The 85613-nt window shown below is 39.2% G+C and carries 81 protein-coding genes, 9 tRNA genes and 2 rRNA genes (2 of these 92 only partly in view); 20 read left to right on the forward strand and 72 right to left on the reverse strand.

What is annotated here, in order from left to right; translation table 11 throughout:
• The 3 genes from QFX10_RS02095 to QFX10_RS02105 form a co-directional block, all read right to left on the reverse strand.
• Positions 1-33 carry the beginning of a hypothetical protein gene (locus QFX10_RS02095; RefSeq protein WP_280606589.1) on the reverse strand. Its footprint begins 1134 nt before the window's first position, so 33 of the gene's 1167 nt are visible here — the first part of the coding sequence; it begins with the start codon at positions 31-33; its stop codon lies beyond the left edge, outside the window.
• A 198-nt stretch (positions 34-231) separates the two neighbouring features.
• Positions 232-1323 (reverse strand): DUF6287 domain-containing protein, encoded by a 1092-nt coding sequence (locus QFX10_RS02100; RefSeq protein ID WP_280606590.1) that lies wholly within the window; start codon positions 1321-1323, stop codon positions 232-234.
• A complete protein-coding gene (locus tag QFX10_RS02105) occupies positions 1310-1921 on the reverse strand; it encodes a zinc ribbon domain-containing protein (protein ID WP_280606591.1) in 612 nt (203 codons plus the stop codon). The genes QFX10_RS02100 and QFX10_RS02105 overlap by 14 nt, the downstream gene beginning before the upstream one ends.
• A gap of 205 nt (positions 1922-2126) precedes the next feature.
• Between QFX10_RS02105 and QFX10_RS02110 the strand changes: the two genes are divergently transcribed.
• Positions 2127-2462, forward strand: coding sequence for a helix-turn-helix domain-containing protein (locus QFX10_RS02110; protein ID WP_280606592.1), 336 nt, complete (start codon positions 2127-2129; stop codon positions 2460-2462).
• Between the two features lie 52 nt (positions 2463-2514).
• Here QFX10_RS02110 and QFX10_RS02115 read toward each other — a convergent pair whose 3' ends face one another.
• From QFX10_RS02115 to QFX10_RS02140, 6 genes are all read right to left on the reverse strand, one after another.
• On the reverse strand, positions 2515-2820 hold the full coding sequence (locus tag QFX10_RS02115; protein ID WP_280606593.1) for a cupin domain-containing protein: 306 nt from the start codon (positions 2818-2820) through the stop codon (positions 2515-2517).
• The gene (locus QFX10_RS02120; protein ID WP_280606594.1) at positions 2817-3161 is read right to left on the reverse strand and encodes a cupin domain-containing protein; all 345 of its coding nucleotides are present in this window, start codon (positions 3159-3161) and stop codon (positions 2817-2819) included. The genes QFX10_RS02115 and QFX10_RS02120 overlap by 4 nt, the downstream gene beginning before the upstream one ends.
• A 75-nt stretch (positions 3162-3236) precedes the next feature.
• Positions 3237-3701, reverse strand: a complete 465-nt coding sequence (locus tag QFX10_RS02125) for an NUDIX hydrolase (RefSeq protein ID WP_280606595.1) — start codon at positions 3699-3701, stop codon at positions 3237-3239.
• 88 nt (positions 3702-3789) lie between these two features.
• Positions 3790-5610, reverse strand: a complete 1821-nt coding sequence (locus QFX10_RS02130) for an acyltransferase family protein (RefSeq protein WP_280606596.1) — start codon at positions 5608-5610, stop codon at positions 3790-3792.
• Positions 5607-5978: an MORN repeat-containing protein gene (locus QFX10_RS02135; RefSeq protein ID WP_280606597.1), complete on the reverse strand. Its 372-nt coding sequence runs from the start codon at positions 5976-5978 to the stop codon at positions 5607-5609. The genes QFX10_RS02130 and QFX10_RS02135 overlap by 4 nt, the downstream gene beginning before the upstream one ends.
• 190 nt (positions 5979-6168) lie before the next feature.
• Positions 6169-6588, reverse strand: coding sequence for a hypothetical protein (locus QFX10_RS02140; protein ID WP_280606598.1), 420 nt, complete (start codon positions 6586-6588; stop codon positions 6169-6171).
• Between the two features lie 206 nt (positions 6589-6794).
• Between QFX10_RS02140 and QFX10_RS02145 the strand changes: the two genes are divergently transcribed.
• The 3 genes from QFX10_RS02145 to QFX10_RS02155 all read left to right on the forward strand — a co-directional run bounded on the left by QFX10_RS02145 (position 6795) and on the right by QFX10_RS02155 (position 8461).
• Positions 6795-6956 (forward strand): hypothetical protein, encoded by a 162-nt coding sequence (locus QFX10_RS02145; RefSeq protein WP_280606599.1) that lies wholly within the window; start codon positions 6795-6797, stop codon positions 6954-6956.
• A 126-nt stretch (positions 6957-7082) separates the two neighbouring features.
• Entirely contained in the window at positions 7083-7607 is a 525-nt protein-coding gene (locus QFX10_RS02150; protein WP_280606110.1) for a helix-turn-helix domain-containing protein, read from the forward strand.
• Positions 7592-8461, forward strand: coding sequence for an IS3 family transposase (locus QFX10_RS02155; protein ID WP_280607218.1), 870 nt, complete (start codon positions 7592-7594; stop codon positions 8459-8461). Before QFX10_RS02150 ends, QFX10_RS02155 begins: the two co-directional genes overlap by 16 nt.
• 472 nt (positions 8462-8933) lie before the next feature.
• Here the strand turns inward: QFX10_RS02155 and QFX10_RS02160 are convergent, their stop codons facing one another.
• Genes QFX10_RS02160 through QFX10_RS02175 form a run of 4 tightly spaced genes read right to left on the reverse strand, consistent with a single transcriptional unit; the run spans position 8934 to position 13418 of the window.
• Positions 8934-9332 (reverse strand): hypothetical protein, encoded by a 399-nt coding sequence (locus QFX10_RS02160; protein WP_280606600.1) that lies wholly within the window; start codon positions 9330-9332, stop codon positions 8934-8936.
• 47 nt (positions 9333-9379) lie between these two features.
• Positions 9380-10849: a hypothetical protein gene (locus QFX10_RS02165; RefSeq protein ID WP_280606601.1), complete on the reverse strand. Its 1470-nt coding sequence runs from the start codon at positions 10847-10849 to the stop codon at positions 9380-9382.
• Position 10850: 1 nt separating this feature from the next.
• Positions 10851-12542 (reverse strand): AAA family ATPase, encoded by a 1692-nt coding sequence (locus QFX10_RS02170; protein WP_280606602.1) that lies wholly within the window; start codon positions 12540-12542, stop codon positions 10851-10853.
• A 3-nt stretch (positions 12543-12545) separates the two neighbouring features.
• Positions 12546-13418: a hypothetical protein gene (locus tag QFX10_RS02175; RefSeq protein ID WP_280606603.1), complete on the reverse strand. Its 873-nt coding sequence runs from the start codon at positions 13416-13418 to the stop codon at positions 12546-12548.
• Positions 13419-13598: 180 nt separating this feature from the next.
• Between QFX10_RS02175 and QFX10_RS02180 the strand changes: the two genes are divergently transcribed.
• Positions 13599-15266 (forward strand): IS1182 family transposase, encoded by a 1668-nt coding sequence (locus QFX10_RS02180; protein WP_280605405.1) that lies wholly within the window; start codon positions 13599-13601, stop codon positions 15264-15266.
• Between the two features lie 42 nt (positions 15267-15308).
• Here QFX10_RS02180 and QFX10_RS02185 read toward each other — a convergent pair whose 3' ends face one another.
• The 19 genes from QFX10_RS02185 to QFX10_RS02275 all read right to left on the reverse strand — a co-directional run bounded on the left by QFX10_RS02185 (position 15309) and on the right by QFX10_RS02275 (position 35612).
• The gene (locus QFX10_RS02185; protein WP_280606604.1) at positions 15309-16880 is read right to left on the reverse strand and encodes a dynamin family protein; all 1572 of its coding nucleotides are present in this window, start codon (positions 16878-16880) and stop codon (positions 15309-15311) included.
• A gap of 11 nt (positions 16881-16891) precedes the next feature.
• A complete protein-coding gene (locus QFX10_RS02190) occupies positions 16892-18022 on the reverse strand; it encodes a dynamin family protein (protein ID WP_280606605.1) in 1131 nt (376 codons plus the stop codon).
• A gap of 20 nt (positions 18023-18042) precedes the next feature.
• On the reverse strand, positions 18043-18405 hold the full coding sequence (locus QFX10_RS02195) for a hypothetical protein (RefSeq protein ID WP_280606606.1): 363 nt from the start codon (positions 18403-18405) through the stop codon (positions 18043-18045).
• A 3-nt stretch (positions 18406-18408) separates the two neighbouring features.
• Positions 18409-19308, reverse strand: coding sequence for a DNA/RNA non-specific endonuclease (locus QFX10_RS02200; RefSeq protein WP_280606607.1), 900 nt, complete (start codon positions 19306-19308; stop codon positions 18409-18411).
• Entirely contained in the window at positions 19301-22525 is a 3225-nt protein-coding gene (locus QFX10_RS02205) for an ATP-binding protein (protein WP_280606608.1), read from the reverse strand. Before QFX10_RS02205 ends, QFX10_RS02200 begins: the two co-directional genes overlap by 8 nt.
• Position 22526: 1 nt before the next feature.
• Complete coding sequence (locus tag QFX10_RS02210; protein WP_280606609.1) at positions 22527-23057, reverse strand: hypothetical protein; 531 nt, start codon at positions 23055-23057, stop codon at positions 22527-22529.
• Between the two features lie 12 nt (positions 23058-23069).
• Positions 23070-23609, reverse strand: coding sequence for a hypothetical protein (locus QFX10_RS02215; protein WP_280606610.1), 540 nt, complete (start codon positions 23607-23609; stop codon positions 23070-23072).
• A 10-nt stretch (positions 23610-23619) separates the two neighbouring features.
• Positions 23620-25935 carry a dynamin family protein gene (locus tag QFX10_RS02220; RefSeq protein ID WP_280606611.1) on the reverse strand — a complete coding sequence of 772 codons (2316 nt, stop codon included), beginning with the start codon at positions 25933-25935 and terminating at the stop codon, positions 23620-23622.
• A 362-nt stretch (positions 25936-26297) separates the two neighbouring features.
• Positions 26298-28523, reverse strand: coding sequence for a YeeR family protein (locus tag QFX10_RS02225; protein WP_280606612.1), 2226 nt, complete (start codon positions 28521-28523; stop codon positions 26298-26300).
• A gap of 418 nt (positions 28524-28941) precedes the next feature.
• On the reverse strand, positions 28942-29352 hold the full coding sequence (locus QFX10_RS02230; protein WP_280606613.1) for a YcjF family protein: 411 nt from the start codon (positions 29350-29352) through the stop codon (positions 28942-28944).
• Between the two features lie 93 nt (positions 29353-29445).
• Entirely contained in the window at positions 29446-29973 is a 528-nt protein-coding gene (locus QFX10_RS02235) for a hypothetical protein (RefSeq protein WP_280606614.1), read from the reverse strand.
• 187 nt (positions 29974-30160) lie between these two features.
• Positions 30161-30451, reverse strand: coding sequence for a Mor transcription activator family protein (locus tag QFX10_RS02240; RefSeq protein WP_280606615.1), 291 nt, complete (start codon positions 30449-30451; stop codon positions 30161-30163).
• Positions 30452-30608: 157 nt separating this feature from the next.
• Entirely contained in the window at positions 30609-30950 is a 342-nt protein-coding gene (locus QFX10_RS02245; protein ID WP_280606616.1) for a TM2 domain-containing protein, read from the reverse strand.
• A gap of 16 nt (positions 30951-30966) precedes the next feature.
• Positions 30967-31752: a zinc ribbon domain-containing protein gene (locus tag QFX10_RS02250; protein WP_280606617.1), complete on the reverse strand. Its 786-nt coding sequence runs from the start codon at positions 31750-31752 to the stop codon at positions 30967-30969.
• 11 nt (positions 31753-31763) lie between these two features.
• Entirely contained in the window at positions 31764-32531 is a 768-nt protein-coding gene (locus QFX10_RS02255) for a zinc ribbon domain-containing protein (RefSeq protein ID WP_280606618.1), read from the reverse strand.
• A gap of 5 nt (positions 32532-32536) precedes the next feature.
• Positions 32537-33049: a zinc ribbon domain-containing protein gene (locus QFX10_RS02260; RefSeq protein ID WP_280606619.1), complete on the reverse strand. Its 513-nt coding sequence runs from the start codon at positions 33047-33049 to the stop codon at positions 32537-32539.
• An 11-nt stretch (positions 33050-33060) separates the two neighbouring features.
• Positions 33061-33582: a zinc-ribbon domain-containing protein gene (locus tag QFX10_RS02265; protein WP_280606620.1), complete on the reverse strand. Its 522-nt coding sequence runs from the start codon at positions 33580-33582 to the stop codon at positions 33061-33063.
• Positions 33583-33596: 14 nt separating this feature from the next.
• A complete protein-coding gene (locus tag QFX10_RS02270; protein ID WP_280606621.1) occupies positions 33597-34490 on the reverse strand; it encodes a zinc ribbon domain-containing protein in 894 nt (297 codons plus the stop codon).
• 174 nt (positions 34491-34664) lie between these two features.
• Entirely contained in the window at positions 34665-35612 is a 948-nt protein-coding gene (locus tag QFX10_RS02275; RefSeq protein ID WP_280606622.1) for a helix-turn-helix transcriptional regulator, read from the reverse strand.
• A 116-nt stretch (positions 35613-35728) separates the two neighbouring features.
• Here QFX10_RS02275 and QFX10_RS02280 point away from each other — a divergent pair, with 116 nt between their 5' ends.
• Positions 35729-35992 carry a Mor transcription activator family protein gene (locus QFX10_RS02280; RefSeq protein WP_280606623.1) on the forward strand — a complete coding sequence of 88 codons (264 nt, stop codon included), beginning with the start codon at positions 35729-35731 and terminating at the stop codon, positions 35990-35992.
• 31 nt (positions 35993-36023) lie between these two features.
• Here QFX10_RS02280 and QFX10_RS02285 read toward each other — a convergent pair whose 3' ends face one another.
• The gene (locus QFX10_RS02285) at positions 36024-37322 is read right to left on the reverse strand and encodes a serine hydrolase (protein WP_280606624.1); all 1299 of its coding nucleotides are present in this window, start codon (positions 37320-37322) and stop codon (positions 36024-36026) included.
• A 323-nt stretch (positions 37323-37645) separates the two neighbouring features.
• On the opposite strand from QFX10_RS02285, the gene abc-f reads away from it, so the two are divergent.
• The 5 genes from abc-f to QFX10_RS02310 all read left to right on the forward strand — a co-directional run bounded on the left by abc-f (position 37646) and on the right by QFX10_RS02310 (position 42763).
• Entirely contained in the window at positions 37646-39112 is a 1467-nt protein-coding gene (abc-f, locus tag QFX10_RS02290; protein ID WP_280606625.1) for a ribosomal protection-like ABC-F family protein, read from the forward strand.
• A gap of 484 nt (positions 39113-39596) precedes the next feature.
• On the forward strand, positions 39597-40589 hold the full coding sequence (locus QFX10_RS02295) for a mannose/fructose/sorbose PTS transporter subunit IIA (protein ID WP_280606626.1): 993 nt from the start codon (positions 39597-39599) through the stop codon (positions 40587-40589).
• Positions 40590-40605: 16 nt separating this feature from the next.
• Positions 40606-41421 carry a PTS mannose/fructose/sorbose transporter subunit IIC gene (locus QFX10_RS02300; RefSeq protein ID WP_280606627.1) on the forward strand — a complete coding sequence of 272 codons (816 nt, stop codon included), beginning with the start codon at positions 40606-40608 and terminating at the stop codon, positions 41419-41421.
• Between the two features lie 34 nt (positions 41422-41455).
• Positions 41456-42373, forward strand: a complete 918-nt coding sequence (locus tag QFX10_RS02305; RefSeq protein WP_280606628.1) for a PTS system mannose/fructose/sorbose family transporter subunit IID — start codon at positions 41456-41458, stop codon at positions 42371-42373.
• Between the two features lie 15 nt (positions 42374-42388).
• Positions 42389-42763 (forward strand): DUF956 family protein, encoded by a 375-nt coding sequence (locus QFX10_RS02310; protein ID WP_280606629.1) that lies wholly within the window; start codon positions 42389-42391, stop codon positions 42761-42763.
• A 54-nt stretch (positions 42764-42817) separates the two neighbouring features.
• Here the strand turns inward: QFX10_RS02310 and QFX10_RS02315 are convergent, their stop codons facing one another.
• The 12 genes from QFX10_RS02315 to QFX10_RS02370 form a co-directional block, all read right to left on the reverse strand.
• Positions 42818-43075 carry a hypothetical protein gene (locus tag QFX10_RS02315; RefSeq protein ID WP_280606630.1) on the reverse strand — a complete coding sequence of 86 codons (258 nt, stop codon included), beginning with the start codon at positions 43073-43075 and terminating at the stop codon, positions 42818-42820.
• Between the two features lie 111 nt (positions 43076-43186).
• Entirely contained in the window at positions 43187-43579 is a 393-nt protein-coding gene (locus QFX10_RS02320) for a type II toxin-antitoxin system HicB family antitoxin (RefSeq protein ID WP_280606631.1), read from the reverse strand.
• Positions 43580-43638: 59 nt separating this feature from the next.
• Complete coding sequence (locus tag QFX10_RS02325) at positions 43639-43824, reverse strand: type II toxin-antitoxin system HicA family toxin (RefSeq protein WP_280606632.1); 186 nt, start codon at positions 43822-43824, stop codon at positions 43639-43641.
• Positions 43825-43958: 134 nt separating this feature from the next.
• Positions 43959-46451 carry an ATP-dependent Clp protease ATP-binding subunit gene (locus QFX10_RS02330; RefSeq protein WP_280606633.1) on the reverse strand — a complete coding sequence of 831 codons (2493 nt, stop codon included), beginning with the start codon at positions 46449-46451 and terminating at the stop codon, positions 43959-43961.
• Between the two features lie 19 nt (positions 46452-46470).
• A complete protein-coding gene (locus tag QFX10_RS02335) occupies positions 46471-46941 on the reverse strand; it encodes a CtsR family transcriptional regulator (protein WP_280606634.1) in 471 nt (156 codons plus the stop codon).
• Between the two features lie 143 nt (positions 46942-47084).
• Positions 47085-47158, reverse strand: a tRNA-Pro gene (locus QFX10_RS02340).
• Positions 47159-47217: 59 nt separating this feature from the next.
• Entirely contained in the window at positions 47218-47952 is a 735-nt protein-coding gene (locus QFX10_RS02345; protein ID WP_280606635.1) for a gamma-glutamyl-gamma-aminobutyrate hydrolase family protein, read from the reverse strand.
• 73 nt (positions 47953-48025) lie between these two features.
• Positions 48026-48241: a hypothetical protein gene (locus tag QFX10_RS02350; protein WP_280606636.1), complete on the reverse strand. Its 216-nt coding sequence runs from the start codon at positions 48239-48241 to the stop codon at positions 48026-48028.
• 77 nt (positions 48242-48318) lie between these two features.
• Positions 48319-48996 (reverse strand): DUF805 domain-containing protein, encoded by a 678-nt coding sequence (locus QFX10_RS02355; protein WP_280606637.1) that lies wholly within the window; start codon positions 48994-48996, stop codon positions 48319-48321.
• Positions 48997-49083: 87 nt separating this feature from the next.
• A complete protein-coding gene (locus QFX10_RS02360; protein ID WP_280606638.1) occupies positions 49084-50436 on the reverse strand; it encodes an MFS transporter in 1353 nt (450 codons plus the stop codon).
• 461 nt (positions 50437-50897) lie between these two features.
• On the reverse strand, positions 50898-52397 hold the full coding sequence (locus QFX10_RS02365; protein ID WP_280606639.1) for a PTS transporter subunit EIIC: 1500 nt from the start codon (positions 52395-52397) through the stop codon (positions 50898-50900).
• Positions 52398-52403: 6 nt separating this feature from the next.
• On the reverse strand, positions 52404-53096 hold the full coding sequence (locus tag QFX10_RS02370; RefSeq protein WP_280606640.1) for an N-acetylmannosamine-6-phosphate 2-epimerase: 693 nt from the start codon (positions 53094-53096) through the stop codon (positions 52404-52406).
• Positions 53097-53229: 133 nt separating this feature from the next.
• Between QFX10_RS02370 and QFX10_RS02375 the strand changes: the two genes are divergently transcribed.
• A complete protein-coding gene (locus tag QFX10_RS02375; RefSeq protein ID WP_280606641.1) occupies positions 53230-54045 on the forward strand; it encodes a MurR/RpiR family transcriptional regulator in 816 nt (271 codons plus the stop codon).
• A gap of 181 nt (positions 54046-54226) precedes the next feature.
• On the opposite strand, the gene QFX10_RS02380 is transcribed toward QFX10_RS02375, so the two are convergent.
• Together QFX10_RS02380 and QFX10_RS02385 are read right to left on the reverse strand one after the other, a co-directional pair.
• Positions 54227-55264, reverse strand: a complete 1038-nt coding sequence (locus tag QFX10_RS02380; RefSeq protein ID WP_280606642.1) for an NADP-dependent oxidoreductase — start codon at positions 55262-55264, stop codon at positions 54227-54229.
• A gap of 69 nt (positions 55265-55333) precedes the next feature.
• The gene (locus QFX10_RS02385) at positions 55334-55768 is read right to left on the reverse strand and encodes an Rrf2 family transcriptional regulator (protein ID WP_280606643.1); all 435 of its coding nucleotides are present in this window, start codon (positions 55766-55768) and stop codon (positions 55334-55336) included.
• A gap of 394 nt (positions 55769-56162) precedes the next feature.
• Between QFX10_RS02385 and QFX10_RS02390 the strand changes: the two genes are divergently transcribed.
• Positions 56163-57401, forward strand: a complete 1239-nt coding sequence (locus QFX10_RS02390) for an ISL3 family transposase (RefSeq protein ID WP_280606192.1) — start codon at positions 56163-56165, stop codon at positions 57399-57401.
• A 138-nt stretch (positions 57402-57539) separates the two neighbouring features.
• On the forward strand, positions 57540-58319 hold the full coding sequence (locus QFX10_RS02395; protein ID WP_280606644.1) for a class I SAM-dependent methyltransferase: 780 nt from the start codon (positions 57540-57542) through the stop codon (positions 58317-58319).
• A gap of 688 nt (positions 58320-59007) precedes the next feature.
• On the opposite strand, the gene QFX10_RS02400 is transcribed toward QFX10_RS02395, so the two are convergent.
• The 5 genes from QFX10_RS02400 to QFX10_RS02420 form a co-directional block, all read right to left on the reverse strand.
• Positions 59008-59829 (reverse strand): Rgg/GadR/MutR family transcriptional regulator, encoded by an 822-nt coding sequence (locus QFX10_RS02400; RefSeq protein ID WP_280606645.1) that lies wholly within the window; start codon positions 59827-59829, stop codon positions 59008-59010.
• 234 nt (positions 59830-60063) lie between these two features.
• On the reverse strand, positions 60064-60777 hold the full coding sequence (locus QFX10_RS02405; protein WP_280606646.1) for a ferric reductase-like transmembrane domain-containing protein: 714 nt from the start codon (positions 60775-60777) through the stop codon (positions 60064-60066).
• 52 nt (positions 60778-60829) lie between these two features.
• Positions 60830-61816: an amidohydrolase family protein gene (locus tag QFX10_RS02410; RefSeq protein WP_280606647.1), complete on the reverse strand. Its 987-nt coding sequence runs from the start codon at positions 61814-61816 to the stop codon at positions 60830-60832.
• A 92-nt stretch (positions 61817-61908) separates the two neighbouring features.
• Complete coding sequence (locus tag QFX10_RS02415; RefSeq protein ID WP_280606648.1) at positions 61909-62280, reverse strand: pyridoxamine 5'-phosphate oxidase family protein; 372 nt, start codon at positions 62278-62280, stop codon at positions 61909-61911.
• Between the two features lie 207 nt (positions 62281-62487).
• Positions 62488-63738, reverse strand: coding sequence for an RNA-guided endonuclease InsQ/TnpB family protein (locus tag QFX10_RS02420; RefSeq protein ID WP_280606649.1), 1251 nt, complete (start codon positions 63736-63738; stop codon positions 62488-62490).
• Positions 63739-63811: 73 nt separating this feature from the next.
• Between QFX10_RS02420 and tnpA the strand changes: the two genes are divergently transcribed.
• A complete protein-coding gene (gene tnpA / locus QFX10_RS02425; protein ID WP_280606650.1) occupies positions 63812-64261 on the forward strand; it encodes an IS200/IS605 family transposase in 450 nt (149 codons plus the stop codon).
• A 177-nt stretch (positions 64262-64438) separates the two neighbouring features.
• Here tnpA and adhE read toward each other — a convergent pair whose 3' ends face one another.
• The 6 genes from adhE to QFX10_RS02455 form a co-directional block, all read right to left on the reverse strand.
• Positions 64439-67132 carry a bifunctional acetaldehyde-CoA/alcohol dehydrogenase gene (gene adhE / locus QFX10_RS02430; RefSeq protein ID WP_280606651.1) on the reverse strand — a complete coding sequence of 898 codons (2694 nt, stop codon included), beginning with the start codon at positions 67130-67132 and terminating at the stop codon, positions 64439-64441.
• 325 nt (positions 67133-67457) lie between these two features.
• The gene (locus QFX10_RS02435; RefSeq protein WP_280606652.1) at positions 67458-68732 is read right to left on the reverse strand and encodes a hypothetical protein; all 1275 of its coding nucleotides are present in this window, start codon (positions 68730-68732) and stop codon (positions 67458-67460) included.
• Between the two features lie 113 nt (positions 68733-68845).
• Positions 68846-69064, reverse strand: coding sequence for a heavy-metal-associated domain-containing protein (locus QFX10_RS02440; RefSeq protein WP_280606653.1), 219 nt, complete (start codon positions 69062-69064; stop codon positions 68846-68848).
• A 149-nt stretch (positions 69065-69213) separates the two neighbouring features.
• Positions 69214-69642, reverse strand: a complete 429-nt coding sequence (locus tag QFX10_RS02445; protein ID WP_280606654.1) for a hypothetical protein — start codon at positions 69640-69642, stop codon at positions 69214-69216.
• Positions 69639-70463 carry a sugar-phosphatase gene (gene yidA, locus QFX10_RS02450; RefSeq protein ID WP_367617608.1) on the reverse strand — a complete coding sequence of 275 codons (825 nt, stop codon included), beginning with the start codon at positions 70461-70463 and terminating at the stop codon, positions 69639-69641. Before yidA ends, QFX10_RS02445 begins: the two co-directional genes overlap by 4 nt.
• Positions 70464-70588: 125 nt before the next feature.
• Positions 70589-70987, reverse strand: coding sequence for a hypothetical protein (locus tag QFX10_RS02455; protein ID WP_280606655.1), 399 nt, complete (start codon positions 70985-70987; stop codon positions 70589-70591).
• A 241-nt stretch (positions 70988-71228) separates the two neighbouring features.
• On the opposite strand from QFX10_RS02455, the gene QFX10_RS02460 reads away from it, so the two are divergent.
• Together QFX10_RS02460 and QFX10_RS02465 are read left to right on the forward strand one after the other, a co-directional pair.
• Positions 71229-72236: a LacI family DNA-binding transcriptional regulator gene (locus tag QFX10_RS02460; RefSeq protein ID WP_280606656.1), complete on the forward strand. Its 1008-nt coding sequence runs from the start codon at positions 71229-71231 to the stop codon at positions 72234-72236.
• 475 nt (positions 72237-72711) lie between these two features.
• Positions 72712-74619 (forward strand): sugar MFS transporter, encoded by a 1908-nt coding sequence (locus QFX10_RS02465; RefSeq protein ID WP_280606657.1) that lies wholly within the window; start codon positions 72712-72714, stop codon positions 74617-74619.
• A gap of 54 nt (positions 74620-74673) precedes the next feature.
• Here QFX10_RS02465 and QFX10_RS02470 read toward each other — a convergent pair whose 3' ends face one another.
• A complete protein-coding gene (locus QFX10_RS02470) occupies positions 74674-76596 on the reverse strand; it encodes a PTS sugar transporter subunit IIABC (protein WP_280606658.1) in 1923 nt (640 codons plus the stop codon).
• 175 nt (positions 76597-76771) lie between these two features.
• On the opposite strand from QFX10_RS02470, the gene treR reads away from it, so the two are divergent.
• Both treR and treC read left to right on the forward strand, forming a co-directional pair.
• Complete coding sequence (gene treR / locus QFX10_RS02475; RefSeq protein WP_280606659.1) at positions 76772-77482, forward strand: trehalose operon repressor; 711 nt, start codon at positions 76772-76774, stop codon at positions 77480-77482.
• 95 nt (positions 77483-77577) lie between these two features.
• Complete coding sequence (gene treC / locus QFX10_RS02480; protein ID WP_280606660.1) at positions 77578-79254, forward strand: alpha,alpha-phosphotrehalase; 1677 nt, start codon at positions 77578-77580, stop codon at positions 79252-79254.
• Between the two features lie 335 nt (positions 79255-79589).
• On the opposite strand, the gene QFX10_RS02485 is transcribed toward treC, so the two are convergent.
• From QFX10_RS02485 to trxA, 3 genes are all read right to left on the reverse strand, one after another.
• The gene (locus QFX10_RS02485; protein ID WP_280606661.1) at positions 79590-80921 is read right to left on the reverse strand and encodes a ClC family H(+)/Cl(-) exchange transporter; all 1332 of its coding nucleotides are present in this window, start codon (positions 80919-80921) and stop codon (positions 79590-79592) included.
• A 574-nt stretch (positions 80922-81495) separates the two neighbouring features.
• The gene (gene trxB / locus QFX10_RS02490; RefSeq protein ID WP_280606662.1) at positions 81496-82422 is read right to left on the reverse strand and encodes a thioredoxin-disulfide reductase; all 927 of its coding nucleotides are present in this window, start codon (positions 82420-82422) and stop codon (positions 81496-81498) included.
• A 13-nt stretch (positions 82423-82435) separates the two neighbouring features.
• Entirely contained in the window at positions 82436-82753 is a 318-nt protein-coding gene (trxA, locus tag QFX10_RS02495; protein WP_280606663.1) for a thioredoxin, read from the reverse strand.
• A gap of 315 nt (positions 82754-83068) precedes the next feature.
• Here trxA and QFX10_RS02500 point away from each other — a divergent pair, with 315 nt between their 5' ends.
• Positions 83069-84424, forward strand: coding sequence for a glutamate--cysteine ligase (locus QFX10_RS02500; protein ID WP_280606664.1), 1356 nt, complete (start codon positions 83069-83071; stop codon positions 84422-84424).
• 123 nt (positions 84425-84547) lie between these two features.
• On the opposite strand, the gene QFX10_RS02505 is transcribed toward QFX10_RS02500, so the two are convergent.
• From QFX10_RS02505 to QFX10_RS02550, 10 genes are all read right to left on the reverse strand, one after another.
• Positions 84548-84621 (reverse strand) — tRNA-Pro (locus QFX10_RS02505).
• An 8-nt stretch (positions 84622-84629) separates the two neighbouring features.
• Positions 84630-84703: transfer RNA gene (locus QFX10_RS02510), tRNA-Arg, on the reverse strand.
• A gap of 24 nt (positions 84704-84727) precedes the next feature.
• Positions 84728-84813: transfer RNA gene (locus QFX10_RS02515), tRNA-Leu, on the reverse strand.
• Positions 84814-84830: 17 nt separating this feature from the next.
• Positions 84831-84902, reverse strand: a tRNA-Gly gene (locus tag QFX10_RS02520).
• A 7-nt stretch (positions 84903-84909) separates the two neighbouring features.
• Positions 84910-84982: transfer RNA gene (locus tag QFX10_RS02525), tRNA-Thr, on the reverse strand.
• Positions 84983-84987: 5 nt separating this feature from the next.
• A tRNA-Leu gene (locus QFX10_RS02530) sits at positions 84988-85072 on the reverse strand.
• Positions 85073-85086: 14 nt separating this feature from the next.
• Positions 85087-85159, reverse strand: a tRNA-Lys gene (locus QFX10_RS02535).
• A gap of 4 nt (positions 85160-85163) precedes the next feature.
• Positions 85164-85236: transfer RNA gene (locus QFX10_RS02540), tRNA-Val, on the reverse strand.
• A 9-nt stretch (positions 85237-85245) separates the two neighbouring features.
• Positions 85246-85362 (reverse strand): 5S ribosomal RNA (gene rrf, locus QFX10_RS02545).
• 70 nt (positions 85363-85432) lie between these two features.
• Positions 85433-85613 (reverse strand): 23S ribosomal RNA (locus tag QFX10_RS02550) (it continues 2742 nt past the right edge of the window).

Below are 85613 nucleotides of genomic sequence, written 5' to 3' on the forward strand. Positions count from 1 at the left end.
ACTCCACTTAGGTAATTGTCTTAATTTTTTCATAAAATCATTCCTCACACGCCTAAAATCGTGAATCAGCTCTTATTAGCAAATTTTAAAAATTCTTTAAACTAACTAAATAAAGTGAACCACCTACAATTGCTAGGATCCCTCCAACTAATCCAACAACACCATTTGTTAAAGCCAAATTCTTTGACTTCATACTTTTCCTCTTTTCTTTTATCTTAAAATTTATTGATCTTAGTTTTCTCGATAGTACGCATTTTCTTTAAAGCCGGCTTGACCGCCACCTTTGATCAAACGATCCTTAGTCGTATCAGAGTCATCATCTGCTCTCTCTTTGACACCTGCTGGTACGATCGTTAGTGGACTACCACCTAAAGCAGCACCATAATTTGACCAAGTTGCCAACATATATCCGTCCATGATCCGCCCTGGTAAAATAACATTAGGATGACCATTATGTTCTTGACCTGCAATAACGGCCCCAACTGGAGCAATACTTTCTGGAACGTCAGCGGGACGATGTTCAACTTTATCTGTGACTTCGATCGTTTCACCTGTAACTGGATTTTTCCACGTTCCTACTAGACTACTAAAATTATCGTTTGCGATCTGATCTAGATTCAATTTAGAACTTGTTTTCGCGGGCACATCTGAACTTTCTGTACTTGCCTCAGCTGCTTCCTGAGCAAAAATTTGCGTATATTGATTATTGCTTGTCCAAACAACGATGATATTTTGCTTATTTACTCTACCGTCAGATGAAAAATCGTAGGTTGAATTTTTAGGATAAAAAGTTACGCTCCAGTTGATCGCAACACTTGCTGGATCAGCGATCTCGGCAACTAATTTTCCATCTTCTTGTTTGAATCTAAGTTCACTACTTTTGTTATTATCAGTCAAAGTCTGTCCCGACATTGACATCCCAGAAGCTTTGAGCGTATCTTTTGTGATCTGCAAAACATCATTTCCACCAATTTGATAATTAGTCCCTGATCTCCCAGGAACATAATTTCTTCCATGACCGATCTCATGCCAGGTTCCTTCAATACTTGTATAATCTCCGGCTTTGATCTGAGCAAGATCCATCTCAGTTGTCGTCGTTTTATCTTCTGAAGTATTTTCACTGCTAGTACTTGTTTCTTTTGTTTGTGAAGAAGCTGCTCCTTTTACCGAACTAGATTTAGCTGAAGCAGATCCTTTCTTTACTAAACTTGTATTTTCTTTTTTACTACTTGTATTTGAATCATGTGCCTCTTTACTGCAAGCAGCTAAATAAAAAACGCTCAATATTGCTGCAGTAAAAGATACCAATTTAGTTACTTTCATCTTTTTTATATTCAACCCCATTTACCGTAACAGTTTTTTTATCATCAGAGACTCGTCCTTTGAGACTAACACCATTTGTCGGTTTAAGGATCAATTCATTATCTTTGATCCGATAAGTCCCATGAACTTCTTCTTCTCCAACTTTATTAGTGAATTTTTCACCTTCAAAGTTATAAGAACCTGTAACTTCGATCCCCAAAAATGTTGTCTTAGCCGTATATGTACCATTTAGATTTTTCGGCATCATAAACATTATTGTAACGATCACAACAGTTACTACAGCAACGAGCCCACCGATCAAATAAGAAGGCTTGATCTTTTTTCCCGTCTTTTTACTAGCAAGCTCGGCTAAATTGCCAGTTTCCCTTAAAGCTTTGTCGCCAAGATTTTTAAATGCTTCTTTTCCTTTTGAAAAATCAAGTCGACTTGTTAACGGCTCGCCACAGTTTGTACAAACATCTTGTTCTGGCGTCACTGGTTTACCACAATGAGCACAATATTTTTTTATTTTCCCCTTATTGACACCACAAGTGACACAAACCGAAGCATTCGGATCCATTTGTGCCCCACAATTAGTACAATATTGTTTTTCCTCCATCAATAGACACCCCACATCCTGATAAAAATATTTCTGAGAAAATAGTTAAGTTATTCATAAGCAATTTAATAAAACTTAACTACCACTAATGAAATTTTATCATTTTTTGTTCCTATAGGCAATATCGATAGTTCCTATAGGAAGTTAAAACTGTATCATATTTCCCCTATCGTTATACTTAAACTTAACGATTGGACTGATCATAATGGAAAATAGTATTAATATTGGTGACAATATTCGTTACTATCGAAAAAAAAACAACTATACGCAAGAACAACTTGCTGAAAAAAGTTCACTCTCACTTAATTTCATCTCAGCTGTTGAACGTGGCGCTAAAAATATTACCTTTAACAATCTTCTTTTGATCGCAAATGCTTTAAACATCAATATTTCGACTCTTGTTAGCTCCATCGATCAACCAAATAATTCCTATCAGATCAAAGAACTAGACTCTGAACTCAAAAAATTACCTTCACATGAACAAGAAAAACTCATCCAAAATTTTATCGATATTACTCAACTACTTGGTAGAAAACATTAAAAAAGTAGGAGCAGACATGTTCTTGTCTACTCCTACTTTTCTACTTGAGCCTTTACAGCTCTAACTGAATGAATTTACATGGTTCAAGTGCTAATAAGCCATGTTTTTTTGTGGCTGGGATCGTCAACAACTCTAAAGCTTGGAGCGTTTCTTTCGTACCATCGGCAAAATTCACTTCGAGTTTGCCTTCTAAAACTTCTAACAATTTTGTTTGAGCGCTACTTTCTTGGCTGATGCTCTCACCTTGATCAAAGGCATAGATCATCAATTGCTCTTTAAGGTCGAGCTTTTTTGACAGCGACCGGCTGGCGATCTGATGTTCATGATATTTGACTAGATCTAAGAGCTCTAATTTCATTTGTCTACCTCTGGTTTTACTACGACGAGCAACATTTGAAATGCCTTTTTTGCGTAAAGCGCATGTGGGATATTAGCTGGCATCACGATCGTTTCGCCAGCTTTAACTAAGTATTCTTGCTCGGCGATCGTGATCAAAGCCTCGCCTGATAAGACATTGACCATCGCATCGCCTGGAGCAGTATGTACGGGGATCTCTTCATCTGTATCTAAAGAAAAGATCGTCACACCTAGATCTTCGCGTTGCACGAGTGTTTTGGAGAGGATCTGTTCTTCTTCGACTGGTACTTCTTTTTTTAAGTCAAGCACTTTAGCCTGTTGTAAATTCTTGATATATGCCATTTTCTAGCCCCCATTGCTTTGATTGTTTTTAGCGTACTAAATTTCAAGATAAATTACTAGCATTTATCCTTAATTTCAATTATTTCTTAGTGACTTTTGGTAGTATTCTAGGTATCTTACATAATTTTTTTCCATCTTTTGTGGTAAGGCATCGTAGGCAAAAAAGCGCAACTGCAAAGTCTCTTCTTTATCAGGATGTAATGTGCCTTGATAAGCTAAAACATGATATAGTGTCGTGACCATATAGATTTTATCTTGATTAGCTAGCGTCGCATACGCAAAAGGTCCTGAAAAAGTGTGAAGTTGCTTAAGCTCTGTCACTATCAACCCTGTTTCTTCTTTGACCTCGCGGATCGCCGTTTCAGCTAAGGTCTCACCTAATTCTAAAAGTCCACCTGGTAGCCCCCACTTGCCTGAAGTGCGTTGCTGCAATAAAATGCGCCCCGCTTCATCTTCTAAGATCACACACGCTCCAGCTAGTAATAAGCGGTCATGCCCGATCTTTTGCCGGATCTGTTTGACATATTCTGGAATGCCCATTGTTTATCCCCCTGTGCTAAACTTATTTGACTCTTGTCTTCATTATAAACAAAAAACCAGCACTAGCCATCGCTACTGCTGGTTTAGCTTATTTTTTGACTGGTGTCTTTTGCGCACGCTGCAAAGCATCTTGGATACATTCAAGATAAAGTTTCATCGCTTCTTCCCGTCCACCAAAGTGTGTCCCGTCTGTTCCTTCAAAAAGCTCTGGATGAGCGCGAGCGACTTTATCCCAATCGCCGATCGTAATAAATTTATATTTGGCTGGCAAAGTCCGTTCCCAAACACCTAGTTTATATGAGTTATACGATGAATCGGCATGCCCATCATGCGGGGTGATAAAGATCAACCGGTGACCTGGTTTGAGATCATCGATCACCTTTTGGGTCTGCTCTTGATAATCATCTAACGAGTTCGTTCCGATACAGATCACGACATTTTGCCGTAACTGCCCTGTATTTTGCAAATTCATCAAAACATCGTAAGCTAAATTCATCGTGCGATTTCCTTCAGCATCGATCTCAACATCTGACATATGCTCTAACAAATAGCTCCGACTCCCAAGCGTCACACTATCGCCGATGATCGTCGTTCCCGCGGGGATCTGCGTATCAGCCTCGTTAGTCGTTTTAGGCTCGACTTTCGGGGCTGTCGCTTTTGCGTAAAGCTGTTCGAGTTTACTAGCATCTTGCGCGATCGAACCTAACATGAGATTTCGTTCAAGCGATGAAACAGTTGGAGCTTGTAAACATAAATAGATCACAAAGCTGACCCCAAGTGTCAAACAGACCCCAAACGGAGCTAAGATCTGTTTGAACGTTAACGTCTGGTTGAAAAGCGAGACTGATTTGCCACGGAGCAACGGTTCTAAGAAATAGTACGAAAAACTAGCAAATCCGACCGATAAGATCGTAGTTAAAAGCGCTGCGAGCCCATTGCTGAATTGCTTAGAAAAGATCACATAGAGCGGCCAGTGGAACAGATAGACGCTGTAACTGATATCGGCCAAATAAACAAAAAGCTGGGGTTCTTTTGTATCTGGTGTCTTACGGTGTAAGACGTTAGCGCCAAAGATCGCGCCGGCGGCTAAAAGACTAGCTCCGATAAAGCCATACATATACGTCTCGCGTCGATCAAAGCGTAAAAAGTACGCTAAGACAAAGAGTCCCAACAAGTTGGCTGCCATAAAGATAAGAGCCCGGTTTTTAGTCCAATGTTTGGCGACTGTTTGGCTAAATGCTGGCAACAGCTCTTTGATCCCTGCGATCGCCCCTAACATGCTCCCGATAAAGAACGGGAAGATATGAGTCACGCTTGAAAAATAGATCGGTGAAAATTCCGTCAAGCGTTGTGCTCCTAGATACATCGCTAAAGCACCCCCGCAAGCTAACAGCCCGGAGCTAACAAAAACACGCTTGCGTAATTGTGCAAGGGTCGGGGTAAATTTAGCTAACAGATAGATGACAAAGCCCCAAACAAGATAGAATTGAACTTCGATCGCAAGTGACCATGTATGCACAAAAAGGTGTGGGATAAAGCGCGATTCATACGTTCCACCTGTTTTGATCTCAAAGATATTAGTCGAAAAACTCAACGCTGACGTTACTTGGCGTGTCAGATCGGTGATGTAATCTTGACCGACTAAAAGCGTAAACGGCATGACTAAACAGATCATGAGCACTAACGGCGGTAAGATCCGCATCACCCGCCGATAATAAAAATCGCGCAAGGCAAAGCTCTTTTTACGGCTAAACTCATCGAGCGCTAAAGCCGTGATCAAATAGCCAGAAAAGGTGAAGAAGATATCAACTCCGATAAAGCCTCCAGTATAGCGCATTTGGAAAAAGTGATATAAGAGGACACAGATCAGACCCGTGATCCGGATCAAGCTAAACCATTTGATTCTCATTTTTTCTGATACGCCCCTTTATCATATTTACCCGTTTGGAGGACTTTGCCTGCTTTTTTCAAAGCACCTTGGCCATCAGCGACCCCTTGGTGGAAATGCCCTTCAAAAGTCCAGCCAGCATGTGAGCGGTAAACACCTTTGCCTTCAAAGTGACCGTCTTTAAAGCCACCTTGATATGTATCACCATTTTTAAAACGTAAGACCCCAGACACGAGCTTGCCTTCTTTCGTCGTGCCTCGATAGACTGTACCATCTTGAAACTTTATGACTTCTTCTTTAGGGCTTGTGCCGTAAAGAAACGTCACTAGGATACAGCCGATGATCAAAATGCTGGATCCAAGCAAGATCCACTTTTTTCTCCTCTGCATCTTTTTTCTCCTTAATCAATAATTGCCTTTTTCTCAGTTTTGCTTGAGATCTTTTTTATTCTCTTACTTTCTTTTTAAATAAGCTACTGCAAAACGAGCCTTAATTGCCAGTCAGCCAGAACTAAAAAGTCGCTCTCTGCTACTATTAAAGTACGTTACCCAAAAGACATTTGTCAATTTTTAGGTAAATTTATTTTTTAACTTGTTTAAAAGCTTGGGTAAGCAATTTTTCTAAAGTCTCTAGTTTAACTTGACCATGTTCTTCAAATTCAGCGCTCAAGTCCATTGCCAAGGTGTAATTTATGGTGTTAAAGCGGGCTGCTCGCTTATCGGCATACAATAGCTCAATGAGGGGCAAATTTTGCCAAAGAGAAGTTAGCAAGTGCTGCTTGAAGTATTTATGCGATACTTTTTTGATGAGCTTTTCGACTGCTTCATCTGAGATCGTTTGCTCATAACAGCGAAATAGTTCTTTGATCAACTTTTTTTGCCTTGAAATAAAGACTTTCGTCATAAAAAAATTGTTTTTCGTGATAAGAAATGGGGCGACTGGTCCGCTACAAACAGTTCCAAGCATACTAGCAACGATTTTTTTAGCTTCTTCTTTCATAATTGATTCCTCCAAATATTTAACTAAAACATATTATCCTAGATAAACTAGACGTATTTTGTCACTTTAGCAAAAAAATAGGCATTTTGCAGCGAAAAGTTACCTATAAAAGTTAGCCCAAAAGCGCTAGGATCAAACTGAGAGATTCTTTACATTTAAGGATATGCTATACTTAAATAAGTACATATTATGCGGGGGACAGTATCATGTTAAAAAAATTGATCTTGGGGATCATCTTACTTTTACTGCTGAGTTTCATGCTTGAAGTCTTGCTAGTCGTTGCTAAAAGCTTGGCCTCATTTTTGATCGCGATCGTCGTCATCTTCTGTTTGGTGAAGATCTTGATCGGATATTTCCGGTATCGGTGAGGGTCGAGTAGCAATGAAAGGGATGTCCTGACTTAAATAGCAGGTACATCCCTTTTTACTGACTTATTTAAATGTGAAGTGAACCCCCTAAGTTGGACAAAAGAATCTAACTTAGGGGGTTTTGCTATGACTAAATTTAGTTTTGAAGTTAAACTTAAAGCTGTTCAAATGTATTTAGCTGGAATTGGTTCAGCGACTATTGCTCGAAGATTAGGTATTAAAAGGAAAATGTCTGTACAGACATGGGTTGCTCGTTATCGAAAATATGGGATTCAAGGCTTAGAAATTCGTTCACCAAAATTTGATTATGATGGTAATTTTAAGCTGAAAGTCTTAAACTGGAGAAAACAACACAAAGCCTCGTATCCACAAACAGCACTCCAATTTGATATTAGTAATCCCGGGACAATCGCTAATTGGCAGAGAAAGCTTAATGAACGTGGTATTGAGGCCTTGTTTACTAGAAGAGGACGGGCAAACCACATGACTACCAACCATAATCAACAAGCTAGGAAACAATTATCAGAATTAGAGCGCTTAAAGGCTGAGAATCGGGCTTTGAAAGTGGAGAACGAATATCTAAAAAAACTCGAAGCCTTAGTTCAACGTCGCGGACAGTCAAAGAAGAATATCAAATCATCAAAGAACTAAGGCACGAATTCGGATTTAGCTTAACGGAGATCTTACCATACACCACCATCAAGCGGAGTACGTTCTATTACCAAGCACATCGTCATGAAAATAAAGATAATCAAGAATTACTTCAAGTCATTAAGAACATCAAACAACATAATCCTGGCTATGGATATCGACCAGTGACAGATGAGCTACACCGCCGTGGAATCAAAGCTAATCATAAACGAGTTAGCCGTCTGATGCGTGAAAATGGGCTGTTGTCACTAATGTATAATCGTCAAACCCGTAAATACGATTCATCGATCGGCCCTCAAGGTAAGAAGGCCATGAATCGGTTAAATCGACGTTTTAACACTGATCGTCCTTATCAGAAAATGGTAACTGATGTGAGTGAATATCGCTATGGTAATATGAGCCAGGATGAAAAGGTTTATCTTTCGCCAATTAAAGACCTGTGTACTGGTGAAATCGTTAGTTATAATATTAGCGATCACCCGACTACTGATTTTGTGATGAAACCATTGATCGAGCTAATTAATAAGCGGCCCACGCTTGACTACCGCATGACTGTTCATAGTGACCAAGGCATCCAATATCAAACAAATATATGGCGCCAGACACTAAAGAAGCACCATATTTTCCAAAGCATGTCACGACGGGCAACTTGTTTAGACAATGCATCAATGGAGAGCTTCTTTCATACCATGAAAACTGAATTGTATTATGATCATCATTATCAGACCAAACAAGAATTGATCAAAGCAATGAAGGAGTGGATCGTATATTACAACCAATATCGAATAAGGCACAAATTAAAAGGCAAGACGCCGATTGAATATCGGAATCTTGCCTTAGGAAAAATTGCCTAAACTAAAGTGTCCAACTTACAGGGTTCACTTCAATGACTATCTGGCTTTTTTGATCAAAAACAGTCAAATAAAGTTCTTGTAATTATATTACGTTTCGTCCACAATATAAGCAGACCATCGAATGAGGGCTAGCTACCCTTTGAAATGATCTAGTGGGAAAGTACAGCCCCTTTTTTCAAGTATCCTAGAAACGCAGAAGGAGGCTTGTAGCATGAAACTATTAAGAAAGGTTAAGGACGTTGGCACTTGCCTTGGTCATCCTTGCTGTCGGAAAATGCTCCATTGATTTGATGACAGCATATAGGATATACAAAAAGACTAACCACGACTTTAATGATCGTAATTAGTCTTTAACGAAATTAACTTTCCTATCCACGCAGAGGGCTAGTAGTTCACGGCTACTAGTCCTTTTTCATATCTAAGTATATTATACTTGATAGATACTTTCAAGGAAGTGCGTTTTGGTGACTTTTTAGAGCTCAGAAAAAGCTCGCCTTATGATAGATTCCAGTTTAGTCTTGGAAACAGCACTGTTTAGTTCGAATTCATCGACCAAGTCGTTGCCTAACGAGTGTGTCATTACTGTAAAAGTTTTATTTAATGATCTATCAAAAAATAAGTTGAGCCCTGGTAGACTCTTTAAGATATATTCATTCAACTCTGAGCCTTTTTCTTTCATGACTCTTTCAATGATCTGCATAACTTCATTTTTTGATATATAGCTACCATAACACCGGTAGATCTGAGTGATCATCTCAGCTTGACTTGGTACTAAGAATTGAAATGAAGAAGGTAGTGGACCTGTTATAAAATAATAACGCTTATCAACAATTTCTGTATTACGTACGATCTCTCTTGCTTCTTCTAACATTGATCTGGTCTCCTTAGTTTTACATAGTAGACATTCTGCAATTCTTACTAGCTAAATATTCCTAACAGACTGACCTTATTTGCTAGTTTCTTAACTCCAGCGGCAGCTTTCGTGAATGTTTTAGCTACTTTACTTCTAACTTTTTGGCAACCCTTAGCGATCGTTCTTCCGACTGTACTTCCTGCTATGCCCCCAACTATGCCTCCAACAACTCCACCAACTGCTGTTCCAACTGGTCCTAATACAGTTCCAATCGCTGCACCAATACTTGTTCCTTGAGAACTCCCTGCGATTGAACCAACTACACCAGCAGTGGTCGCTTCGATCTCATCCATCCCCTCTTTTAATGTTAGATCTCCTTTACCAACTTTATACATCGTTTTAGCACTTTCTACAGCTGAAAATGCGATCCCACTTACAACATTTCCTGAAGCACCTTTTAAACTGGAAATGATCCCCTTTTCAGCACAAACTTTGAGCGCTCCAGCCGTCGCTGTTTTTACCCCAGCATCGGCTCCTGTCATTATTGCTTTTCGCGCTACTTCCTCAGCTTCAATATCTTCACCCTGAACAAATTTGATCCCGACTTCCATTGCCGTTGTCGTTGCTGCCCCCAATACGGCAGAAGTCACAGCTTGTTTTCCGACTATCTTTGTTAACTTTCTGCCACTTAAGTTGGTCCAATCTTCCTTTGGTAAGTTTCCATTTTCTTGAGCATCTGTTTGAATTTCAACAGCTTCTTCTTTAGTTAGCGGATCACTTGAAGTCCCTTCATACGATATCGTACTAGAAACCGTTTTATTTGGAAAAGCTGCTTGCACCTCTTCAACTTGTTCAGGCGGAACTACAATTCTTTGATTATTATAATTTCCTTTTTTGATCAACTTGATCGTTTCTTCAGCCGTTTTACCATACTTTAGTTGATACCGTTGGACTGTTCCATCACTAGCCCGAACAACGATATCAACCGAATTTTTTCCATATGTTTGCCCTGGTTTTGGTGTAAGAACTTCTGCACGTACATCACTTCCATTTAAGGCAGCATTTTTATTAAATGTATTAACATGATTTTGTTCGGCAATATATCCATTAAGATTAGGATTTTGACTGATCTCCCCTGTTTGAGTCAACAGCGTCTGTTGCATCTGTTGATTATTTTGCTCGATGATCTTTCCGATCTCTTCTAGTTGATCATTTAAGGGACGAGTCGTTCCAACTTCAAGACTATTTCTTATATCTTGACCAATAATGTTTTCAAAAGATTGCCCGTTATTATACTTTTCGCGCGCACTCTTCTTTTTTGTTTCTGCCAACTCAATGGTTGTTACGATCTCAGTAGCTGTTTTCTCCAGTTCTAATGGATCATGATCTGGTAAATGGTGTATTAGTTCTTTAGTTAACCATTGCTTATCTGAAATATTTGGCTCTTTTTGACTATAACTTTTTAAAAATTCATCTTGAAACTTAACTAGTTGCTTATAGCGCTTCTTTTCTAAAAGTTTTTCAATGATGTTCATTCTAATACCTCCATTCTCTACTTACGCTATCCCATTCAGGCATTTTATCGAAATTACTTTTATCGAAATTAACTTTGTTGCTAAAATCGGTCTTTGTTGTTCGAGATGCCTTTTTTAAATGAATATCATGCTTAACTAGTTTACCTATAGGTGATAATTTCTTAGTCTGTAACTTTTTATTCCTATCTTCACTTTGAACTGAAGCACTACTTGCATTCACTAGATCGATCTTTTCCGTTGCTTTTCGCATCAAATCGATTTTATCTTTTAATGTCACTGAGATCGATTTGATTTTTCTTTGTGCTTTTAACAGATCGTTCTCAGTTACAAAAGCCTTACCTTCAATAAAACAGTCCTCAACTGCTGCTTTTACAATAGCTTCTAAATCTGCCCCATTATATCCCTCAGTTTTTTTAACTATTTTAGTTAGATCGATACTTCGCTCTTGATTTCTTTTGCGCAAGTGAATTTGTAATATCAGTTCGCGTTCATCCGCATTAGGGAAGTCAACAAAAAACAGTTCATCAAAACGACCTTTACGTAAAAATTCAGGTGGCAAGCGAGTTATATCATTTGCAGTAGCAACAATAAAAACTTCATTATCTTTTTCCTGCATCCATGTCAAAAATTGTCCAAATAAACGGGTAGTTACTTCACTATTATCTGAACCGATCCCCGCAAAAGCTTTTTCGATCTCATCGATCCACAAAACACATGGGCTCGTGGCTTCTGCTAATTTTAAAGCTTTGCGCATATTTGTTTCAGACTCACCCACATATTTACCTAATAAACGTCCAATATCCAATCTGACTAACGGCATATCAAATAACTTTGCAGTAGCCTTAGCCGCTAAACTTTTTCCACAACCTGGCATTCCTACAAGCATTATGCCTTTAGGAGTGTCAACCCCATATCGTATAGCTTTACTGAGATTATCAAATATTTTTTTCTTTTTCTCCAACCATTTTTTGAGATTAACAAGACCACCTATATCTTCGATCTCTTCTTTAACAGGAATCATCTCTAGTAAGCCTGATTTTTTGATCAATTGCTCCTTTTGTTGCAAGAACAATACCTTATCTCTTACAGACAGCGTCCCGCTTTGCTGAAAAGCAATATTTAAACATTGGCGTATTTGGAATTCATTCATACCACGTAAAGAAAGTGTTAACTCATCTAATGTATTATTTGATATAGATAGTTCATTCTCTAAGGCGTAATTTGATATTATATCGCGAATGATCTTACTGTCAGGCATAGGCATATCAAAAACTGTTATTAGATTTTCAAGTTCTCGTGGGATCACCAATTGTCCCGAGACGATAAAAACTGTTAATTCATATCCATCAGTATAAAGATTCCGGCTAGCGATATGTTTAAGATAAGAGATCACACTGGGATCTTTTAGTTCATTATGAACATCTTTTAAAACTAAATAAGTTGGTTTTTCATACCCAAGCTCCATATAATTGTCAAGAAAATCACTTAAACTCTCTACTTCATGCTGAATAGATCGCGTTTTAAAATCAACTACTCCGATACCAGTATCGTATTCATATATCTCATGTCCCATTTTAACTTTTGAGATCATATCTGCACTAACTTCAAAATCAAAATGGTTGATATAAATTATTGGAAGTAAAGAATTAACATATGAGGTCAGCTTTTCATTACGTTTCTTTTCCAGATCCATTTCTTATACCTCCAAGTAATAGAGTTTATATTGAGCTATATCTGATAAAACATCTAAACCATTGAAAATAGGATACCTATCATTGACCTCATTTGAAGTAAGACTTTTGGATGATCCATTTTCACTAACAGTAGTTCCCTTATAAAAATTTCCCATATTTGAATTTATCAAGTTGACTCTCAGATCTATGATCATGATCTGTTTATCTTTGGATTCAACTTGTTCCCATTCACCATCAGTATTTTTACAATAAACTTTTACAAAATCATATTCACTTTGATTATCTATTAAGAAATTTACTAGGTCTTTGATTCGTTTACTGATTTCTTTGTCTGTTAACCAAAATTCTCGAATTTTTGCTTCCGTTAAGCATGCAAAAATAGCTCTTATATTTTTCGATAATTTATCAAACGTTTCTAGCGAATTCATTTTAAAGAAAGTACCGTACTTCTTGACAAGATTTTGTGCACCTAGCTCTAAAAGTTTAATATTTTCTTGACTTTGCATTTCTCTTATTAACTTTAGATACCCACTATAATTTCTTTTGACTATTTCCTTTACATTATCAATGTTATCTTTTTTAGACACTAGTGATGTTTCATAAACTGCAGTTGCTGCTTCGATCTCTTCATCTGTTGAATTCAACGAAAAAATCCTAGCCAATTCTTTGAGTATTTCCTGATTACTATCAACTTTGATATCGGTAACCTTTTCTAATAATTCTATTTCGTTTCTATTTTTCAACCACTTAGCTAGTGCACCATTTTTATAATAGTTCATTACATCTGTAGCATAAAAATTCTCTTGTAGTTCAGTCACATTTGAAACTTGAATATCTCCATTGATCAACAAATTAAATTTTATCTTTTTAGACATTTAGTAGACCTCCGATATTAATTCCCATATGCAATTTTATGTAAAAATATGGGGCTGGGAAAAAACTCAGTTCTAATAAAGAAAGAGGCTCACGTCGAATTTTTTCAACGTGAGCCTTTTCATATGATCGATCTCTTGCTAATATTAAGTTGTCCAAAAATAATAAAGGAGAGACCTACCATGTATAAAAATTATAACACATCTGAATTAGAATTGGATATCACTTATTCAATGAAATTACCTGCTGATCATATTGCTGTTTTGATCAGTCATTTTGTTGATTCGATCCCCCAAGATATTCTTTTAGAGGACACTTCACATACCGGTCGTCCAGCTTTTCATCCAGCTATGCTTTTAAAAATGACTTTATTTGCTTACCATGAATCCGTCTTTTCTGGTAGAAAGATCGCTAAATTGAATCAATACTATCTTCCAATGATGTGGTTAAGCGGAAATACTTCTGTTAGTTATAAGACTATCAATAACTTCCGGTCAAGTGATCATGCTAAAGAAATCATCGAAAAAGCCTTTGTGCTGTTTACCTTGCTTCTATCTAAAAATGGTATGTTAGATGCCGATGAAGCTTTATTTATTGATGGTACTAAATTAGAAGCTGATGCTAATCGCTATAGTTTTACCTGGAAAAATGCTTCTGATAAGTTTGAAAAGTCGCTTGATGAAAGAGTAGCTAAGACCTATGACGAGCTGATCCAACACCAAGTTGATATCGCTATTTCAAAAGATATGCTGGGGTCCAGTGATGCGATAAAGGAGCTTATTAAGGGGACCGATCTTAAATTAGATGCGATTGAAGAAGATATCGCTACTGAACCTAAAGTCATAAAAGGTGGTTCAAAAAATAAGCGAGCTCGTCGAAGACTAAAAAGCATCAAACGCAAACTCCAAACTGATCTTCTGCCAAGAAAAGAAAGATACGAACGTAATAGGAAGATCTTTCAGGGACGAAATAGCTTCTCAAAAACAGATAATGACGCTACTTTTATGCGTTTAAAGGAAGATCATATGAAAAATGGGCAACTAAAGCCTGCTTACAATTTACAGATCGCGACTAGCGGTCGCTTTGTCCTACATTATGATATATTTCCTAACCCAACGGACACACGGACATTAGTGCCATTTTTAAAATCTTTTACTAACTTAGAACTATTCAAATATATAGTGGCGGACGCTGGATATGGGAATGAAGCTAACTATCAGGCTGTTACTGATATGTTTGAAAAAATTCCCTTGATGCCCTATCCAATGTATCAAAAAGAACAGAGTCGCAAATACAAAAAAGATCCACGCAATATCAAAAATTGGACATATCATGCAGAAGATGATTATTATACAGATCCTGACGGTGTAGTATTTAAGTTTCAAAGATACAGTTCAAGTGTGGACAAATATGGATTCAAAAGAAACTTTAAAGTTTACGTAGCTGATGTTTTCCAGGCCACTAAAGAACTTGAAAACTTAGCTAAGACACCTAAGGGCTATCAGCGAACTAAAGCCATAAATTATAACTGGGAATTTTTTAAAAATAGTGCCGCAGAAGACCTTTCAAGTGAAAAGGGTTCAAAGATCTACGCGAGAAGACGTACAGATGTTGAAACCATTTTCGGAGATATGAAGGGTAATTTTGGCGTACGCCGAGTACATGTTAGAGGAGAGAAAGCAGTTCGAAATGAGATCGGACTGATACTTTTGACGATCAATATATCAAAATTATGGCACCTATTCAAAGAAATAGGGGGAGGATTTTTGAAAAAACGATCCGAAAACAAGCATAAAAGAAAAATACCTGATCAAATTTCTCAAAAACGAGATTTGATCAGGTATTTTTAGTTCAGGCTAGTAGTTTTTTCCCAGCCCCTCCTGTTTATTGTGTTAATCCCAATAATCATCATTTAGATTATAGTCGACTATCTCTTCGGCCATTGATAATATACTTTCTTCTATGTTTCTAATTCCGGAATGGATCAATGCCTGTTCAACTCTATCATTATTTTCCTCAGCATTTTGTAATTCCATTGATATTTTGTGACTAATTTCTATTGAAACTGGTGAATACGATTCGAGATGTAAATTCTCATTTCTATTCAACTTTCTTACTAAAGCCCTAGTATCATAAACTTCATCATCTTCATCATCAATATTTGGAATCTGTAACAATGTTCGAATATTTAATGCTGCCATTGAAGAAACTGGATAAATTTGTGGATTCTCAAATCCATGATCTTCCAAATACTCTTTTACATTTCTTAAAAAATCGTCTATATCTTCTTCACTAGTATCAATTTGATCCATTTTGTTAACAGCAAATATAACTTTAGTTGAGTATGGCATTTTATCGCGCAACTTTTTCAATAATTCTGCATCATCATTGATACCAAATTGAGTAGCATTTATTATATAAATCACTATTGAATCATATAAATCATCTAATTCCTTATCCATAATTTCTCTATGATTTACATTTCTAGAATTATTTGGTCCTGGAGTATCAATAATTGTGAGATCTATTTTTTCTGATTTATTAAAAGGAATTTTCCTATTAATTTGCACATATCCAACGGTTGCATCATTATTTATCATTTGCATGGTTGCATAATCCGGATCACTTGTACTATACAACAAAGTCTCGTCTTCTTCTGTATATGCCTCTACTGAAAAGTCATCTTTCGCTTGATCACCATCAACTATCTTAGTTATTTTTGACGTACAAGCTAGATTAGAAGAAGGCATTAATTTTTGTTGTAGTAAACCATTAATCAACGTTGACTTACCTGAACTCATAGTCGCAAAAACTTTAACACTCACTTCGTTATTCTTTTCATCACCTGATTTTCTACTACAGAAACGAGTCAGTCTGTCATTGGCAGTTTCATAAAGGGCATTTAATTTTTCATATTCTGCTTTCTTTTTCTCAAGCTCTTCTTCTAAGTCCATCACTTTAAATAAAGCCTCGGTACTTTTATCACATAGTTCATTAGTTTGTTCGACCAACTCATCTCCCCGTGCATCTAATTCGTCTAGGAATAAAGGATCGGCACGATGTGTCACTTCTCTTATATATTGATAAACTATTAGATCAGGTTCATATATATCGTCTAATCTTTCTTCAAGATCAATATAGATTTCATTAAATTCTGATTCACTATAGTATAGTTCAGTTTCATCAAGAATTTCTTCGAGTGTTTTACCACCTACAAAAAAATACTCCACAATAAATTCAAAATATATTTTTTGTTCATCAAAATCTTTTTCTATAATATCCATCAGAGATACAGAAGGCACATTTCCTACGATGCCTAATCTTTCTTTTAGGGCATTATAGTAATCATTTTGCAACTTATGTTTACTCATTCCTTTATCGCGAATTGCATCCAAATAACCAATCAGAAACTTTCTGTCTTCACTATTTAACTTTTTTATGTTATAAATCATTTTTATCTCCAAATCTTATTTCTCTATATAAGAGCTGTGCTATCCGCTACTGTTTTCCTATCTATCAAATCCAAAATTGCTACTTCAATCGAAGGAATACCCGAATGTATCAAAGCTTGCTTATTTTTATCGTTAGTTTCTTCGGCTTTGATTAATTCAGCTTTGATTTTTTCTTTTTTAGCTTTTGGTAATGGGGCGTACTCTTCCAAGTGTAAAGATCTATTTCTGTTTAGTTTTCGTACTAGACCTATTGCATCATATGTCTCATCATATATTGCATCATATTTTGTATCATCTAAAACATCTAAAAAATCGAAGAAATCAACATTTTTAGCTTCTAAAACTGATAATAATGTTTTGATTCCTAATGCAGTAGACGCAGAAGCCGGATAAATATTAGGATTTTCAATACCCTTATCTTTTAAATATTCTCGTACTGCATCTAAAGCATCTTGGATACTTTCTTCACGGGGATGAAAACTATCCATCTTATTTGCCACAAAAATAAACCTATCGTATGAACGCTTGCCCGCATTCTTCATTGCCTTAGCTATCTTGTCTAACAAGACATTATCATCAATGATCCCAAATTGAGTAGAATTGATAACATATAGAACTATAGATTCCGGCGAATTCTCAATAGCTTTAAATATTGTTTTTAGATGATCACTGTTCCTAGGGCTATTAGTTCCTGGTGTATCAACTAAAATCAAGTTAGCATCTTTTGAGTTTATAAACGGAATGTCTCCATCTATATGAATTTCCTGAACATTATCATCCATATCTAGCCTCGACATGATGTTGTAATCTAATCTATCTAATTTTTCTAATACATTATCATCTTTATCAAATGCTGTAGCTCTGTACCTTTTTTTATCATTATCTTTGATTCGAATGATTGATGCTGTACTTGCGTAATCATATGCTGGTATTAATTTTTCACCCAGCATCGCGTTGATCAAAGTTGATTTACCTGAACTCATCGTTGATATGCAATACACATTTATAGGTTTAAACATTTCTTCTTGCTTTCTTATTTGTTCAACCAATAATTCTTTTTTTGCAATTAACTGTTTGCGATGCTTTTCAACATGATCAATTTGTTGATTTAAATTTGAAACAATATTTTCTAGTTCCTTTATTTTACTTTTCAATATCATTCACCCTCTCTACACTAGATACTACGCACTCCTAAAGAAATTTCCCATCTTCTAACTATTTTGAAAGTATCGCTCATACGATCTTTTTTTCGAAAACTGATCTCACCCTCATCAATTTTCAAAATATTTAGCTCTTTTTTACTGTACTTAGGCGAAGTTCTGACTATTTCAGCTATTTTGGCATAAAATGCATCTAGCTTGTCAAATGGAATAATTCCTTCCTCAGCTAACTCGTTTGATTGTTTATATTCGTCACCATTGACATATCCAAAGAAAGTGACTTCATAACTTGTCTCTGTCACTAATGCAAGCAGGTCAATATTACGAATACCATATTTTTCTAGCTTTTTGGCTGCATTTTGAATCTCTTTTTCCATTATCTACACCTCTGGCTTAAATGTAATTGGTGTTTTAAATCCTGTTGTTTCATTTCTTACTGTAACAGTAATTTCGGAGGGTTTTCCATCCGCATCATATTTTTTGATGACCGAAGTGATGGTAGGTTTTTCCCCATATTCTTCCATACTGTCGATACGATTTTCTAAACTCTCATAATCTTCTTTATTGATCGAATCTTTAACTTCATCTAGCCCTTCGATCGACCCTTCATCATTGTAAAAAATACCTTCTACAGCTTTTTTACCATCAACTTCTTTTTCAACTTTTATCTCACTCGGACGATCGCTGCCTTCCGGATATACAATCTCTCCTTTTAAGTTAACATCATGTCCTTCTTTTAGATCATTTGCACATCCATTTTCAAATTGCTTGTAGTCTCCTCGATTGATAACATTTCGCATAGGCACTAGATTTTCTAATCCACTTGCCCCGCCAAAGATCCTAGCGATCAAATGACCACCATCATCATTTTCAAGTCGATCTTTACCTCCGACTTCCTTTTGAGCATCAAGATCTCGCTCAGAATTTGGTGTAGACTCTAATGTAGCTTCAAATGAAGTGATTCTACTATTCTCGTCTGTTTCATAAATTCCACTTCCAGCAACGTACTGATTATTTGGAAGTAGTTTTCCTTCTTCTTTATACAACTGACCGGTATCATCTGTTTCATATTCTTTTCCATCGATCTCATATAATGAATTTTCATCATATGAGATCGTTTGCTTAGTTTCTTGATCTTCTTTTAATATTGCAGAAACTTGTTTTGCGATTGGAACATCCAAAGAGGCGAGATCGTCAGTTTTTTCCATCTTTTCAGCATCATATAAAATTTCAGGTGAAAAGCTTTGACCGAATTCTTTGAATTCAATAGGTCTAACCATAGATTACTTCTCCCTTCTTTTTCAATGCAGTGACCCAAGCATTATAAATGTTGCTTTCATTAAAGATATCTAGACTACTTTTTTTCATAAGCAATTGTGCAGTTGCTAAAATATAATCAGCCTGTAACTGTGGGATTTGTTTGTGGATCACTTCAATGATCATCTTATCTAATTCATCTACACTTCGAGCTTTTTTCAAAGTAGCAGATTCTTTTTCAACATCTAAAAGATCCCAGATCATATTTGCTTGATCATGGATGTCAGCATTTTTCTTATAGTCTTTTAAAACTTTTTGAATAGTTATCTTATTTCGCGGTAAGATCTTAGAGTTTGCTATACTCTTGGTCAGTTTTTTTATATTGATCTTTTCTGGAGTATTGACTCGATCTTTAAGGATCAATTTTAAGACCTGCTCTTTTAATTTTCCTGTTTCAGTGTCAACTCGTTGAACATGAGTGTAACTATAACGAGATTCTTTTCCTTTAAATTTATTAACTTTACACAAGACAGGCTCGACCCAGTCATTTTGATAAACTACTGATACTCCTTTAGGTAGCCGTGCGATCTCAGCAATTTGTCCATCATTTAATCCAGCAGACTTACCCACTAGATTTCGATCAAGCTCATCAGGTAGACGTAAAATAACTTTTGTATTGGTATTTTTGATGGCTGAAATATCTACTGAGCTTGGTGACTGGTCTACGATCACAAACCCTTCACCATATGTCCGCATTTCAGCGATCGAATTGGAGATCATTTCAACGGATTTTCCACCTAGATTAGGATTCTCTGGGTTTTGTTCTGTTGTAGTTCGTTTTAAAATATTATGCGCTTCTTCTAACACTGTAATGTGTTTCAAGTTTATGTTCATTTCTTGAGTAGAAACCATTCGATATTCATTTAAACGCATGATCAAAATCCCCATGATCAAGGATTTTGTTTCCGAGGATCCAATTCTACTTAGATCAATGATCGTATTTTCGTCAAAAAGTTTCTGTTCGCTTACTTCATTAGCCGAAAAAAGTGTTTCATTCAACCCATTAGTTAAAGATCTGACTCGAGTGATCAAGGATCCTCGATAATTACTTTTTACCTCTTCAGAATATGCTGAATCATTGACCACATTTTCTAGTTCTTGAAGTAAGTCATTAAAATCTGGGAAGTACTGTGCGTCATATTCATTCTTGGATGTTGATAGATCCCAACCACATTTTTCATATGCTCGTAAAACAGCATCTTTTAACACTGCTGGCATTGCAGCATACATCGGCCAACAAACATTAAAGATCTCGATCAGTCGATCAACATGTTCAAGTACATGAACTCCTTTTGGAAATTTAAATGGATTAATACTCAACGGCTCAGCATAAGCGCTATTGCTTCCATAAACATTAACATCCTTCCAATTTCCAAAGATATTCTTATATTCACCTTTAGCAGGTTCGATAATCAAAAACTTTTTCCCTTGATTACGTACTTGCCGAATAAGTTCATAGATAGTGTTACTTTTTCCTGATCCAGTTGAACCTGTCACAAACGTGTGCATAGCTAAACTGTCACTATTTAAAAATACACTATTATTATATTCTTGCCCCATGTTGAAAATTTTTCCCAAATTGATATCTTGTTTGTTATCGACCCCATCATATCTGACGACTTCTTTTGCAAAATCTGCATGCTCAATAACAGGAAGACCCGCAACCGACTTGCGTGGTAACCCCATATGAATGGCTAGCTCTTCGCCACTCACCATAACGCAAGGTGTGACTTCGATCCTATGATTATTTTGATAATTAAATACTGGATGCAAGAAATTTTTAATGTATTGAGTGATCGCTCTAGTCTTACTTGGTGTTCTATTTCCCCAAATATTGATTGCAGACGACTCAACTCCACTTTCCCTACCACCGACGATCGCTTTGTATGTGGAAGCAGCGATTTCTGAAGTTACTTGATCATCTGACATAAAATAAGCTGCACATTCGTACATACCTAAACTTTCAAATTCATTGATCCGTTCTAATTGTCGATCGATCCGTTCCAATATATTTTCAAGTTTTTTATCATGCATTACTAAAGTAAGTGCATTAGTATTTCCTTGACTGGAATTGCTCCCCGTTGTTCTAGTATCAGTTATTCCACTAGTTTTAGATATACTACTTCCTTGACTTGTGCTACTACTTTCTGTATAAGCTTTGCTATGGCCGTGGGTAGTTGTTTCCGTTTTTGCGACAACTAATTTAGTTGCTTCAAGGAGTGGTACCCCTACAAAAGTACTTAATCCTCCAGTAAAGGGAGCTAAAGCAGCACTTAAGACCCCAGCCGTGATCCCCAAACCTTTTGCAACTTTAGTAGCCGTACTATCTTTAGTTTCTCCAAATGATTCTGAAGTGCTGTTGCTAGTACTTTGACTATTAGTTCTTGTAATCGACTCAGAATCAGTTTGACTTTTGCTTTTTGAATGACTAGCCGACTCCATTACACCACTAGTCATGCTTTGACTATAATTGATTTGCATTGAGGCCATTGGGGATAATTGTGAATATATATTTTCATATTCAGATCGCACTGCTCTAACTTGTTCTGCTGTTGCTGAACTTGCAAGAATAACTCCTGTGTATTTTTGCCCATTCATCGATAAAACTAGTTTTTCTAGTCCTTGAACAAAAGATCCATTCTCGGTCAGCGTTTCTTCTCGCTTATCAGCTACGCATGAAACAGTTGCGATACTATTAGTTGGAAAACTATTCACTAGATCACGTGTCTCTTCATTACTATAGTATCTAGTCTTTGCTCCCGGAAATTGTCCAATCAAAGCATTCATCAATGTATCTCTGACGGAACTAGCTGTTTTTTCAGGATCATTGATCCGTACTCCCATATAAAAATCTGTCTTGACCCCATCACTATCTAAAATAACAAAAATAGAACTACTAGTAGCTGCTAATGTATTAAAAATACTTGTAAACTTATAAGGAGCAAATTCCTCTTTTTCATAGACCATTTCCGTTACTTTAAATAAACGAACATTTTCGTCTAAATTATTTTTCAAATTGCGCTTATTTAATCGGACTACTTCTAAATTTTCTAATGTTGTAACATAATTTTTAGATACTATATCATCGACCACTTGAAGTGCATTTGAATAATTTTGCAAGATCTGTTGACTTTTATGTGTAGGTAAAGTACTTAAACTGTCAGCTAGTTCGTTCTTCATTTTATCTCTCCTTGTCAGAAATAATTACTCCGGCTCCGATCGCTCCTATGCCTAATCCACCAGCAGTGGTCAAGAGATTAGCTGTCCCAATACCAGCAACTGCGATTACTCCGCCTGTCACTGCTAGGGCTACTCCAACTTTCTTCTTAGTTGACCACTCAGCAGGATCACTTGCATATTTTCTCGAAGAACCGCTTGAATATGAGCTTTTCACAACTTGCTTTGGCTGTGGTTTATAATATAATTTTTGAACGATTTTTTTCAAAAGCGCTAATCGTTTTTTAGAAAAGTTTCCGATCAATACGACCATTTGCTCATCTAAATAGTCTTCAGTCCAATCTAAAGGATCATTTTTCAATACTTCACCATCGTGAATATCATATAGATCACTCATATTTTCTTCTGCATAACGAATCATTTCATCGTAATCTTTTAATGAAGGATCAATGATCATAATATCTTTGATCATGATCTTTGTTCCCAGCTTATCTCCCTTTTGGACAGCATCTTTAAATTCTTTTGTTAATGCCATTTTCCTTACCTCCTATTTCTGCTTTCTGCGTTTCAGTACTTCAACCCACTCACTTTGACATTCTTCTGCGATCTCGATAAGTTTTTTACTTTCCTTGATAACCTCGCTATACTTATATTTTGAAGTATCTCGTTTACTTCTAGAAATTTTCTTTTCTAAATTCTTAAGACTCTGATCAAGTTCATCTTTCAATATCTCGATTCTTGCCAGACCCTGAGTCCTTTTTACTCCTCGTTTTTTAGGATATGGATATATTTTTCCAAGTATATCTTTGATTTTTTCTACTCGTTCTCGACTAAAATTTTCGATCAATAATACCATTTCCATATCTAACTCGTCTTCAAGCGAATCATCTTCACTATAGTCACTCAAAGTAGGTTTAAATTCTTCCCATAAAGGAGTCGTCAACCTTGTTTCTGCATATTTAGCCATCTCATCAAATTCTTTGAATGTTAAATCTATTATCAACATATCTTTTAACATTATTTTGACAGCTAATACATCGTTTGATTCAACGCTTTGCTTAAACTCTTTTGTAAAGTTTTCTGGCATATTTTTTCTCCTAGATATCTAAAATCGCGTCCATTTCTTTTTGGATATCTTCAAGCCACTCTTGTTTAGCCACAAGCTCTTTTAAATTATCAAAATTATCTTTATTTTTCTTATCGTCGGCTTGATATTTCTTTATCTCATTCATCTTATCTTTCAAGACATTATCTAACTCGACGAATTTTTCTTTGAATCTTGTCTTCACTTCCTCAACTTGTTCTTTAGTTAATTTGACAGCTATATCCCCATTTTCAAATAAAGATTTTTGACTTTCATTTAAGAACAATTGACTCATCTTCGTAGCATCGACATACTCTTGTTCTTCAGTAACATCTTCATAATGCCCTGATTCTTCGAGCCATGTCCATGGTTTAAACCAACGCTTATTGTAGTTTTTCACATACACAGTATCAACAACAACTTCTTCTGTAGCTTTAGAACTATCAACTAGATTATTCGTATCTATAGAGATTTCCCCCAACATCAGTTCTTTCAAATCTAATTTAGGACCAGCTGTTGAGACATCCGCACTCAAACTTGCAAGCCGTTTAACATATCCTGCTAATAGTTCTTCTGCTTTTTGTGTAACAATTTTATCTCTCAGTACTTCTAATTCAGCGCGGACTTTACTTTGAATCTGTTTTAACTGCACATTGATTTTTTTAGCTTCGTATCGAGCTTCAGACGGAGTTAAATGTTTATTTTTCACCCTAGATATCACTTCTCTGATCAAAGCTTGAGCATCCTTCGTAATTTTATTCTTCCCAGTCTCAAGTTCTTTATCAGCATTAAGTAGATCAATTTCAGCTTTATATTTCTTAGCCTCTTTTCCATCTGAGATTTTTTCTTCAACGACTTTAATTTTCTCTGCTATTTTTTGTCCCTCATATTCATTTTCCGCCATTTGTTTTTTCAACTCTGCTAAAGAACGTTCACTAACAACTAAGTTTTTTAGTTTTTCACCTAAAGTTTTTACTTTTGTTGTTTTTGCATATTTTTCAATATAAAGACTAATTGCTTCTTCAATTGATGGAATTCCTGAATGAATCAAAGCCTGCTTCTTTTTATCATCATTTTTTTCAGCTTGGCTTAATTCATCTTGGATTTTTTCTTTTCTAGTTTTTGGCAATGGCGCATATTTTTCAAAATGCAAGGGTTTATTTCTATTTAATTTTCTTACTAATCCATTTACCTCATTTAGCGCATCATACGTTGCATCATCTAAATCCTCATCATCAATATTATCGATTCCTGGAATTGATAATACTGTTCTGATTCCTAATGCAGTAGCTGCAGAAGCTGGATAAATATTAGGATTTTTAATTCCTTTATCTTCTAGGTATTCTTTTGTTGCTTGTAAAGCATCTGGGATACTTTCTTCAGAAGGCTTATATACATCCATCTTATTTACTACAAAAATAAATCTATCGTGTGCACGCTTACCCGCATCCTTCATTTTCTCAGCTACCTTATTCAATAAGAGACTATCATCATTGATTCCCAGTTGAGTAGAATTTATAACATATAGCACTAACGTCTTAGGGGAATCCTCTAAGGATTTAAAAGTTGTTGTTTGATGATCACTATTTCTAGAATTATTAGGTCCTGGAGTATCAACTAAAATCAAGTTAGTATCTTTTGAGCTTACAAATGGAATGTCGCCATCTATATGAATTTCCTGAACATTATTATCCGCATTTAGTCTTGACATGATGTTATAATCTAATCTATCTAATCTTTCTAAGACATTGTTATCTTTGTCACACGCTGTTGCTTTATAGCCTTTTTTATCGTTATCTTTGATTCGAGTGATCGTTGCTGTACATGCTTGGTTATATGCTGGCATTAATTTTTCACCTAACATTGCATTGATCAAAGTAGATTTACCTGAACTCATAGTAGCGACAACATTAACTTCAAAATCGTCACTTTGTGCTTGGTTGAATGCATTAATAATCTCTGGAGTTTTCAGTTCGTCAACTGGACCATTTTGAATTTTTTCAAAAATCTTTTTAATTGCTTCTTCCTTATCCTCGATACTTTCCTTAACTGGTAAATGTTTTGTAGTTATATTTGTTGCATTATCTTTATTAAAATCCTTAACTACTTCTTCCAAATCTTCATAATCTAATTTTGTTCCATAAAATTTAATTTCAATGTCAGCCGTGTTGCATTCGTCGTATAAATACTCGGGTAATTTATCGATCCATTCTTGTAAGCGCATTTCGGAAACATTTAACTTACTCGTATCCTTGACTGGTTTATCATCAATTTTGATCTCTGTTTGTAACCGATATGGATTATATTTAATATAAACTTCTTTTGTCATGCTTTTTCATCCTCTACCTTATTTTCTTATATTATCCGCCTTAAGATAGACATATACTGTCACTATAGAATATGTACTTTTTAGACTAATATTAATTTAATTTTGCTATAGTAAATACGGCATTTCTACTTAATCGTAAGAAAAATTTGACTTTATACACACTATATATAACCACCTATAAAACAACATTTATCTTGAAATATAAATAAAAAATGTCCATATAATGACTAAAAATATTTTTAATAGCAGTAAACTCTAGGAATAGTTATCTATATCTATAAATACCTATTTAAAATAAACTAAATAGGCTGAGAATCTCTTCTAGCTTTTAACTAGTGATTTTCTCAGCCTATCTCTATATTTTATACTGATTGAAACATCCCTGAAGCAACTTGTACTGTTTCAATGATCTCATCTTCATTGATATCACGTTTTTTCAATTTATCTGTGATCATCTTACGGTAACGATCGCGAATATGTTTACGGGCATTACCAGAAGCAAACATTTCTTTGTAAAGGTTAGTTGTGTGTTTATCGACAAAGACTTCATTTACGATCTCATCGAATTCATCTTGCTTTAGCGGACAAAAGATAACGAGATCGATAAATTCTTCTTTAGCGATCCGGATCATTCTAATACTATCATCTTCACTAAATTTATCAGCGATCGCTTTTGCCGCCATCGTTCCTACCATACCACCAATGATCGTCCCGATCCCAGGCACTGCTGATCCGATCACAGCCCCTGTTGCAGCTCCAGCAGCTGTTACTGCAGTATTTTTTACTAATTGTTGCATCGAGATCCTTCCGCGTAAACAGTCAATGACATCTGGTCCGATCGAGATCGCAGCTGTCACCCCGATTGCAGTCCCCTTAGCAATTCCCTCGGAGGTAGCTCCTTTAAAAATAGACTTGGCTAAATTAGAACCACCAAACTGGGAAGAAACAGTATAGATCGATGCTCCGACTAAAACAGGTTTTACCGCTCCTAAAACTGCTCCCTTCAAAGCTTCTTCCGCTTCTTGTCCATGCCAACGTGCATTAACATAGTACCAAACTTGACTGACCATAACAGTTGGCATCGTATTAGCAACACCCGTTAGAAAGTCTCCTCCGACCGAATAAACTAATTTTTGCCCAAATGAAACTGATTTTACTTTTCCATCCACAACGATCGTACTTCCACGGTCAAAGATCGATTTCGTTGCGATTTGGGAGTGTTCATAGGACAAGGCCCCACGCTTAACATATCTAGCAGCATTTTGGGGATTCGTCTCATTTGGCACCTCACCATTTTCAATTCTTCGTGCCATTGATTTAACTGCTTTATTATATTGATCACGCGGAACTTCGATCTTCATCATTGAACCATCTGGATTTACGTACTTAGCTGTTCCATTTTCAAAACATGCCCCTACACTTTTACTAGCTGTGGCATAGTATTTCGTTTGGATATTGACTCCATTAACGACCCGATCTGCTCCATACTTAGCATGCGAATTACCATCCATCGATGTTTTCTTGAACTTTAGCTTATCCATCGTGTCACCCATCAATTCACCTGCATGCCCATGACCCATCGCACCAGAGAAGCGATCGTTAGCTTGATGTTTTCTAAATATGTTAGTATTCAACATATCGTTTGCCACGTTAACGTTAGTCATATTATCGACAAGTTTACGATTTACAGCATCAATATTTTTAGCTTGTTCTTTTTCAAAAACTTGCTCCACATCTTCAGTCGAAGCTAATTTTTGCACTTCTTGTTGTTGGCGTTTTGCAACCTCATAGTTTGTATCGATCTCTTGTTTAAGTTCATCAATATCTGCAAATTGTGCCTGTGCTAAATTATGTAAAATAGTCGTACAGTTTTTAGTCCAGCCATTATCAATAGCCGCTCGAATAATTTTATATAGGAAAATTACAGTCTTTTCATCATCACTTGTAATAGATTTATCTTCGGCATTATAGTAACTAATATTAACTGTCGTATTTGTTCGACTGACATCAAAAATATTAGCAAACGGGATCTCAACTTCTTTGACTAAATATTTTTCTTTAGCTTTATCCGAAGCTTTGATCTGTTTCTTATAAATGATCCCAGTCGTTAGAACTAAATAACCATATTCGCGAAATGCCATTTCATTATCAGCTGGATGAGCATTATAAAAAATAGGAAAAATTGCATCCTGCCCATCTGAATTCAATTTAGAACCACTGGCAAAAGCTTGCACACGATTATAAGGAAGATCGTCAGCCAAAGCTTCATAAGTCATCGGCTTTTCTTCACCTTCCAAAGGTGTGTTTGCTGCTTTTTCCAAGTCTTCAGCTAATTTATACGGACTGATAAAAGGATACTTCTTTTTCTCCCACTCCTTTTTCGTGCTATTTTCACTGTAGTAGCCAAGAACGACCAGGATCGCAATGACCACGATCGCCGATAAAACAAAACCTTTAAAATGATTAAGCAGTAGGTAAGGCATAATAGCAAAGAAGACAGCTACTACACATGAAGCTCCAGTCCCCAAACCTAATTTTTTAGAAGCTAGATAATATCCCAATCCAGCTAAGATCAATAATAAACCCAAGATATATACCTCCAAATAATAGCTATTCTCTTATTTTAGCGAGCATATTTAGGAGTATCAATATAAATGTTAAGTTTTTATAAAGAAAAATCGATTAAACTTTCTAATATCTTTACTAGATACTATACGTGTAAATATTAATATTTTTACATAAAATAAAAGTATCCTGCCTAATTTGAAACAGAATACTTTACTGTGAGTTCTATTCTTAGTTAATTCCGATAAAAGCTAGCCAATTTAGACTTTCGCTTTGTCGTCTTTGTTTTACCAAATTTATATTCTTTCGCTCTATCTTCCTTAACTTTTTCTCTATGACCACCGTTATTGTCGTCATATTCGATATCAAAAAACAATTCAAAGATTTTCCAAAACGTACTTTTTTCTTCTATTACTATTTCCTACCTTTCAGTATTTCAAATTAGTCCTCTAGACCATTTTTGAGCGCATAGTTGATGACATCCATTAACTCAGCTTCATCAACAGAATCACCATCTTCAAATCTATCGATCAGCGTATTTCCAATAAGTTCAGTCACTGCTACGGCAACACCACCATTTAGTGCTGCTCCGGCAATCGTTCCTATGCCAGGAATAAGCTTCACTAAACTCCCAGCTAAACTTTTTCCCAAAGTTGTAGCTGTTGTCGCCTTAACGATCCCTTCAACGACGCCCTTAGAGATCCGCTCACCATAACTGTTATAGATCGAAATGATCATCGTCGTTTGGATCGGTACTAGTGCAAGCGCATCTGAAAATGGGATCGGCGAGAGTGCCACAGCCCCTGCTGCAACAGAGGCAGTGTGAACAGCACCCCTAGCTTCTTCTTCCATCACTATCACCTACCTTTCGCTTCTTATTATCTAACTCAAGGTAGACACATATTGTCATAAAAAGAAAAACCTTTGGCTTTTTTCACCAAAGGTCTACTTATCTTCGTCTGTTATCTCGTTGATCATTCTTCGAACGCTTCGCTCACTGTAACCAGTCAACTTAGCTAACTCACGGACGTTCAAACGATCCATATTTTCCGCGATCTTTTTTTGAGCATACTCTTTTGAATGCAATTTCGAGGGAAAATAGATCGTGCTTCCGCGCAAGTTATCGTAGACCAGGTTGACTACCCGCTCACCGAACATATCGTAAAATAACTGATAAATTCCATTGTATTTATTCATCGTAATATTTCCTTCATCATAGTTTGTCGGTAAGCCTCGTTTTTCCTTGATCACATCTTGAACAAAGCGCAAGCTGTATCCTAACTCTAACGCAAGGATCCGGGGCTCTGTGTGCTCCTTATTTTTTAAAATGTAATACTCGCAATATTTTTTTGAATATAATCGCATCGAAAAATCATATTTAGTGCTTTTGACCATTTCAAACAGCTTACTTGTCCGTTGCTCCCCGATCAAAGCTGCCATCTCTTGGTATGTTTTCTTATAATCCGAAATCATGCTACTCCCCACAAAATTAATCTTATTTTAAGTTTATACCCTTTTTTGCTGACATTTCGACTGGCATTTTCATAAAATTATACCTATCTATTTTTAAAGAATACCTATCAAATCCAGTCTTAAAGTTGGGCATTTTCTATAAAAATGGCAATGACGATCAGAAAAAATTCCTCTTAAAATGCATTGCCTATTTATTTAAGTCTGCTACTTTTTGTTTTCCCCGTGCCTTACGTAAATTATCCGAGACCCACTTTTGTGAATAGCCATATCTACGCGCTAATTCGCGCGAATTGTGACCATCATATAGCTCTGTGATCTTATTAGCCGCCAGCTTTCGATCATAAAGATGGCTTGGGATCACTAGTTGCGATCCTTTATAATGTTCATGGACTTTTAACATTGATTCCAAGCCGATCAGATTTTGTAGCTCTTTATAAAATGAATGTAGTGCTTCAATATCGATCTCTTCTCGTTTCATCTTAAAAACTCCCTAACGTTAATATATTAAAATTATATAAAACGTAGCTTACAGTTGATATAGCGCTCTTCAATGCATTTATACATGTAGTTTTACACGCAAAAATAGTTACTCTTTGCATAAAAAAGCACCTGATAAAAATATCAGGTACTTTTGCTTAATATTGAGTTGCTTGACGTTGTGCTAAGATCGATTGCGCCACTTCATATTCGATCTGTTCAACATCTTCTCTGAGCCAACCTGAGATCAAAAAGACATCAACTAACGCCCAGATCCCAGTGACGATCATGCCGATCCCCAAAGTTAAGATCGTGATCAAAGCCATCGCGATCCCACTACCTGTTTTTCCAAAGTAAAAACGGTGTCCGCCGACAAAGCCAAAAAATACCCATAAGATGTAGGCCGTTGCGGCTGATTTTCGGCGTTTTTCAACTTCGGAGTTGACTAAAAGCCGTTCTTCATTGGTCAATTGTCCCATTAAATATTGACTATTATACATCTAAAACATTCACTTCCTATTCATCTTCTGTTGTATCATCAGTATCATAAAAATCTTGTTCAGCGTTACTTTGATCATCTTGGTTCTGATCATCAGTATCTTCACTGCTATCGGTCGAAGTGTCAGTCTGTGTAGCGGCTGAACTAGTTGTTCCTTGGATCGTTTTGAGATTATAGCGAGTGACCGTTCCATTATTATTCCAAACGACTTGATCACCCTCAACTTTTATTTCGCTACTAGATCCACCTTGATCTGAGCTGATAAATAATCTATTACCAGAACTTTCTTCAACGTTGTACGTATTTTCTATATGAGTTGGTGTTGTAGCGCTATCTCGTATTATATTCGCAGTTTGGACACTTGTTACCCCATTAACGATCAAAAGTCGATCAGGGTTATTTACATCCTTCCAAACAGACATTTGCCCGTTGATAAATACTGGATCAGGCAAGGTACTACTGCTTTCTGTCGTAGTTTCAGAACTTAGTGTTACTACGGCTTTAGCTGAAGCTTTTTCACGACTTGAGCTAGAAGCTTCACTCTGCTTACTTGAAGAAGAGCTTTTCTTTTTCTGGCTCGCTGAATCTTTTTTAGTGCTTGCAAGTTGCTTAACTGGTTCTTCTTTGTGGCCAAAGGTCTTATAACCTAGAAACCCTGCACCACCTAACATCAATATCCCTAAAAGGATAAATCCGATCACCTTACCGGTATTTTTCTTAGGTCGTTTTAAAAAAGAATATCCACAGTTTTCGCAAAACTTAGCGTTTGGTAAATTATTTTTTCCACAATTTGGACATTGCATTTGTTTACCCTCTAATCTGCTTCATAGAAATTATCTGAGCTCGATCCTTCGGCACTAGTCTCGCTAGCAGAAGAATCAGAAGTGTAATATTGCTTAAAGTGATAGACGATCGTTTGACCTTGTTGGTGTAAAGTCAAAGTCTCACCAGAAACCTCAACTTTTCCGACCTCAGCTGTATTATTCATGATCGTAAAACTCGTTCCATCACTATTAGCAGAACGGATCGTAAATGTCCCGTCATTATGCATCGTTGTTCCTGAAGGTGTTTGCGTATTATGCGACATCATGACTGTATCAGTTCCTTGGATCACAATGATCTGTTCATCTCCCGATCCAGCAGGATTGGTCGTCCAAGCTGTTGTTTGCCCCGCAGCTAAAAGTGGAGATGGTACTTTAGAATCCGACTCTTCTGTAGTCGACTCGCTCTCGGTCTCTGTACTCGAATCTTCTTCGCTTTCTGAAGAACCTGTTTCTTCACTCGAGCTACTTTCCGCCTGGACCTTTTTTTGATCTTCTTTTGTATACGTTGAAGTCTTAAGCTTATGCTCGCTTTTGACTGGTCGTTTCGCTAAATAATTATGCCCGACGATGACCGCTCCTACAGCTACTAAACTTAAAAGCAATCCGATAAAAACACCTAAGATATATTTACCTGCATTGCTTTTCTTAGGCGGAAGCGGTTGGATCAAGTTCTGTTGTACTGCTGTCAGATCTTGTCCACAATTTTCGCAAAATTTGGCATTCGGTAAATTATTTTTTCCACATTTTGGACATTGCATCCAACTCACTTCCTTTCTCTAATATAGCTACCCCAATTATCGTCTTGACCGGCTACATATAGTGTGACTCGATCGATGTTATCGAGCTTATCTTTATTTAAAGCTACAACGATATGTTCAGATTCATCTTTGTTTGAAAACATTACTAACTTTCCAGGCTCGAGAATGATCCTTTTATCGACCTTAAAAGAATAATTCTCGCCATCATCCTCATACTTGACTTCGCTTGGCGTGATCGTGATGTATTTAGGAAACTTATTTAGTCCCACACCGTCATCGATCTTCCATTTTCCTGTAATATCCGTTAATTGAAGCTTGTCATATTTCACATATTTTGGATCATTGTTGATCACACCAAAATGATACGCTACACCTGTTCCAAGTGCTGTAAATATCAAAAAACTAAGAATAATAACTAAAGGCAACTTCGAACTTTTAACTTGCGGCAAGCGCATCCCACATTGCTTACAAAACTTATCTTTCGGTAGATTTTGATAGCCACATGTTGGACAGATCATCTCTATCACCTCTATTTTCTAATGTAGTAACCCCAACCTGTATCTTCATCAACATAAACTGCTAAAACGACACGATCTTTATTATCGATCTTTCGTTTTTCAAGTCGTAACTCTACGATATTTGCATTAAAGATATTATCACTGTCAGATATGATCAATGTATCGCCATCTGTAACTGAACTGTATCGTGGTACAAAGCTATCCCCAGAAGCAAACGAAATCTTGTCTTCACTGATCTTGATCTGTTCAGTCATCGAGTTACTCTTACTTTCAGCAACTAAGTCCCATGTTCCTTCAATATCAGCCAATTCGAGTTTATCAACTGACTTATACTCAGGATCATTGTTTGACCCGATAAGATATAGACCACCAAATAACAAAAATACGACGGCGACACAGATCCCAATGATCGCTGGAACTGGTAAGCCCTGTTTTTTAGGTGGCATTTGATAAGGATGTAAATTAAAACCACATTGACTACAAAAAGCGACATTAGATGGATTTTGATTTCCACAATTTGGGCAAATTTGCATCATGGGTTCCTCCTTTAATTTTGAGGAGTATTTTGGTCGTTATTATTTGGTTGGACCGGTTGTTGATTTTGCACTGGTTGTTGTGGCATTTGGTTTGGTGCTTGATTCATATTAGGCATTTGATTCATATTTTGTTGTTGATATTGTTGGTATTGTCCAGGTTGTTGCATTTGATTTTGTTGATACATTTGCGGATTGTATTGTGGATAGTCCAAAAGCATCAAATATAAATTATAAAACGGCACTAATACTAGCCATGGATTATTCGTAATATAACGGATTCTTCTGACCATACCTGACAAGAAACTAATCCCATATAATAGGTCAAATACCCAAGCAATGATCACTATGATATAAGTTAAAATTGCAAGAAACTCGCTTAAACTACTTACTGCAACTAATGCCATGATCTGTTTTAATATTTCTAAGATCGTTGTAACGATCCCGCCTCCTAATACACCCCACCAAAAAACTGCTTTACGAGTTTCTGGTGTTTTAAAATCAAAAGTATTAGCCGCCATATATTTAACGCTATCCAAGAACCCCAATTTAGGTTGAGTCCCACCTTGACCCGGAACGGTATTCCGATACTTTTTAAAGTCATTGACATGTTTTTGGAATTGCCCTTGTTGTCCTGCTTGTTGATACCCATTTTGTTGGTAACCTTGTTGTGGATCTGGTTGTACTGGTGGTGTTTGTTGTTGGGCTTGCGGTTGCACTGGAGGCGTTTGTGGTTGTGCCGGTTGAGCTTGTGTTGCTTGTTGTTGCATTTGTGGTGCCTGTTGTTGCGTTGCCCCTGCTTGTGGTTGTTGATTTTGTTCTACCGGTTGACTAGCACCACAATGTGGGCAAAATTTTGCCCCTGCTTCGAGCTGTTGACCACAGCTCACACAAAATTTATTTTCCATAACTAAACTCTCCTTAATAATGTAATATATGTAGCGGTATCATTTACCGCATAAACTTATTATAGAAAAGCATGTATGCAGTTTATATCGCACTGTTACACGTAATTTTACCTGCAGTTTTACTGGCAAATTTCATTGAAAAAGACCCACTCCAAATGAAGTAGGTCTCTTTTATCATTCTACATAATTATCGAGCATCGCTTTTATCTCAGCTTGCATCTCGTTTTTGAAATCAGCTGGCGAAACGATCTTGACGCGTTGTCCTTGGCTCAAAAGCCACATCTTAGCCCCTTGGTCGATCGTTTCGACTTCAAGCAAAGCTTTCTTGCCATCATTTTCAATGACTTTTGACATTGGAAAGCGATCTAAAGCGGCTTCTAAGATCCCCGTAAATTCAAAGCGGATCTTCTTTTGATCTCCCGGTGTCATATATTGGATCTTTTTGCGTAACTTACCGTCTTCATAGCGATCTTTATGCTCAATTTTGATTTTTTCGTCTGAAGGATACCACTCTTTGATCCGGTCAAGGCGGTAAAATAGGTCATTATCATACTTAGGATTATACGAAACGACGTAAAAATAATAATCTGAAAAGATGATGGCTTTGGGTACGATCGTCCGCGTGACTTTTTCGCCCCGCTGTTTGGTATAGGTGATATCGACAGCTTGGCTGCGGACGATATACAACGAAAAGTCCCACAAAGGTTTCAATAATTCCGTCGCACTTGTCAAAGGCAAATAATTACTCTGTTCATTTTTGATGATCCAATTCAATTCCCGCTGTTCTCCAGGCTCTAAGCGCGCAAGCAAGAGTTCGATCAACTGCTCAGTCTCGTCCTTATTGAACGCTCGACTCGCTAACAAGATCTTGACGAGGGCTAAAACGTGCGCCTTGCCAAAAGTTTGCGTCTTACCGACTAACTGATAGGCCTTGGTGCTTCGACGGTACTCAAGTTCTAGCTCTAAGTTTTCTTCTGCGATAAAATTACGGATATTTGAAATATCACGCTGGATCGATCTTTCATCGACGTCAAATCTTTCAACTAAATCTTTTTTCGTCACCGGGGCCCCTGTCAGCAAAGTTTGATAGATCGTCAGTTGACGCGTTGCACTTCCAGACATAAAAATTTCTCCCTTTCATTTTTTAAATGACAATATACGTCTATCTAAAACTAGATAATATAAAATGTCAAATGCAAAAAAGCGCGCATTTTGCGTGAAAAAGTGAGGAACATATTATGAAACAGATCGAACCTGAATTATTGAATGAATTTTACCAAGAACTGGCCGACTTGATCGGGCTAGAAAATGCCTACAAGCTCTACGATACTTACCGAGGGCTCTCATATACTTTCCCGATGCGCTTATATGACCCTAAAAAAGTCGCTCAAAAGATCGCAAGCGAATACGATGGCAAAAATGCAAGTGAACTAGCACGCAAATACGGGTATTCTTTGCGCTGGGTCTTAGAAGCTCTGCGTAAAGCACGCCAAGCAAAATAAGCTGGAACTTTCAAAGTCCCAGCTTATTTTTTTACTGTAAAAGTTCGTTATAAAGTTCAAGCCCGAGTTTATTCATCGCTGCTTGTTCAGCCCCATTTTCACCGTTTTGCGTCATGACAACTGCAACAAATGCATCTTTACCGTTAGAAATGATCGCCGCATCATTCAAGATCCCGTAGTTTTGCATGATCCCCGTCTTATTGTAGACGATCGCTTGACTTGGGAGATCTTTGACTAATTTATCGTGATCTTGGTTTTTCGCTAAAATATCTAAGATCTCTTGGCTGTCCTTTTTACTGATAAATTGCTTATTGTAGACTTTCTTCAAGAAAACGCCGACATCACTAGCAGAAGTGATATTATCTTTACCAGCTTTGAGCGAATCGGTATCCATCAATTTTCGTTGGAGCTTTGTATCGGTCGCACCCATCTTTTGGATCTGTGCGTTGACTTTATCGAGTCCCCCTAACGCATCGATCATAATGTTAGCTGCCGTATTATCACTTTCATCGATCATATAAGCTAATAATTCGCGGTAAGTAAACGTCTTACCCGCTGGCATGTTTTGGATCACACCTGTTCCTCCGACTTTATCAGCATCTGATAAAGTGTACGTATCATTCAGATCGATCGTGCCGATCTTTTCTTGGGCGTAAGCTGCCCCTAAAATAAAGAGCTTGATGACTGACGCAGCACTTTGCGTTTGATTATTTAAAAGATAGTCTTTGTCTTCCGAAACAGGTGCGATGTAGACTGTCTTATCCCCAGACACACTATCCATAGCATTGGCTACGATCTGTTGGACTTTTGCTTCATCAAACTTGCTGACAGGCTCTTTTTTTGAACTGCTGCTAGCTTCAGAACTTGAAGAACTGGCCGAGCTCACTTTACTTGTCGAGCTTGTTTGACTCGTCTTTTTAGTTGCTGTAGTTTCTTGTTTTGGTGCTTGCATAAATTTCGCATAGGCTAAGTAGCCACCACCACCTAAAATAAAAATAAGAAAAATGATCAAGAAAATGATCCCAGCTGGGTTAGAACGCTTTGGTGCCGGTGGCATTGGCACACCATTTGCACGTTGTTGTGTGCGTGAAAGCGGTGGTTGTTGTGGTGGTATTGGTGCGCTTTTTTCAACTTTAGGCGTTGGCGCTTCCTTTTTATCAAGCGCTTGCCCGCAATTTTCACAAAAAGCGTTGGTGGCTTTATTTTTAGCGCCACAATTTGGACAAATTTTTGCTGGCGTTTTTGCTTTTGGTTCTTCTAACGGTTGGCCACAAGTTTGGCAAAACTTGGAGCCGGCCGGATTATCGGCCTGACAATTTGGACATTTCACACAGATTACTTCCCTTCTTTTATTAGATCATTTGCCTATTTTACCAAAAACGACTGGCTTTTTATATGTAATTTCAGCTTGCAATTTTCTTATGATTTTGCATTGACAAAAAATTTTTCTCCTGTTATCATCAACGTATCTTAACATGAACGGAGGCGTCGCCCTTGAAATTCTAAATTCTGCACAAAACAAGTTCAACAACTCTGGAAACAAACAGAGTCGGTTACACTTGGGCAGAATTTAGGGTTTTAGGCTGATGCGATCTGACTCAGTCTGCCCTTGTGCAGACTTTTTTTGTTTCCACCATGACTGGGGGAATAAAAATGACTAAAACGATCTCGATCAAAGATCTGACTTTTGCTTATCCAGGCCAACCAGAGCTCTTTTCAAACGCGAGCTTCGAGCTGGCGACGACTTGGCGTTTAGGCCTTTTAGGGCGCAACGGCCGGGGCAAAACGACACTTTTCAAAATTTTACAAAACAAACTGCCTTTCAAAGGACAGATCAACGTACCACTTGAAGTCGCTTATTTTCCACAACCACTTCAAAACAAACAAGAACTGGCTTTGTTTTGCCTACAAGCCACTACCGATTTTGAAGAATGGGAACTGCGCCGCGAGATGCAACTTTTTGGACTTAAAGAAGAACTTTTGTGGCAGCCATTTGACACTTTGAGCGGCGGCGAACAGACTAAACTGATGCTTTGTGCGCTCTTTTGTCAAAAAGACGCGTTCTTTTTATTAGATGAACCGACAAATCACTTAGATCTAGCTGGGCGAAACGAACTTATCGCTTATTTACACAAAAAAAAGCAAGGCTTTATCATCACAAGTCACGACCGGATCTTTTTAGATCAAGTGATCGATCATACGCTTGTGATCGAGAAAAATCAGCTCTTCTTGGCTAAAGGTGACCTAACGACTTATCAACTGCAAAAAGAGCGGCGCGATACTTTTGATAAACGCCAAAATGAAAAAACGCGCCACGAACTAGCACGTTTGAAAAAAGCAGCTTTGACTAAAGAAAACTGGGCGAAACAAGCCGAGCGCCAAAAGCAAAATAACGCTCATGCCGACAAAGGCTTTATCGGACACCGCGCTGCCAAAGTCATGAAACGCGCCGATCATCTCAACCAACGACTTCAAGCTGAGATCAAGACAAAAGAACAACAGCTCAAAAACATCGAAACAAGTGCAACTTTGAGCCTCAACTACCAAAGATCGCATAAAAAGACATTGATCACCGCTAAAGATTTGACGTTAGCTTATCCTGCAAAAGAGCTTTTCTCCAAGCTAAACTTTACTGTTTCCACCGGCCAGATCGTTGTCCTCAAAGGCGCAAACGGGCGCGGTAAATCAAGCCTTTTCCAAGCTCTTTTAGGTCAAACTGAGCTGATCCAGCAAGGTTCTTTGACTTTAGCTACTAAACGCTTCAGCTTACTCAAACAAGATCTCAGTGAAAATACTGGCACGCTAGCTGCTTTTGCCCAAAAGCATGCCCTTGACTACACGCTATTTTTGACATTACTCAAAAAATTAGGTATTCCGCGCCAAACATTTGCGACTAAGATCGAACAGATGAGCCAAGGACAACAAAAAAAGGTCGCCTTAGCCTGTGTGCTAGCGACGCCAGCTGAGCTTTATCTCTTAGATGAACCACTCAACTACTTAGATACATTCAACCAAGACCAACTCCTCGAACTCTTTTCCACCGTTCATCCGACGATGCTTGTGATCGAACATGACCAAAATTTCATCACCAAGCTCGCCGATCAAATCATCGAACTTTGAGTCTAAACTGATCACGCTAAGCGTGGTCAGTTTTTTTGCGTCATTCAACTTATTTGCACTAGCCAGAAAGATACCTATAAAAATAAAATTTTAAAACTGTTACTTTAGTCATAAAACCTATTTTATTTACTCATCCCAAAACAACATTAAAAAAACATAATAAAAAATCAATAATTATGATAATTTATCGCCAAGTTTTTTTGCCATTGATTTTATCTATCGATCTAAAATACGCCTTAAACCTTTATTCTATATAGCAAAACAGCCTTGTTAAAATAATAAATATATATTAAAAAACATTGAATTATATATAAAAATACCGTAAAATTTATTATAAGGAACATTAGTAATTGCAATATTTTAGGCCTAATATTATTTCGAGCTACGTTTATTTTCTCGGGCAAATTTGCTCAGAGATCATTTTGACGTTCAAGATTTTTGTTCCACTATAAAACCGCTTTCTTTAAAAAGGAGGGAACTTTTCATGGTAGGAATCATCCTTGCGAGTCACGGAAGCTTTGCTGACGGGATCCATCAATCAGCAGAAATGATCTTTGGTCCTCAAACTGATTTTAAAAGCTGTATTTTAAAGCCAGACGAAGGACCAGCTGATGTAAAACGCAAAATGCAAGAAGCTGTGGCTAGTCTCACAGACCAAGAAGAAGTTTTATTTTTAGTTGACCTTTGGGGTGGGACTCCATTCAATCAAGCGACCAGTCTCGTAAATGAACACGAAAATTGGGCGATCGTTGCTGGTATGAACCTTCCGATGGTCATCGAAGCTTTGACACAACGTTTTTCAGTCACAGCGGCAAAAGAGATCGCAACTGCAGTCGTTCCAACTGGGAATGATGGGATCAAGACATATCCTGAAGAGATCATGCCATCTCAAACTAAAGCCCCTGAGGCAAAAAACACTCCTTCGGCTAAGGAGACGATCCCTGAAGGTACGGTCTTAGGTGATGGTCATATCGAATACGTTTTAGCGCGTGTCGATACCCGCCTGTTGCACGGTCAAGTGGCTACCGGCTGGACGCATACGACCCATCCGAACCGGATCATCGTCGTCTCAGATACTGTCCCACATGACAAATTACGCACGAGCATGATCAAACAAGCAGCTCCAAACGGCGTCAACGTTTCTGTCGCACCGATCAAAAATATGGTCAAAGCTAATAACGATCCGCGCTTTGGTGATACACGAGCTTTAGTCTTATTTGAATCAGTCGAAGATGCCTTGACTGCGATCAAAGCAGGCGTTGATATCAAAGAGATCAACTTAGGTTCATCAGCGTATAAAGAAGGCAAAGTCAACGTGACTAAAGCTTTATCTTTTGATCAGACTGATGTCGATGCGATCAAAGAACTTCAAAGTCTAGGTGTTAAATTCGATGTCCGTGGTGTTCCAAGTGACGCCCCAGCTAACATCGACGATCTCTTACGCGTAGCTGAAAAGAAATTAGCTGAGAAAAAATAATCAGGGGGGAAAATAAATGAGTACGATCCAAATCGTTTTAGTCGTAATCGTTGCTTTTATTGTTGGTTGTAGTTCAGTTAACGACCAGATCCAAACTTACCAACCGATCGTTGCTTGTTCTTTGATCGGTCTTGTAACTGGTCAACTCGAACTAGGCGTCATGTTAGGTGGGAGTTTACAATTGATCACCATGGGATGGGCCAATGTCGGCGCAGCCATGGCACCTGACGCCGCTTTAGCCGGAGTCGCATCTGCTATTATTTTGATCGAAGGTAACCAAGGGGCTCAAGGTATCGGCCCAGCGATCGCTCTAGCTGTTCCGCTAGCTGTAGCTGGTCTTGGTCTAACGATGTTAGTCCGGACCGCCACTGTTTTTATCGCGCATATCATGGATAGTCGTGCCGAAGAAGCCGACATCAACGGGATCCAAGCTTGGCACTTTATCGGGATGGCTTTACAAGGCTTACGGGTCGCGATCCCGGCTTTGCTTTTGATGTTGATCCCGGTAAATGTCGTTCGTCAAGGGCTTGAAGCAATGCCTGAATGGTTGACAGCTGGGATGACGATCGGTGGGGGCATGGTCGTTGCCGTTGGGTATGCCATGGTCATCAACATGATGTCTAGTCGCGAAGTTTGGCCATTTTTCTTCCTCGGTTTTGCTTTAGCGGCGATCGAACAGTTGACTTTGATCTCTTTAGGGATCATCGGTGTCTGCTTAGCTGTTTTATTCTTAGCGCTTGAAGGCAAAGGCAATGGTGGTAACTCAAATGGTTCTTCCAACGCAGCTGACGGCTCAGGCGACCCACTCGGTGATATTTTAGAAGAACTCTAAAATTTAAAAATAGCGAAAGGAATGAATTATAACTATGGCTGACAACAAAAAAATTAGTTTATCTAAAGCAGATCGTTTAAAAATGTTTGGGCGTTCCTACTTTCTTTTGAGTTCTTTTAACTACGAACGAATGCAAAACGGCGGGGTCGCTTATACTTTGATCCCTGCGATCAAAAAACTCTACACTAGAAAAGAAGACCGCGCGGCCGCTTTAAAGCGCCACTTAGAATTTTTCAACACCCATCCTTTTATGGCTAATCCGATCTTTGGGGTGACGATGGCGTTAGAAGAAGAAAAAGCTAACAGTGCTGATGTCGATGACGCTGCGATCTCAGGGGTCAAAGTTGGGATGATGGGACCATTAGCTGGGGCCGGTGATCCGCTCTTTTGGTTCACTTTACGCCCGATCTTACTTTCCTTAGGGGCTTCGTTAGCCGTCTCAGGTAACATTCTTGGACCGCTCTTATTCTTTATCTTATGGAACATCATGGCTGCTGCCGTTAAATGGTACACCCAAGAATTTGGCTACCGCGCTGGGGTCTCGATCACTGATGATCTGTCTGGGGGGCTTTTACAAAAAGTTACGCGTGGCGCCTCGATGATGGGGATGTTTGTGATCGGTGCTTTGATCCAAAGATGGGTCTCGATCACTTTTACGCCTGTCGTTTCCCAAGTCAAACAACAAAAAGGTACTTATATCGACTGGGATAAACTTCCTGCTGGGGTCAAAGGGCTTAGAGAAGCGTTCACCCAATACGCTGAAGGGCGTTCTGTCTCGGCGACAAAGGTCACGACTTTACAAGATAACTTGAACCAATTAGTACCTGGTCTGGCTGCTTTAGGGCTAACATTTTTATGTATGTATCTCTTAAAGAAAAAAGTTTCACCGATCATCATCATCTTAGGGATCTTTATCGCTGCGATCCTCTTCCACGTGATCGGACTACTTTAATAAAGAGGTAAAGTTATGGTCAAATCGCTAAATACCATCAGAGAGTTGACTGACAAAGGCACTTGGTATCAAAGCGGACCATTTTATGGCAACGTGATGGTCGGAGACTGTGCCTTTGAATTTTACAGTGAGACTAACTTACAAAATTATATCCAGATCCCTTGGGAGGAGATCACGTATGTTGTCGTCGATTACTATTTTAACGGTAAATACATCCCTCGCTTTGAGATCCGCACTAAACAAAATGGTAAGTTTAGATTTTCTACGCGTAACAGTCGCGCCACGCTCAAGGCGATGCAAGCGCACCTTCCCCGTGAAAGTTTTCGCAAAGCTCCAAGCATCGGTCTTCTACTGCGGCGTCGTCTCAAATCTCTCTTTGCCAAACATTGATAAAAAGGCTAACTGCTCTTTTTGGCAGTTAGCCTTTTTAGTGTGTTGCTAACGTTAGCGGTAATATAAAGCCGTTCCGAGCATCGATTGCAGCAACAAGCGCTTGAGATCGCAACTTTTATCCACTAGACTGCCGATATAAGTCGCTAAGACGACCCGAGGTACAAAGAGAAAAAAAGAATAAATCCCGATGTAGTTATCCAAAACAAACCATTTCGTGATCAACGTCAACAAGGTAATATTTGACATCCCCGCCCCAAAACTGATCAAAAACTGCGAACTCAAGATCACACTCTGATTTACTTTCTGCAAATTATCTCATCCCCTTTTAGCGTAAGTTGCTTTAAATTACAACTTGAAATATCTAGCTAAAAGTTTTAATCAAAAAAGCACCACCTCTTTTTGAGTATGGTGCTCACCAATTTACATTCCAGCTAATTCTTTTAGTGCTTCAGTAGTGACTTTAGAAACATTGATATTATTTTCTTTGGCCCAGTTATTGATATTTTCTGGGATCGTAATATTTCTTCGAACAGTTTTACCGTGATCGTTGAGCCACCTGCGCATATTGACTGTGACCCACATAATGCTATCATTTTCTTCTATCTGCCAATCACGTGGATCCTGAACTTTTGGATACTCTGTATCAGAGATCATCGTTGCGATCGCATCTTCAGCGTGCTTGATCGCTTCGGGCAATGTCTTACCGTCGGTCACCATTCCTTGAATATTAGGGGATGATACACCATAATAATGTCCTGCTTCATCATTACATTCAGTTACTATCACTGGGTAAACCAAAATATTATCTTTCATAATAACTGCTCTTGATATGCCAAAAATAAGTCAGCTATATAGCCACTTATTTTCAAATGTTATTTTATGCCAGTTTGTTTATAGATCATTCGTTCCGTGTACGGTGTTAATTCCTTACTATGCATTGGAACTTCTGTCATTCTCCCATCGGGGTGAACAAATTTTCTATGACCTCCATTTTTAGGAACTTCAACAAAACCGGCTTTTTTTAATTTGCGAATCATTTTTGTAGCTTTTATTGGCATATCTATCCTCCTCACTACTATAATACACATCATTATACACACCGTAAAGTCGAATGCTCAAAATTGTAAAAAATAAAGAGATCACCCTTAAATTTCAAAAATTGAAATCTAAGGATGACCTCTTGTTTAGATCATTAATTTTTCACTTTTTCAACTTTAGGCTCTGTCACGGGATCTTTGATCGTTAAAGTGATCTTACCTTTCTTAGCTCCAACTGTCACAGTAGAACCTGTAACGATCTTGCCTTCTAGTAAAGCTTCACTCAAGCGGTCTTCGATCTCGTTTTGTAAAGCCCGTCTGATCGGCCGCGCACCGTATTCCGGATCAAAGCCAGCTTTAGCAACAACATCGATCGCTGCTGGGGTGATCTTTAATTTTACGTTCTTCTCAGCCACGCGCTTAACGATATCTTTGGCCATCAACTTGACGATCTGATGTAATTCGTCTTTTTCAAGCGAGTGGAAGATCACAACTTCATCGATCCGGTTCAAAAATTCTGGTTTGAAGCTCTTCTTCAACGATTCGCGGATCTTAGCTGACATAGCTGCATAATCATCGATCACATTGCCAGCGCCAAAACCAACTGATTTTTCATCGCGTAAAGCTGTCGCCCCTAAGTTTGAAGTCATGATGATGATCGTATTTCTAAAGTTGACTTTCCGCCCTTTAGAATCTGTCAAATAACCATCATCTAACACTTGTAACAAGATGTTGAAAACATCTGGGTGAGCTTTTTCGACTTCGTCTAGTAATACGACAGAGTAAGGCTTATTTCTGACTTTTTCAGAAAGTTGCCCGCCTTCATCATAACCGACGTAACCTGGAGGAGCACCGACTAACCGACTCGTTGAGTATTTTTCCATATACTCACTCATGTCGACCCGGATCATCGCGTCTTCTGAACCAAACATCGCTTCGGCTAAAGCTTTAGCCAGCTCAGTCTTACCGACCCCGGTTGGTCCTAAGAACATAAAGGAGCCGATCGGACGAGTCGGGTCACTTAAGCCGCTCCGCGAGCGCCGGATCGCTTTTGAGATCGAGCTGATCGCTTCTTCTTGCCCAACGACCCGTTGGTGCAAGATCTTTTCTAAGCCGACTAAACGTTGACTTTCAGTCTTCGTCAATTGTGTGACTGGAACTCCTGTCCATTCAGACACAACAGCAGCGACATCTTCTTCAGTGACTGTTGCTTCGTATTCTTTCTTGGCTTCTTTTTCAGCATGTTGCGCATTCAATTTTTCGATCTTTTCGCGCAACTTTAAGACTTTCTTGCGTAAAAGAGCTGCTTCATCGAAGTTTTCTGCCACGATCTCAGCTTCATACTCAGTTTCGAGGTCTTTTAGCTTAGCCCGCGAGCGTGAAAGTTGGTTGCTCTTTTCTGCATTGACGATCCTTAACCGCGCGGCCGCTTCATCCATCAGATCGATCGCCTTATCTGGTAAGAAACGTTTCGTGATATAGCGCGTACTCAATTTGACGGCGGCATCGAGCGCTTCATCACTGATCTTGACTTTATGGTGTTCTTCATAACGAGGACGGACCCCTTGTAAGATCTCAAACGTTTGAGCTTGATCAGGTTCATCGACCATGATCGTCGCAAAGCGGCGTTCTAAAGCAGGATCAGATTCAACATACTTTTGGTATTCATCTAAAGTCGTTGCTCCGATCACTTGAACTTCGCCTCGAGCTAACGCTGGTTTTAAAATATTAGAAGCGTCGATCGCGCCTTCAGCGCCACCAGCCCCGATCAACGTGTGCATCTCATCGATAAATAAGATCACATTGCCATCGTGGTAGACTTCTTCTAAGATCTTCTTCAAACGATCCTCAAATTCACCGCGATATTTTGTGCCAGCTACAAGTGAGCCCATATCAAGCATCATCAAGCGTTTTGACTGTAAGTTCTCAGGGACATCGCCTGAAACGATCGCTTGCGCTAGGCCTTCAGCTACCGCAGTCTTCCCGACCCCTGGTTCACCTAACAAGACAGGATTGTTTTTAGTGCGTCGACTCAAAACTTGGATGACTCGTTTGACTTCGTTTTCACGTCCGATGACAGGATCGATCGCTTTTTCCTTGGCGATCGCCGTCATATCCCGTGCTAAGCCATCAAGCGTCTCAGTTTTGGAACGGTGTTTTTCTTCATTAGCACGTTTTGCCATTCTTTGACGTTGGCGATCAGTCACACCAAGTTGGCGTAATAATAACTGACGCAACGTCCGAATATCACTATTTAAACTGTAAATGATCCGGGAAGACAAGAGCGTCTCATCGCTCAATAAAGCTAATAAGATGTGCTCTGTCCCGATCTTGGAGGAACCCATCATCATTGCTTGGCGCAAAGCTTCGTTTAGCACCGCTTTTGTCTTCGGCGAATATGGGAGATAACTATCAGGGGCTTGACGTCTTAAAGTTCCGTACCCAGCCAAGCGTTCGATCTCTTCGCGAATATCAACGGCGCTGATCAACGCTTGTTTCAATACTTCACCTGCAACACCATTTTCTTCCAGAGCTAATGCTAATAACAAATGCTCCGTTCCGATCGCTTGGTGTTTGAAATAATTTGCTTGTTCTTGTGCAAGTAACAGTACGCGATTCGCACTTGGTGTATAAGATGTTGAATCCATCAGATCCCCCTCTTTCTATTTAATGGTCGGCACAGCGTAAACGATTTAAAATACTGCGCAAGATCTTTGCGCGGATCGCATCCTCTAAGGCTATGTCAGATAATGCGAGCGTACTTTTTTCGATCGCTGACGCAACTAAATGTGCCTCTTTATGCGTCAATAACTCATTTTCATAAAGCGTTTGAATGATTTGAAATGCCTTTGTTTCATTAATACTTTCGCCAACATATTCGATCAGCTCATCTAAGAGGTTCGGATCACTGATCAAGTTGACTTTGGCGATCCGAATATAACCTCCACCACCGCGTTTACTTTCGACTAGATAGCCATTTTGTAAGGTAAAACGCGTCTTGATCACATAATTGATCTGTGATGGTACACAATCAAATTGATCAGCCACTTCCGAGCGTTTGATCTCGATCTTCGATGAGTCTGCTAATATGCTCTTCAAATATCTTTCGATGATATCGGAAATATTACGATTTTGCATAAAACCTATCCTTGATCTGTTTGACTAACTTTGACTATTATTATAAACTTTCTCGCCCTTTGTTGGCAATGAATTAGCGCAAATTTCTCAAACAAGCACAAAAAGAGTCATGCCTTACCATGACCCTACTTTATGCTAGTTGATCGGGAAAACAGGATTTGAACTTGCGACCTCTACGTCCCGAACGTAGCGCTCTACCAAACTGAGCTATTTCCCGGAAACAACTATCATTATATTACTTTTTAGGAGAAGATAAAAGTCTTTTGTTGAAAAGAACTAATTATTTTGAGCGACTTTGTTAGCCCGCGCGATCAGATCAGCAAAAATGTTTTGCGAATCAGTATAATGTTTATACATATTTTCTGGATGCCATTGTAGCCCTAAGATCTGATCACTTGCACTTGATTCGATCGCTTCAACAACACCATCGTCTGCTCGAGCAACGACTTTTAAGCCTGGCGCGATATCTTTTAAGGCTTGGTGATGGCGTGAATTGATATATGGACGCTTACCGACTAATTGGTACAAGCGACTATCTTCGCTGACGTTTGCATGATGCGACGGTAAGTTTCCAGGAGCATCTTGTGAATGCTTGACATAGATCGTCTTATTTTCAGAAAGATCTTGGTAGACAGTTCCGCCTAAAGCAACGTTGATCAACTGCATCCCCCGACAGATCCCTAAGATCGCTTTCCCCTTTTCATATGCGCGTTTCAAAAGCGCGATCTCAAAAATATCTCGTTTGCGATAGGTCATGCCTAACTTCAAATGTGGTTCTTCACCAAAGAAAGTTGGGTCAACGTCAAAGCCCCCGGCAAAAACGATCCCATCAAAAAGATCGATGTAATCATCAACAAATTTTGGCGCAACACTCGGTAAAATGACTGGTGCGCCTCCTGATTTAACGATCGCTTCGATCGCTGGTCGCGGTGCAAAAGGTGCGTTTCTTTCATTGATGATATTAGTAGCTTCGATCAGTGTATCTGCTGGGATCGCGATTCTTGGATGCATAAGTTTTCCCCCTTGTATTAAAAATAATGTTTTAATGAAAATATCATATCTTTAACATTTAGTAAAGACTTCCTTACCATCTTTCTAAACTAAGATGGCCCCGCCCTACCGGACGTACCTTGACAAAGGGGAGACGCGCCAATTTAGCTTCTACAGAACCTAGATCACGTAACGTACACGCTCCGTAGAGTCGTAACTCTTTTAAAGCTTGAAATATTTCATAACTGGTCAAACATTCACTCGTTTTTAAAGCATCTTCGATCTGATATAACTCACTCAATTTAAACATGACCATCCCTCCATTTTAGAATACGCTTACATTTTTATTATAACAAAAACGACCTACTAGTTCTGGTCGTTTCGTCTCTATTCTAAATATTCAGGACCTTTTGTCTGTAACTGTTCAAAAGCCTGTTCGAGTTGCCACTGAAAGAACATACGCTTAGCTGTTTGTGTCGTCAGCAAGACTAACAAACTCGTGACTAATAAAACTAACACGATCGCACCTTTCATCCGGTAAAAAGCTGCGCCTACACTATTTTGCTTTTCAGTCAAATATGTATTCTCACCTTTTTTAGCTGGTTGACATAGTAAGACTAATAAGATCGGTAACGTAAGGGGAAAGAAACCTAATAAGACCCATCCACTAGCGATCCCAGCATCGTGGAGCCGTCTAACTTGAGCTGATAAACTGACAAAAAAAGTCACTACGAGCATCAATGTAAATAAATAACTCGTCAGCTCCGACAATAAATGTAACACACGAAAACTTTGCGTCAAATATAAATGCCATTTGACTTGATCTAAGCTACGAACTAACAGATAAACTAAACTATCAAGCAAAAAGAGCCCTAAAGTGCCATACCAATAATCTGCCCGCCGTAAACTTTTACCATAGCGGAAAATATCTTTAAAGATCAATTTGGTCGCTACAAATAGCTTATTAGATGGCTGAGCGATCATGGCTTTGGCTTCTTTTTGCTGACATTTAGGGCATAATTTTTGATCTGTTAGACCTTTAGCCCCACATCTTTGACAAACCATCTCCACCACCCACTTCTCTATTTGCTAAACATATTTTAAGTTTAACACAAATTTAACCATCTTTAAAAAATTTGAAACTATATTTACCTAGGAATTGGTATGTTCAACTCTTTGACGTAATTTTTTCTCATGTCGCATAATATATAACAATAATACAAAAGCACTACCAGTGGCTACATACAAGATCGTATTACTTGCGACCCAACCATAGTGGGCAACTAAGATCCCGATCAAAGCGGTTGCTAGCGTCTCACCAAAAATATACTGGAAAAAGCCCATAAAACCAGTTGATGACCCAACTGCAAATTTAGGAACGACTTCATTGACCATTAACCCGACTAATGTCAACGGTGCATAGATCAATGTTCCCATAACAAGCAGATCGACTACGATCAATGTTTTATTAGTACTAAAAAAGTAGGTCGTCAAACATAGAAAAAGGCCTAAAACACAACCTAAACAAACCAAGGCCCGGCGATCTTTTAATAGATCAGATAAGGCTCCTAATAAGATCACACCCGGTACAGCTGCTAACTCAAAGATCCCCACGAGCCATTTAGCAAATACTTCAGAAAAGCCCTTAGACTGCACTAGAAAACTTGGGATCCAACTCATGACACCATAACGAACTAAATAAAGTGACATTGAGGTCAATGTGATCGCCCATACGAGCGGATTTTTCAAAATATACTTACTAAATACCGCACGCAAAGGCAGTTCTGTCAGGTCGCTTGCTGAAACTTCACCATCATCTAAAACGACTTCATCTCCTGTATATTCAGCAACACTTGGCAAGCCCACAGCAGCAGGACGTTCTGATCCTGCCCACAAGATAAACGCTGCGATCACTAATGCGACCACTGAGGCCGTATAAAAAACAGCGGCGATCGAACCAGTGAAAAGAAAGGTTGCAAGTTGAACGACTGCAACACAGGCAAAGGCCCCAGCATTATGCGCCGATGACCAGATCGAAAAGACCGTTCCGCGCCATTTTTTGCCCCACCACAGCTGGATCGTCCGTTGACAAGCAGCGGCCCCCATCCCTTGAGCGATCGACATGATTAACATCAAGACCATCATCAAATAGAGGTTTCTCGTTGACCCCAGCCAAAAATTCAAAAGAGCTGAAACGATCAGACCAGTCGCTAGATAGCGGATCGTATTACTTTTATCACTTAAAGCCCCCATAAAAAGCTTCGAGATCCCGTAACCGATTCCAAAACAAGATAAAATAAGTCCGATCTGTGCCGTCGAAAAACCATACTGCCGCATGATCTCATTTTGTTCAGTCGTAAAGATCAAGCGAATGATATAGTAACCGATATATCCGATACAAAGTGCTAAGATCACCCCAGTCTGGTGCCAAAGATAGCTTGACTTGACTTTTTCAGGTGGCACTTTCTTGTCAGCATCTGGTGCTGGACGTAAAAAGAAAAGCATGTTAAGACCCCCTCATTCTTATTCTCACCCCTGATTTTAGCACAATTTTTTGTATATTAAAAATAACTTGTATTATGGTTAAAATCTTTTAATTATATCTGACTTTTTAAATATAATAAAAAAGCTTTTCTACTCTTAAAATAGAAAAAAAGGATTTGTTTAACTGTTACTAAAAATATATTCAAATATGATATAACACCTATAGAAAAAATAAAGTGTGCGATAGGCTATTTGTGGTAGCGCACACAGCCACACGAACTAGCTGAGATCTTACCTGACTTTGATCAATATCTCGTTTATCAAAAGTTCTTGCCACGATCGTGTTCGGATCAAAAAAAGCGGTTATCTAGGTCAAAGCCTAAATAACCGCTTTTCTTGTTTTAAGATCGAGAAAATTGATTTTCACGTAAACACTTCTACTAAACTCACTATAAGCTTTCTTTTCTGTTGAAAAGTAGTGGCTACTCCCCTTTACCTAAGATCTGATTGAGCTCTTGACTATACAGATCGGCTTTGCCACCATAAACGGCTTGAATGCCACCCCCAACTTCTAAGACAGCTACAGCTCCTAGATCTTTTAGTGTTTTTTGATCTACTTTAGCTTTATCTTTGACTGCGACCCGCAAACGCGTTGCACAAGCTGCAACAGTTTCAATATTTTCTGGACCTCCAAGAGCATTTAAGATCGTCAAGGCTTCTTCATGAAGAGATCCACCTTGCTTAACTTCTGTGGTTGCCGAAGTTTCTTCTACTAAGAGACCTGGGATCGGTACTTTGAAGCGTTTGATACAAAAAGTGAAAACGACATAATAAACTACAGCCCAGACAAGTCCAAACAAAATTACTTTGAACCAATTGGTTTTATCATTTCCTTGCAAGATCCCAAATAAGAGGAAATCGATAAAACCACCGGAAAATGAATTTCCGATCCGGATATTCAAAATATCAGCAAAGTAAAATGAAAGTCCGTCTAAAAAGGCATGCACAACGTAAAGCCACGGTGCTACAAACAAGAAAGTATATTCGATCGGTTCTGTGATCCCCGTTAGAAATGAAGTCAATCCGCCACTCAAATATAAACCACCATCTTTTTGCCGGTTTTTCTTAGGTAAACAACGATACATCGCATAAGCAGCTGCAGGAAGCCCAAACATCATCGTTGCAAAACGTCCGGCAAAAAAGCGCGTCCCATATGTGAACAAGCCCGTATGTGAAGGATCAGCTAGTTGAGCAAAGAAAATGTTTTGCGCTCCAGAAACGACATGTCCAGCTACCGTTTCTGTTCCGCCTAAAGAAGTGTACCAAAAGAGCGGATAGATCGTGTGGTGTAAACCAACTGCCCCAGTCAACCGCAATAAGAAACCATAGAGAAATGTTCCAAAAGCTCCCATATGTGCGATATTTTCACCTGCAACTCGTAGCCCGCTTTGGATCGGCGGCCAAATTAGATAAAAGCATGTTCCTAGGGCGATCGCCGCTAAGGCTGAGATGATCGGGATAAACCGAGACCCACCAAAAAAGCCTAAAAATTGTGGTAGTTGGATCTTACGATAATGATTATGCAAATAAGCGACTGTACAACCGATCACAAGCGCTCCAACGACCCCAGTATCGATCGTGGCCCCTTTAGGTGAGAATAATTCCAACAAACCACTGATCGTGGCTGTATATACTAGATACGCTACACCACCAGCTAGACCTGCTGTTCCTTTATCAGCCTTGGCTAACCCAACAGCGATCCCGATCGTAAAGATCAAAGCTAGATTAGCAAAGACTGCGTTGCCTGCAAAGCTCATCACTTTTAAGATCGTCTGTAGCCATGCTTGGTCTAAGAAAGGATATGCTTTGACGGCACTTTCATTGCTCAAAGCGCCCCCTAGACCTAACAAAAGCCCGGCAACTGGCAAGATCGAGATCGGTAACATGAATGCTTGACCTAAGCGTGAAAATTTTTTAAACATTTTTATCTACCCCTTTAATATTTGCACAAACCTTTCAGTGATCTCTTTTGGCCGCGTGATCGCCCCACCCACAACGATCCCAGCCACACCTAATTTTTGGATCGCTTTTGCCTGCTCTGGTGTATGGATCTTACCTTCAGCGATCACATCTAGATCAGCCTTGACTAATGCAGTGATAAGTTCAATATCAGGTCCATCACAAGCCACACTTTCTTTTGTATAACCAGCTAAAGTCGTTCCCACAAAATCGACCCCAGCTTCAGCAGCATTTACCCCTTCCTCAAAATTTGAAATATCGGCCATCAACAGCTGCTTCGGATATTTGGCTTTGACTTGGGCAATAAATTCGTTGATCGTCAACTTATCATGCCTTGGACGAAGCGTGCAATCTAACGCGATCACATCTACCCCCACTTGGACTAATTCATCGACTTCTTGCATCGTCGCTGTGATATAGGGTTCTTCTGGCGGATAATCGCGCTTGATGATCCCGATCAATGGTAGATCAACACAAGCTTTGATCTGAGCGATATCGCGTACTGAATTAGCTCTGATCCCGACTGCCCCCCCTTCTTTAGCTGCCAACGCAAGTAGTGGCATGACGCCTCCTTCCTTTGTATAGAGCGGTTCACCAGGTAGAGCTTGGCAGGAAACGATCAAGCCACCTTTGACTTTGTGGATAAACTCATCTTTTTTCATCAAACCTTACCTCCAATTTAATAAATATCGGAGATTATCTCCACTTAAAATATAGCACGTCCTCCAAGTAATGTAAACGTTTTTAATTTTTTTTGAGAAAAATTAGTGTATATTGGTAGTAGGGGGGGTTTGAATGACACTCACAGATAAGATCCAAGCACAATATTTCACACTGACAACTTCTGAAAAAAAAGTTGCCGACTATTTTTTACTTGTCGGGCCAAATATCATTTTTGAAACGATGAACGAAGTCAAACAAAAAACACATGTCGGTGATGCAACGATCATCCGCCTCTGCCAAAAGCTGGGTTTTAGCGGTTTTTCCGATTTAAAGATCGAAGTCGCTAAAGATGACTATCAAACGACACGACCACTTGAGTCTACTAGACCTTACGCTAAACTAGAAGCGACTTTGACAAAAACGATCACTGACACTTTAGCGTTAGTCGATCAAAGAAAACTCAAACAAAGCGTGGCCTTGCTCTCTAACGCACGGCATATCTATTTGTTTGGCGTTGGCGGTAGTGCTCTGACAAGTAAAGAACTTGAAAATATGCTCTTACGGGTCGGGATCAAAGCTCAAGCTGTGACTGATCCGCACTACCAAGCACAGACTGCTGCGATCTTAAACGAAAATGATCTAGTTATCGCACTTTCTTTGACAGGACGAACAAACGATACATTGACAGCCTTAAAACTTGCCAAACAAAATCACGCCAAGAGTATCGCGATCACGACTTATTTACACTCGCCGATCGCACAAACTGCTGACGTTGTTTTACAAACTGCTGTTGATGATTTCTTGAATGGTGGTTCAGTGATCGGCAAAGTCTCACAACTCTTAGTCGGAGAGGTCTTAGTCGCTGAATATGAAGAACAAAATCATACAACGACTGTTAAAATGCGCGAAAAAGTCGTCCGCGCGATCTTAGATAAACGTGAAGAATAAAAAAAGACGATCCAGCAAAGTTTAAAAACTTTAATGGATCGCTTTTTAATTTACGCAAAAAAGCCGACACTTTCTCTTAGATATTGGAAAAGTGACCATATAAAATCAGGGCTGACTATTTTTGCTCTTCTTATACAAGATCGCAGAATTTTCAGTTTATCTGCTAATATTTAAGTACCTATTAGTCGTCGTTAAATATCCCATCTTTTCCAGCATCCTGTGCAACTTTGATAACTGTCTTTCCTCGTGAATGTCCGTGGGCTACTTTCTTTAACGCTAGATCGATCTCTTCTAGCGCATACACTTCATCAACAGCGGGCTTGAGCTGTTGTTTTTCAAAGATCACTGCAGCTTTGCTTAGATTTTGGCCGTTAGAGCGCACAAAAACAAAGTCGTAGTTGACACCTAAATTTTTAGCTAAACGATCTAACTTTCGGCCAGCCAAAGTAAAAAGTAGTTTTTTTGGCTTAGAAAAGCCCATTCTTTGAGCAAAGGCACCATTTGGCAGCCCTTTTAGCGAAACTAAATGACCGCCTTTTTTCAAGATCTTTAACTGTTTTTCAGTCTCTTTTCCGCCTAGCGTGTCTAAAACATAGTCGACTTGAGTCAACTCTTTGGCATAATCTTCTGTTTTATAATCTAAAAAACGATCGATTCCCAATTTTAAAACGCGGTCTTTATTAGCTAAACTACCACTGGTGATGACTTTTAGTCCATACGCTTTCGCTAAAGGGATCGCCATCGCACCTAAACTACCAGTCCCCCCTGAGATAAACAGCGTTTTATTTGCTTTGACATCCATCAAAGCAAAAGCTTCCATGACTGTCAAAGCCGTCAAAGGGATCGCAGCCGCCTGTTCATCACTCAAATAAGCAGGAACTTTAGCTAAAGCATCGCTTCTAACGGCAACATATTCAGCAAAAGCCCCGATGCGCTCAAGCGGTAAACGCCCAAAGACGCGGTCCCCGACTGCAAACTCAGTAACTTCAGCACCACAGAAAACGACCGTTCCGACAACTTCATTTCCAGCGACTAGAGGTAATTTATAAGGTGTGATCAGCTTGACCTCACCTTTTGTGATCATATTATCTAACGGGTTGACACCTGCTGTCCGCACTTTGAGTAGGACTTCGTTTGTGCTGACCTTAGGACGTGGGATCTCAGATAAAGTTAATGCAAGGTCATTTTTAGTGTATTTAGTAACTTGAGCAGCTTTCATTTTTTCTTCCTTTCAGTAAAGTTGTATCATATTTAGATACAAGTGTTTGAATAAAAAAACCGGCTCAGTTTATAAGTCAGTTTTTTCATGGGCAACTTGATATAGACTTTCGATCACATCGGCTAAACTTTTTTGAGCTAGATCAGCTTCTAATTGATATTCTACCGTTTCAAAGATCGGCGTGACTGCTTTTTCGATATTTCTTCCGACCGGGCATTTTGTATTTGGATTTTTGTGTAAGGCAAATAACGTGATATGCTCTGTCTCTTGCGTCGCTAGATAGAGCTCCAGCAAACTGATCTCAGCTGGATCTTTAGTCAAAACATAACCAGAGCGTCCTTGCTGTGAAGTGATCAACCCTTTATTTTTCAAAAGTCGGAGAACTTTTCTAATATAACTAGCATTAGTCCTGACGCTTTGCGCCAACTCACTTGACGAAAGTTCAGCGCCACTCTCGCTTAACATCGTCAAAACATGTAAAGCGACTGAAAATTTCGTATCCATTCAATAAACCATTTCCTTTTTATCGATAATTGCATTGCGCAAAATATGTATCTGATATAAGGACAAATATACTTAAGACTGCTCGAAAAAACAAGTTTTTTCTAAAATAAATACCCCAAAAAATAGTTTGATATTCAAATTAATCATCAAAGATAAGAATATATTAAATCAAGTCTAGACAAGTTGTAAGCGATATCAATAATCGTAAGAACTTCAAAGTATTTCTATTTTTTTAGTAAACTTTTGTTGTCCTAACATAAGTTTCTTATGGGTATACACTTTCTGGTATGGATGAAAAATTCCATACCAGTTTTTTTGCGCAAAAAAAAGGACATTTAATGCCCTCTCATTATACAATGAATTCACCACAAACCACGTAAAGGAGAGAATTTAAATGTCCCATAACGATTGTATACTAAAACTTCTAAATATTAAAGACCCTAATCTCAAAGTTATTGATGTTATCGATAATTTAAATAATGGCACAGAGAAATTAGTTTTGATCAAAGCTGTACTATCTTATCCTATCAGCCGTTGTCGAAATTGTGGCTTTGCCACTGTTAATAAAAATGGTTTCGCTAAAGCTCACGTACGTTTACCAAGTTTAAACGGTATACGTTATGAAATGATCCTTCATAAACAACGCTATCAATGTAAAAATTGTCGCACAACTTTCGGTGCGACCTCTGAATTGACTAAGCCTAATCAAACTCTTTCTCGTAAACTAAAAAATCAGATCATGTTATTAGCTAGGGAAGGTTTGAACGGTGAACTTATCGCTCGCATCTGTCATTGCTCTGCTAGTAGTGTTCGAAGAACTATTGTCGAACGGATCAAACCTCAATATCGAGTACCTGTTTTGCCCAAGAATCTTTGTTTTGATGAATTTCGTTCGATTAAAAATACAACTTCTTTTATCTGTTGTGATGCACAAACTCATAGGTTAGTTGCTAAACTCCCAGATAGACTATCTTCTACCATTATCAATTATTTTGAAAATCGTTACTCAAAGTTTGAACGTGATCAAGTGGAATCGGTCGTCATTGATTTAAACGCTCAATACCAGCGTTTCATTCGACGACTTTTCCCGAATGCCAAGATTATTATTGATCGATTTCATATCGTTCAGCTAGCCGGACGTGCTTTAGACAGTTGTCGAATCGCTCTCACTAGGTCGCTCAATAAGCATAGTCGAGAATATAAGATCCTCAAATCACAGTGGCGTTTATTCCATAAAAAATCTGATGAGATCGACCCTAAAAATGTTGTCTATCTTAGGGGAATCAATGAATATATGACTCAACAGAATGCGATCGACTTGATCATCAATAAATTTTCTAAATTCAAAATAGTTTATCAGACTTACCAAGATATTACCTTAGCTTTGAAGAATAAAGACATTACTACTTTGAATGAGGTTCTTGATAGTTATGAGCGCACCAATACAGAGATGGATACGACCATTCGTACTTTCCGTAAAAATCGCAGCTATCTAATAAATAGCGTAACTTCAATATATTCCAATGGTCCTTTGGAGGGTATCAATCGAAAGATCAAACTCTTAAAACGAAGTTGTTACGGTTTTGCTAATCAACAATTTTTCTTTTTACGAATTGATTGTATATTTGCGTAAAAAAACACTCCCCACAATTCTATTGTAGGAAGTGTTTGTAGGAATATCCATATCAGTTGACGGATACCCTTTCTTATGAACTTTCATTTAGAATAATTTATATAAAATTTGATTTAATTAAAGAAAGGATGACAAAAAATGAAACTCCGTCAACTTCACTTTCAAAAGAAACGCCAGCCAGATAGCATTTTAGAATTCTTTGATAGTTCATATTCGCGGATCTACGCTGAGCTTTTGAATATCGAATTGAAAGCTCAACTTAAATTTATCAAAGATAATTATTTAAAAGAAGCGACTAAAAATAGCTTTCCGATCCTTGATCTTTGTTGTGGCGAAGGGAGACATTTGACCGCGTTGAACGCTAAATATCATGTTGACGGGATCGATATCAATCGTCGTTACGTTGAAAAAGCAAGTGCTAATTTGGATAAAAATGCTGAAGGGAAAGTTTATGTAGCTGATGCTAAAACATTCATCAGCCCCTACAAATATGCTTTGATCTATAGCATGGAAAGTTCTCTAGGTTATTTACCAGATAAAGAGACCATGCAGATCTTTAAAAATATCAAAGAGAATCTTCTAAGCAATAATGGGACTCTTGTTTTACATTTGAATAATAAAGATTTCTTATTACAAAATCTTGTTCCGCGAATGTGGTTTGGTGACCAAAATACTGGTTATTTGTTAGAAGAAAGATCACTAAATGCCTTAGACGGAACACTGCGCTTGGATCAGATCAGGATCATCAACGGGATCGAAAAACACTATGCGATCGATCTACGTTTATATTCACTTCAAGAGATCAAATATCTGCTCGAACAAGCAGGACTGACACTGACAAATGTCTATGGAGATTATGACCGTTCAGCATACACGAGTACTTCTCCTTACATGATCGTTGAAGCTAAAAACATTTAAGCTTTGAGATAAAGCCATGTCAGAGAGCAGCTATCAAAAACTGCCAGCTCATTAGCTTTAGGTCCAATATTTAATTGAGTTGATGTTGGAATGGGTTTAAGAATAGCGGATCAATAGCTTTAAAAAGTGATGGGTTTAGTATTTTGAGTTCAAAAAGTAAGACTTTCGTCTCTAGATAATGCTCGAGTCAAACGAAAGATTGCGACTAAATAGGCCTCGTAGTGTAAAAGATCAGTTGAAATAGCCAAGGCAAGAGAAACCATAGAAAAGCACTTAAACTTGAGCTTGGCCAATAGAGCGATCCTTTACGCGAGAATTTGAAGTGCCTCTACAAGCGCCTCAAACAGCCGGTGATCCTGTTGACCCAAAAACTAAATTGCAATGTGATCAGCACAAAGTAGCTCATATCCACCTAACAGCCCAAAAATCATCACTAATTCAGTGATCGCCCATCGTCAGCGCGTGCTCACAGCTCTAATAGTCAAGAAAATACCGGTTTACTTTTAGCAAAAACGCAGGACAATTCCTTAAACGACCAAAAGTTAGACGATGTAGATACTGGCTAAAGGTCGTGGATAAACTTAAGACAAGCAAAGTTAGATCTCTTGCTCATTACTTATTATGATGCGTTTGCGCATCACCAATCAATGGCAAGCTTAGTCACCCCCAAGACTAGGCTTGTCTTTTTTTAGCTGATAACTTTTTTGATCTCGTTCATCACGAGTTGATCTTCTAGGACCTCGGCAACATGGTAGATCTTTTGTAACTCCTTTTTTCCGCGCGCTTGATCTTCACCTTGATAGATCAAACGAGCTTGATAATACTTTTCAAATAATTTGAAACCAAGCATCGTAATATCACCTGTAAACTCTTTTAAATGTTCCAATAATTCACTAGCCGTCAAAAGATCACCTTGGTTGAATACTTCTTCCAAACAATTGACTAAAACTGTCGCAAAGATCTTATCGCTATCTTTATAGTAAGCATAACGTTTTTGTACTTTGAGGGCTTCATTTAGCAACCCTAGCATCAGATCATACGGCAGAGTATAACAATTACTAGCAAAAAGATGGATATCTTCTAGTGTCCACGACGATAGGCGCGTAAAATAACTGACCACGACTCCCAAATCGTGCTCATCTAAAGGTCTCTTTTGTCCATAAGCGTTCAAGAGACGATAGCTTGCGAGCCAGACTTGCGTCACTGTCTCAGAACGTTCAATGCTCTTTAGTTGTTGCTCAAACTTTTCTAACTCCTGCGCGTTCCACGAACGCCGCATCAAATAGAGATAATAATCTTTTTCAGCTGGACGATAGCCATTTTCGATCCAGTGAAATTCTTCTGTCGTCACCATCAAATTAGCTAAGACCTCGCTAAATTTATCAGCAGCTAACATCCGCTCACCTTTTTCAAAGGCGATCGCATTTGTTTTTGAACAGATCCCAGTATAGACCGCCTTAAGTGATAAATTCTTAGCTTCGCGGATCTGTTTTACGGTCTCACCATACATAACGATTACCCCCTTGTAAAAATGCACGACACTTGAGATCGAACTACTTTTTTTGCAAAGGCCAAGGTCCGTTTAGCTAGGTTCATATTTTGATTTTTTTGACGGCAGAAGCTTTTTTCTTATTTTAGCGGATCTTTTGATACAAATAACTAAATATGCTCTAAAATGAGACGTTTTTCCAAATATGTCTGATGTGCCCAATAAAAAAGACAGGCGCTCTACCTGTCTTTTAGACTACATCGTCAAACGTTCATCTAAGATCTGTTTTTCAGAAAAGCCTACTGCTTTCAATGTCTGTTCAACTTGCAAAACGACTGGCGCGGAACCAACGACCACGACAAGTCCAGTTTTAAGTTCTTCTGCTGTTAACTTTTGGCGCAATTCATCTGGAGTAAAACGGTGCTGTTTCACATCTAATTTGACTTTAGTCTTTTGCAAACGAGCAAGCATCTCTTGGTAATATCCAGTCAGCATTTGCCCGTTCGTTGACCAGATCAAATGAATAGGTTTTTGTTCAGCATATTCAAGAGCTAAACTAAAAAGAGGCGCAACTCCTGTTCCTAACCCGTATAAGATCACCGGACCTTTAGCGCTTTTGACATAGCGATCAAAGAGGCCAAATGGCCCTTCCAAACTGACTTTTGTACCTCGTTTGATCTGGCCGATCTTTTGGGTGAAATCACCCGTTTTGTGGATCATAAAGATCACTTCATCAGCTTTTTCACTGGGTGCAGATGCAACGGAAAAAGGGTGACTCTCTGTAAAGTTCTTTTCTTTAAAAGTTATGAAATAAAAATCTGCTTCTTTTGTCGTATTTGACATCGAAAAGTAGATGATCAACGTCTTCTTGTCATTTTCTTTTGCTTGGACTATCGCTTTATTTGCATCTAAAAATAAACTCCCAAATAAAACAGCTAACAAACCGAGTAAAAAGCGATATTTTCCCATAGTTTTTCCCCCTGACTCAAATTTTACTTTGAGTATAAACTATGAAGTCCACTCAAGGGCACCTAAAATTTTTTAGCGCCAGATCTTCTGACTGCCGAAACGCTTCGATGTGGTCTGGTTTAAAATAGATCCTCTCAGCATTGGCATACATGACTGCGTGTAGTTCGCTTGGTGTAAAGAGCTGACTAGCTTCAAGCCAAGTCGCTAACTGTTCATAACGATTAAATGTCGCCGACCACGGCGAATCAGTCCCCCATACTAAGCGCTTGGCACCTAAAAATTCTTTAGCACATAAAACATCTTGTTGTGAACGTGGGTAAGGAAAGGCGTTACTTCTTTCCCCTTCGATATCTTGTACAGCTGAAAGATCCACTGCGATATTTTGATAGGGGGCAAATTGTTGGAGCACATTTCGCAGTTGCGCAGGCCGATCAGCATTGGGAAATGAGAGATGGCAAACCACAAAATCTAGCTGCGGATAGCGTCTAGCCAATTCAGCAAGTGCTTCTGGTTGATAACTGCTCTGCTCGGCTGCACCATAATCGACAACAATGACAAAACCTGGATACGCTGCTAAATAATGCATGATCCAACCCACTCTAGACTCAGTAGTTAGTGAAAACGGTCGATGATAACCGTGAAGCCCGCCACCTTCACTGATCTCAAGCTTAAGTGCCCGAAAACCTAAAACTTCAACATAACGTTTGACGATCTTTTGAGCTTCTTTGGCAAAAGGATCGATCGCAAAAGCCGCACTGAATTTTTCTGGATAACGTTTGACGACTTGATAAGAATAATAGTTTTGATAGCCGTTCAACGAACCTTGCAATAAAACAGCACGTTCGATCTCATGTTGCTCCATGATCTTTAAAAAATTTTCCGCTAAAACTTGATCAGTCCCCCAACCTTTTGGGATCAGCTGGATCACTTCACCATCATCAAAGATCGCTTTCCCATCTCCTAAAGGCGTTAAGCGACCTTTACCATTTAGTCCAGCTAAAGCACGGATCAAATGTACATGTCCATCGATCTTTTTCATTTTTCCACTCCTTTCTAACTACTGTTATTTTAGCCAGTCATTTTATAACTGACAAGTTACAAAAAGGTCACGCCTCTTAGCGTGACCTGTCTTTAGATCTTTTGTTCGATCTTTGTGATCTTAACTTGTAAAACTTTACGTACCCAAGGAAATTTTTGTTTGAATTCCGCATAGATCGGACCACTCGCTAAAAATGAACCTTGCCCTGTCACATAAAAACCAGCCCCAGGACCTACAGTACCTTCGACTTCTTTAGAACCAAATGTCAATAACAGCGTTTGATCTGTCTGAAAATCATTTTCGATCGAGCGCATCCCCGCAGCTGGAGCATATAGCAGTTCATTTTCTGGATCGACTTTAAGATAAGACATCCAGGTGCTGACCACATTGACTGGTCGTGCCTTAAGTGTGATCATGGTCACCGGTCCTTCATGTTGCAAAACTTCTAAAAATTTTTTATCCATCAGCCTACCTCTTTACTTTCTTTTTGTAACTCGTCAACCACCACTGACTAAAGTCAATGGCTTGTGAGCCGAAAATCCTCGTGGATTTCAGACCACAATTTGCGTAGATAGGGACAACTTGCTTGACCAACCAAGGTTGCAATCAAGTAGCGGTCGTCTAATTACCAACGCCTTTTATGTCCCCAGGTTGCCATAGGGACAGATAAGCTAGGATAATTTAGCAATTCCCTTATCCAGAATATTTTTAGCTGCATTCCAATCACGAATATGATGAATACCACAGTTCGGACACGTCCATTTTCGATCAGCTAACGTTAGTTTGTTCGTGCCATTAGTACCCATCACAAAGCCACAATTGTGACATGTTTGGGTAGTATTTCTTGGGCTGATTGTGATAAATTGTCGACCATATAGATCTGCTTTATAAGCCAACATGCCAAGAAATGTTCGCCAACCAACGTCCGAAATACTAAGTGCTAAAGCATGATTTTTAAGCATATTCTTGCTACGCAACTCTTCGGCTACTACTAAATCGTGGTTTTTGATTAATGCAGTAGAGATTTGTTGGAGAAAATTATGTCTTTGGTTCATTACTTTGGCGTGGAGTTTGGCAACTAGCAAGCGTTGCTTTTGGTAATTTTTACTATCGCGTAAAGAACGATGTTCTTTTTTTGCACGTTGTTGCCGTCTAGATAAAATGCGCTGTTCTTTGGCTAATTTACCTTTAATAGTGCGATAATATCGTGGATTAGGAACTATGTTACCTTCACTGTCGGTTAAGAAGTTATCAGTATTAAGATCAACTCCAACATGCCCATGAGTAGCTTTGGCCACTTTAACAAAAGATTCATCTGAAGCTAACTGCATTGATAAGAAGAAGCGATCCGCTGAATCTTTAGTCAACGTCACAGTACCAATTCTAGTCTCGCATATTCTTTTCAAAAGCCGTGCTTGCGAACCGGCAACACGTAACAGTCCGATTTTAGGGACTTTGACATGGCTATTATCTAGAAAACAGACTGTACCGTTAGTTAGCAACGCAGTCTTTTGCCCTGGGTATTGACAATTGGTTTGATAACGCCAGCGATAATTCTTTCGATGAAACTTAGGAACACCAGCGGTGTGAACCTTCCGAAAAGCATTCCAAGCTTTCCGATAGTTCTGAATGGCATTAGCTTTCGTCAAACTATCAATTCGTTTATCTTCTAAGAATTGATAGTGATTAGACATTTGCTTAGCGTTTTGGCGCATAGTTAGTTGCTTAATACGATCCCGAACTATGTCAATCGGTAGCTTAACTCTGCGAAGCTGCATCAGTTCCTTATTGATCGCAACCATTTCGTTATAGATAAAGCGACTAGCGTCACTGTTGATTTTAATCAACTGCTTTTGTTGGTCACTAGGATAGCAGCGCATTTTTAGGCCATAATGATATTTCATTTTTGCCATTGACTTCATTGGATTTCACCTCCCTTATTGATATAATAACATTATATCATGATGTCAATATATTAACAAAGGAGACCATATTATGACTAAAGAAAAAATCAAAGAGGCCATTTATACTCGTCGTTATATCTATAATTTCCATTACCATTTGATCTGGGTTACTAAATATCGTCATAAAACTTTTACTACTGATGAGTTATCAAACGAAATGAAGGATATCCTATGGCAAGTAGCCGAGGATAACGAAATCTTAATCGAGAAAATGGAAGTTATACCTGACCATGTTCATGTCTTAATTAGCTTTCCGCCTAGCAAGGCACCGACTAGCGCCATCAAAGCGCTCAAAGGCAGAAGTGCCTTTATTTTCTTACGTCGACACCCGGAAATTCGGCAGTCCCGATACTGGGGTGGTCATTTATGGTCGCCTAGTTACTACATGAGCACATTAGGTAATATGGGTAAAGAAGTAGTTGAGAAATATATAAACGATCAAAAATACAATGAGATGAAAAAAGCTCCTTACGAAGCTTGATAGGGCCTATCCATCCCATGACTAAAGTCACGGAATTTCCGGCTGAATCTCATTAAAATATAACACGGTCATTTTAAGAGCAAAAATTATCTGCTCACCTTCTTCAACAAGAAAAAAAGTGATGTCTTTGAGTGCCTTGAAGCTCAAAAACATCACTTTCTATATCACAGTCCCATTTTAAAATTGATCAAGCAGTAATTGGCGAATATCTTCTAAAAATGGTTGCCGTGGGTTCGCTGGAGTACATTGATCGTTATAGATCAGATCGACCATATCATCTAACGCTCCTTCAAACGCTTCTTTAGTCACGCCATTAGCCGAAAGTTTTGGTTCTACATCTAACGCTTTGAAAAGCTCGGTGATCTTTTGACATAAAGCTTCGACTAATTCAGCATCATCTTTGCCTTTAAGTCCTAAAGCGCGTGCAATATCAGCATAGTCTTTTTGAGCGCGGTAAACTTCATAACGTGGGTAAGGTGTTCGTTTTACTTTACCTGAAGTCCCATTGAAGCGGATCACTGGTTGCATTGCGATCGAGATACATAAACCATGTGGTAACCCAAACTCACCCCCAACTTTATGGGCGATCGAGTGGTTGATCCCTAAGAACGCATTAGCAAAGGCCATCCCGCCTAAAGTTGCTGCATAGTGCATATTTTCTCGTGCTTTTTCACCCGCTAATGTTGGATTCTTTGGATCATAGTTATATGATTCAACTAAGTTTTCAAAGACTAACTTGATCGCTTCTAACGACCATGGACGTGTAAAGTCAGAGGCCATAACAGAAACGTACGATTCTAACGCATGCGAGAGCGTATCAAGCCCTGAAAGAGCTACAGTGCGTTTTGGCACAGTCATGACAAATTCTGGATCAACGATCGCGATCTGTGGTGTCAATTCGTAATCAGCTAACGGATATTTAACATGTGTTTTATCGTCAGTGATCACGGCAAATGGTGTTACTTCAGAACCAGTCCCAGAGGTCGTTGGGATCGCGATCAGTTTTGTCTCGACCGCGTGGTGGAATTTGACGATCCGCTTGCGGATATCGACAAATTTTTGTTGCAAGAGCGTGAAGAGTTCACTGACGTTTTCATAACTATCCATAAACCCAGGTCCTTGCTCAAGCGAATATTCATAAATATAACGAGCGATCTTCGCCGCATCAAGCGCCGAACCGCCCCCAAGTGCGATCACAGTATCTGGTTTGAATTCAGCCATTTGGCGCGCGATCTCGATCGTTTGGCCTAACGTTGGATCAGGTCGAACTGTACCATAAAGCGATGTTTTAACTGGTGTTTCTCGAATCAACAATTGTTCTAAAACTTTATCAACAAAACCAAATTGAACCATCCCTGGGTCAGCAACGATAAAGGCACGCTTGATCTCTTCAGTATCATCTTGCAAATATGAGATCGCGTTATTTTCATAATAGATCTTTTCTGGCAAACGGACCCATTGTGGACGGTTACGACGTTTAGCCACGGTCTTGATGTTCAAAAGATCATTTGTAGATAAATTATGTGACAATGAATTCTTCCCCCATGATCCTGTTCCAAGTGTCAAACTTGGTCGAAGTGCGTCTGTGTAAATATCACCGATCCCACCGATCGAGTCTGGTTGGTTAACTAAGAGACGTGCAGATTTTGTCTGGTCGCCAAACTCTGTGACAAACGGATCGCCTTGCGAACCGATCTGGATCGCAGCATTGTGTCCTGCTCCTTGATAATCGAGCAAAGCTCCAACGATCTTGATCCCATCTTTTCGATCTTTAGCCTTATAAACTGACAAAAGGGGTGAAAGTTTCTCAGATGAAAGCTTTTCGCCGATATTTTTAGGATCAAGTTCAAAGAGCATCACATCTTTATCTTCTGGTAAATAGACACCTGCTTGTTCTGCGATCCATTGGGCTGAACGTCCAGCTACAGGTCCGTTGACACCATGGTTGTCATTAAAGACAAAGTCTGCGATCTTTTCATAGTCTTCTTTTGGTACTAAGTAAGCACCTTTTTCTTGCATCAATTCTAACCATTTATCGTAGACTGGTGCTTCAACGACAGCAGAGTTTTCTGTTGCACAGATCATACCATTATCAAAGCGTTTTGATAATAAAAGATCTTCAACTGCGCGTTCCAAATGTGCAGTGTGATCGACAAAAACAGCCCCGTTACCAGCTCCAACACCCATCGAAGGGTTACCAGAACGTAAAGCAGCGTTGACCATTCCTGGACCGCCAGTTGCCAAGATCGAAGCAATCTTTTTATTTTGGATCAAAGCTGTCGTATTTTCTAATGATGGCGTTTCGACCCACTGGATGATATCTTTAGGAGCGCCAGCAGCGACGGCAGCATCATAAATGATCTTAGCTGCATGAGCTGAACATTTTTGAGCTTGAGGATGGAAGGCAAAAACGATCGCATTGCGCGTTTTTAAAGCCATGAGGGCCTTGAACATCGTAGTCGAAGTTGGATTCGTTGTCGGAACGATCCCTGCTAAGACCCCTAAAGGAGCAGCGATCTTGACTTGACCTTTGATCTTATCTTCTGAAATGACCCCAACAGTTTTTTCGTGTTTGATCAAATTGTAAATATTTTCAGTTGCAAAGCGGTTTTTAGTATCTTTATCTTCAACAACGCCTCGACCAGTCTCAGCAACGGCTTCATGCGCTAGCTCCAAAGCTGCTTCTGAGCCAGCTAAAGCGGCTTCAAAAACGATCTTATCAACTTGTTCTTGGGTAAAAGTCGCATACTTTGCTTCAGCTTTGAGCGCTTTTTCAACTAGTTCTTCGGTATAAGCTTGAGCTTTCTTTTGCTTAGCTTCTTTTTCTTCAGGTGTCAAAACGCGCTTTTTTTGTTTTTCATCTTTACTCATTTAATGTTCCCTCCAATTACTGACGTATCGATAAGTCATCACAACCATCATGTGAATAACTTCACTAATTATATTAGCGCTTTTTGAGAACGATTTCAATTATTTTTACTCTTTTTTTTTAAATATTTTTATCTACTTCTCAGCGCTTACATTTAGTAATAATGTTCATTTTACACTGTTACCTATTTTTTAAATAGTCCTTAGAACTCATCTACCTAAAATTTTACTTTTAGCTAATAAAAGTAAAATTTGTGCAACAAAAAACAAACTTTTTAAGAAAAAATACGAATAAGCTAAACTTAACTCATTCGTATCATTTATCCTATTATTGTCCAGTTACAAAAGCTGGAAGGCCTTTATAAGCTCGATAGATCGCTTGTTCGACTTGGATCCCAGTTAGATTTTTAGCTACAGCAAAGCCTTCAAATTGATCTTTGATCTTCGCTAAAGCATAACTTGTATTATGTTTATTTTGATTTTGGACCATGACAATATAGTCAGCCCCACTCAATCTTCTAGCAAAATAGCGTTCGGGATCGCGACGGTGATAAAATGCATCGACCATGATCATCTCGCCTCCATGAGCTTTGATGATCTCTTCGTATTTATCACGATATAATTCACGCCCCACGACGATCCCGACTGTCTTACCGGCAAGATCAAATTCGATCGCTGGTTTAAAGGTGGCTTTAGGTGTACTCTCTTTTTTAGGTGTAACATTTGGGTGTTCGTGCTTTTCTGGGTAGACCCAAGCGATCGAGATATCATCATTCAAACGGATCCCACGCGGTCGTGCGTACCAGCGTAAGCGAACTAAACTGCCTTCTTTGACATTAAATGCTTGGAGCGGGACTTTATATGTAAAGATCCGCCCATCAACAACTAATTCATGACCATTTACATCATGTTCAACGACTAATTTACCTTCATCATTCATCTCAACGACCCCTTGATCAAAAGTGATCGTATTGGGGACATACAGTTCATCTGGGCGGCGGATCAGTTTAACGATCCGCGGAGTATCTGAATGAGCATTATTGACAATGATCGCATCTCCATTCCGCGGATTGTACTGATTCCGAATAAATTCATTAAACTTCAATTCTTTATTATTTTTGTTATAGGCTTTAAATCCCATTCTACGAGTCGAGACTTTATAGACCATCACCATTTCAAAAAGTTTCTCAAAGATCTGAGGTTCTTTCTTGATCCATGCTTCTAGAGCTTTGCTATCCCCTTTAGCCGTCAACATCGTTTGGAGCGTTTGGAGCGTCCGATCGATCTTTAGCGTTGGTCTTTTAGTCACTTCGATCTGCAACTCTGGCTCTTCTTTTGCTACTGTCGTTTCTTGTACCAAGTCACTTTTTTGTTCTGGCACAGTTTTTACGTCTACTTTATTTGTTTTGAGCTGCGCAGTTTGCTCCGACTGATCATCTTTTTGCTCTTCTTCACTTTCACTTACGGTCTGCTGTTGCTCGTTTCCGTTTTTTTCAGCGATCTTTAAAATAACTCGGATCGCTTCAGCTGCGATCTTTAGTTCATTATGAGTGTTACCAGTTACATTGAGCAATTGCTTGATATCTTCACGGTAATCATACATTGCTAGCCCCCCTTTCTTATTTATACTCTTATTGTAAACTACCTATCTCAAAAGTCATATAAGTTTTTTTGAATAACTAAAAAAGAGGCCTTTTAATAGCCTCTTTTTTAGCTTTATTTTAGTTTTGCACTTGTTTCAGCTATAACTGAGTACGGCGTGCCTTCTAAAGTATCGTTCAAGTGATCGATCGTCTCATCGCCAATATACTCAGCTGTGCCTTTTTTTAGGTCAACTTTGACATCTTCAACGAGTTTGCTTAAGCTTTCTTTCACTTTAGCAGCACAACAGGCACCTTTCATCCCTAAAACGTGAACTGTATGTTTTTCCTTCATCGCTTCTTGGCCCTACATAGTATGAGTAAAGAAAGATAATAGAGCTTCCTTTCTTATGAAATTTTGGGTCCGTCTCACACCGTTAACTTTCCTGCGGGCCATCTCACTTGTAGTTTAGCACAACGCTTCTTAAGTGTTAAATAAAAAACTCACCAGCCATAATAAGCTGTTACTAAAAGAGCCAAAGTCGGGTTAGATAAGATCCCTAAGAGAACAAAACAGCCTAGGCGAAATAAATTTTTGCCCCAATTTGGCAGACGCTCTAAAAATTTTAATGTGCACAAGCGGTACAATAACAATAAGAAGAGGGGCAAAACACTCAAAACGCCACCAAGATTGACAACTAAAGTAAATAGCGTGTAGGCACTACTCTCAGCCGAACCTACTGCCAAAAGCCAAAGGGCAGAACCCGTGTACACGATAAGATAGATAACTTGGAAGATAAGCGCCAATTGAAAACTCTCACGTTCAAACCGCGTCTTTTTTCCTAAAAGAGCCATCACAAAAACGTACACCGGTGCGATCAAAAAAACGTACCACCGGGCCGCCAAAAACTCCAAAATAATTCCCAAACTCATCTTCCTTTCTCTAAAATATATTTTGTCACAGCAACGCCAACACCATCATGCTTGTTATCAGTCGTCACTGCTTGAGCTAAAGCTTTGATCTGCTCATTTGCGTTCCCCATCGCGACCCCAAAGCCAGCTAACTCAAACATCGTCAGATCGTTATTTTCATCCCCTAAGACCATGATCTCAGCTGCTGTGATCCCTAAGCGTTCACCTAGTTCAATTACTGCAGCACCTTTATGGGCCTTTTTATTCATCATCTCATAAAACCATGGCGCACTAAGAACAGTGTAATATTTAGCTAATACGGCCTGATCAAGAGTGGCTAATTTAGCTTGGATAATTTCAGGCTCATCGACCCACATGTATTTAGAGGCTAGACCGAGCGTTTCGATCTCTTGTGAGGTTCGATAATACAGTGGCATTTTAGTGTAAAATGCATCTAAAACTGTATATGGACTGATGTCTTTAAACGTCGTATACACACTTGAATCTGGCAAAACGATCTGTCCGCGCACACCTAATTCGTGGCTCAAAGCATCTAAAGCACCATACTCTTTTGGTGTCAGACCATGCTCAAATAGCGTCTGACCACTTTTTGTCGTCTGCGCTTTAGCCCCATTAAAGGTGATCGCATAGTCGTCTTCTGTCACAAGTCCTAACTCATCCAAATAATCTTTGACACCTGAAAGCGGGCGTCCTGTACATAAAACCACATAAACGCCTTGTGCCCGTGCTTTTTTTAAGGCGACTTTTGTCAGTGGTCCGATCTTTTTTTGATCATCGACAAGTGTGCCGTCGATGTCGATCGCGATCATTTTGATCTTCAAATGAGATCCCCCCATATCATGTTGTTTCAATTAATTATACCACCTCACCTAAAAGAGTTAAAAAGATAGCTAAAAAGATCCTTAAAAACTCTGTTGAGTCTTTAAGGATCTTTCCTACCTTTTGTTTAATCACGGCACCGCATGATCGTCAAGTGTAACATGAAATCGTTATAACGTTCATCATCAAGATCACGTCCAACGGCAGTCACGGTGCGTACTGCCAATTCTTCATTTTGATCGTATAAGTCTGTACTGTCGACTCTAAGATCAAGTTCGACTTTTTCATTGATCTCGATATGAAGTTCAGTTTCATCATAGTCACATTGGTAAAAACCACGGATCGGTGGCAAAGTTTCTTTACTTTGACGTTCACCTTCAAACGAGACTTTTTGTGTTTTACTATCACGTAAAGACATTTTAACGTTAAATTCTGCCATTGTTGACATCTCTGCAAAAACATAGTAGCCACGTGGAATACTCAATTTTACAGTTTTGTCATCTTCCATCAATGCGATCTTATTCATAATGAACCCCCTCAAACAAATATACTATTATACTTAAAACTATTTATCTGATTAACATTTTATCTTCAAGCATCAAAACGGGTCAATCAAAAGAAACTAGCGCACTACTCATTTTCAAAAAATATAACTTTGATTATAAAAACCTTAAGTTAATGATTATAAAATAATGGAACGATTAGCCAAAATCAAGCGTATCATGTAGAATATATCTATAATACTTTCGAGAAAGGCGGCTATCGCTATGGTAACGATCAAGCAAATCGCACAAGAAGCGGGTTTCTCTCAGGCGACTGTCTCACGCCTTTTAAATGATGACCCAACGCTTTCAGTCACCCCCGCTACTAAAAATAAGATCTTAACGGTCGCAAATCGGTTAGGTTATGGTAAACGTCAAAATAAATTTTTATTGACACGCAACATCGCCTTACTTGCTAGTTTTACAGCCGAAGAAGAGCTCCAAGATATTTATTTCAACACTTTAAAAGAAACCTTACTCGCTAAAGGTGAAGAAGCAAATTTCAAATTTGAATTTTTTACTGCGATCGATGAATTATTATCACAAAGTCAAAATTATGAAGGCTTCATTGGGATCGGAGCAGATGGATTCGCTGAGCCAAAGCTGCTCGAATTGGCCCAAGTTTTGCCTTTGGGAGTTTTTTTAGATATCAATCCCTTGCCCCATAAGTTCGATTCTGTTCAACCTGATCTTTCACAAACGATCTTAGATGCTTTAGATCAACTGATCTTAGCTGGAAAAAAATCGATCGGTTTTATCGGTGGTCTTGGTCATATCATGGGTACACATAATTATCAACAAGATCCCCGCTCGTTTGCGTTTGAAAATTGGGCTAAACGCCTAGGTGTCTTTGATGAGCGTTATTACTTCGTTTCTGGACCTTTTACGACTTCTAACGGCTATGAGCTTGGAAAACAGATCTTAGCTAATGACCTTCCTTTGCCAGAGGCCTTTATCGTCGCTTCTGATGCGCTTGCGATCGGTGTTTTGCAAGCTTTCAACGAAGCAGGACATGTGATCCCTAAAGATACCGCTTTGATCAGTATCAACAACATTGAGATCGCTCAGTATGTTTCACCTCCATTAACAACATATGCGATCGACCAAGCAGAACTTTGTCAAACGGCGATCAATCTTTTGGCCGACGCTTTAGAAAGACCTGAACGCCCTAAGATCCATGCTTTTATCAGTAATAAGCTCATCGTTCGGAAAAGTTTTATTCCTAAAAATTAAGTATTTTAATAGCACTCCGCCTTATTGGTCGGAGTGTTTTTTTATTTTTAGTAAAAAATAGCGATCTCTTTTTTAAAAAATATTTACTAATTCTATTTACTTTATTTAGTAAAAGTTGTAAACTTTTGATGTAATCGATTACATCAAAAACTAACTACTACGCAAACTTTAGGGGAAGCAAAACAGGCATCCGCCTTAATATTTATAGGAAAGCTAGAATGTGAGGTAAGTATTAAGACACGATCGCGCTCAGAAAACATAGCTGACCGTTTGTTAGCAAACTTTAGCCTTTGCTAAAGTAAAATTTCGGGGCAGATCATACCTTAAAGCTATCATGCTAAGTCAACACTCACCTTCAAATAGCTCTGAGAAGACCTAGCCTGACACTAGTAAATAAAACCAAGAAAGGAAATATATAATTCTTTTCTCAAATGTAGCCAATACGTTTGTTCACATTTTATATAACAGAACTTTTATGGACAAGAGATCGTCACGCTCATTTATCTCTAAGTTTTCGTTTGCAATGGGGAATTTAGGACATGCAGCTTTTTACGGCGCCTTGAGCAATTACTTTATCGTTTTTGTAACTGCAGGACTTTTTAGCGAATTAGATCCAAAGATCGCAGCAAAGTTGATCGGCTTGATCACTAGTTTGATCGTCCTTATTCGGATCGTTGAGATCTTTATTGATCCCCTTTTAGGCAATATCGTTGATAACACTAAAACTAAATGGGGCAAATTCAAACCTTGGATCATCATCGGTAATGTTGTCAGTGCTGTGATTATGATCATTCTTTTCACGGGGATCTTTAATTTAGCCAATGTCAATTGGATCGCCTTTGCTATTTTATTTGTGATCTTATTTGTTGTTCTAGATGTTTTTTATTCATTTTCAGATGTTTCTTATTGGGGCATGGTCCCAGCTTTGAGTGATGGTAGTAAAGAACGCGGGCTTTATACTGCGCTTGGTTCGTTTACCGGTTCGGTCGGTTGGAACGGGCTAACGATCATCGTTGTTCCGATCGTAACTTATTTTACTTATCTGGCAACAGGTAAGCATACCCAAGGGGCTCCGGGATGGCTCGCCTTTGCTGTGATCATCTCACTATTGGCCGTTTTATGTGCTTTCATCGTCGCTTGGGGAACTGAAGAAAAAGACGATCTGATCCGGACAGCCGCTAAGCCTAAAACAACGATCAAAGATGTTTTTATCGGGCTAGCGCAAAATGACCAGATCTTATGGGCTAGTTTAGCTTATTTCATGTATTCTTTAGCTAATGTCATCACTAACGGGGTCTTATATTACTTTTTCAAATTTGTTTTAGGACGCCCCGAAAGTTTTCAAGTAGCTGGCTGGATCGCGATCGGGATCGGACTTTTGACTTCGCCACTTTATCCACTTTTAAATCGCTTTATTCCACGCAAATACCTCTTTTCATTTGGTCAATGTTGTATGATCGTGTCGTATTTGATCTTTATCTTTGGCCGTCAAAGCATGGGCTTGTTGATCATTGGGCTTGTTTTATATAACATCACTTTTGCTCAACTTGTAACAGTCTTGACTTTGACAGATGCGATCGAATATGGACAGTTAAAGACTGGAGAACGCAACGAAGCCGTCGTTTTAGCAGTCCGCCCGATGATCGATAAATTATGTGGCGCTTTTGCTAACGGGATCGTCGGTTATATCGCGATCGCGGCTGGGATGACTGGTTCAGCTACCGCGGCTGACATGACGACTAAAAACATTCGGACCTTTGAAGGCTTTGCTTTCTATGTTCCTTTAGTTTTAGCAGTCTTAGCTTTAGTCATCTTCTTGACAAAAGTCAAATTGACCGAAGAAAAACACGAAGAGATCGTTGAAGAATTAAAAGATAAATTAGCGCTTGGCGATGAAAAACTCGATCTAAAAGTGACTGAAGAAAAAACACGAACGACAAACGTCTTAGCTCCGATCTCTGGCCAGATCGAGGCTTTGCCAAGCAAGGCAGCTCCTGATTTTAATGCTTTAGGTTTTGTTATCCTGCCGACCACCCAAAAAGTTTATGCACCTTTTTCAGGAACGATCCGTTTCACATTTTCAACTAAACATGTTTTAGGGATCGTAGCTCATAACGGACTAGAAGCGATCATTCACGTGGGGATCGATACGGTAAAATTAAGAGGAAAAGGTTTTGTAACACACTACAATGATGGACAGACGGTCAAAGCTGGGGACTTGTTACTTGAGTTTGATCTTGACCTGATCAAACAAGCCGGTCTAAACCCAAATGTCATCGTCTTCTTCACTCAACCAAAAGCGATCGCACAATTTGAACTGACGACTGATCACGAAGTAAGTCATGGAGAATTAGTTGCAACCGTCACTTTAGACCAAAGATAAATAGAGCTTGGAGTCTTTTAAACAAAGACTCCAAGCTCTATTTAAATACTATTTTTAATTGCTACCAGGGCGTTTTTTCTTTTCAACTTTTTGCCCCATTTCCATTTCATCATTATATCCCCAAAACCAAGTCACTAAGAAACTGATCACTAAGGCTGCTCCACTGGAGAGCAAGAAAGCATAAAAGCTATTTAATTGTGTTGGCGCTGCTGGATCAAAGAATGATGGAAAACCGATCAAAGAACCAGTAAAGCCAAACATCGTCCCGTGCATCAAGCCTGTGATCAAGCCCCCAACAGCTGAACCGATCAAACCTGAGATAAAGACTTTACGATAGCGCAAGTTGATCCCATAGATCGCTGGTTCTGTCACCCCGCAAAAGGCCGAGATCGCAGCGGCGATCCCAAGCGAGCGCATATCATTTTTCTTTGTTTTGATAGCAACCGCTAAAACAGCTGCCCCTTGGGCGACCATCGTCACCGAAATGATCGCGTTCAACGCACTTTGCCCGCTAGCTGAGATCTGTTGAGCCACTAACGGCACAACGCCCCAATGAAGTCCAAAGATCACGAGCAACTGGTAAAAACCACCGATCACAAGGCCACCGACCCAACCAGAAGCATGTACTAACCAGTTGATAAAGTCGGCGATCCCATTAGCAGCCCCTTGAATGATTGGTCCTGTGATCACTAAAGTAACGAGCGAAACGAGCAAGACAGTCAAAAGCGGGTTAAAGATCATTTGTAAATAATTTGGCAACGTCTTTTTCAAGAAGTCTCCTAATTTTTTAGCCATCCAAGCCGCTAAGATCATCGGGAAGATCGAATAAGTATAATTCAAAAATTGGAATTGGAAACCACCGATGCTAAACATTTCTTTAAAGTTTTGACCCCAAGCGACTAATTGTGGATAAGTCAAGACGCCCCCGATCACAGCCGTAACGATCGGATCACCACCTAAGCGTTTAGCTGCAGCAAAACCAACTAAGATCGGCAAGAAATAAAAGGCTGAATCAGCGATCGCGCTGACAGTGATATAAGCCGTATCTTTGACGTTTAGCAAGCCTCCTAATTGAGGCAACGTCAACAACGCTAAAAGCCCTTTGATGATCCCAGCTGCTGCGATCACACCAACGACTGGACTCATCGAACCTGTGATCACACCGATCAAATTGCTAAAGGCACGACTGACTGGATTTTTAGACGTATCAGCTGGTGTCGTTTCAACTTCTTGTTCTGCTAGTCCCGGCAACTGTTTCATGACAGCCTCAAAAACATTTGTCACTTCATTGCCGATCACGACTTGGTATTGTCCTGAAGCATGCATGATATCGATCACACCATCAGTTTCGCGCAAAATATCATCGTGTGCTTTGCTTTCGTCTTTTAAATAAAAACGGAGACGCGTGATACAGTGGATCAAATTATTGATATTTTCTTTGCCTCCGACATTTTCGATGATAACTGTCGCTAACGCATCATAATCACGTTTGCCTGCCTTTTTCTTAGCCCCTTTGACATAGGCAGTGGCTACGACTTGTCCTGCTTTGACTTGTCCTTCTTCGAGATCGAGCCCTTCTAACTTATCAGCTGAATTGGTGATCAAGACCATGATCGTTGTCTTCAAACCAGCTAGACGAATATTTTCTAGCGCCATATTGGCGAGTGGTTCACCGGCTGTGAGTTGTTGTCCGACTTTGATCTTTAACTCAAAAGGCTCTCCGTGTAAACCAACGGTATCGATCCCCATATGGATCAAAACTTCTAAACCTTCTTTAGTCACGATCCCGATCGCATGTTTTGATTCAGCGATCATTGTGACTTCACCACTAACTGGTGCAACGATCTCCTCACTGACTGGTTCAAGGCCAAAACCTTGTCCCATCATCCCAGTTGAAAAGACTTCATCTTGCACTTTGTTCAAAGCGATCACTTCACCATCTGCGACCGCTTGTAATTTCACTTTCGTACCTGCCATGATGTCCCCTCCATTTTTAAAGCGTTTTCTTTCTTACGTCATCATCATACATGTTGTCTATACAAGTTGTCAATATATTTTTTTATCTTTATTTATCAATAACAAAACACCCTTTTACATGTATATACAAGTATGTTAGAATGAAAGTGAAAACCGATACAAAGGAGTGAGCTGTTTGGCAGCTAAATATGAGATCATCGCTAACGATCTGGCAGAAAAGATCAAACATGAGCAATTTTTGCCTGGCGATTTTTTACCAAGTGAAAATCAGCTGAGTGAACTTTATGGTACAGCCCGCGAAACGATCCGCAAAGCTTTAGACAGTTTGACTGAATTAGGCTTGATCCAAAAGATCAAAGGTAAAGGTTCAGTCGTTTTAGATATTCAAAAATATACGTTCCCACTTTCAGGGATCACAAGTTTCCAAGAATTAGATCAAGCTTTAGGTATGAAAGCGACGACACAAGTCTTACAGCAAAAAAAAGTGCCAGCACCAACACTTTTTGCCCAAACAAAGATCGAACCCACAGAAGCATTCTTCATCGAACGTTTGCGGCTCATCGCTGGTCGCCCAGCTGTTTTGGATCAAGACTACTTACTTGATCCCCCGATCACTAAATTGCCCGCTGATGTAGCTAAACATTCGCTTTATGCTTATTTGGAAAAACAACTCAAACTTGAGATCGGCTACGCCACAAAAGAGATCACTGTCGAACAAGTTCCTGGACCGATCCAAGAAAAATTAGGTCTCAATAAAGGCGAACGAGCTGTTGTAGTCCGAAGCCTCACTTATTTGAGTGATACGACACTATTCCAACTGACGACGTCGTATCATCATCCCGATAAATTTAGATTTATTGATTTTGCAAGACGAAAAAAACTTTAAGGGCTATAGGAAGAAACAGGTAGCCTAGCTCGCTAAAAATCCTTTAGAAAGGAGTTCTATAAACTTCCAAAGCTACCTTTTATAGAACAAAAACTATGACGACAGACCTTGGAAAAAAAGTTATTTATCAGATCTACCCTAAATCGTTTTATGATTCAGATCATGATGGGATCGGCGATCTTCGCGGGATCATCGAAAAGATCCCTTATCTAGCTAAGCTAAACATCGATATGATCTGGTTCAATCCGTTCTTTGTCTCACCTCAAAATGATAACGGCTACGATATCGCTGATTATCGCCAGATCGATCCGCGCTTTGGAACAATGGCTGATTTTGAAGAACTCGTTGCTAAATTAAAAGAAGTCAAGATCGATGTCATGTTAGATATGGTCTTGAACCACTGTTCAACAGAACATGAATGGTTTCAAAAAGCTTTAGCTGGTGAGGAAAAATACCAAAAATATTTCTATCTGCGCCCTAAAAAAGCTGATGGCTCTCTACCGACTAACTGGTCATCTAAATTTGGGGGACCCGCGTGGTCGCGTTTTGGTGAAACAGACTTATACTATCTCCACCTTTATGATCAAACTCAAGCTGATCTAGATTGGCACAACCCTGAAGTTCGAAAAGAAGCGGCTGCGATCGTCAATTTTTGGAAAGCTAAAGGAGTCAAAGGTTTCCGCTTCGATGTGATCAACGTGATCGGCAAGGCTAACGAACTTGTTGATTCAACTGATCCTGTCCAAGAAAAAAGGCTCTACACTGATACTCCGATCGTCCATCAATATTTAAAAGAATTGAACCAAGCTTCTTTTGGTCAAGATGAGACGATCATCACAGTCGGTGAGATGTCTTCGACTAATTTTGCTTCTTCGATCAAGTATTCAGATCCAGCCGAACACGAACTCTCGATGGTCTTTACCTTCCACCATTTAAAAGTCGATTATGCTGATGGAGAAAAGTGGAGTAACGTACCTTTTGATCTGATGGCCCTGAAAAAATGCCTAACTGATTGGCAAGTCGAAATGGATCAAGGTGGCGGTTGGAATGCACTCTTTTGGAACAATCACGATCAACCTTTTGCCTTGAATCGTTTTGGAGATACCAAAAAGTATCGCGTGCGTTCAGCGCAAATGCTAGCGGCAACTTTACATCTGCTTCGTGGGACACCTTATATCTATATGGGCGAAGAGATCGGGATGGTCGATCCAACTTATACAAAGATCAAAGACTATGTTGATGTCGAAGCTTTGAATGCTTATCAAGCTTTACAAGAAAAAGGATACTCGGCTAGTGCAGCCTTTGCGATCGTCAAAACAAAAGCGCGCGATAATTCACGCACTCCGATGCATTGGGATGCAAGTTCTCAAGCTGGTTTTTCAACAACGACACCTTGGTTACGCCCAACTGGTCAAGAACAGATCAACGTCAAAGCTGAACTTGAACACGGAACGATCTTTAATTTCTATCAAAAATTGATCCAACTTCGCAAAAATGAACGCCTGATCTCTGACGGACACTTTAAAGCTCGGTTTGCCAAGCATCAACAAGTTTTTGCCTATGAACGTTATTTAGACGATGACTCACAAAAACTTCTCGTCTTCAATAACTTCTCTGCTCGCTTCGCCGAACTTGAATTACCGGCTACTGATCGTTTTGCCGGCAAAACTTTAGTGACAAACATGGGACAAACTTACGAAAAGTTGCCCCAAACACTAAAATTAGCTCCATACGAAACATTAGCTTTCAAGTTTGATCGACCTAAACTCTGAGCCTTACTCATAATTAAGAACCAAAACAGCCTGATCGCGTTATTTTTCTCGGATCAGGCTGTTTTGGTTGAAATTTATATCATATATACAAACACAAAATTCTCGGATCACATTTTTCGCTAGTGCATGTGTTTCCATAGAGATCTTGATCGTATATTTACTGAAAAAATAGCTAATTCAAAGAAGTAGCAAATAAGTGAGCTTTTAAAGCAAAAAAAAGACTGATTGTTATTTTTAGTTATCTAACATGACCAGCTATCCTAGCCATATAAAGATCCCCTAGAATGCCCACAGAATTTTTATTCTTTCTGTCTTCACTCTAGAGGAGGCTTCAGTCATTTAATAGTTGAAAAATCCATTTCTTCGCGTAAAGCAGTGTAGATCGGCCGACCACCTAAAAGCTCATTTACAACATAAGCAACAAATGTCACAAAAACTAACGGAAAAACTTGAGCTAACGAGCCAGTCATCTCTGTTAAAAGAACGATCGCCGTAAAGGGAGCTTTTTCGATCGCGCCAAAATAAGCTGCCATCGAAACTAAAACGATGCTCAAATATTGCTTAGGTTCGATCAAACCATAATGGGTTAGCGTCAGCCCAAAAATACAGCCTAAAAGCGCCCCTAAAACTAAGATCGGCATAAAGATCTCTCCTGGAACACTTGCACCGTAAGAGACCATCAAAAAGACAAAGCGGATCACAAAAAAGAGACCTAATAAACCTAACAACTTAGTCCAAAGTTGTCCATTTTGACTTAACGAGATCACATAGCTGATGAAATCGTGGCTTCCGCCTAAGATCTTTGGTTCAAATAACCCTAAAGGGATCGTCAAAAGTAACGGGATCACGCTATGATAGCGTTTAGGCAAAAATTTTACCTTACTATATAAAAAATCAAGGTCTAATAAAACGTACTGGTAAACATAAGCTAACAGCCCTAAGCAAGTCCCTAACACTAATAAGACGCTAAGGTCGATCATTTTGGTCGTGGGCGCGATCTTTAAAAATAAACTTGGCGTCGAACCTAAAAAGACTAACGTCATCAGATCCGCCGTCAAAGCTGCTGAAAGAGCCGTCAACCAAACTTTTGGTTTAAAACTCGTCGTGATCTCTTCGAGTAAAAATAAAACGCCGGCTAACGGAGCACTAAAAGCCGCAGCTAAACCTGCTGCCACTCCCGCTGAGAGTAACAGTTTCTGTTCATCTGGTTCGCTTTTGAATGTCGTTTTAGCAAGCCCTAAGCCAATACAGCCCCCCATCTGGATACACGGTCCTTCACGCCCTAAAAATAATCCGGGACAGATCACTAATAAGCCTCCGATAAATTTCTTCCATAGGATCGACCACCATTTTAACTGGTGTTGCCCTAATAAGACCGCTTCGATCTGAGGAACACCTGAACCGACTAAGTCAAGTGTATCTTTTTGCAAGAGCTTGCCTAAGATCAAGCTCAAACAAAGTAAAAATAGTATGTATGGTAAAAGATAGAGCTTATGCTCATTTAAATATGGATACCAGACAAATAATATTTGAAGCGTATGGTCGATGATCCACCGAAAAAGACTTACGACACAGCCAGTTATTAATCCCACAACTGCTCCTTGCAAGATCAATTTAAGATACCGCGGAGCAAAAGGTCGATCCAAAACATCACGTGCACGTTTCAAAAACTCACTTCCTTTAGGATAAATTTATATTACTAATAATAATACCACGAGCAGTAGTTTTGAACTCGATAAACGAAACTGTCATTTAGTTACTAATTATTTCTCATTTTAAGGAAAGTTGCTTTTTCTTGATCTTACAAGCTCTCTCAACTATCTATCGAACAATGTAGTGCCTTTCATCATGAGAAAAGAGAACAATATTTTTTTATTCTATAATGTTTGTAGAGCTTCGCCAGTAAATATGCGATAATGCTAAATGTTACTGCTGTTAGCAGAAGTACAACTAGAGAGGAACTATTTCCCTATGAAATACGAGCGCTATCTTAGCATACTCGGCTACCTCTTGACCTTTCTCGCATTGAGCTTTGTCCTGACTTGTGCCTATTGTTCTTATATAAGATCAAATGAACAAAAAGGTACCGAAGTCCTTCATAACGATGCGTTTGATGATCCTGAGTTCGAACTCAGTGATGAAAGTAGTCTTTTGAGCCATCCACATATTATCGGCTCTGACTGATAAATATAGCGTAAAAAAATGCGTCTGAAGCTTCTAGCCTCAGACGCATTTTCCTCTTTATTTATGACTCTCGATATAGTTGAATGCCTCTTGTCCAGCGATTCCACCATCACCAACAGCCGTTGTGATCTGGCGCAATTGTTTTTGACGAACATCGCCGATCGCATAAATACCAGAAACCTTTGTTTCCATTTTATCATTTGTTACGATCCAACCATGTTCATCTGTGATCCCAAGATCTTGGAACGGTTCTGTCATTGGCGTTGAACCTACGTAGATAAAGACACCTGAGGCATCGATCACACTAGTTTCACCAGTTTTTTTGTTTAAAACTTTGACCCCTGTCACTTTTTGACCGTCACCTAAGATCTCTTCTACGACTGTATCCCATGTAAAGTCGATCTTATCGTTTTTAAAAGCACGTTCTTGTAAGATCTTTTGAGCTCTTAGTTGATCTCTGCGATGAACAACTTTGACTTTAGAAGTCAAATTAGCCAAGTACATCCCTTCTTCAACGGCAGAATCCCCACCACCGATCACGACGACTTCACGGCCTTTATAAAACGCACCATCGCAGACCGCGCAATAGGAAACACCACGCCCACTATATTCTTCTTCACCAGGGACTCCTAATTTTCGACTGACCGAACCAGTTGCAATAATAACTACTGGTGCACTAAGGTCGCCACTATCGGTTTTGACTAATTTAGTTCCATCTTCTTTGACCTTGATACCTTCGACTGTCCCATAAACGAATTCAGCGCCAAACTGTGTTGCACCTTGAAACATCTTTTCAGATAGCTCTGGTCCCATGATCGAAGCAAAACCAGGATAATTTTCGATCTCAGCGGTATTATTCATATTTCCGCCATAAACACCACGGTCAAGTAACGCGACCTTTAAGTTTGCCCGTGAAGCATAAAGCGCAGCTGTCATCCCTCCAGGTCCAGCACCGATCACGATTACATCATATTCTTTTGCCATCTAATAGTTCCCCCTACTCTGCTAAATATTTTGCTAAAACTGCTTTTAATTGCTCTTTCGTGTGGACGCCAACGAGTTGCTCAACAACTTGACCATCCTTTTTTACAAGTAACGTTGGGATCGACATGATCCCAAAGCGTTGAGGCGTTAGCGGATTTTCTTCAACATCTAATTTTCCGATGAGCACCTCATCACCTAGTTCTTGAGCAAGTTGTTCAATGATCGGTCCTTGGATCCGACATGGGCCACACCACTCAGCCCAAAAATCGCTCAACGAGACACCAGTAGCAGTCATTTCTTCAAAATTATCATCTGTAAAGATCTCTACCATCGAACTTTATCCTTTCTTAATATGATCAAATTTGATCCTTTCTGATATTCTTACTATAGCACGCATTGTATTCCAGTTCCATCATTTTGCTTACTTTTTTTCAGTAAATATAAAACTTTCTTTTTTCATTTATTTTTACAAATTTTAACCTTAATTAATAGCGCTAAAAACTTTATTTAATTATCTAAGTGCTCTTCCACTAAAAAATTCAAAAATATCGCCCAAAACTATTTCATTATCTTCTAAATATAGTATAATATCCCTAAAATTCAACTCTAATCAAAAGGTTAGATCATACATAAGGGAGAGATGTTTATGTTTAGTAAGATCGGACAATTGATCTTTGATAATGAAGCCGTTGCTAAAACGTCAGATTTTACCATGGGACTTGAGATCGAAATGCACCGCGTCGACGATGCAGGCAATCTCAGCCAAGAACCGTATCCGGCCGGGATCGGCGATCAAAAAACAAATCCGTGGATCACAACTGACTTTTTAGAAGTCATGTCTGAAGTCGTTACTCCGCCAGCACCATACGCATTAGATGCTATGCACTGTTTATACAGTGTCAACAATATTTTACGTTCGGCCTTAGCACCTGGGGAATTACTTTGGCCGTTATCCATGCCACCTAAATTACCACAAGATACGAGCCAGATCCGTTTGGCACAGATCGGAACTGAAAAAGAAGCTTATTTAAAAGAGTGGGTCAAACGCCATGGATTTTCTGAAGGCACACCATGTGGGGCCCACATTAATTTGAGTATCGATCAGCACATCATCCAACTTGTTTTGGAGAACTTTCCTGAGCGTTTTGCATCAGAACTCGAAGTCAGAAATTATCTTTATGCGATCTTAGCTCAAGGTTTTATGCGCTATCGCTGGTTGATAACTTATCTTTTTGGAGCTAGCCCGATCGCTGAGAAAAACTATTTTGCTAAAGATTTTACTCTACCACATCCAGTTAGAAGTATTCGGCAAAGTTCATTTGGCTTTGGAAATAAATTCAGTGGCGACTACTCTAGCGTTGAAGCCTATGTAGCTCGGATCAAGCAAGGGGTTAAAGAAAAGATCTTGATCAAAGAGTACGAATTTCATGGTTCAGTCCGTTTCAAAGGCAAAGATCTCCTCAAAAACGGCGCTGAATATATCGAATTACGGATGCTTGATCTTGATCCAAGTAGTTCAGTTGGAATCCGAACAGATACGTTGCGTTTTATCCGTTTATTGGCAAGTTATTTGATCATGAGTCCAGCTTTAAAAGAAAGCGAGATCCAACGCGTCTTAGCTACAGCTGACCAAATGAACGAAGAAGTTGCTAGTGAAGAACCACGTAGCCTTTGCAAATACCGGAATAAGGCACGTGCATTGATCAAGAGTCTTGAGCACTATGCTAATCGGATCCAGTTAGGCCCTGAATACCAAGAGATCTTAGACGACTTAGAAGATCGGATCGAAAATCCTTTAACAACTCCAAGTGCGCGTCTTCTAAATTACGTTGAAAATGATTCACTTGAAGCTTATGCTTTAAAACGTGCGCGGCGCTATCAAGATGCTGCACAAGAATCGATCATTCGTTTTGAAGGCTTTGAAGATCGACAATATACCGCAGATGAGCTCAAAAAAGCTCTCTTTCGGGGAAATTGGGATCCAAATCTACACAGATGTTAAACCTGGCTTGCTAGTATCGCATTTAGTGCGATACTAGTTTTTTTATGTGCGCTAGCGCGATAATCATTAACAGATATTTTTAAATAACAAAAAAGCCCACATAACCATGTGAGCTTTACTTAGTCGGGAAAACAGGATTCGAACCTGCGACCCCCTGGTCCCAAACCAGGTGCTCTACCAAGCTGAGCTATTTCCCGATAAAAAATGCACCCAGCAGGAGTCGAACCTGCAACCTTCTGATTCGTAGTCAGACACTCTATCCAGTTGCGCTATGGGTGCATAATAATAAAATATTCAATTAAATGCCGAGGACCGGAATCGAACCGGTACGGTGATCACTCACCGCAGGATTTTAAGTCCTGTGCGTCTGCCAGTTCCGCCACCCCGGCAAGATCTTAACGATCTAAGCGGAAGACGGGATTCGAACCCGCGACCCCCACCATGGCAAGGTGGTGTTCTACCACTGAACTACTTCCGCATTTAAATGCCGACTAGAGGATTCGAACCTCCGACCTCCTGATTACAAATCAGATGCTCTGCCAGCTGAGCTAAGTCGGCGAAAATGGTGCGGGTGAAGGGACTTGAACCCCCACGTCAAAAGACACTAGAACCTAAATCTAGCGCGTCTGCCAATTCCGCCACACCCGCAGAATGGAGTTTAATGAGTCGTGACAGGCTCGAACTGTCGACCCTCTGATTAAAAGTCAGATGCTCTACCGACTGAGCTAACGACTCATGATGGAGGATACAGGGCTCGAACCTGTGACCCTCTGCTTGTAAGGCAGACGCTCTCCCAACTGAGCTAATCCTCCATAATGATAGCGTGGCAACTTCCTACCCTCGCAAGGGGCGATCCCCTAACTACTCTCGGCGTGACAAAGCTTAACTTCTGTGTTCGGAATGGGAACAGGTGTAGCCTTTGTGCTATCGCCACCACACTTATTTTTGAGAACCTTGTTCTCTCAAAACTAGACAATATCTTCTCTTCTCGAAAACTGCGTTTTTGACTTGGTTAAGTCCTCGACCGATTAGTAATGGTCCGCTCCATGCGTCACCGCACTTCCACTTCCATCCTATCTACCTGATCATCTCTCAGGGGTCTTACTTCCATAAAGGAATGGGAAATCTTATCTCGAGGTGAGTTTCGCACTTAGATGCTTTCAGCGTTTATCTCATCCATACATAGCTA

The sequence above is a fragment of the Ligilactobacillus faecis genome (genome assembly GCF_029889745.1).
GTDB lineage: Bacteria > Bacillota > Bacilli > Lactobacillales > Lactobacillaceae > Ligilactobacillus > Ligilactobacillus faecis.

What these genes read in the sequence shown, in the direction of transcription:
- QFX10_RS02395 (WP_280606644.1), top strand. Translation starts at nt 57,540, where the DNA reads ATGAAACTCCGTCAACTTCACTTTCAAAAGAAACGCCAGCCAGATAGC.
- QFX10_RS02100 (WP_280606590.1), bottom strand. Translation starts at nt 1,323, where the DNA reads ATGAAAGTAACTAAATTGGTATCTTTTACTGCAGCAATATTGAGCGTT.
- QFX10_RS02305 (WP_280606628.1), top strand. Translation starts at nt 41,456, where the DNA reads ATGGCTGACAACAAAAAAATTAGTTTATCTAAAGCAGATCGTTTAAAA.
- QFX10_RS02145 (WP_280606599.1), top strand. Translation starts at nt 6,795, where the DNA reads ATGTTAAAAAAATTGATCTTGGGGATCATCTTACTTTTACTGCTGAGT.
- QFX10_RS02350 (WP_280606636.1), bottom strand. Translation starts at nt 48,241, where the DNA reads ATGTTTAAATTGAGTGAGTTATATCAGATCGAAGATGCTTTAAAAACG.
- QFX10_RS02230 (WP_280606613.1), bottom strand. Translation starts at nt 29,352, where the DNA reads ATGGAAGAAGAAGCTAGGGGTGCTGTTCACACTGCCTCTGTTGCAGCA.
- QFX10_RS02215 (WP_280606610.1), bottom strand. Translation starts at nt 23,609, where the DNA reads ATGCCAGAAAACTTTACAAAAGAGTTTAAGCAAAGCGTTGAATCAAAC.
- QFX10_RS02370 (WP_280606640.1), bottom strand. Translation starts at nt 53,096, where the DNA reads ATGAAAAAAGATGAGTTTATCCACAAAGTCAAAGGTGGCTTGATCGTT.
- QFX10_RS02410 (WP_280606647.1), bottom strand. Translation starts at nt 61,816, where the DNA reads ATGAAAAAGATCGATGGACATGTACATTTGATCCGTGCTTTAGCTGGA.
- QFX10_RS02195 (WP_280606606.1), bottom strand. Translation starts at nt 18,405, where the DNA reads ATGGAAAAAGAGATTCAAAATGCAGCCAAAAAGCTAGAAAAATATGGT.
- QFX10_RS02255 (WP_280606618.1), bottom strand. Translation starts at nt 32,531, where the DNA reads ATGCAATGTCCAAAATGTGGAAAAAATAATTTACCGAATGCCAAATTT.
- QFX10_RS02115 (WP_280606593.1), bottom strand. Translation starts at nt 2,820, where the DNA reads ATGAAATTAGAGCTCTTAGATCTAGTCAAATATCATGAACATCAGATC.
- QFX10_RS02455 (WP_280606655.1), bottom strand. Translation starts at nt 70,987, where the DNA reads ATGAATAAGATCGCATTGATGGAAGATGACAAAACTGTAAAATTGAGT.
- QFX10_RS02175 (WP_280606603.1), bottom strand. Translation starts at nt 13,418, where the DNA reads ATGTCTAAAAAGATAAAATTTAATTTGTTGATCAATGGAGATATTCAA.
- QFX10_RS02130 (WP_280606596.1), bottom strand. Translation starts at nt 5,610, where the DNA reads ATGAGAATCAAATGGTTTAGCTTGATCCGGATCACGGGTCTGATCTGT.
- tnpA (WP_280606650.1), top strand. Translation starts at nt 63,812, where the DNA reads ATGACTAAAGAAAAAATCAAAGAGGCCATTTATACTCGTCGTTATATC.
- QFX10_RS02245 (WP_280606616.1), bottom strand. Translation starts at nt 30,950, where the DNA reads ATGTATAATAGTCAATATTTAATGGGACAATTGACCAATGAAGAACGG.
- QFX10_RS02400 (WP_280606645.1), bottom strand. Translation starts at nt 59,829, where the DNA reads ATGTATGGTGAGACCGTAAAACAGATCCGCGAAGCTAAGAATTTATCA.
- QFX10_RS02420 (WP_280606649.1), bottom strand. Translation starts at nt 63,738, where the DNA reads ATGAAGTCAATGGCAAAAATGAAATATCATTATGGCCTAAAAATGCGC.
- QFX10_RS02330 (WP_280606633.1), bottom strand. Translation starts at nt 46,451, where the DNA reads ATGGATTCAACATCTTATACACCAAGTGCGAATCGCGTACTGTTACTT.
- QFX10_RS02500 (WP_280606664.1), top strand. Translation starts at nt 83,069, where the DNA reads ATGTTTAGTAAGATCGGACAATTGATCTTTGATAATGAAGCCGTTGCT.
- QFX10_RS02160 (WP_280606600.1), bottom strand. Translation starts at nt 9,332, where the DNA reads ATGTTAGAAGAAGCAAGAGAGATCGTACGTAATACAGAAATTGTTGAT.
- QFX10_RS02280 (WP_280606623.1), top strand. Translation starts at nt 35,729, where the DNA reads ATGAAACAGATCGAACCTGAATTATTGAATGAATTTTACCAAGAACTG.
- QFX10_RS02300 (WP_280606627.1), top strand. Translation starts at nt 40,606, where the DNA reads ATGAGTACGATCCAAATCGTTTTAGTCGTAATCGTTGCTTTTATTGTT.
- QFX10_RS02405 (WP_280606646.1), bottom strand. Translation starts at nt 60,777, where the DNA reads ATGGGAAAATATCGCTTTTTACTCGGTTTGTTAGCTGTTTTATTTGGG.
- QFX10_RS02335 (WP_280606634.1), bottom strand. Translation starts at nt 46,941, where the DNA reads ATGCAAAATCGTAATATTTCCGATATCATCGAAAGATATTTGAAGAGC.
- QFX10_RS02275 (WP_280606622.1), bottom strand. Translation starts at nt 35,612, where the DNA reads ATGTCTGGAAGTGCAACGCGTCAACTGACGATCTATCAAACTTTGCTG.
- QFX10_RS02200 (WP_280606607.1), bottom strand. Translation starts at nt 19,308, where the DNA reads ATGGTTAGACCTATTGAATTCAAAGAATTCGGTCAAAGCTTTTCACCT.
- QFX10_RS02360 (WP_280606638.1), bottom strand. Translation starts at nt 50,436, where the DNA reads ATGCTTTTCTTTTTACGTCCAGCACCAGATGCTGACAAGAAAGTGCCA.
- treC (WP_280606660.1), top strand. Translation starts at nt 77,578, where the DNA reads ATGACGACAGACCTTGGAAAAAAAGTTATTTATCAGATCTACCCTAAA.
- QFX10_RS02265 (WP_280606620.1), bottom strand. Translation starts at nt 33,582, where the DNA reads ATGCAAATTTGCCCAAATTGTGGAAATCAAAATCCATCTAATGTCGCT.
- QFX10_RS02150 (WP_280606110.1), top strand. Translation starts at nt 7,083, where the DNA reads ATGACTAAATTTAGTTTTGAAGTTAAACTTAAAGCTGTTCAAATGTAT.
- QFX10_RS02445 (WP_280606654.1), bottom strand. Translation starts at nt 69,642, where the DNA reads ATGAGTTTGGGAATTATTTTGGAGTTTTTGGCGGCCCGGTGGTACGTT.
- QFX10_RS02355 (WP_280606637.1), bottom strand. Translation starts at nt 48,996, where the DNA reads ATGGTTTGTCAAAGATGTGGGGCTAAAGGTCTAACAGATCAAAAATTA.
- QFX10_RS02125 (WP_280606595.1), bottom strand. Translation starts at nt 3,701, where the DNA reads ATGGGCATTCCAGAATATGTCAAACAGATCCGGCAAAAGATCGGGCAT.
- adhE (WP_280606651.1), bottom strand. Translation starts at nt 67,132, where the DNA reads ATGAGTAAAGATGAAAAACAAAAAAAGCGCGTTTTGACACCTGAAGAA.
- QFX10_RS02415 (WP_280606648.1), bottom strand. Translation starts at nt 62,280, where the DNA reads ATGGATAAAAAATTTTTAGAAGTTTTGCAACATGAAGGACCGGTGACC.
- trxB (WP_280606662.1), bottom strand. Translation starts at nt 82,422, where the DNA reads ATGGCAAAAGAATATGATGTAATCGTGATCGGTGCTGGACCTGGAGGG.
- QFX10_RS02235 (WP_280606614.1), bottom strand. Translation starts at nt 29,973, where the DNA reads ATGATTTCGGATTATAAGAAAACATACCAAGAGATGGCAGCTTTGATC.
- QFX10_RS02220 (WP_280606611.1), bottom strand. Translation starts at nt 25,935, where the DNA reads ATGACAAAAGAAGTTTATATTAAATATAATCCATATCGGTTACAAACA.
- QFX10_RS02345 (WP_280606635.1), bottom strand. Translation starts at nt 47,952, where the DNA reads ATGCATCCAAGAATCGCGATCCCAGCAGATACACTGATCGAAGCTACT.
- QFX10_RS02105 (WP_280606591.1), bottom strand. Translation starts at nt 1,921, where the DNA reads ATGGAGGAAAAACAATATTGTACTAATTGTGGGGCACAAATGGATCCG.
- QFX10_RS02210 (WP_280606609.1), bottom strand. Translation starts at nt 23,057, where the DNA reads ATGGCATTAACAAAAGAATTTAAAGATGCTGTCCAAAAGGGAGATAAG.
- QFX10_RS02310 (WP_280606629.1), top strand. Translation starts at nt 42,389, where the DNA reads ATGGTCAAATCGCTAAATACCATCAGAGAGTTGACTGACAAAGGCACT.
- QFX10_RS02365 (WP_280606639.1), bottom strand. Translation starts at nt 52,397, where the DNA reads ATGTTTAAAAAATTTTCACGCTTAGGTCAAGCATTCATGTTACCGATC.
- QFX10_RS02380 (WP_280606642.1), bottom strand. Translation starts at nt 55,264, where the DNA reads ATGAAAGCTGCTCAAGTTACTAAATACACTAAAAATGACCTTGCATTA.
- abc-f (WP_280606625.1), top strand. Translation starts at nt 37,646, where the DNA reads ATGACTAAAACGATCTCGATCAAAGATCTGACTTTTGCTTATCCAGGC.
- QFX10_RS02295 (WP_280606626.1), top strand. Translation starts at nt 39,597, where the DNA reads ATGGTAGGAATCATCCTTGCGAGTCACGGAAGCTTTGCTGACGGGATC.
- QFX10_RS02325 (WP_280606632.1), bottom strand. Translation starts at nt 43,824, where the DNA reads ATGCCAATAAAAGCTACAAAAATGATTCGCAAATTAAAAAAAGCCGGT.
- QFX10_RS02165 (WP_280606601.1), bottom strand. Translation starts at nt 10,849, where the DNA reads ATGAACATCATTGAAAAACTTTTAGAAAAGAAGCGCTATAAGCAACTA.
- trxA (WP_280606663.1), bottom strand. Translation starts at nt 82,753, where the DNA reads ATGGTAGAGATCTTTACAGATGATAATTTTGAAGAAATGACTGCTACT.
- QFX10_RS02240 (WP_280606615.1), bottom strand. Translation starts at nt 30,451, where the DNA reads ATGAAACGAGAAGAGATCGATATTGAAGCACTACATTCATTTTATAAA.
- QFX10_RS02135 (WP_280606597.1), bottom strand. Translation starts at nt 5,978, where the DNA reads ATGCAGAGGAGAAAAAAGTGGATCTTGCTTGGATCCAGCATTTTGATC.
- QFX10_RS02270 (WP_280606621.1), bottom strand. Translation starts at nt 34,490, where the DNA reads ATGGAAAATAAATTTTGTGTGAGCTGTGGTCAACAGCTCGAAGCAGGG.
- QFX10_RS02435 (WP_280606652.1), bottom strand. Translation starts at nt 68,732, where the DNA reads ATGTATGATTACCGTGAAGATATCAAGCAATTGCTCAATGTAACTGGT.
- QFX10_RS02375 (WP_280606641.1), top strand. Translation starts at nt 53,230, where the DNA reads ATGACACTCACAGATAAGATCCAAGCACAATATTTCACACTGACAACT.
- QFX10_RS02170 (WP_280606602.1), bottom strand. Translation starts at nt 12,542, where the DNA reads ATGGATCTGGAAAAGAAACGTAATGAAAAGCTGACCTCATATGTTAAT.
- QFX10_RS02120 (WP_280606594.1), bottom strand. Translation starts at nt 3,161, where the DNA reads ATGGCATATATCAAGAATTTACAACAGGCTAAAGTGCTTGACTTAAAA.
- QFX10_RS02465 (WP_280606657.1), top strand. Translation starts at nt 72,712, where the DNA reads ATGGACAAGAGATCGTCACGCTCATTTATCTCTAAGTTTTCGTTTGCA.
- QFX10_RS02470 (WP_280606658.1), bottom strand. Translation starts at nt 76,596, where the DNA reads ATGGCAGGTACGAAAGTGAAATTACAAGCGGTCGCAGATGGTGAAGTG.
- QFX10_RS02385 (WP_280606643.1), bottom strand. Translation starts at nt 55,768, where the DNA reads ATGGATACGAAATTTTCAGTCGCTTTACATGTTTTGACGATGTTAAGC.
- QFX10_RS02205 (WP_280606608.1), bottom strand. Translation starts at nt 22,525, where the DNA reads ATGAAGAACGAACTAGCTGACAGTTTAAGTACTTTACCTACACATAAA.
- QFX10_RS02460 (WP_280606656.1), top strand. Translation starts at nt 71,229, where the DNA reads ATGGTAACGATCAAGCAAATCGCACAAGAAGCGGGTTTCTCTCAGGCG.
- QFX10_RS02390 (WP_280606192.1), top strand. Translation starts at nt 56,163, where the DNA reads ATGTCCCATAACGATTGTATACTAAAACTTCTAAATATTAAAGACCCT.
- QFX10_RS02250 (WP_280606617.1), bottom strand. Translation starts at nt 31,752, where the DNA reads ATGCAATGTCCAAATTGTGGAAAAAATAATTTACCAAACGCTAAGTTT.
- QFX10_RS02110 (WP_280606592.1), top strand. Translation starts at nt 2,127, where the DNA reads ATGGAAAATAGTATTAATATTGGTGACAATATTCGTTACTATCGAAAA.
- QFX10_RS02440 (WP_280606653.1), bottom strand. Translation starts at nt 69,064, where the DNA reads ATGAAGGAAAAACATACAGTTCACGTTTTAGGGATGAAAGGTGCCTGT.
- QFX10_RS02260 (WP_280606619.1), bottom strand. Translation starts at nt 33,049, where the DNA reads ATGATCTGTCCAACATGTGGCTATCAAAATCTACCGAAAGATAAGTTT.
- QFX10_RS02140 (WP_280606598.1), bottom strand. Translation starts at nt 6,588, where the DNA reads ATGAAAGAAGAAGCTAAAAAAATCGTTGCTAGTATGCTTGGAACTGTT.
- QFX10_RS02180 (WP_280605405.1), top strand. Translation starts at nt 13,599, where the DNA reads ATGTATAAAAATTATAACACATCTGAATTAGAATTGGATATCACTTAT.
- QFX10_RS02320 (WP_280606631.1), bottom strand. Translation starts at nt 43,579, where the DNA reads ATGAAAGATAATATTTTGGTTTACCCAGTGATAGTAACTGAATGTAAT.